This window comes from Prevotella sp. P5-64, assembly GCF_002251285.1.
Classification (GTDB): Bacteria; Bacteroidota; Bacteroidia; order Bacteroidales; family Bacteroidaceae; genus Prevotella.
The window spans coordinates 1-101143 of record NZ_NPJK01000065.1; the positions used below are offsets into that span (position 1 = coordinate 1).

A 101143-nucleotide genomic window follows, 5' to 3' on the forward strand; every position below is an offset into this window, starting at 1 on the left:
GCACTCGTATATTGTTACAATAATAAAAATATAAGGAAATAGATAGGCCATGGTAATACTTATAGCTCTTATATATTATTTTAGCCCACTCATGGGCACAGTGTCGTTATTCTGGATACTATACAATAGTAGGGGGAGGATTACTTGGGGGCATATCCGTACCTTGGGTATCCTTATATCTTTGTTTCTGGGCTTGATTAATACGACAAAAGAGTTAACAGGCGATTTTCTTGCTTATAAGGAAATATATGAGAGTGCTTTGGACTATTCATATATTGGTTATCTCATAGAAAATAAGAAAGAGCCGATATATTTTACATTCTCATGGCTGTTTAGTAGATTAACCCATGCTAATTGGGCTGTTTTTGTTACATTCTTTACAACTGTAAGTTATGCAGTGCTTTACGAGGCGATTATAGTTACGGCTAAAAATATAAGTGCATCTAAAAAAGATGTTGTAACGGCTATTGCGTTTACAGCTTTGTTTTTTCAGACATTTGCTATGAATGGCAATATGGTACGTCAGAGCATATCCCAGTCATTCGCCCTGTTATTCCTGGTTTACCTTTTTTACGAGAAGAAGAAAAAATGGATGCTGGCTGTTTTGTCTGTTGGAGTACATAGCGCTTCTATCCCAGTTATAGGAATGGGTGTAATTCCTTTTATACGAGAAAGACTATCACCCAAGAGAATCTTATTATTAGGGTTAACCATTATAGTATTAGCAGTTTTGTTTATGTCTTTATCAGGCTTGTTTTCAAAGATAATATTTGTTGGCTATATTTTTATGCGCCTCAATGATACAAAGCAACTGACTGGCACAGATAGCTGGCAAACAGATGTAGGTTTGAATGCTCAGTTCTACATCCTCACTGTTCTTATTATAGTACAGGCTATATACATTTACATTAAAAAGCAACAAGATACAATTACCAAAGAATCTTTTGGAATTGTTAATGTTGTTGTTATATTGATGGTATTTCTCTTAATATTAAATTTTGGTCAAGCATATTTCCTTTGTATGCGTTATCAGTTCTTTATTTATACGTTTCAAAGTGTTCTTTTGCTGATATTCCTTAATAAGTGTAGTTTCAAATACAAAGCAGCATGTGAAGGTGTTCTTTGTATCGCCTTGGTTCCATATTTCTGTTACTATTATAGTTTTGGAGTATTCAAATATACGGATATTATAAATGTTATAACTTATCCGTCATTATTGTATTTTTGGAAATGAAAAAGAAGATACTTGTCTTTCACCCTGTAATAGCCCCATATCGTGTCGATTTGTTTAACGAGTTGGCAACACATTATGATGCGACTATTTGCTTGTTTTGGCGAAATCTGAAAAACCAAACATTTGATTATGCTAAGATAGAAGAGCAGTTTGTTTTCACTCCCCACTATATAGTAAAAGAAGAGGTCGGGATTATAAAATGGATAAAGATGTTATGGGCCCAGCTATCTCTTTCTGCCTCAGATGTCGTATTGACCAATGAGTATGGAGTGCCTACGATAGTGGCATTAATCCACCGAATGATACTAAGAAAAAGGTACAAAATAGTAAGTATGGTAGACGATAGCTATAACATGGTAGCTAAGGGAAATCACTTTACCTGGAAGCACGAGAAGGCAATAAGCATTATAGCCCCAATGTTAGACGGGCTGATTTGTGTGGAGCCAAAAGTGTGTCTATGGTATCAGGAGAAATATACTAAAGCAATATATTTTCCTATTATCAGGGATGATGAATTGTATAGAGATAAACTTAGGAGCTCTCTGAATATTAGCGAAGGGTATATAAGTCGTTACCATCTTTTGAATAAAAAAGTTCTATTGTTTGTTGGACGTTTGGTCGCGATTAAGAATATAGACTTTATCATTCGATGTTTCAAAAAAGCTCGTATTGAAAACTTGTATTTGGTTATAGTTGGTTCTGGTCCTGAATATAATGAGTTAGTACGAATAGCTGATAATCACGAAAATATTATATTTACAGGACGGCTTGAAGGAGAAAGACTTTACGCATGGTATAATATAGCTAATGTGTTTACATTGCCAAGTCTACAAGAAGCATTTGGCGCTGTTACGAATGAGGCTCTTGTCGCAGGATGTAAGGTGCTTATAAGCCAAGATGCAGGGAGTAATTGCCTGGTAACAGAGGGAGTTAATGGCTTTGTAATAGACCCTGTAGACGAAGAATTGTATATTAAACGACTTAGGCTAATTACAAATAATACAGAAAAAATACAGTTCCCACTTAGATTAAGAGAGTCTTTAATGCAAGAGAACTTCAAGGAATGTCTACGGCAATTAGTTGACAGCTTGGATAGAATGATATTATAAATAGAAATTATTTAGTAGTGTTATGTGGAAACTCTGGCAGGGCGCAGACGTGTGACGGTGGAAATATCTTTGGCTGGCAGGGTATCACAAAGTCTCTTCCGAAACGTATTAAATAGTGTTTTTTTGTTGGTGATGTGTTGTTTTGAGGCTTTTTCGGCTTCTCTTTCGATTTTTTGTAGTATTTTTGCTTAGCAAAGAACGCATTATGGCTGTAGAAAGATTAAATATTCAACCAAAATTGCTTCGTTGGGTTATACAACGAGCTGGTGTTAGTGAAGAAAAAGCGATAGAGATTTTTCCTTTGCTTAATGGCTGGTTGTCTCAAGGGAAACTGCCAACTTTGAGTCAGCTGAAGGCTTTCGCTGCGAAGTTCTATGTTCCTTTTGGGTATCTATTTATGAGCAATTTGCCCATAGAAAATATTCCTTTCCCCATGTTCCGTGGTGAAGCAGGGATGCAGAACCATTTTGATTTGAATGTATATGACACGGTGATGAATGTTCAGGCAAGACAGGAATGGCTGGAAGAATATCTGGAAGAGAACGAAATTGATACATGTGATTTTATAGATTCTATAGTTGTTCACCGCACTTCTATAAGTGAGGCCGTTGACAAACTTAGAACGATCTTGGAACTTGATAGCATATGGGCCTTTAGCTTGGCGACATCAGATGCTGCCGTAAGTCTTCTTGGGCAGAAGCTGGAGGATGTCGGTGTTTTCCTTGCTTATAATGGTGTGGTTGGTAACAATACGCATAGGCCTTTAAAAGTAAGTGAATGTCGAGGTTTTGCTTTAGTAAATAAAAAGGCGCCATACATTTTTATTAATAGCGCAGACAGCAAGACTGCGCAACTCTTCACGCTTATACACGAAGCTGCCCACCTTATGCATGGTGTGAGCGCAGGCCATGCTGGAAGTGAGGTCTTATATCATGAAGCTACCGAAAACTATTGTGATAGTGTGGCTGCCGAGTTCTTGGTTCCAGCATCAGTATTGCGTGATATTTGGACAGATGACACGAAATCGGCATCACGGCGCTTTAAGGTTAGCGAGTTGGTTGTTGCTCGGCGTGCTCATGATTTAGGTCTCATGTCTAATGCTGATTATAGAAGTTTCTGGTTAATGTATAGTCAGCGTCCAATGCAAGTCAAAAAGCGCTCTTCAGGGGGAAGTTTTTATTCGACAAGTGTAAAAAGAGTGGGACGTAGTTTCGCTATTCATGTAAGAAACGCAGTCAACAACAAACAACTGAGTTATACTGAGGCGTATCGTTTAACTGGATTATACGGAAAGGCGTACGATAATTTTATGACCAATAATATTTAGCAGACATGGAGTATTTATTCGACACTAATATATTTGTAGAATCCAAGAAAAATTTGCCAATGGATGTCTGGCCTACGTTTTGGACCAAAATGGTAGAGCTCATTAGCTCTGGTAACATTTATTCTATAGACATGGTAAAAGACGAAATCGACCGGGGCGGAGATGAACTTACTGATTGGATTCATAATAATGCACCGCGTGGTTTTTTCTTGACGCAGGATATGGCGGTAATGGCCAAACTGGTAGAAACTATTGCTTGGGCCCAAAATTGCGCGGTTCATTTTTCTCAATCCGCGATAGTCGATTATGTAAAGGTTGCAGACTCGTACCTTGTGGCGACGGCTGCCGCAAGGGACATGGTTCTTGTTACATACGAGAAAAGCAATCCCCAGCGGCGAAATCGTGTGATGATACCAGATGCGTGTAATGCTATAGGTGTAAGAACGTGCGATTTGAATACTGCCCTGAGGGAACTTGGCATCTTTATATAACACTGATACCCTGTTACTGATTTCAGTTAGTGATGGGCATTAATTACTTAAAAACGTTGTCGTAGTTAATTTAGTTTGTTTAGCCAACGGGGTAAATAGAGAAGATATGAAAAAATCTGTATTGTTTGTATTGCATCTTCCACCGCCTATACACGGAGCTGCAATGATGGGAAAATATATACACGATAGCAACTTGGTCAATCGCTCTTTTAGTTGCCATTATATTAATTTGACCACTGCCAGCGCCATTCAGGATATTGGTAAGTGTAGTGTGGCGAAACTATGGCACTTTTGCAAACTGCTTCTCCGTATTGTTAGTGATATTAGGCATTATAGCCCTGAACTGGTCTATGTAACACCTAATGCTAAAGGTATGGGCTTCTATAAGGATTTTATAGTGGTACAGCTTATCAAGAGAATGGGCTGTAGGGTGATAGCTCATTACCATAATACCGGTGTGGCTTTACGTCAAGATTGCTTTTGGGACAATTTGTTGTATCGGAAGTTCTTCAAAAATATAAAGGTCATTCTGTTGGCAGATGTACTGTATCAAGATATGAGCAGATATGTATCTTGTAAGGATGTATATATATGTCCTAATGGGATTCCAGAAATGGGCTTGGCTCCAAAGAACATGGCCCAGGACAGGCTGGTACCTCATCTACTTTTTCTGTCTAATCTGTTAGAGGCAAAAGGCGTCTTTGTGCTGCTCGATGCCTTGAAGATATTAAAAGATAAGGGCTTCTCTTTTAGCTGTAGTTATGTTGGCGGCGAGACGAATGATGTAGATAAAGACAGATTTAATCAGGAACTGTTAAGTCGTGGTCTGAAAGATTGTGTTAGATACAATGGAAGCAAGTTTGGAGAAGCGAAGCTGCAAGAATATGCTAATGCGGATATTTTTGTGTTCCCCTCGCTGAATGAGGCGTTTCCCTTGGTGTTATTAGAGGCCATGCAGTTTCATCTGCCGGTAGTGGCTTCTAATGTCGGGGGAGTGATAGATATAGTAAAAGATGGAGAAACTGGTTTTATAGTTCCACCTGGCAATTCCTTTGCTTTATCAGAAAAAATAGCAGTTCTTTTGAAAGATACCCAGTTAAGGGAAAAAATGGCAAAATGTGGCTACGACAGATTTAGAGAACATTTTACCCTCGCTCATTTTGAACATCAAATAGTGCAAATACTGCAAAAGCAATTTCTTTAATGAACACCTACTTCAACATAAGATACGAATTTGACAGGGCGGCGGTTCATGGCGCCATAGCACGGCAGATAGCCAGTGGGCAGGCCGACTATATATGTGTGGCTGATGGCGTGATACTCAACACCGTTAACCGCGATGAGGCTTATCGCCGTGTGGTCGACGGTGGCATGTTCGCCATCTGCGACAGCAGTTATGTGCCGCTCTACCTACGTCTGCTCTATGGTCACCGTTATAGTCAGTACTGTGGCAGCGACATCTTCCGCGACATAGTGAGCCAGCGGCGCTATCGCATGGCTTTCCTCGGTACCAACCAGGCAACCCTCGATGCTCTGCGCGAGCAACTTGGCCGACTTAATCCGGATGTTGGGCAGATGCTGTTCTATGAGTTGCCATTCTGCGCAGTCGACGATTTTGACTACCCGGCTATCGCCCGTATGCTCGCAGCCGACGGGGCGGATATAGTGTGGGTGGCGCTGGGCGCGCCTAAGCAAGAGATATTCATGTCGAAGCTCAAACCACACCTGGAGCATGGCGTGATGATAGCCGTAGGAGCCGCGTTCAAGTTTTTCAGCGGTCAGGGCGAACGGCGCGCTCCCCAGTGGATGTTGCGCCACCATCTTGAGTTTGTCTACCGCATCTTCAGCCAGCCGCGCAAGCAGCTATGGCGCTGCACTCTGATAGTGGCCACCCTGCCATCGCTGCTCTTTCACGAGTGGTGCAGGAAAAAAGTGAAGCAGCGAGGGCAATAAAAAGCGCCATTCAGGGTTATATCAATAGTAACATATACAGACAACTACAAGATGACTATCGATATAATTCTGGATTTAGGCACTTTTCTGATAAGTGTACTCTGCGGATTTGTATTCATACCGCTTACGCTCAACTTCTGCAAGACCAAGGGGCTATACGATATTCCCAACCAGCGCAAGTTACACCATAAACTTATACCCAGGCTCGGTGGCATCACCTTTATACCCAGCATGGTGATAGCAGCTCTCATTGCTATCTTTACGTTGGACAATGACCCCGCGCTGCAGCAGCGGGTGCCGCTCAACCTATGGTCTATCCTCTTCTTCTTCAGTCTGACCATCATATATGTTGTCGGCATCATCGACGACCTGGTGGGCCTGGGAGCTAAGGTTAAGTTTGCCGCCCAGGTGGCCGCTGCGGTGCTGATGCCTGTAGCCGGCCTGTCGGTCAATAACCTGTATGGCTTCTGCGGCATATACGATATACCTTTATATATAGGCATACCGCTCACCGTGTTTGTCATCGTGTTTATCAGCAATGCCATCAACCTGATAGACGGTATCGACGGCCTGGCTGCGGGGCTTTCCTTTATAGCCCTGATAGGCTTTTTCTACGGCTATGCCCATCAGGGGCTCAACTCTTACTGCATTATCATCTCCGGACTGGCCGGAGTGCTGATACCATATCTGTATTTTAACATATTAGGCAAGGCCGAGAAGAACCGCAAGATATTCATGGGCGACAGCGGAAGCCTCACCTTGGGCTTTATCTTGGGCTTCCTGTTTGTCAAGTTTACCATGGTCAATGGCGAGGCCATGCCCTACAATCCCCAGCGTATGTTGTTGGCTTACTCGCTGCTCATTGTACCCGTATTCGATGTGGTGCGTGTCATCCTGCACCGCTTGCACTACCATGCGCCCCTCTTCAAGGCCGACAAGAGCCACATACACCACAAGCTGATGCGCGCTGGATGTACCATGCACCAGGCGCTGGCCGTTATCATCACCATCTCATTGGCCTACCTGGCTCTCAACTTTGCCCTCTATTCCCTGATGGGCGTCACGGCCATCATTGTGACCGACGTGGCGCTCTACACCCTCTTTAACATAGCACTTAACAGTAAGATAAAGACGGTTAACGCATAGGCCGACTGCCGATGACGGCGGCCTGTGCCCCCTATACATTAATAAAGGCGACCCGTATAGGCCGCCTTTATCAGTATAGCTATGTCAGAGGTCAGAATTTCTTGAAATACAACCGCAGCTTATCGGTCGAAAGGATGAGGCGCGAACTGCTGAGCTGGTCCTTATGAAAATGTTCTTCCAGGCTGTTCACGCCATAACGCCTCAAGTCCTTTACATCGGTGATGGGAATGTCGCCATCGTCATTGCCACTCTGGTGGCCACCGTTAGAGTGGGGCTGCGACAGGACAAGGCTGTCGGCAGTCTGGCGAAATCTGAAGAAATAGCCCGTGTAGGGGTCTTCGGTGTTGCGTACATGCAGCAGTTTGCCCTGTACGGCCCAGAAGTAGTACACCTGGCTCATGTCGAGCACACCTCCTGTCTGCAGGGTGTCTACGCGCTCCAGGTGCCAGAAACCGTCCAACTTGCCGTTGCTGCTATGTTCCAGTTCGCACGAGGTGGCCAGCAGGGCAGCGCCCACTATGGCCAGCATACTATATATAATAGGTGTTCTCATTGTCATTTCTTGTTGTTCAGTTTAAGCAGACCGCTCTTGCTGAGGGTTATCTGCAAGCCCGCGTTGTGACCTAATATGGCGCCAAAGTCCATGGCATAGGCACCGCGCAGCTGCCAGCCATGGCGCAGGTGGCAGTTGGCCTCGACCAGGAAACTCACGTTGTGGTGCTTGCTCAGATAGGGATTGTCGTAGGTGCCCAGACCGTCCTGGTAGGTGGCCAGCACCCGATAACCGATACGTGGGGTCAGACAGCCGTCCACTCCTAAGTGGAAAGCCATAAAGCGGTTGTTCTCTACATAGATGCGGCCGTTCTCGTTGTAGATAGGCGAGCGGTACAGAGGGTTGCCCATTACCTGTCCCCAGTGTTGCCATCCCAGGAAAGTGCCATGGTTGTAGTAGTCATCGTAGCCTGCTATGTGGTCAGGTATATTCATGGTGTGGTCATGGTAGATGGGGCCACTCTGATACTTGGTGTACAGATACTCCAGCACTATGTTGCGCAGCCAGTGGCCATACTTCAGGTTAAGTTCGGCCCCGAGCATAATATCCTTCAGTTCGTACATAAAGAAACGCCAGTCTTTCTTCACCATATACTCTTGGCCCGATCCGTAGCCGTCGTAGTCGATGAACAGCATGCCCGAGTGATCCTCGAAGAAGTGGTCGGCATAGATGCCCAGTCGCCAGGTGTCGGTGTTATAGTTAGCGCGCATCACCCAGCTGCCCAGTTGGTTGCCCTCAACGTTGGCATATTTGCCCTCGCCCACGTCACCGCCGCCTGGCAGAAAGGCGTTCCAGAAGGACCGCAGCCCCCTTTTGCTTTTTTTTATCGTCACCGAGCCGTCGCCCTGCTGCTCATAGGATGTGCCGCCAAACTGGGTAGCCATCTCGAGGCCTATTTCGAGCGACAGGGGATAGAGGTCTTCGTCCTTGCCGATACGTAGGTAACCAGCCTTGCTGTGGTAGAGCATCCCGTCGGTATAGGGCTTCTGCCTGTGGGTAAAGTCGTGCTGCCAGCGCTCGTCGGTCATGGCGCCATAGGCTATGTGTCCCTTTAGCTGTAGCCATCCATGGGCGAAGGGCAGCGTCCAATACTCGGGAATAGCCACTCTCACCTGGGGAACGGGACGCGCATTGATGCCCAGCGTCTGCGAACCACTGCTGAGCCGGTTGTTCTTGAGTTCCATGCCATACTCTTTGCTGCCCACGGTGAGCACACCATGCAGCCAGCGCACCTCGGCGTAAGCCTGCTGCACGATGGGGTTGGTGCCATAATTGACACCACACACGAGGTCGAGGCCATAGCCCACACCCCAGCGGCGGGCAGAGTCTGCCTGCAACGGGCGCACCACGCTGGCACGCAGATAGCCATTGCCGCGGTCCAGCGTGCTCAGACCATAACGGTTGGCATTGAGCCATAGCGGAGTCTTGCCCTTGGCATAGCCGCCCTGCATTTCCACCTGCCATGAGGCATCGCGAGAGAGGTCAAGACGACCTGCCTCGGCGCCGTCCTGCCAGACATACTGGGCATGGGCAGCCACAGGCAGCATCAGCGCCACTATAAGTCTTAGTATCTTCATCTGTGGATATTTTTTCACCTTATTATATATATAACGCACAGACCCGACATTTATTATAACCAACCCGAAAAAAGCCCATCTCCTCTCCCGCCCTGCGCCAGTCATCCCTGCGCCAGCCGCAGCCCCCTCGGGGATAACGATACGGCATTGTAGGGATTTTCCTCCCCCTCTTTAGGGAAAAACCCTTTGTCACCTTGCTTTTTCTTTGTTTCTTTGCACCAGATAAAGTAAACAACTAAATCCTTACGATTATGAAAAAGTATATATTTACCCTGATGGCAATGATGACAATGGTCGTTTCAGCCAGCGCAATGAGTTACAGTCAGGCACGCGAGCAGGCTCTGTTCCTGACCGACAAGATGGCTTACGAGCTCAATCTCAACGACGCTCAGTATGAGGCTGCCTACGAGATAAACCTTGACTATCTGATGGGTATCAATACTTATGACGACCTCTACGGAGTCTATTGGACCCGTCGCAATATGGACCTGAGTTACATACTCCTCGACTGGCAGTACCGGGCTTTCTGCGCCGCCCACTACTTCTACCGCCCGCTCAGTTGGGACGGTTACTACTGGCACTTCGGTATCTACGCTCGCTATCCTCACCGTGACTATTACTACTTCGGTTGTCCCCACTTTGTCACCGTATATCGCGGCGGACACAGCTGGCACAACAACGGCAACCGCAGCTGGTATCGCGGACGCAGTTTTGCCGGACACATCAATCGTGACAACGGCAGGAGCTTCGGTATGCGCGACAGATTTGACCGCGGCGAATTCGGCAACGGCACTCGCTCCTTTGGCGGACGCAACAACAATTCATCCAACATAAATCGTGAGAATGCCAACCGCAGCTTTGGCGGACGTGCCAATCAGCAGTCTGCCGGCGCTTCCAGCAGCAACCGCTCGTTTGGCAGCCGTGCCTCGCAGCAGAGCGACCCGATGTACAACCGCAACAGCAGCAGCTCTTCGTTTGGCGGACGAGCCAACCGGCAGTCTTCGGGCGTGAGCGGCAGCAACCGTACATTCGGCAGCCGAGCCGACGGAGGCGTGCGCAGCTCGACCCGCACCACCGTAGAGCGCCGCTCCAGCGACTACAACTCGCCCTCGTTCGGCGGACGCGCCAATAGCCAGCCCAGCCGCACTTTCTCTCCATCCACCTCGCAGCCCTCTCGCTCTTCGGGCAGCAGCTTCGGCGGACGCTCGGGTGGCAGCAGCAACAGCAGCTCCTTCGGCGGTGGCAACCGCGGTGGCGGCAGCAGTCGTGCAGGAGGCTCCTTTGGCGGCAGCCACTCTTCAAGCAGCCGTTCTGGCGGTGGTTCATTCGGCGGTGGCCACAGATAAAGACATAGCGTTATTAGTAAAATAAGTCACTCTCTCCCCTGGGGTCAACACGGCACACGATGCCAGCCCCAGCGGGAGAGAGTTTTTATTGGTGCCCACGCCAACCATCCGCAAGTTCGTGGAGAGGCCCTTCAGGATAATTGCAAGGCGTGAAATGGTGATTTCAGTGTCTGCAACGATAATATCCAAGCGTGAAATCACCGTTTCAAACCCTGAAATCATCTTTAACAGCATCACTGGCGAGATGACATCCGACTCGGAAGAGATGAAATTCACCACCAGAACGATGACATCCGAAATGAGCGAGATGATGTCCGACACCAGAGAGATAAAAACAGACGCAGAAGAGACGACGCCAACCTTCGCCGCCGTCACGACCGTCACCGCAAGCCAAACAATAATAATTGCTAAAACTTATTAAGGTTTTATTAAATCAGACGCCATCGCCCTGGCGGCGTTCGTGATTGTGGCGGGATTATTGTATATTTGTAGTCCACTAATCTGTGTTTGATTCATGACCATAACTATAATTGTTCTGATTGTAACTATAGCCATGTTTGTCTGGGGACGCGTACGTGGCGATGTCGTAGCCCTGTCGGCCCTGATGGTACTTACCGCTACCGGAGTTCTTAACACCAGCGAAGCATTAAGCGGTTTTTCTTCTCCCATAGTCATTATGATGGCCGGCCTCTTCGTCGTGGGCGGCGCCATCCTGCAGACGGGTCTTGCCCAGTCGGCAGGCAACAGCATATCGCGCATGGCCAAGGGCAACGAGACGCGCGCCTTCATCTATGTGGTCCTTGCCACCTCGTTCATCGGCGCCTTTGTGAGCAACACCGGCACCGTGGCCATCATGATGCCCATCATCATGAGCATGGCAGCCAGTTCGGGCATACGCTCCTCGCGTCTGCTCATGCCGGTGGCCTTTGCGGGCAGCCTCGGCGGCATGCTCACCCTGATAGGTACGCCTCCCAACCTCGTAATCAGCGAGACCCTCGAAGAGCATGGCTTCGCACCGCTCGGATTCTTCACCTTCCTCCCCATCGGTCTGATAGTGATAGCCTTGGGCATAGCCGTGCTGCTGCCCATGAGTCTGCTGCTCATCAAGAAGAAGGGCAAGCACCACAAGGGAACTGCCGGCAAGACGCTCAACGACCTCGCCGAGCAGTACCAGCTGCACGACAACCTGTACAAGTTGCGTGTGGGCTACAAGAACAATGGGCTCGCAGGCATGTGTGTGCAGCAGCTCGACCTGCAGAACAGGTATGGACTCACCATACTCGAGATACGCAACGAGAAGAAGAAGGCTCTCGGCATGGACATACGCCAGAGTATGGCGTGGGCAGACACCGTCATCGCCCAGGGCGACATACTCTACCTCTATGGCGACAAGGATGCCATGGAGCGGTTTGCCAGCGACTATCACCTGATAAGGATGAAGACCACCCGACTGGACTTCTACGACATCGGCATCTCCGAAATCATCGTTCTGCCCACCTCGCGGCTCACCGGAGTGCGCATACGCGACTCCAGACTGCGCGAAGACTATTCGGTAAACATCCTCAGCATACGCCGCGACGAAAACTATATCAAGGAAGAGCTGAGCGACCACCGTCTGCGCAATGGCGACATACTGCTTGTGCAAGGCCAGTGGGACAAGATTATGCAGATGAACCACGAGAACGAGAACTGGGTGGTGCTGGGACGCCCTGACAAGCAGATGGAGAAGGTGTCGCTCGACTTCAAGGCACCCGTGGCGGCAGCCATCATGCTGCTGATGATACTGGTCATGGTATTCGACTTCATCCCCGTGAGCCCCGTCATCGCCGTGGTCATGGCTGGACTGCTCATGGTCTTCTCGGGCTGTTTCCGCAGCGTCGACGCCGCCTATAAGACCATCAACTGGGAGAGCATCATCCTGATAGCCGCCATGATGCCCATGTCGATAGCCCTGGAGAAGACGGGCGTGTCGAGTATCGTGTCAGAAAATCTGGTGAGCAGCCTGGGCGCCATCGGGCCTTACGCCCTGCTGGCAGGCATCTACTTCACCACATCGCTCATGACCATGTTTATCAGCAATACCGCCACGGCGGTGCTCATGGCACCCATAGCCATGGCTGCCGCTACCCAGACCGGCGTGAGCCCCTACTCCTTCATGTTTGCCGTGACGCTGGGAGCGAGCATGTGCTTTGCCTCGCCGTTCTCCACACCGCCCAACGCGCTGGTGATGAAGGCGGGCCGCTACACCTTCATGGACTACGTGTGGGTGGGTCTGCCTCTGCAGATTATCATAGGCATCGTGATGACCTTCATACTGCCCCTGCTCTTCCCCTTTGCTTGACGCTGTGCTCATCAGAGCCACAATATTGACCGAGGTCGTATTTTTTAGCCGCGAAAATTTGCTTAATTCGGCGAAAAATACGACCTTTACATATTGTTAATATATAAGAAACAGAAATGATGAGAAACCAGATAGACTGTTTTGTAGCCATTGCTTCGGCTGGCGACGCCGAGGCGACGATAGAGACCCTCTCACGGAGCGTCTCGGTAAGAGACATCACCCTGATGATAGAGCCGCAGACAGCACAGGCATATCCCCAAGCACAAGTAATCGAAACAGAGTCGCTCACGTCGACAGCCACGCTGGCAGAGATAGCTCGCCGTGCCACGGCACCCTACGTGCTGCTCACGCTCAAGGCCCAGCCCATCCTATGGGGCGACCACGCCATAGAGCGCATGGTGGAGACGGCAGCCGACACCGGCGCGGGCATGGTCTATGCCGACAGCTGGATGGCCACCGCCGACGGCAAACTGGTGGCACACCCCGCGATAGACTATCAGAAGGGTGCGCTGCGCGACGACTTCGACTTCGGACCGGCTGTGCTCGTGAGCACGGCGCTGCTCAAGGGCTATATGGCCCAGCAGCCCGCCGCCCCCGACTACCGATGGGCTGCGTGGTACGACCTGCGCCTCTACATCTCGCGCCAAGCCGCCATCACCCACCTCAACGAGTATCTCTACACCCAGCAGCAGACCGACAGCCGCGCCAGCGGTGTGCGCCAGTTTGACTATGTAGACCCGCGCAACCGCGACCGCCAGATAGAGATGGAGGATGCAGCCACCCGGCATCTCGAAGCTGTGGGCGCGATAGTAGACACCCATCGCTACGAGCCTGTAGACCTGGACGAGCAGGACTTCGACGTCGAAGCCTCGGTGGTCATCCCCGTCTACAACCGCTGTCGCACCATTGCCGACGCCGTGGGGTCGGCTCTGGCCCAGCAGACACGGTTTGACTACAACGTCATCGTGGTCGACAACCACTCTACCGACGGCACCACCGAGATACTGAATGACCTGGCGCGCAGCGACCACAGACTGATACACCTCATCCCCGAACGCGACGACCTGGGCATCGGCGGATGCTGGAACGCCGCCGTCAATGACAGCCGCTGCGGCCGCTTCGCCGTACAGCTGGACAGCGACGATCTCTATGCCTCGCCCTCCACGCTGCAGAGCATGGTCGATGAGTTCCGCCAGCAGCCTGCCGCCATGGTCATCGGCGCCTACCGCATGTGCGACTTTGCCCTCAACACTCTGCCACCGGGCATCATAGACCACCGGGAATGGACAGACCACAACGGGCCCAACAATGCGCTGCGCATCAATGGGCTCGGGGCGCCTCGCGCCTTCTTCACCCCCGTGGTCAGAGAGATACGCTTCCCCAATACCAGTTATGGCGAGGACTATGCTATGGGGCTGGCCATCAGCCGCCGCTACCGCATAGGCCGCATCTACGACGAGCTCTATCTCTGCCGCCGTTGGGAGGGCAACTCAGACGCCGCCCTCAGCATAGAACGCCAGAATGCCAACAATCTCTATAAAGACCGGCTGCGCACCATCGAGCTCGAAGCCCGCCAGCAGCTGAACAGCCAGCCCGAGGGCAACTGCTGCGAGCTCAACCGCTTCATTGACCGCCAGCTGGAGCTCTGGGGCGACGCCCGCCAGCGCTTCCGCGACCTCAACCATGTAGAGCAGCGCAGCCTCTGTAGCGGCGACACGCTGCTGCAGGTGCAGTTCAACCCTGCCCGCATGGTCTCTACCGGTGCGCGCATCGATGCCCGCAGCATAGCCCATCGGCCCTGCTTCCTCTGCGCCGACAACCGTCCGCAGGAGCAGATGGCCAAGCGCCTGGACAACGACTTCACGCTGCTGGTCAACCCCTTCCCCATTCTGCCCGTCCACTTTACCATTCCCCTCAACCGCCACAACCCGCAGCGCATACGCACGTGTTATGGCGAGATATTCCGCATGGTAGAGCGTTATCCCGAACTCACCGTATTCTACAACGGTCCCCACTGTGGAGCTTCTGCCCCCGACCACGCTCATCTGCAAGCCGTATGCTCTGGCCTTCTGCCGCTACAGAACGACTGGGCAAGGTTGGCCAACAGCAGAGAGATGGTGTATGAATACGACAACGACAACCATATCTATGCCGTGGGCGGATATGTGGTGCCGCTGCTGGCCATCGTCAGCACCGACGCCACCGCCGACAAGGCTCTCTTTGACCGTATCTACAAGGCTATGCCTCTCCACAAGGATAGCGGCGAGCCCATGATGAACGTCATCTCATGGCAGCAGGACGAGAGCCACGTCAGCGTCATCATACCCCGCGCCAAGCATCGTCCCGACTGCTACACGGCCGAGGGCGACGCGCAGTATCTGGTCAGCCCAGGAGCTATAGACATGGCCGGCCTCATCATCACCCCACGCCAGACAGACTTTGACCGTATCGACGCCGACAGAGCAGCAGCCATCCTCCGCGAGTGTGGTGTCGGGGCTGAGCAATTCGGACGCATCACCGCCCGCCTCACTGCCGCCGCCGAGGCAGTTGCCGAGCCCGAAGCCACAGCCGAACCCATGGTGTCGGTAGGCATCGTGAGCGCCAAGCGCATCTGCTTCGACCTCAACCGCCCTTATATGGCCAAGGGCCAGCAGATTGAGGGCAGACAGGAAGTGGAGTTCGCCGAGGGCGGCATCAGTTGGAACGGCAACCTGTACAGCCAACTTACCTTCCATCCACAGCATGAGGATGCGTCGTTTGCCCTCAGCGACGTGACCATCGGCGTCAACTTCCACTGGGAGCGCACCGAGACGCAAGTGTTTGCCGGCACGCTGAAACTGGTGGTCGAGGAAGACAAGATATGTGCCATCAACGAACTACCCGTGGAACGCTACCTGGAGAGCGTCATATCGAGCGAGATGAGCGCCACATCCAATATCGAACTGCTGAAAGCCCACGCGGTGATATCGCGCTCTTGGCTGCTCGCGCAGATGCACAAGCGACAGCAGATGGACGGCAAGAGCGGTTCGGGCTTCTTCTCCTTCACCAAGACCGATGACGAACTCACCCGCTGGTATGACCGCGAAGACCACACCTTCTTTGACGTGTGTGCCGACGACCACTGCCAGCGCTACCAGGGCATCACCCGCGAGACCAGCGACAAGGCCCGACAGGCTGTGGCTGCCACCGGCGGACAGATACTGCAACACGACGGCGAGATATGCGATGCCCGCTTCTCCAAGTGTTGTGGCAGCATCACCGAACGCTACCGTTACTGCTGGGAGGATATAGACAAACCTTATCTCATGGCGGTGCGCGACAATGCCGAGGGCGTGGAGACCGACGCTGTAGAGCCAGACCTGACCATAGAGGCCAACGCCGAGGCATGGATAAGGCAAAGCCCAGACGCATTCTGCAACACCACCGACGCCACCATACTCTCTCAAGTGCTCAACGACTATGACCAGGAGACCAAAGACTTCTACCGCTGGCGCGTGAGCTACTCTCAACAGGAGCTGAAGACACTCATAGCCAACCGTCTGAAGATGGATATGGGCGACATCGTGGCGCTCGAGCCTCTGGAGCGTGGCGCCAGCGGACGCATCTCGCGTCTGCGCATCGTGGGCACCAAGCGCCAGTACATCATCGGCAAGGAACTCGAGATACGCCGTACGCTCAGCGAGAGCCACCTCTACAGTTCGGCCTTTGTGGTTGAACCCCACGGCGACATCGATGGTGTGCCCGAGCGCTTCGACATCCTCGGCGCAGGCTGGGGTCATGGCGTCGGCCTCTGCCAGATAGGCGCCGCCGTCATGAGCGAACAAGGCTACAGTTATGACAAGATACTGCTCCACTACTATCGTGGTGCCGAAATCAAGAAGATATACTAAAACACTGGATATGAACAATAGCAAATCGCCATGGAGCTGGGTTCCTTCGCTGTACTTCGCCGAAGGACTGCCCAATGTGGCCGTGATGGCCATCTCTGTCATCATGTACAAGCAGATGGGGTTGAGCAATGCCGAGATAACCTTCTACACCAGTTGGCTGTATCTCCCGTGGATGCTCAAACCTCTATGGAGTCCGTTTGTTGACCTGGTAAAGACCAAGCGATGGTGGATAATCACCATGCAGTTGCTGGTGGGTGCAGCCTTTGGCGGCGTGGCATTCACCATCCCTACCGACTTCTGGCTGCAGGGCACCCTGTTCTTCTTCTGGGTGATGGCCTTCACGAGCGCCACCCACGACATCGCCGCCGATGGTTTCTACATGCTCGAACTGACGCCCAACGACCAGGCATTCTATGTGGGCATACGCTCCACGTTCTACCGCCTGGCCACCATCTTCGGCCAGGGCGTGCTGGTGATGGTAGCCGGCAATCTGCAGGTAATCTACCGCAACAGCATCCCCTTCTCGTGGAGTCTGATGTTCTATGGCGTCACCGGCTTGTTTATCGGCCTGTGGCTGTGGCATGGCTATGTGCTGCCCAGGCCCAAGGCGGACAAGGCACACACCGCCAATACGCCGCAGCAGATTATGGGCGAGTTGGCGCACACCATCAGGACATTCTTCTGCAAGAAGCAGGTGGTGACAGGCATACTCTTCATGCTCTTCTATCGCATGCCCGAAGGTCTGCTGGCCAAGGTGGCTGCACTCTTCCTGGTAGACAACGAGAGCAATGGCGGCTTGGGACTCTCGCCGCAGGAGTATGGACTGGTGCAGGGCACGGTGGGCGTGATAGGACTCACCCTGGGAGGCATACTCGGCGGATTGTGCGTGAGCCGAGACGGCTTGAAGCGCTGGTTGTGGCCCATGGTGCTCGCCATCACGCTGCCCGACCTGGTATATATCTACATGAGCTACGTGCTGCCCAACCTTGCCATCGTCAACGTATGCGTGTTTGTCGAGCAGTTTGGTTATGGATTTGGCTTCACGGCCTACATGATGTACCTCATCTACTACAGCCGTGGCGAGTTCAAGACCAGCCACTACGCGCTGTGCACCACCTTCATGTCGCTGTCGATGATGCTTCCCGGTTTCTTCGCCGGAGCCTTGCAGGAGGCTGTGGGCTACCGCATGTTCTTCATCATCGTGGTGATAAGCTGCGTGGTGACCTATATCGTCACCGCCATGCTCAAGATAGACCCCAACTTCGGCATCAAGGGTTATAACGACGAAGCCGAAGTCACCGACGAGCAAGACGACTATCAGGAATAGACCCATCACCACCACCAATGGCAAAGGCGCCGACCCTCGCAGGAGAGTCGGCGCCTTTGTTATGGGACAGCTGGTGTCAACGGTCGATATATCTACGGGTGATGTCGCCATACTCATCGATGCGGCGGTCGCGCAGGAAGGGCCACCAGCGACGCACCTGCTCACTATGACCGAGGTCGAGGTCTACGATGCGGCGCTCTTCACCGTCGGCAGGAGCGCGATAGAGCAGCTCGCCCTGGGGACCAGCCACGAAGGTAGAGCCCCAGAACTCTATGCCCGGAGTCTGTCCGCTGGGGTCGGGCTCGAAGCCCACGCGGTTGACCGCCACCACAGGCAGTCCGTTGGCCACTGCATGGCCGCGCTGTACGGTGGTCCACGCCTCGCGCTGACGTTGCTGCTCGTCGGCAGAGTCGCTGGCTGCATAGCCTATAGCCGTAGGATAGATGAGCAGCTCGGCACCCTGGAGCGCCATAAGCCGTGCTCCCTCCGGATACCACTGGTCCCAGCACACCATAACGCCCAACCGGCCCACCGAGGTGTCAATGGGGTGGAAGCCCATGTCGCCGGGGGTGAAATAGAACTTCTCATAATAAGCCGGGTCGTCGGGGATATGCATCTTGCGATAGGTTCCGGCTATCGAGCCGTCGCGCTCTATCACCACGGCGGTGTTGTGATAGAGTCCGGGGGCACGGCGCTCAAAGAGCGAGGTGACGATGACCACGCCGAGTTCGCGGGCCAGCTGGCCGAAATACTCGGTAGACGGGCCGGGGATGGGTTCGGCCAGGTCGAAGTTGTCTACATCCTCTACCTGACAGAAGTAGAGCGAGTTGTGGAGTTCCTGAAGTACCACGAGTTGGGCACCGTCGGCAGCCAGAGCCCTGACGCCCTCGGCCAGACGGCGTTTGTTGTCGGCTATGTCACTGGTGTTGTGCTGTTGCAGCACTCCTACTTTCAGTTCTTTCATATCTATCTGTGTTATATTTCTTCTGGGATGATGGGTGATGACGCTTATCGGCAGAGCACGCCCTCGGGCAGTTGCATGGTGAGGCAGTGGATGGAGCCGTGCTGACGGATGATGACACGGCTGTCGATGCCGATGAGCTCGTGGTCGGGGAAAGCCTGCTGCAGAGCCTCGGCAGCCGCCTGGTCATTGTGGGGCTGGTCATAGGTGGGATAAATCACGGCGCCGTTGACGATGAGGAAGTTGGCATAGGTAGCCGGAAGCCGCTCGTCGTCGTATCTGATTTCGTCGACCATAGGCAGGGCGATGAGGCGGTAAGGGCGCCCGTCGTCGGTGCGCAGTGCCTGGAGCTCGCGTTCCATGGCGCAGAAGTCGGCATAATGCTCGTCGGCCTGGTCGCTACACTTAATATATAATAAGGTATCGTGGGGAGCCACGCGCACCGTGGTGTCGATGTGGCCGTCGGTATCGTCGCCCACCAGATTGCCGTGGTTAATCCACACTACGCGTCGGGCGCGAAGTCTACGCCGCAGCTCGGCGTCTATCTCCTCGCGGGAGAGGGGCTGGTTGCGGTGGGGAGCCAGCAGACAATGGCTGGTGGTAAACACGGTGCCCCGGCCGTCGCTCTCGATGCTGCCGCCCTCGAGCACCATGTCGTCATGGTCTTCACGGCTGCCGTGGAGCAGGCCCTGCTCGCAGAGGTGGCGGGTGATGGCATTGTCGTGCTGCCAGCCGAACTTCTCGCCCCAGCCGTTGAAGCGGAAGTCGAGCAGCACGGGCTCGTCGCCGCCCATGAGGGTGATGGCGCCATGGTCGCGCGCCCAGGTGTCGTCGGTGTCGCAGCAGGCAAAGACCACGCGGGCCATGCGGGCACGGCCGAGACGAGCCTCAAGCAGAGAGCGCACATGTTCAACCTCGGGCGAGACCACCAGCAGCGCCTCGTGGCGGGTGATGGCGTCGGCAAGTTGGAGATAGGTCTCGGTAATCTCGTCGAGATAGGGAGCCCAGTCGGTACCGGCGTGGGGCCAGGTAAGCTGCACCCCGCTCTGCACTGCCCATTCGGCAGGCAAGTATAGTCTGTCGTCGTTCATCGGTGTACGTAGAATTATGTCTGTCAGGGCAGTCTGCCTGCACCTCGCCCTCGCCGACTTGCCCGTCGGTCATGGCGCGGTGGACGCTACCCTATGCAAAGGTACTGCAAACCATAGACAATACAAAGAAAGCGCGATGGTTTTTTAGGTCGAAATGGCAACCACCGCATCTGGCGACAGCAAAAAAATGTCGGCACAGACACAATTTCCCTGCAAAATGATTGGCAGTTCGATGGTTTATATCTACCTTTGTCTCACCAATATACAAAGAAAGGACAGACATGGACAACGACAACAAGCCGACAAAATTCTGCTATCCATATCCGCATGCGGCAATCACTGCCGACTGCATCGTCTTCGGCTACGACCCCAACAAGACGCTACGCGTGCTGCTCGTCAAGCGGCGCAACGAACCCTATAAGGACTGCTGGGCGTTTCCCGGCGGCTTTATGGAGATAGATGAAGACCTGGAGACCTGCGCCCGGCGCGAGGTGATGGAAGAGACGGGCATGGCGTTGGGCGAGGTGTTCCAATTCCGCAGCTACAGTGCCGTAGACCGCGACCCACGAGAGCGCGTCATCACCGTAGTGCACTTCGCCTTTGAGGCCCTCGCCGAGGTCAAGGGCAGCGACGATGCCGCAGAGGCACAGTGGTTTGACATTGACAACCTGCCAGTGCTCGCCTTCGACCACAGGACCATCATCCACGAGCTCTTTGAGTTCCTGGAGGATGTGATATACAACGACCTGTTCTTCAAGTATTCGCCTGAAGGCATACCGATGGACGCACTAAGCAAACTGACCACAGACATACTGCATCTGAAAGAACTGGAGCATCCGCCCATTGACGACGACACGTTGTAGGACAGCCCCGGCACCCCATAGAACCAACAGAAGACAACCATGATTATCGAAGAAATCGTAAAATATAATGAAGAGTTTGTAGCCCGACGCGGTTACGAACAGTATGTTACCAGCAAATACCCCGACAAGAAGCTGGCAATACTCTCGTGTATGGATACACGACTCACCGAACTGCTCCCGGCAGCGCTGGGACTGAAAAACGGTGACGCAAAAATCATCAAGAACGCCGGCGGACTGGTCATCAGCCCCTTCGACTCTGCCATGCGCAGTCTGCTGGTGGCCATCTACGAACTGGGAGTAGAGGAAATCATGGTGGTGGCCCACTCCAACTGCGGCGCCTGCCACATGAACGGTGCCGAGATGAAGCGGCTGATGCTGGAGCGCGGCATACACCAGGACGTGATAGACACCATCGCGCTCTGCGGCATAGACCTCGACCACTGGCTTGAGGGCTTTCACGACACCGAGGACTCGGTGAGAAATACCATCAACACCATAAGCCACCACCCGCTGGTGCCGCGCGACGTCAATCTCCATGGATATATCATCGACTCGGTGACGGGCAAGCTCACCGAGGTCAAATGACAGAAAGACAGCCCACAAGATGATAGAACTCAAGAATGTAGACATACACTGCGACGACGGCACAGACATCAGGCAGGCGTCGGCAGTGGTGGCCAACGGACGCTCGCTGCTGGTCTATGGCCGCGATGCCACCACGCGCCACTGTCTGACTGAGGCGCTGCTGGGGCTCAGGCCCGTGGCTGGGGGCTATCTCACCTACGACGGCGAGGTGCTCACTCCGGCTGCCTCGCGCTATATGCGACGACAGATAGGCTACATACCCGCACTGCCGCCACAGCCCCAATACTCGCTGCGACAGATGGCCGACTCGCTGCTGCAGCTCGACATCCATCGCGAATACCGGAAGGACAGCAACCAGCTGATAGACATCTGGATGGCGGCAGGAATAAGCGAGCAGCACATCGACGCGCCCTGCGAGACAATCGCCGCAACAGAGGTGACGACGGGCATGCTCTGCCTGGCCCACTGGCTGCGCAAACAGGTGGTGATAGCCGAAGAGGTGGCCGACGAGGCGACGGCTGAGCGGCTGAGGGAGATGGCTGCCGAAGACTCGGTCGTCATAGCCACGACAGCCAACAGCGCGTTGGCAGATTATTTTGACAACCATATCAATCTGGAGGAACTACAATGATAGAGACCATACATCTCTCTTTTGGCAACCTGATTATAGGTGCCCTGTTTTTCATCATACCTCTATATGCGCTCTACGCCTTCAAGGTAGAGATATGGGGGCGCACGCTCAAGGCGCTGGCCACGATGGCTGTGGCGCTGACCCTCGGCGCACTGCTCACGGTGCTGGCCGTCCGGGCTGGCCACATCGGCGTGACGCTGCTGTGCGCGCTGGTGTTGCTGGCTGCCACCGCCTGGTACATGCGCATCAAGGCACGCATACGACAAACCAACTACATAGTGCCCATCATGCTGGGGCTGACGCTCACCATACTGCCTCTCTCGCTGATATTCGTCTATCTGGTGCTGGGCATGAACCCGCTGGAGCCGCATCTGCTGCTGCCCGTCGTGGCCATCACCACGGGAGCGGTGGCTGAGTCGAACGTCAAGGCGATGGGCGCATACTATGACGGACTGCACCACCATGCCCAACTCTACTACTATCTCACCGCCAATGGTGCCACCCATCGCGAAGCCACCAACTATCTGGCCCGACGCTCGATGAAGCGGTCGCTCATACCGCTGTTGCAGCGCATGGGTATCATGGGGATGGGCACCGCGCCGGTGATGATGTGGGCCATGACCATGAGCGGCACAGACATCATGAGCGCGCTCGTGATACAGCTGCTGTTTACGGGACTGCTCATCTCGGCAGCCACAGGCCAGCTGGCGCTCACCCTCGTGCTGGCGCGCAGATACGCTTTTGACGCATACGACAAAATCAACGCCAGAGGATGAACAGGATATTCTGCCCACTGATAGCGCTGCTGTTACTGTCTGGATGCAATCTGCCCAGAGACCACAAGCGACTGACAGGACGGCTGATGGACGACGCGCCACAGCAACAGACCGAGGTTGAAGACACGGGCGCACTGCTGCCGGCGCCACTCACAGACAGGCCCGAGCAGATACTGCACCGTGCGGGGTACACTGCCTCGTACAATCATGAACTTAGGCTGTCCAACTGGGTGGCTTGGCATCTCACAGCCGACCACACCAACGGCCCCTTCAAGCGCAAGGGACGCGCCTTCACCGAAGATGAAGAGGTGGAAGAGCCGCGTGCCAACACCTATGACTACCAGCGCTCGGGATATGACCGCGGACACATGTGTCCCTCGGCTGACAACCGATGGAGCGAGCAAGCCCAGGCCGACTGTTTCCTGCTGACCAACATCTGCCCACAGCTCCATGCGCTCAACGACGGCGACTGGCGCATACTGGAGGAGCAATGCCGCGACTGGGCTGATGACTGGGGCGACCTGTACATCGTGTGCGGACCCGTACTGACCAGACAGCACCACAAGCGGATAGGCAAAAACAAGGTGACGGTGCCCGAAGCCTTCTTCAAGGTCATCGTATGTCTGCAGGGAGAGCCACGCGGCATAGGCTTCATCTATCGCAACGACGCCCGCCGACGGCTCCAGACGCAGTATGTCAACTCGATAGACGAGGTGGAACGCATCACGGGCATAGACTTCTTTGCCTCGCTGCCCGACCAGATAGAGGACAAGGTGGAAAGCCAGGCTCGGCTGGAAGACTGGACCCAACGCGCCAACTGACGCCACCGTCTCTGGCAGCAGAAAGGGGGAAAAGAGGACCTATGAGGGCATAAATGCCGGAAAGGCAAAGGCGAAAGCAATCGCAGAGGAATATGATAAAAATGACAAGCATGCACATATTTATCATATTCCTGCTTTTTATATAGCTAAAAATGATAGATAGGTTCACGCGCATGAAGGTTTTCTTGCTGAGAAGCGGCTTTATGAGTAAATTTGTAATCATCAAACAATGAAAGCCGACATCCATGCGATGGCGGAACAAAGACTGACTCCGCGCCGTACTGACTACTGCGGGCGGAGATTAAGGGAAAAAACCAGAGACTGACATTGACAAACACTAAAAAACAACTCAAAAGTATGTACGACCAACTGGATAATCTGAATATCACGATTGACAAGTCTGTCAAGAGCATTACAAGAGCGGCATGTATGTATCTGTCGCTGGCCATCGAATATGGCATATTGCTCACCGAGAACCCAACGGCACGCATCGTAATCTACGACGACCACATCGACTTCGGCGTGAGCATGAACCCCATGATGGATATGATAAACGGCGCCCTGCTGCCCCACTTCTACAAGGAGAACAACCGGGTGGTGTACCGCTTCATCGGCGATGCCAAATGCGAGGTGAATGACCAGATCATCGACTACGTGGGCAACGACTGCATCGAAGCCAATGAAGAAAGCCACGTGTTTCAGCAGATGTACACCAAATACGGCATAAACTAATCGGAACGGAGGACATCTCCAGGAAGCCGGAAGCCACTTACACACAGATTATTACCATCACTGCCGGCTCGTATCATAAGAAACGCGAGCTCGTATCAAATGTCACGAGGGCTCGTATCTTACGACACGAGCCCTCGTGATTATTGTTACGAACCAGCCAACACGGCAAGCAGACCGGCAGAAGCAGCTGACAACGGCACTGCAGGCCATCAGGGCGACCGGCAGAGCGGCATGGCGCCGCCGCGGTCAGAGCATCAGCACCCGCATCTCGGCATTGGTCATCTTCATGATCTGGCTCATGGGGCGCTGATGATACACGCTCTGTATGGCCTTGTTGATGATACCGTGACCCACAGCCACCACCACCTGGTCGGGATAAGTGACCCGCACCCAGGTGAGGAAGTTGCGGGCACGGGCGAGCAACCGCTCAGCCGACTCGACATTGGCGGGCCACTCGCGGTCGGCAAGCGAGGGGATGTACTCGCCGGTGAAGTCGCCCCAGTCGCGCTCGCGCAGCAGCGGGGTCTCCACCATAGGCACCTGGAGCCCCTGGGCGAGGATGCGGCAGGTCTGGATGGAGCGGTAGAGGTCGCTGGAGACGAAGGCGTCGATGTGGATGTCGCTGAGCTTGTCGCGCAGCGCCTCAGCCTGGCTGATGCCGGTGGCATTGAGTTCGCCCTGGGTCTGCCCCTGCATGATTTGGCGGGCATTGTCGACGGTTTCGCCGTGGCGTACAAGATATAATGTTGTCATAGTCATAATATAATTTGTGGTCAAAATAATTGCATGACCCAATGATTGTTTGTACTTTTGCAGCAGAAAATGATAATTGCTACAAATTAATGAAAAATCTGCTAAGTTCGCAGTTCCGCGCGCTCGTCGCCATCATCGTGGGTCTGCTGCTCATCACGTTTCACGAAGAGACGGTAAGATGGATAACCATACTGATAGGCGTGATGTTCTTCCTGTCTGGCGTGTTCTCGGTGACAACCTACTACGCCTACCGCAAACCCGAAAAGGGCATGATTATGTATGACACCGACGGCAACCGACTCAACCTCTACCGCCCCGTATTCCCCGTCGTAGGGTTGGGCAGCATGGCGCTGGGAGTGATACTGGCGCTGATGCCCACCACATTCATTACAAGCATCACCTATATCTTCGCCCTCATCCTGATTATGGCTGCAGCCAACCAGTTTATCGGTCTGGCCCACATACGGCAAATTGTGCGCATAGGGCTGTTCTACTGGGTGGTGCCCTCGGTGGTGATGCTCATAGGTCTGACCGCACTGATACGGCCCGAATGGATAGCCTCGGCTCCGCTCATCATCATAGGTTGGGCGATGGTGGTCTACGGCGTGAGCGAGTCGGTCAACACGCTCAAGGCCCACGCCGCCCGGCGCGCCTACAAACAGATGATGGACCGCTGAAACTCCGACAGCGCCGACGCGCCAGCCGATAACGCTGAGTGACACGCCGACGCTGTCGTAAGCAAGCGTCATCGCAGCGGTGCAGGAGATATCAGCGCTCTACGATACCCTGGATATAGTCGCAGATGATGCCGATGCCCTTGGCGTTCTCTCCACCCTGTGGGATGATGATGTCGGCAAAGCGCTTGGTAGGCTCGATAAACTGCTCGTGCATGGGCTTGAGCACCGAGAGATAGCGGTCGACAACCATGGACACGGTACGGCCGCGGTCGATGGTGTCGCGCTGGATGTTGCGGATGAGTCGCTCGTCGGGGTCGGCATCGACAAATATCTTGAGGTCCATCATGTCGCGCAACTTCTTGTTGATGAGCGTCATGATACCCTCGATGATGATTACCTTCTTGGGCTCGACATGGATGGTCTCTGGCAGACGGTTGCAGATGATGTAGGAGTAGGTGGGCTGCTCTACGGCACGGCCATGGCGCAGCTCGTTGACATGGCTGATGAGCAGCTTCCAGTCGAAAGCATCGGGGTGGTCAAAGTTGATGGCATGGCGCTCTTCATCGCTCATGCCTTTGTTTTCATTATAATACGAATCGAGCGGCACCACAGCCACATAATGGGGCGGCAGAGCCTCAACGATTTTCTTCACTACAGTGGTCTTGCCCGAGCCTGTTCCGCCGGCAATACCGATAATGGTTACTTCGCTATTCATTATTGTTTGTTTTACAAGGGGTAAGACCATCGCCAGCCCAAAGGTCGCGGCAACGCCCCACCCCATCATTTTCTTATTCTGTATCAGCACGGGCCGCTGCGACGTCATCGCCAAACAGCTCGTCGAACATGCGGCTGTAATACTCGGTCTTCAGCTCCACCTTCATGGGATAGGCCCTACTGCTGCTGGGCTGCCGGTAGAGCATCAGTTCGCGCCCGGCATAGCTGAAGGGCACCGACTGGCCCATGGCGGGCTGGGCGGTGATGTGGAAGTGGGAGGAAAAAACCTGAGTGGCAAGCTGCCCTGCCGTGAGCACAGCCCGACACTGGGGCAGAGCGTCGAGGAGCGCATCGAGGTCGGCTGGCTCTACGATGTCAAGGTCCTTGTCGGAAGCAGTGCCCTTGGTGCGTCTCACCCGGACAGCCGTATCGTAGATGGCCACACCGAGGGAGGACAGGAAGGTCTGCAACTCGGTCAGGCGGAAGGTGTGCCTGGCCTCATCGACAAAGTGCATCTTGTCGCCAAAGAAATGGAGACCGAAAATGCGCCACATATCGTTGGTGTAATTGGGATAATACCAATCCATACACCAACGACGGGGCGCAGGGGGGAATGTGCCAAGCATCAGCAAGCGTGCATTGGCAGGGAGAAAAGGTAGAAAAGGATGTGTCTCGACATCCATAATTTACTTCTGCTTGGAGAGATACACCACAACGGGCAAGTGGTCTGAATAGCCGTCAAGCCATACGCCTCCAGCGGTGGTTCGCTTGGGAGCGCCCTTATACTTACCGGTGCTCTGGAAGAGATAGTCGCGGCGGAAGATTTGGGCCTTGCGATACTTGAGCATGCCGGCGTCGGGGTCGTTGGCATCCTTGGGCATGAGCAGATTGGGGGTCATGATAATCTGGTCGAAGAGATTCCACGAGCCACCATAGAAGAGGGTGCCTTTACCCTGCTTGTGGATATTGATCCATGGGCTGTACATCTCGCCAGGTCCCACCTTGTCCTTGTCGGCTCGGGCACCCAGACCGTCGACCATACTCTTGTCGAAGGGGTCGTCGTTCATATCGCCCATGATAAAGAACTTGTAGGCGGGATTCTCGCGGAGCAGCGAGTCCTTGATGACGCGCATCTGGCGGGCTCCGAGCTCACGATAGTAAGAGGTAGAGAAGCGGCTGGGCAAGTGGGCCACGATAACCACCACCGGCTCGTCGGCAAGTTCGCCCTTGACGGTGAGGAAACCACGGGTAATGAATTTCTTGTCCTTCTCCTGTTCGGTCACATAGGGATGGAGCTTCACATCATTGACCTTGAAGAGCGCGGGATTGTAGAGCAACGCACAGTCTACACCTCGCTTGTCGGGGCCCTCGATGTGGCAGAACTGCATATTACGCGCCTTGAGCGGCTCTTGGGCACAGAGGTCTGTAAGCACACGGGCATTCTCGACCTCGCTCACTCCGATAATGGCGCAACCCACATTGGGGAGCATGTCGGTACCCATATCGGCAAGCGCCTTGGACATATTCTTCAGTTTATGCGAATATTTCAAGCCGTCCCAACGGTAACTTCCATTGGGAAGAAATTCAAAATCGCGTTTGCCTTCATCATGGATGGTGTCAAAGAGGTTCTCCTGATTGTAGAAGCCAACTCCGTAAACCAACAGCTTCTTCTGAGCTGAACTCATGAGGCAAATCATACATGCCATCACGGCCAAAAACAAGTATCTTTTCATCTTTTTTTAGTTATTTTCTGCAAATATCGGAATTATTATTGACATAATGCCCATTTTCATAGATTTTTATTTGAAAAAACTTTTCCATTACAAATATATTTAGTTACTTTGCAAACATATAACACATAATTATAAATATATTCAACTATGCAAAGAAAGCTTAAATTGGCAGTGATTGCCCTGTGCTATGCTCCGTTGGCCTTCGCCCAAACGCCCTCAGGCGAGAAGCAGACCACCAAGCCCATAGACGAATCGGCATTCACATTCACAGAGGCACAGTTGGGAGACGATGATGATATGACACAGAATATCAGCATCCTCAACTCCAACTCCAACCTCTATGCCAGCGGCGTGGGATATCTGTTCTCACCCGTAAGATTCCGCTACCGTGCGTTAAACCAGAGCTACAATGAGATTTACATCAATGGCGCTCCTGTCAACGACATGGAATCGGGACAGTTCCGTTACTCTCAGATTGGCGGTCTCAACCAGCAGACCAAGAACGTAGATTTTGCTCTTCCCTTTGAGGACTGCCAGTTTGGCATGCCTTCAATGGCCGGCAGCAACAACTACGACTTCCGTTCGGGCAACATGGCAGCAGGCCATAGAGCAACCGTATCGGCAGCCAACCGCAACTACAACTTCCGCGGAATGTACAATTACAACTCAGGCTTCAACAAGAACGGTTGGGCTGTATCTGCAAGCCTCACCTATCGTTGGGCCAAGCGCGGATATGTAGAGGGTACATTCTACAATGCCCTGTCTTACTTCTTCGGCGTCCAAAAGCTCTTAGGCGACAACCACTCTCTGTCGTTTGCCACATGGGGTAACCCCACTGAACGTGGCGCACAGGGTTGTGCTACTGATGAGGTATACTGGCTCACTGACAACCGCTACTATAACTCCTATTGGGGTTATCAGAACGGCCATGTGCGCAACTCACGCGTGGTGACAGAATACTCTCCCTCGGCAGTACTCACCTGGGACTGGGACATCAACAAGGACATGAAGCTCACCACTACCGTATTTGGACGCTACGGTATGTACAAGAGTACCCGACTGAACTACAACAATGCTGACAACCCCCATCCTGACTACTGGAAGAATCTGCCCAGCTCATACTTCTATGTATGGGGCGACGACCCTCTGTACAGCGCTTATCGCACGGAGTCGGCTGCCAACAACTGGAAGCAGGCTTATGACAGCTGGCAGAACCCTATCAACCAGCAAATCAACTGGAACCAGCTCTACTATGCCAACAGTCAGGTATCAAAGAACGGCGCCGACGCCCTCTACTTCATCCAAGCCAAGAACATAGACAACGCCACACTCACACTGGCTTCTACTCTGGCTGCCAAGCAGAGCAAGAACGCTTCGTGGAACGTGGGACTGGTACTCTCGACCAACAACGGTCACCACTACCAGACCATGGAAGACCTGCTGGGTGCCAAGTCATACCATAACATCAACACCTATGCTGTGGGCAAGTATGCTCCCGGCTCTGACGAGACTCAGTATGACCTCAACAGCGCAGGTCCCAACAACCTGGGCCGTCTGGTGTACAATGGCGACATCTTCGGTTACAACTACAACATCTTCGTACACAAGGCCAACGTCTGGGCCAACTACCAGAAGTCTGTAGGCCGTCTGCACATGATGGTAGCAGGCCGCCTGGGTGGTGTCATGATGCGCCGCGAAGGCCACATGCGCAATGGTCTCTTTGCCAACAACTCTTACGGCAAGGGAGAATATGCACGCTTCGGCGAAGGTGGTGTCAAGGGTAGCCTGACCTACAATGCCGGCAACGGGCACACATTCCTCGTAGGTATGGGTTATCAGTGGAACGCCCCCAAGGCCAACGCTGCATTCGCTTCACCTGAGATGAACAACGACTTCGTGCTCAACCTCAAGGACGAGCATGTGCTGACAAGCGAAATCGGCTACCAGTTCAACAACAGCTGGTTGCACGCCAACATCAACGCCTACTACAACCGTATGGACCACGTCAGCGAGTGGCAGAACTTCTACTTCGACGATATCAACTCATTCTCTTACGTGTCTATGACCGGTATCAAGAAAGAATTCTATGGCGTCGAGGCTGGACTGAAGTTCAAGCTCTCTTCGGCTTTCGACATCAACATGCTCGGAACCGTAAGCGAGGCCAAGAACATCAACAACGCACAGGCTCGCTACCTCATCTCTACCGAGGGTGCATACAGCGAGACCGAGACCGTATATAATAAAGATATGCACGAGGCCAGCACACCTCTCACCGCTCTCAGCCTCGGTCTGAGCTACCACCAGAAAGGTTGGTTTATCGACCTCAACGGTAACTACTATGACCGCATCTACCTCTCTTACTCTCCCTGCTACCGCTACGAGTCTTCGCTCAAGAAGCGTCAGAACATCTATGGTGACGTGTATGACAACGAAGGCAATCTGCGCAAGTCGGCCATCAGCCAGGAAGAAGGCAAGGGTGGTTTCATGCTCGATGGTAGCGTGGGCCGTCTCATCCGTCTGAAGAAGGGTCAGATTTCAATCAACTTCTCTATAACCAACATCCTGAACAACCGCGATATCGTTACCGGTGGTTTCGAGCAGAGCCGAAGCGACTACTCTAACGAGAAGGTAAGAGCTTACCGTTTCTCCAAGAACCCCAAGAAGTTCTATGCCTTTGGTCCTAACGGATTGCTGAACATCGCATACAAATTCTAAAACTCACCAGCGATATGAAATATATGAACAAGATATTGGCCGCCTGCTTCTGCGCCCTGCTCGCTTCGTGTATGGGCAGCGACTATGCAGACCCTAACATGACAGAAAACCCCTTCGGCAACAGCCAGATTGCCGAAACCAATGTGATGAATATCGGTGACTTGAAGGAAAGCAAAGACTTCAAGTTCATCATCGCCAATGGTGCTTACAAGAAGGTGGAGAAGAGCATCCAGATTAAGGGCCGCGTGACCGGAAACGATGCTCAGAGCAACCTCTACAACACCATCTCTATCGAAGACGCCACTGGAGCCATCGAGGTTTCCGTAGGCCAGGGTGGAACCAGCGGTTTCATGCCCGTAGGTCAGGAAGTGCTCGTAGAGCTCAAGGGTCTCTACATCGGCGGTTACCGCAAGAAGGCTCAGATAGGTACTGTATATACCAGCGCCAACGGTACTCTCGGCATCGGCCGCATGAACCGTCAGGAGTGGGCCCAGCACTACAAGATTATCGGCACCGCCGACCCCTCTCAGGTGGTTCCCACCGAGTTTGATGTGACCAAGATTGCCGACGCAAGCTACATCAACGCCAACGCCAGCCGACTGATGACCATCAGTGGCGTGGAGTTCTCAGCCGCCGACGGCAAGGCTGTCTATGCTCCCGATGACGGCAGCGTGACTCTGACCAGCAACTGCGCCAACCGCACGCTCAAGGGTTTAGATGAAAAGAAGATTGTAGTGCGTACCAGCACTTATGCCAAGTTTGCCAAGGCCGTTCTGCCCACTGGCAAGGTTAAGATTACCGGTATCTTCTCTCGCTTCAACGACACCTGGCAGATCCAGATACGTTCGCTCGACGATGTTGTGGCCGACGACCCATTTGCAGGCATCGACGGTACTGGCCTGGGCACAGCCGAGTCACCCATCGACGTGACACGCGCCCTGAGCCTCATCGCCAAGAGCGCCTACGAAGCCACCAAGGAGTACTATGTGACAGGCATCATCTCAAAAATCAAGGAGGTCGATACCGGCAACTATGGCAATGCCACATATTATATATCTGTTGATGGCAAGGACGCCAACAACCTCACCGTCTTCCGTGGTTACAACATCGGTGGAGAGAAATTCACCGCCGAGGACCAGATCAAGGTAGGCCAGAAGGTTGTCGTTGCCGGTACGCTCACCCTCTACGGCACCGAGCCAGAGATGAACGCTGGCAACAAGATTATATCCATAAAGTAACACATCATTAAGAAATAAAAGAAACAAAGATATGAAAAAACTTATTTATTCAATGCTTGCCTTGGCCACTATCGCCTTTGGCTTCTGTAGCTGCGAAGACGTTCCTATGCCTTACGGCTATCCACAGGGATCTACCGACCCCACCAATCCTGACCTCCCCGCAGAGGGTGAGGGTACACTCGAGTCTCCCTACAATGTGGCTGCTGCCAACGCAGTAATCGCCGGCGGCGACTTCGACCCCGAGAAGCAGTTCTACATCAAGGGTATCGTTACCTCTATCGATGAGACCGACGGTTTCCCCAACTCTTTTGGCAATGTCACCTACAACATCTCTGACAAGGCCGACGCTTCCAACAAGCTCTTGGTTTACCGTGGCATGGGCTTCGGTGGCGCCAAGGTTAATTCTACCGACGACCTCAAGGTAGGCGACGAAGTTGTAGTTATGGGTAAGCTCATCAACTACAGCGGCAAGTACGAGGTGACACAGGGCAGCAAGATTGTAGTACGCAATGGCCAGTCATCTGTCACCACCGGCACTCCCGAAGGTGAGGGTACCCTGCAGAGCCCCTACAATGTGGCTGCAGCCCTCAAGCTGGTCAGCGCTCTGCCTGCCGACGTTCCCACAGAGAACGCCCTCTATGTAAAGGGTAAGATTTCCAAGATCAACAGCGTAGAGACTGCCACATTCGGCAACGCCAACTACTATATCTCTGACGACGGCACCGAGAACGGACAGATTCTTATCTTCCAGAGCTACTATCTGGGCAATGTGAAGTTTACTTCTGCCGACCAGATCAAGGTGGGCGACGAGGTTATCATCTATGGTAAGTTTGTCAACTTCAAGGGCAATACCCCCGAGACCGTAGGCAAGGGTACATCTTACATCTACTCTCTCAACGGCAAGACCCAAGGCGGCGGCGAAACCGGTGGCACCACTACTGGCGAAGCCAAGGGCGACGGAACCAAGGGCAACCCCTACAACGCTTTGGGTGCAAAGGCATTTGCCGGCAAGCTGGAGTCTGGCCAGACTTCTACCGAAGAGGTATACATCAAGGGTAAGATTTCAAGCATCAAGTACAACTTCTCTGCAGAGTTCGGTACAGCCACCTTCAATATCTCTGACGATGGCAAGGCTGCCAACGAGTTTATTATCTACAGCACTCTCTACCTCAACAACGAGAAGTACACTGCTGGCGACCTGCTGAGCGTAGGCGACGATGTAGTCATCCTGGGTAAGGTGACCAACTACAACGGTACTCTCGAGACTGCCTCAAGAGCCAGCTACATCTACTCATGGACCAAGAATGGCGGAAGCACCGGCGGTGAAGGCGGTGGCGGCGAAGCTACTGGCAGCGACGTGACCATCAAGGCTGGCGACATCTCCAGCACCAATGCTGCCGACGTGACCGAGGTGACCGTCAACGGCATCGGCTTCTCCTTCAGCAAGGGCTCTGGCGCCAACGCTCCTAAGTACTATACAGCTGGTGGCGGTACCATCCGTATGTATCCCAGCAACTCTGTTACCATCAACGCCGGCAGCAAGAAGATTGCCAAAATCGTGGTAGAGTGCGACGCTTACAACGGTGTCAACTACACCGCAGAGGGCAAGGCCACCTGTTCTCCTGGTAAGGCTACTCTCAACAACCTTACCTACACCTTCAGTGAAATCAATGCAGCCAAGGTGACCATCACCGACGCTGCCGAGGGTACAGGTCAGCCCAAGCAGCTGCGCATCAAGTCTATGCAAATCACATTTGCCAAGTAAGGACACAGCATCCTGAATCATACCATATCCCGTATCGTCCTCAGCGATGATACGGGATATTTTGTTTACACCTTATTATATATATAGGAGCCATGCCGAATCAGTGGGGACCACCGGTGCCTCTGCCAGAGCCGTCATGCACCAGGAGCCCTTGCCCATGGCGCCCGCTGCAACAGTCTGCGCCACCCTCTTCGACGCCCACGCACCCATAGCCACGCCAATTATCACCCTCGGAGACAAAAAATATCCCGAAACATTTGGCAGTTAAGCGAAAAAGCAGTAATTTTGCACTCCGTAACGTATTCGGACAATTTATAAACAAATAACAATAAACGAAATGAAACAAGGTATTCACCCAGAAAACTATCGCCCCGTCGTATTCAAGGATATGTCCAACGGCGATATGTTCCTTACAAAGTCTACATGCAAGACTAATGATACAGTAGAGTTTGAAGGCGAGACTTATCCAGTGGTAAAGATTGAAATCTCAAGCACCTCTCACCCCTTCTACACAGGTAAGAGCAAGCTTGTTGACACCGCAGGTCGCGTTGACCGCTTCATGAACCGCTACGGTAAGCTGAAGAAGTAATATATCTTTCGAATATATTCATTCCATGCTAAAGTGCGTTCTAACGTAGTTGCATATGCGTTAGACAGCACTTTTTTTCATGCCATTTCTATCTATTAACTTTATAACAATGAACAAATTCCTTTCCTTTCTTTCTGCGGCTGTCATCATGCTGACGCTTGTCGCATGTGGCGGAGATGACGGACCGTCTGACCCAGGTCAGGAACAGAACAAGGTGGTCAACACCAACCGCAATATCCCCACATCGATGACCCCCAAAGAGATTACCCGCTTGGAGTTTCCCAAGCTGGCAAGCGAAAACAGCATCGTTCTCGTCCATCACACATCGGGTGCGCAGGATGTGAGCTACTCTTGCGAGTGGGACTACAAGAAGAGGTCCAACCGCTGGTCGTGTTGTGCCATGACCAACAAGACCATCAAGGGCGGCGCAGGTCGCGTGGGAGATTTCGAGGAAGACCCCAACCTGCCCACAGCCATGCGCTTCAGCGACACCAATGCGATGTACACCCGCTCGGGCTACACCCGTGGCCACCTGATTGCCTCTGCCGACATCCAATACTCGCGCGAAGCCAACCACACTACATTCTACTACAGCAACATCCAACCCCAGCACTACGACTTCAATGCCGGACAGAATTATGAGGGCATTTGGGTGCGTATGGAGAGCTGGGTGCGCAAGAAGGCCGAATCGCTCAAGGACGGTGACACCCTCTTCGTGTGCAAAGGCGGAACCATCGACAAGGAAAGCCAGATTATGGAGCGCGTCAAGGGCCAACTCATCGTGCCCAAGTACTTCTACATGGCGCTGCTCATGAAGACGGGCTCCGAATACAAGGCTATTGCGCTCTGGGTAGAGCACCAGAAGAAGGTGGACACATCGGCCGTCAAGGACCATGCCATCACCGTCAAGGAACTCCAGAACCTTACCGGCATCGACTTCTTCTGCAATCTGCCCGACGATATCGAAAACCGCGTAGAGGGCAAGATTAGCCCCATCAGTTGGGGACTCTGATACTCCCCTGCCCCTACGGACAGACATAACCATTAGCGCTCCTTCGCCCAGGCACCATGCCGGCGAAGGAGCGCTTGCCGTTTTCTTCCCCGCCATCCCTCCCGCCCGGTTGGCCTACGAGCCATTCTGCATGGCGACCGCAAACGACCTCGTTGCGGGGTTTGATTTCATCAGTTCATGGCTTGACAGGATTATTGCGCACCGCGATTTCACCATTTCACGGTTTGCATCCACTTTCAGCACCACCATCCCAGTGTTTTCCTCTTCCGCCGGCTGATAGTCCACAGCCCCGACTGCTATCAGCATAACGACTGTTGCTCTACCCGTGACAGCTGTCACTGTCGGTATGGCGGCTGCGTTTCTTCCCGCAGTCCCTAACAACAGACAGGGCGGCTATCCCTCATCATCGGGATGGCCGCCCTGGTCGTCGTGGTCTGCAGTGGTCTATCTGTGTCCGTTCTTTATCGTGATGTTGCGCTCCATGGGAGCGGTCTTGCCATCGGCCTTCTTGCCACCGAAGGTCTTGCCTGCGGCCACTGCGGTGGTCTCGCCCTTGACGCGCTGTGGCAGTCGCTTGGTCAGGTTGAAGTCGTCTTCCTCTTCGATGTTCACACCCACGCTCGTACCCTTGAAGTGCGTGGTGCTCAGCTTGTCCAGATTGTTGTAGGCGATGAGCATATTGACAGGGTCTTGGCCCGACTGGCTGGGGTCGTAGGAGATTTCAATGCCGCCATATCCGTTGACACACCAAGAGAAATTGGTGCGCGTCTCGCCCTCGTCCTCGTTGTAGCGATACTCCGTGCCGCGGCCCTTGACGTCTGACGAGGCACTGAGCTCAAAGTGCCATATCACCTGATAGTCGGTATACACGGTCTGCCCGGCCTGGTTCTTGAAGTACATGCGCAGCGGGCCCTCCCATTCGCCGTTGAGATAGCGCGCCATGGTGGTGCGCGAGTTGTTTATGTCGGCATTTACCGCATTGATAAACGAGCGGTAGTCATAGTCCGAAGCGTAGGGATAATAGTGGTCAAACCAGTCGGCAGTGGTACGGTCGTCGGTACCGAAGTCACCATAACGGTTGAAATACTCAGTCAAAGCTCTGTCGAGGTCGAAATAGTAGTCATAGTCGTCGCTCTCGCCACACGACACCATCGTCGCCGACATCATCACCAGCACCACGGCTGTCATCAAGGTTGCTAACTTTTTCATAATCGTATATTTTTAGTTGTTATTGCTTATTGTTATGCTGCAAAATTAGCATTATATCCTGACAATGCCAATGGAAAATGGATATTCTTTGGTGGGCTTATCCCTACACTTTGTGGGGAAAACCCTAAATAATCTAAAAATCTCTGCTTTACGCCTTCTCCGTCTCGTGAGAAATAAGTAACTTTGTCGCCATATAACTGATATTTATAGTAAACAAGATGAAAACCGTTTTCGATTTTGCTGTCAAAGACAGAAAAGGCAAGGAGGTATCGCTGCGCGAGTATGCCAACGAAGTGCTCCTCATAGTAAACACCGCTACCAAGTGTGGCTTTACTCCTCAGTATGAGGAACTCGAAGCCCTCTATCAGAAATATCACACCCAGGGCTTTGAAATCCTCGATTTCCCCTGCAACCAGTTTGGCCAGCAGGCCCCCGGTACCGATGAGTCTATCCACAATTTCTGCAAACTCACCTACGGCACCGACTTCCCCCGTTTCAAGAAGGTCAAGGTCAACGGCGACGATGCCGACCCTCTCTTCCGTTTTCTGCAGGAGCAGCGCGGTTTTGCCGGCTGGGACGAGAGCCATCCCCTCACCCCAGTCCTCGACAAGATGCTCAGCGAGGCCGACCCTGACTACAAGCAGAAGAGCGATATCAAGTGGAACTTCACCAAGTTCCTCATCAACAAGCGCGGTATGGTGGTAGCCCGCTTCGAGCCCACCGAAAGCCTCGACAACATCAGCAAGGAAATAGAAAAACTCTTAGCCCAATAACAACGTGGAACATACCAAATGTCTCATCATCGGCAGCGGCCCCGCCGGCTATACAGCCGCCATCTACGCCGGCCGCGCCAATCTGCAGCCCATCGAGTATTGCGGTCTGCAGACGGGTGGTCAGCTCACCCAGACCACCATCGTCGAAAACTTCCCCGGCTATCCTGAAGGCGTCGATGCCAACCAGATGATGATGGAACTGCGCGAGCAGGCCGAGCGATTCGGTGCCGACATCCGCGACGGCGTGGTGACGGCAGCCGACCTGTCCAAGCGTCCCTACATCGTGACCATCGACGACGGCACTCAGATAGAGGCCGACACCATCATCATAGCCACCGGCGCCAGCGCCAAATACCTGGGTCTGCCCGATGAGCAGAAGTACAACGGCATGGGTGTGTCGGCATGTGCCACCTGCGACGGCTTCTTCTACCGCAAGAAGGTGGTGGCTGTAGTGGGCGGCGGCGACACCGCCTGCGAAGAGGCATCCTATCTGGCCAACCTCTGCACCAAGGTCTATATGATAGTGCGCAAGCCCTACCTCCGCGCTTCTGACATCATGCGCCGCCGCGTCGAGGAAAATCCAAAGATAGAAATCCTCTACGAGCACAACACCGAAGGACTCTATGGCGACAACGGCGTAGAGGGTGCCCACCTGGTGGCACGACGTGGCGAAGCCGATGAGCGTCACTACGATCTGCCCATAGACGGCTTTTTCCTCGCCATCGGCCATAAGCCCAACACCGACGAGTTCCGCGGACAGATAGACATGGACGAGCAGGGATACATCAAGACCCTCGGTGCCTCGCCATGCACCAATGTCGAAGGCGTCTTTGCCGCCGGCGACTGTGCCGACCCCACCTACCGTCAGGCCATCGTAGCCGCCGGCAGCGGATGCAAGGCCGCGCTCGAGGCCGAGCGCTATCTCAACCGATAGGGTTGGCTGAGACTGGTTACAGATACTGTATCTGACATTCCATCTGCAATATCTACACAATTCACCACATGCTTCTTGATTGAAGCAAGTGGTGAATTGTGTGTTATATAGGTGATTATTTATAGCCAAAAGCACAAATTATTCACTCAAAAGTGAATTAAATAAGAAATTATACTTACCTTTGCAGCAACAAGAACCCATACGACTATGACGACAATTTCATTAAAAACCATAGAGCAGAATGATAACGTAGGCATGTTCTCTATCTGTTTCGACGGAAGTGAAGAAAGCGAGTTCGAAAAGTTCCTGATTGAATTTAAGGATAATGCCACATATAACAAGGATTTTAATGTTATCCTTATGGCTTTATCCAAGATCATTGACAAAGGTGCCCTTGAACGTTTTTTCCGTAATGAAGGCAGAATGAACGACAATGTCAAAGCCTTGGCTATCGACTCACGCAGACTGCGACTCTACTGTCTACGCATATCTGACCAAATTCTCATACTTGGCAACGGCGGCATCAAGAACACACGCACATATCAAGAGGATGAGAAACTAAGCGGTTATGTGATGGACTTGCAGACATTTGACAGGGTGCTTGTCAAAGCACAAAAGTCAGGCAAAGTTACCATTGAGAAAAATATGATAACCGATATTCAAAGTGCTACTTTTGAAATATAACATACAGCTTATGATACAGAATGAATTGTTCAGACAGTGCCTCACCGCTATACCAGCTGAGCAGAAAGCAGAATTTGACCTTTCCTTTGGAATAGCAGAGCGCATCAGCGAAGTTCTAAAAAGCAAGAACCTCACTCAGAAGGATTTTGCCCACTTGCTGCACAAGCGAGATTCTGAAGTATCCAAATGGTTGACGGGCAGACACAACTTCACCATGCAGACCATAGCGAAGATAGAGACTGCACTGGGCTGCAAACTGATTTCCATCGTACGATGAAACCAAATACGCTCGAGGCCGAGCGCTATCTCAACCGATAGGGTTGGCTGAGACGTACACCTTATTATAATATATATAGCTGTTTCCCCCGACTCTGGCTCAGCGGTCAGTGTCGGGGGAATTTGCGTGATGGGAAACAAATAGCGGGGGGCAAATATCAAAAATCACACACATGAGAAGGCGATTATTGTTAATTTTGTAGACGTAAAGAAATCTAACAATCACCACTCGCGGCCATGTTGCTGCGAGAAACATAACTATCTACGACATGAGAACTATTACTAAAAGTCTGCTCTGTGTGCTCTGCACACTCCTGAGCGTCACAGCCAATGCCGGGGACTATCGCGTTACCGACTTCGGAGCCAAAGCCGACGGCATCACGCTCAACACCAACATCATCCAGCATGCCATCGACCACGTGAGCAGCCACGGAGGCGGCAACCTGGTGTTTACGCCGGGCCGTTACCTTACGGGCACCATCTATCTGAAGTCTGATGTCACGCTGATGCTTGAAAACGGCGCCGAACTGCTGGGCTCTACCAATCCCTGGGACTATGACAAGAGTCCCGTGGTCAACTGGCAGTCGCTCATCTTTGCCTTCGGACAGAAGAACATCGCCATCCGTGGCAAGGGAACCATCAACGGACAGGGCGCACAGACCGCCTACAACCAGGTGGATATCATCAACCGCGGGCTCTACGACGACGCGCTGCGCAACGGCCGCCCCTATGAGGGCAACCGCCCGCAGAACATCTATTTCCGTGAGTGCGACAACGTGGTGGTCGAGGGCATCACCCTGCGCGACCCCGCCAGCTGGAACCAGACCTACGACCAGTGCCGCAATCTGCTGGTCGAGGGCATCACCGTAGACAGCAAGTCGTACTGGAACAACGATGGCATCGACGTCGTAGACTGCGACGGCGTGGTGATACGCCACTGCACCATCGACGCTGCCGACGACGTGTTCTGCTTCAAGTCCCACTCTGCCGACCACATCTGCCAGAACGTGGTGGTCGAAGACTGTGTGGGCCGCTCCAGTGCCAACGGTCTGAAGTTTGGCACCGTATCACGCGGAGGTTTCCGCAACTTCAAAGTCAAGAATCTTACCATCTATAACACGTATCGCTCTGCCATCACCTTCGCTACTGTCGATGGAGGTATCATCGACAATATCGAGGTCGATGGCGTGCGGTCCATCAACACCGGCAACGTAATCTTCCTGCGTACCGGCGAGCGATGGAACAAGGGCAAGCGCCCATCCATGAGCAACATTACCATCCGCAATGTCTATGCTGAGATACCCTCTTTCAAGCCCGACGCTGGCTACAGCTATGAAGGACCGGTAGAGGATATGCCGCGCAACATCTCGCCGGCCAGTATAGTGGGCATCCCCACCTGCAAAATCAAGAACGTGACGCTGCAGAACATCGAGATAGTCACCCCCGGCGGCGGCAACCCGCTCTTCGCCTACCGCGGCACCACGGCCAAAGACCTCGACAGCATCCCCGAGATGATTAAGTCTTACCCCGAGTTCTCCCAGTTCAAGGAACTGCCTGCATGGGGCTTCTATCTGCGCCATGCCGAGAATGTCACCTTCGACAACATCGTCTTCCGGGCGCTCAAGCACGACTACCGTCCGGCCATCGTAGCCGACGACGTCAAGGGGCTGACCCTGAAAGACATGCAGTACATAGAGCCCGACAGCAAGGGCAAGGTACAGGAAGTGCTATACCACTCTACACGCAACAAGTAACACCTAAACCATAACTATTATGAACAAGATAAAGACTCTGCTCTGCGCCACCCTGCTGGCCCTGACTTCCATCTCGGCCATGGCCAAAGACTATCAGGCTGTAGCCTTCGGCGTGAAGAGCGACGGAGTGACCAACAACACCCGATCCATACAGCATGCCATAGACTATATCTCTGCCCAAGGCGGCGGACGCCTCGTCTTCTATGTAGGCCGCTACCTCACCGGAAGCATCGAACTCAAATCGGGCGTAACCCTCGTGATACACGAAGGAGCCGTGCTCGTGGCCTCCCCCTCGGTCTACGACCATAAGGGCAGCCCCCGCCGCGCACTCATCCATGCCCAGGGGCAGCACGACATAGCCATCACCGGCAAGGGCATCATCGATGGCAACAGCCGTGCGCTCTCCGCCGATATAGCCGAGCAGACCGCTCGCGGATACGCCGACGCCAATGCCGAGGTACCAACCCTCGTCGCCCTCGACCGCTGCAAAGGCGTGCAGACAAGCGGCGTCACCCTACAGAACTATGCCTGCCCGCCACTGCAGTTTGACCACTGCCACAATGTCCAGGTCACAGCCGTGACCCTGGGTCTCTCCGACGCCGCCATGCCTCTCTATGAGGCCAAGGAGTGTGGAAAGATGACTGTCAAAGACTGTCTTACACAGCCCCGTTATTAACCTACTACCCAACAGCATAAAACTATGAGCAAGATAAGACATTTGATACTGGCAGCGCTGATGACCCTCGCTGCCACCAACGTCGCCGCCAAAGACTACCAGATGACCCTCTTCGGCATCAAGAGCGACGGAACCACCATGAACACCCGCTCCATCCAGAAGGCGATAGACTATATCGCACAGCAGGGCGGTGGCAGACTCGTATTCACCGTAGGCCGCTACCTCACAGGCAGCATCCACATGAGGTCCAACGTCACCCTGCATCTCAGCGAAGGCGCCATACTCGTGGGGTCGACCAATCCCTACGACTACGACATGGAGCTCAACTCTTGGTACGGACTCATCCTCGCCAACAAGCAAGACAACATAGCCATCACCGGCAAGGGAGTAATCGAGGGACAGGGCCGCGCGCTCGCCAACAACTTCCTGGCTCAGGCGTGCAACGGCATCATCAACGACCCGCTCAAGCTGGGCCGCGTGGCCAACCGCCCAAAGCTCATCTATTTCCGTGAGTGCAACCATGTCACCGTCAAGGACATTACGCTGCAGAACCCAGCCTTTTGGACCCAGACCTACGACCAGTGCACCAACCTCGTCATCGACGGCATCACCGTGCACAGCCGCGCCTATTGGAACAACGACGGTATGGACATCGTAGACTGCAACGGAGCGCTAATCCAGAACTGCTACGTCGACGCCACCGACGACGCCATCTGCCTCAAGTCGCACGATGCCAAGAGCCTCTGCCAGAACATCACCGTGCGCAACAACAAGGCTTGCTCGAGCGCCAGCGGCATCAAGTTTGGCACCGCATCGGTAGGCGGCTTCAAGAACATACGCATCGTCAACAACACCATCTTCGACACCTTCCGCTCGGCCATCACCATACAGGCTGTCGACGGCGGACACGTGGAGAACATCATCGTAGACAGTCTGCGCTCCATCAACACCGGCAACCCCATCTATCTCGTTGTGGGCCAGCGGCGTGGCGATGCCCATGAACTCATCGAGGTCAACGACGACACCAACAAGCCCGGCCGCAGCCGTATGGACAATGTGCATATCTCCAACGTATATGCCGAGGTGCCCGGCACCAAGCCCGATGCCGGATACGAGTATGAGGGTCCTACCGAGGACAACCCACGCAACATCTCGCCCTCGGCCATCGTAGGACTTGAGAACAACCACATCACCAATGTGAGCATCGAGAATGTGGAGATAGTCTACCCCGGCGGAGGCGACCCCAACTACGCCCGCGTGGGAACCGACGAACTCGACAAGGTGCCCGAGATGCCTCGCGCCTATCCTGAGTTCTCCCAGCACAAGGAGCTGCCCGCCTGGGGCTTCTACGTGCGCCACGCCGACGGAGTGACCTTCCGCAACGTGCGCCTTACCGCCCGCAAGGCCGACTACCGCCCAGCCATCGTCCTCGACGACGTAAACCGCGGCTCATTCACCAAAATCAAGGTGGCCGAGCCAAAAGCCGGAAAGAAACAGCAGATATTCGCCCATAACTCCAAGCAAATTAAGAAGTAACTTAAGACCATAGCTACAAGCAGTCAGCCATCCGCCCGGCAACGGGAGAATGGCTGACTTTTGTTTTCGCACCACTGCCCTGCCCCATCGCGGTCGCGGCGGCAAGCCCTGCCACCTTCCGACGCCACTGACAGACCGGCACAAGCAATACTGCCAGACCACCGCACAACCCACAGCAATACGAGAGGACATCGCCACACCCGCAAAAGCTATTGACAGCCACCACATTCACCACCATGGCTGCTGCGTGCCTTATGTTACGTAGGCTCGTATCGTATGTTACGTGGGCCCGTGACTTCCGACGCGTACTCACGTGACATACGATACGAGCCGCCAAAGACCATCAGCACATCGGTGCATCTGACCGAGACGGAGACGGTGCTGGCTGCGACCGAGGCTGCGGCAAAGAAGAGGGCTGGACTCCATGTGAGAAGTCCAGCCCTGGTTATGGTAAGGCCGTTGCCTGTGGCAGTAAGGCTGGTCTATGCTTGCAGCCCGGTCGTGGGGTGAGGTTGGGCGTCGCCCTTGCGGCTCACCGCCCACATGCCGGCAAAGGTGAGTAGGCCATTGAGCATCAGCAGCTCGTAGCCGAAGTGATATCCGCAGAGGGCGGTGGTGGCGGTGTCTATGCCAAAGCAGATGAGGGGCGAGGCGACGGCAATATAGGGCACCCAGCGGTCGCGCACCGTGCGGCGGGTGAGCAGCGCAAAGCCAAACATGCCGAGCAGCGGACCATAGGTATAGGAACACATGACATAGATGGCGTCGAGCAGACTGGTGTTGTTGAACACGCGGAAGAGCAGGATGAAGAGGGCAAAGACCACAGCCATACCCACGTGGACACGATGGCGCAGGCGCTCGTCGTTGGCCCGCCCGCGTATGTCTACGCAGAACGAGGTGGTAAGCGAGGTGAGGGCCGAGTCGGCACTGGAGAACGACGCCGCCACGATGCCGATGGTGAAGAACACGACCACCGCCATGCCCAGCTCTCCCGAGGCGGCAAAGGCAGGCAGCAGCTGGTCGCCCGAGGCATCGACGCCCGTGCGCTGGGCAAGCATCATGAGCAGCACGCCCAGGGAGAGAAACAGCGCATTGGCGGGCAGAAACGCCACGCCATAGCTGCACATGTCCTTCTGCGCCTCGCGCAGCGTCTTGCAGGTCAGGTTCTTCTGCATCATGTCCTGGTCGAGTCCGGTCATCACCACCACGATGAACACGCCGCTGAAGAACTGCTTCCAGAAGTTCTGCCGCGACACCCAGTCGTCGAAGACAAACACGCGGCTGTGGCCGCTGTCCATCACAGCGCCCATCGCCTGGCCGAGGCTCATGTCGAGGGCATCGGTGACATGGACGATGATGAGTATCAGGGCGGCAAACATGCAGAGGGTCTGGAACGTATCGGTCCACACCAGTGTCTTCACTCCGCCACGGCGCGTGTAGAGCCATATCGGCACCACCAGCAGCGGCACGGTGATGTAGAAGGGTATGCCCATGCTGTCGAAGACAAACTCCTGGAGGATGATGCACACCACATAGAAACGGGCGGCGGCGCCGGTCATCTTGGACAGCAGGAAGAACGAAGCCCCGGAGAGGTAGGAGCAGCGCCCCAGCCTCAGACTGAGGTAGGTGTAGATGGTGGTGAGGTCGTAGCGGTAGTAGATGGGCAACAGCACAAAAGCCACGACAATGTAGCCCAGGATAAAGCCCATGCAGGTCTGCAGATAGGTCATGTCGCTGGCGCCCACCATGCCGGGTACTGAGACAAAGGTAACGCCGGAGATGGAGGCGCCCACCATGCCAAACGCCACCATGTACCAGGGCGAACGGCGGTTGGCGCGAAAGAATGTGTCATTGCTCGAGCCGCGCGTGGTGAGCCGGCTGAAGGCCAGCAGCAGCCCGAAATAGATCAAGACCGAAAAGAGTATAATCATAATGTGTCAAGCGTTGAATGAGGTGGGCGTCTGGCTGTCTATCTCGCGCAGCAGAGCCACGGCATCGCCCACGGTGGCTATCTGCGCCACGTGCATGAGCCGTCGGCCCTTGACCTCCTTGAGCTCGCAGCGCCGCGGGTTGGCAGCCATGTAGTTGATGGCTTTGCCAAAGGCAGTGCTCTTGTAGTAGACGCTGTCTGGGTTGCCCACAAACTGAAGCGTCATGCGGCCCTGACGCAGGATAATCTTCTCGAAGCCAAGCCGCTTGCCCAGCCGGCGCAACGCCACGACCTGCAAGAGCTCCTCGCCCTCGTGGGGGATGGGTCCGAAGCGGTCGATGAGCCTCTGGCGATAAGCGTCGAGCTCGCGGTCGTCGGTAATGTTGTCGAGCTCGCGGTAGAGCAGCATCCTCTCGCTCGAGCCGGGCACATAGGTGTCGGGGAAGTACATCTCGAGGTCGCTCTCCACGGCACAGTCGTCGACAAACTCGCCGCTGATGTCGCGGCCGGCAGCCATCTCGTCGGCATAGATGTCCTGGAACTCATCGTTCTTGAGTTCGGTGACCGCCTGGGAAAGTATCTTCTGATACATTTCATACCCAAGGTCCTCCATGAAACCGCTCTGCTCGGCACCCAGCAGATTGCCGGCGCCGCGGATATCCAGGTCTTGCATGGCGAGGTTGAAACCACTGCCCAGTTCAGAGAAATTCTCAAGCGCTTCAAGCCGGCGGCGCGCGTCGGGCTTGAGCAGCGATTTGGGGGGAGCCAGCAGATAGCAGAAGGCCTTGCGGTTGCTTCGGCCTACCCTTCCGCGCATCTGGTGCAGGTCTGAGAGACCAAAGCGGTGGGCATCGTTGATGATGATGGTATTGGCATTGGATATATCGATGCCGTTCTCGACGATGGTGGTAGAGAGCAGCACGTCGTAGTCGTAGTTGATAAATCCCATGATGACCTGCTCGAGCTCGTCGGGCGGCATCTGGCCGTGGCCGATAGCCACACGGCAGTCGGGCACATACTTGTGGATGAGGTTGGCTATCTCGGGCAGATTGGAGATGCGGTCGTTGACGAAGAACACCTGTCCGTTGCGGCTCATCTCAAAGTTGATGGCTTCGGCGATGACCTCGTGGCCATAGGTGTCGACCTCGGTATGCACGGGATAACGGTTGGGCGGCGGTGTGCGCATCACACTCATGTCGCGAGCACCCATGAGCGAGAACTGCAGGGTGCGGGGAATGGGGGTGGCCGACATGGTGAGCGTATCGACATTGGTCTTCATGGTGCGCAGCTTCTCCTTGGTCGAGACGCCAAACTTCTGCTCCTCGTCGATGATGAGCAGACCCAGGTCTTTCCACTTGACGGTCTTGCTGATGAGCTTGTGGGTGCCCACGAGGATGTCTATCTTGCCGTCGGCCAGGTCTTTCAGCACCTGGGTGGTCTGGCGCGCCGTGCGGGCACGGCTGAGATAGTCTACGCGCACGGGGAAGTTCTTCAGACGGTTGCGGAAGGTCTGGTAGTGCTGGAAGGCAAGCACGGTGGTAGGTACCATTACCGCCACTTGCTTAGAGTCGCACGCGGCCTTAAAGGCAGCGCGCACGGCGACCTCGGTCTTGCCGAAGCCCACATCTCCGCAGACGAGGCGGTCCATGGGGCGGGCACGCTCCATATCGGCCTTCACCTCCTGGGTGGCTCGCAGCTGGTCGGGGGTATCTTCGTAGAGGAAGCTGGCCTCGAGCTCGTGCTGCATGAAGGAGTCGGCGCTGAAGGGGAAGCCCTTCTCGTGACGGCGACGGGCATAGAGCTTGATGAGGTCACGGGCAATATCCTTGATGCGCTTCTTGGTGCGCTCCTTGAGACGGTCCCAGGCGCCGGTGCCCAACGTGGAGAGGCGGGGTGGGTCTCCGGTGTCCTGGCGGCGGTACTTGCTGATTTTATAGAGCGAGTGGATGGAGACATCGACCTTGTCGTTGTGCTGGTAGATGATGCGTATCACCTCCTGATAACTGTCGCCCACGGGCACGCGCACCAGGCCGCCAAACTTGCCGATGCCGAGGTCGACATGGACAATGAAGTCGCCAGGCTCAAGCTCGTAGAGTTCCTTCATGGTAAGCGCCATCTTGCCGGAACGGGCGCGGTCGCTGCGGAGGCTGTACTTGTGGAAACGGTCGAATATCTGGTGGTCGGTGAAGCAGCAGATGCGCAGCGCATTGTCGGCAAAACCGCTATGGAGGGCCTTGTCGACGCCCTCGAAGTCGATGCCGGTGCGCTGGGCGTCAAGGTGGGAGCGCTCGCGGTCGCTGCCCATCTCGGCGAAGATTTCGCGCAGACGCTGTTGCTGCTTGGCGCTGTCGGCAAGGATAAAGAGGCGGTAGCCCTGGAGCAGATAGTCTTCGAGCGACTGGCGCAGGAGGTCGAAATTCTTATGGAAGAGGGGTTGCGGGGTGATGTTCATGGCGATGGTAGCCGTGGCGCCAGACTGGGCGTCGGCATGGGCGCCCACATTCATGCCAAACCACACATGGCGGAGGCGTGCCTGAAGGGTGTCGTACTGCGACGGCGGACAGAGAGCCCACTCGCGCCGCATCTCGCGCTCTATCTGCTGGCGCTCCATCTCGGTGGCGCCCTCAAGCCGCTCGGTGAGAGCCTGGGAGGAGAAACCCTCGCTATAAACGCGCGCCACCACGCTGCCCACGTAGTCGAAGTCGGGGGCAACGAGCAGCGTATCGTCGGGAACGAACTGCAGGAAGGACACGCGCTCGGTGGCAGTCTGGGCAAGTTCGGGCAGGATGTCTATCTCGGACTTGCGGTCCTTGGACAACTGGTCCTCGACCTCAAAGGTACGGATGGTATCAATCTCGTCGCCGAAGAAGTCGACGCGGTAGGGATACTCGCTCGAGTAGGAATAGATGTCGATGATGCTGCCGCGCTGGGCGTACTGACCTGGCTCATAGACATAGTCGACCATCTCGAACCCCAGGTCGCGCAGGCGATGGGCGACATCGGTGATGTCGATGGTCTGACCCGTGGTGAGATGGATGCGGTGGTCGTCGATGTTCTGCTGCGACGCCACCATCTCGGCCAGAGCCTCGGGGTGGGTGACCACATAGAGCACGTCGCCACTGCTGCGCGAGCTGAGACGGCCGAGCACCTCGGTGCGCAGTATCTCGTTGGCGGCATCGCGCTGGCCGTGGCGCACGGAGCGCCGGTAGCTCGAGGGGAAAAAGAGCACGCGCTCCTGGCCCATAATCTGAGTAAGGTCGTGGTAGAAATAGCCCGCCTCGTCGGCATCGGGGAGGATAAAGACCACGGGGACGGCCACTCTGTCGGCCACCGAGGCAAAGAGCAAAGGCGTGGCCGACGCCTGTGCACCTTGTATATAGATATGGCGGGTGGCAGGTTCGGCCAAAACCTTAACGAGCGTACCCGCTTGCGGGCACGCTCCGTAGAGTCTGCTTAAATCTTCTATCGTCATAGGCGTGAAATCGCTTCACTCAAAGAGAGGGATGGCTCAGGCTTTGGGCAAGGCAGGATAATGGCGGAACCAGCCGTCCCAACGGAGACGCATCACACCAAAGAAAGCCTCACCGAAGATGCCACCGCTCATCTTGCTGACACCCTCGCGACGGTTGACAAAGATGACGGGCACCTCTTTGATTTTGAACCCTATCTTGTAAGCGGTAAACTTCATCTCAATCTGGAAGCCGTAGCCCTTGAAGCGTATCTCGTCGAGGGGGATGGTGGCAAGCACACGGCGGCGGTAGCACTTGAAGCCGGCGGTGGTGTCGTGGACCTTGAAGCCGGTGACCATGCGCACGTACTTGGACGCGAAATAGCTCATCAGCACGCGCCCGATGGGCCAGTTGACGACATTGACACCGCTCACATAGCGCGAACCGATAGCTACATCGTAGCCCTCGTCATGACAGGCAGAGTAGAGGCGTGGCAGGTCGGCAGGGTCGTGACTGAAATCGGCATCCATCTCGAAGATGTAGTCGTAATTGTGCTCAAGCGCCCACTTGAAGCCAGTGATATAGGCGGTGCCGAGTCCGAGTTTGCCGCTGCGCTCGATGAGGAACAGGCGGTCGCCAAACTCGTCGGCCATAAGGCGCTTGACGATCTGGGCAGTACCATCGGGGCTGCCGTCGTCGATGACCAAGATGTGAAAACAATTGTCCAAGGAGAAAACCGCACGAACGATTTTCTCCATATTTTCCTTCTCGTTGTATGTAGGAATAATTACAATACTATCGCTGGTATTCATACCTCTCCATTTTTCTTACAAAGATAGTGCAAGTCGAAGACAATGCAAAGAAAAACACGAAGTTTTTTTCGTTTTGCATGGTTAAGTTCAGCACAACGGTATCGGCGGAAGGACAAAACAAGCCAATGGATATGGGAAAGCACATCACTTTTGCGCCCATAGCCTCTGTCGCGGCGGTAGACGAGGCTGATGGGGACATCAGTACAACCATTGCCACTCTCCCGCTCACGGAGACAAACCTGGAGGAGATGACATCTGCGGTGATTTCAAGGTTTGAAACGAGGAATGCAAACTCGGAAATGAATATGGCAAACCATGATTTCTGCATTTCAAGTCGCGGACCTGACTCAAAGTGGCTCGCAGCGGGGTTGCAGACGGCGAGCGGGTGGATGGGCTTCGTGGAGAAACTGACGGCGTGGGCGGAGAAACTGACGGCGCAGGCGGAGAAGCAGAAAAAAGAACAGGGAATAAGCGGTAAGATACCGACTTATCCCCTGTAGATATTATTAAGTTAGATTTAGTATATCTTGCTCTCTTGCTGCGTTATGCCAGAGCTATCCATTCGTAGATGAATGAGCATACACCGAAGAGCAGCACACCTGTGGTACAAACGGCGAGGGCGAGCTTGGTGCTCGTGGCGCTCTGGAATGTAGGCAGAGGATGCTCGTTGGGCTTGATGTACATAGCCTTGACGATGAGCAGATAGTAGTAGAGAGATATCACGGTGTTGACCAGCGCGATGAATACCACGATGTAGGCCAGCGCTCCGGTGGTGGTGGCCAAGTCGGCGCCCTTGACAGCTGCCATGAAGACGAAGAACTTGGAGAACATTCCAGCGAAGGGAGGAATACCACCCAGGGAGAACAGGGCGAGGGTCATGAGGAAGGCCAGACGCGGATTGGTCTGATACAGCCCGTTGTAGCTTTCCATATCTACCACGCCGTTGTTGTGCTCCTCGATAGACGAGATGATGGTGAACACAGCCATATTGGCTACCACGTAGATGAGCACGTAGAAGCTGAGGGCGTAGACCGATGTGGCCTGGTTGCCCACGATGGCGAGCACGATGTAACCTGCCTGAGAGATAGAGCTGAACGCCATGAAGCGCTTCAGGTCGCTCTGATGGATGGCGAAAAGGTTGGCCACGGTGATAGACAGCACGATGACGATGAAGAGCATGTACTGCCAGTACTCGACCATGGGACCAAAGACCTTCATCAGCACGGTGCAGAGCGTGAAGGCTGCGGCTCCCTTAGAGATAACCGACAGATAGCCGGTAACGGTGGTGGGAGCGCCCTGGTAAGAGTCGGCTGTCCAGAAGTGGAAGGGCACGAGAGAAATCTTGAAGCCCAGACCGCTGACGAAGAACACCAGACCCACGATGACCATAGGAGTGGCAGAGAGTCGCATCACTACATCGTCGAAGTAGAGTGTGCCTACTGCGCCATAGAGCAGGCTGATACCATAGAGCATCACGCCGCTCGAGAAGGTGGCGGTGAGGATGAACTTGGCACCTGCCTCGGCTGAGTTGTGGCGGTACTTGTCGAACGCCACCAAGCAGGCCATGGGCACCGAAGCCAGCTCAAGACCCAGGAAGAACAGCAGGAAGTGGTTGGCACTTACCATCATGTTCATACCCAAGAGGGTGGCGAGGGTGAGCATGTAGAACTCGCCCTCCTTGAAGAAGGTATCGGGGCGGCGCATCCACTCGCGGCTCTGGATGAGCACGATGAGTGTGCCGAAGGCGAGGATGCTCTTGATGATACCGATAGAGGGTGTGGTATAGTACATGCCGCCAAAGGTAACGGCAGACTCTACGGGAGCGAGATTGAGCAGGGTGTGGGCAAGCATGAGCACACACACCAGCGGACCGAACCATGCACGGGGAGCCTTGAAGTCGGCGCCAGCCTGTACATCGGCTACACGGGGGGCAGTAAAGAAGTCTGCAATGAAGACGATTACCAGAACAGCCATAAGGCTTACTTCGGGCATCATATGTAAAAACTGACTATAATCAATATTCATTTCTTTTAGATACTTAATCGTTAGACATTACAGTTTACTGGGCTATCGCAACAAAGTTGCCGATATGCTGGATGATAGGGCCTACTGCATCGTAGATAACCTCCTGTGCCCAGAAAGGCGCAGTACCGAGACCGGCTACGCAGAAGATAAGTCCACCCACGGCCAAGCGCTCGTCCCAAGTAGCATCGGTGAGCTTGAGGAACTCGGGGTTGGGTATCTTCTGGAACAGAATCTTGCCCACTACGCGCAAGATGTACACGGCTGTCACTACGATAGAGGTACAAGCCACGATGGTACATACACGGTGGAAGGTATCGGCGTTCTGGAACGAACCTACGAAGATGGTCATCTCGGCCACGAAGCCAGAGAAACCAGGGAGACCCAGGTTGGCCAAACCTGCCACTACATAGGAAACGGCGAGGAAAGGCACTACCTTCATCAGTCCGCCGAGATAGCGCACGTCGCGAGTGCCGGCACGGTGGTAAATCATACCGATGACAGCAAAGAAGAGGGCTGTCATCAGACCGTGGGACAACATCTGGATAACGGCACCGGTGATGGCGGTCTGGGTAACCATGCAGAGGGCGAAGAGCACCATACCGCAGTGGGATACCGAGCTATAGGCATTGATGTACTTGAGGTCGGTCTGCACACAGGCTGAGAGTGCTCCATATACCACAGAGATGGTGGTGAGGATGAGGAACACAGGGGCCCAGGTGTCAAGAGCGGAAGGCATGAGATACATCGCAATGCGGAAGCAGCCGTAGCCACCGAGCTTCATCAGCACACCGGCATGGAGCATAGACACGGCGGTAGGGGCGCTGGCATGACCGTCGGGCGACCATGTGTGGAATGGGAAGAGGGCTCCCAGCACGCCGAAACCGATGAAGAGCAAGGGGAAGAAGATGTTCTGCACATTCTCGGGGATATTGGCCATAGCCGCAATCTCATTGATGTTCATCGTGGTGGCTCCACTGAAGAAGTAGATGGCCAGGATGCCGATGATGAGCAGCGCCGAACCACCCATAAGCATCAGGGTGAGTTTCATGGCGGCATACTCCTTGGCGCCTGTACCCCATACTCCGATAAGCAGATACATAGGGATAAGGGCTACCTCGTAGAACATGAACATGGTGAACATATCTACCGAGATGAAGAAGCCGAACACACCGGTGCTGAGCAGGGTGAACCAGAGGAAGTATTCCTTGTGGTTGGACATGGCCTGCCAAGAGGCGAAGGTTCCGGTGAAAACAATGATGGCCGACAGCAGGAGCATCACGACCGAGATGCCATCGACGCCTACGCTGTAGGCGATATGGAGCGAGGGGAACCATGCCACGCTGTAGGTGAACAGCATGGGGTCGGTATTACCGGCATGGCGCATCTGTATAAAAGTAACGGTAAGCCAGATGGCAAGGACCAACAGGGCGCTGGCGCCTGCTACCATTACGCCACGTACCTGAGCCAGGTTCTTGGAAAACCAGAGCCCGAGGAGCATCAGGACGGGGATAACTACGAATAATGTTAATATACTCATAATGATAATGCTCTAAAGACAAAGAAGGATTAATGATATAGCTACACTTCCCGTGATAAACCATACGGCATACTGGCGCACGTCGCCACTCTGCCATGGACGGATAGACTCACCGGCTTCCTGTGTACCCCATGCCATGAAGTTCATGGTGCCGTCGATGACGCGGCGGTCAAACCATGCGATGGGCTTGGAGAAGAGTCCGAAGACTATCTTGTGGGTGAAGAACTGCCATGCATCGTCGATGTAGAAACGGTTGAGGGCAGCCTTGTGCAGCACAGGCATACGCTTGGCCAGAGTGTCGGCCAACGGAGTCTTCTTGGGAGCGTACATATAGGTGGCAAGGGCAATGCCGATGACAGCCACCACAATGCTGGTAGTAGCCACCTGAGCGTTGATGTGGATATCGTAGCTCTGGCCGGTAGCCGAAACAAAGTGGCCGAAAGGAATGAGACCGGCTACACACGAGATGATGGCAAGGAACACCAGCGGACCCCACATTACGAAGGGCACCTCTTGTGGCTTGCGACGGTGTTCGGGGTCAAGTTCGTAGTAGCTCTGGCCCCAGAATATCACGTAGTAGAGACGGAACATGTAGAAAGCGGTCATACCGGCAACCAGTGTCATGAAGTAGCCCATGAAGGGAGAGAACTGGAAGCAGGCGGTGATGATTTCGTCTTTAGAGAAGAAACCTGCAAAGGGAGGGATACCGGCGATGGCGAGACATCCGATGAGGAAGCAGACATTGGTAATGGGCATATACTTGTGCAGACCTCCCATATACTCCTTGAAGTTGCTGCCGATAATCACGATGATGGCACCGGAGCAGAGGAAGAGCAGGGCCTTGAACATGGCGTGGGTAAAGAGGTGGAACATACCGGCCATATAACCCAGACCACCCTCGTGGTTGTCGATGGCGGTACATACGCCAAGGGCTACCAGCATATAGGCTATCTGAGAGATGGTCGAGAAGGCCAGACCACGCTTGATGTCGCGCTGACAGCAGGCTACGGCTGCGGCATAGAATGCGGTGAAGGCAGCAATGTAGGCTACATAGTGCAGGGCTTCAGGCGCGTAGGTCACCCAGATGGGGAACAGGCTGGCCACCTGGTATACACCAGCCACAACCATGGTGGCGGCGTGGATGAGCGCTGACACGGGTGTGGGGCCTTCCATAGCGTCGGGCAACCAGATGTGCAGCGGGAACATGGCACTCTTACCGGCACCACCGATAAACATCAAGAACAGGGCGGTAGGCAGGACAAATGCTGCACCATGCAACTTCAGCACCAGGTCGTGGTCGGCAGCCAGGTCGTAGTTGAACGTGCCTACATAGAAGCTGTAGAAGAGAATACCGATGAGGAAGAAGAGGTCGGCGAAGCGAGTTACGATAAACGCCTTCTTGCTGGCGTGGACAGCGGCATGCTTGGGGTAATAGAAACCGATAAGCAGATAAGAGCACACGCCCACCAGCTCCCAGAAGAGATACATCTGGAAGAGGTTGGTGGCAACCACCAGACCCAGCATGGACATCGTAAACAGGCTCAGGTAAGCGTAGAAACGCTGGAAGCCCTTCTCATAGCCTTCAACCTCATAGTTCTCGTCGCGCTCGGCCATATAACCAAACGAATAGATATGAACCATAAAGCTGACAGTAGTGATGACGATGAGCATCATCACGCTGATAGGCGTAAGGCGGAAACCGATGTTGAAGGTAAGCAGCTCGCTAAACTTCAACCAGCTATAATTGAACACGGTAACGGTGTCGTAGGCGCCAGTGAGGGCATTTCTTCCGTCAACGAAGAAATACTTGTAGGCGGTATATACCGACATGGCGAATACGCAGCCCAGCACGATGGTGCCGATGACACCCGCTACCTGCTTCTTCATCTTCATGCCCGCAAGTCCTAACACGAGGAAACTCAGCAACGGCAGAAGAAGTATCAAAAATGCATAACTGTACATAGTGTCTTAGAATTTCATGTTTTCAATACTGTTCACCTGGTCACTGTGATAGTTACGGTAAACATTAATAATAATAGCCAGCGCAACAGCAGTCTCGGCAGCACTCACACCGATAGAGAAGAGTGTGAAGAAGAAGCCTTCCATCTCACCGGGGAAAAGGATGCGGTTCATCACGGCAAAGTTCAAGTCGACAGAGTTGAGTATCAGCTCGACCGAGATGAGCATGGCCACGAGGTTGCGGCGTGTGACAAATCCGAATACACCTATAAAGAACAGCAATGCACTAAGTGTAAGGAAAAACTCTACGGGAATATTCATTTCTGGTCCTCCTTTCTTGCAATCATGATGCCTCCGATGATACAAGCCAGCAAGAATACTGATATCAACTCGAAGGGTAATACATACTGATATTTCTCTGAACCCACAAGGGCTGTACCTATCTCCTGCATGGTTACCTCCTTGTCGGCCAAGCTGGCTGCCATGTCGATAAACTTATGCTTGAGGATTACGCCCACTACTGTGGCGAGGCCCAGCAGTGAGATGAGCAGTCCGCCCATCAGGCGTGAGCCCTTGAAGTGTTCGGTCTTGCCCTGGAGGGCGCGCTTGTTGACCAGCTGGATGGCAAAGACATACATCACGGTGATACCTCCGGCGTAGACAGCTATCTGGGCAGCACCCAGGTAGGTATAGTCGAGCAGGAAGTAAAGACCGGCGATGCCGAAGAGCACAAACAGCAGGAAGGTGGCTGCACGCATGATGCTGCGGGTCAGCACACACATTAAGGCTGAGCCAAGAATGACTACGGCCAGAATACAAAACATTACAATATTTGCCATAATCGGTTTACTTGGTTTTGGTGTTAAACTTACCTATTTCCAGGGGAGCGCCGCCATCAATGAGGTTGGGCAGCGAACCGCCTTTGTATACTTCCTTGTCCAGATGATAGACGAGCTTGTCACGGTCGAAGACAGCGTTCTCGAAATCGTTGACAAACTTGATGGCTCCGAAGTTACATGCATTGACGCAGAGCTCGCAGAACATGCAGTCGCCCAGATCGTACTGGTAATCTACCAGCTGGCGCTTCTTCTTGCCTGTCTCGGGGTCCTCCACCATCTCGGTAACAATCTTGATGGTGTCATTGGGGCATGACTTCTCACAGAGTGTACATCCCACACACTTGTAGCTCTCGTCCTCGTTGCGCTCGAAAACCAGGCGTCCGCGGAATCGGGGCGAAATGTGGAGTGTAGTCTTGCGGTTCTCGGGATACTGCTCGGTGCTCTTGGGTGTGAAGTACTCCTTCATGGTAGTCTTCATACCTGTGGCAAGCGTCTTCACGCCATCGGCAATACCTTTGAAATATGAATTGTTAGACATACTTTGTTATTAATCTATTGTTGAATTACGGTTTGATATTTCGCAGATTATCCGTGGAAGCCCAGCGCTACGCATACGGTCATCAGCACAAGGATAATCAGAGACAAAGGCATGAGATACTTCCACTCGAGGGTAAGTATCTGGTCGATACGCAGACGGGGGAAAGTCCAGCGTACCCACATCAGAATCCATACCACGGCGAAGGTCTTGCCGAAGAACCAGATAAATCCGGGAATGAGGTTCATCAGATTGTCGAAGCCCTCGATACCGATATTGAGAGGCGCCCAGCCACCGAGGAATACGGTAGAGGCGATGCCCGAGATAACGAAGAGGTTGAGGTACTCTGCCAGATAGTAGAAGCCGAAGCCCATACCCGAATACTCGGTGTGGTAACCGGCTGTCAGCTCGCTCTCAGCCTCAGCCAGGTCGAACGGGCCACGGTTGGCCTCGGCGTTACCGGCTACGAGGAATACGAGGAAAGCCAGGATGGCAGGCACGTGGCCCTTGATGATGAGCCAGCTCCAAGGACCAACCTGAGCCTCAACGATACCGCTCACCTGCATGGTGCCTGTGAGGACTACGGCAGAGATAAGGCAGAGGCCGAGCGACATCTCATAGGAAATCATCTGCACGGCGCCACGCATGGCCGACACTACCGAATACTTGTTGTTGGAACCCCATCCGGCGAGGAACACGCCGAGTACGCCTATCGAGCTGATGGCGGTGATGAGGAACAGGCCCACGTTGAAGTCGAGGATATGCGCACCCATGTTCCATGGCAGGAATGAGAAGGTGCCCACCGAGGCGATAATCACAAGGAAAGGGGCGATGTAGTAGAGCATCTTGTCGGCTCTGTCGACAACGAAGATTTCCTTGATAAGCATCTTGAGCACGTCGGCGAAGACCTGGAAGATACCCCAAGGACCTACTCGCATCGGGCCCAGACGGCACTGGAAGTAGGCACACACCTTGCGCTCCATGAAGATGAGGGCGATGGCTATCAGCGCATAGGCGGTAAGGATGCCTACACCCACGAGCACGCACTCTATCAGTATCGACCAGAAGTCGCCCAGACCGAGGGTCTGGCGCAGAAGACTGTCGATGGCGGTTGTTACTATACTAAAATCAAACATCATTATGTTCTCTTTTTACTTATACATTATTATATTATTATCTGTCGAGGTCGGGGATTACGAAGTCGATGGCAGCACCGGTGGTGATGAGGTCGGCTATCTTCTGACCACGGAGCATAGGGTCGAGGGCGCCGGTAAGCGACAGACCCATCGGGCGCATCTTCATACGGTAAGGCATCTTGTCGCCACGTGAGTCGAGATAGACGCCAAACTCGCCGCTGGCTCCTTCTACAGAGAAATACCACTGTCCCTCGGGCACCTTGATGATGGGCTTCTGCTTGATGTAGTATTCGCCCTCAGGGATATGGTCTATGAGCTGCTCGATGATGTCGAGGCTCTGATAGAGCTCCTTGATGTGACAGTAGTAGCGGTCCATAGAGTCGCCGCCGGTCATGGTTATCTCCTTCCACTCCACCTTGTCGTAGAGGGCATAGGGATGACGTTTGCGGGTATCGTTGGCCCAGCCTGCGGCACGTCCGGCAGGACCGGTCACGGCATAGTTGATACAGTCGTCCTTGCCCATTGGGCCAACACCTTCGAGACGGTTGTGGGTAATCACGTTATCGCCGAAGACGTCGAGATATTCCTGTATCATCGGGCGCAGATAGGCGCAGAGCTTCTTGACATTGTCCACGAAGTTGGGGTCAATGTCGGCCTGCAGTCCGCCGATGCGATAATAGTTCTGTATGAGTCGGCCGCCGGTAGTTTCCTCCATCACGTTGAGCACGTGCTCACGGTCGCGCATGCAGTAGAGGAAAGCGGTGAGGGCACCGAGGTCCTGTGCGGTACAGCCCAGATAGAGCAAGTGGGAGTCGATACGCTGCAGCTCGTCCATGATGGTACGGATATACTGTATGCGCTCGCTGAGCTCTATGCCCATAGCCTCTTCGATGACGCCCACGAGAGCGTGGCGGTGCATCATGGCCGAGAGGTAGTTGAGACGGTCGGTCAGGGCGAGGGTCTGTGGGTAGGTCATATTCTCCCACATCTTCTCGATACCGCGGTGGATATATCCCAGGTGGGGATAGATGCGCTTCACGGTTTCGCCGTCCACTACGGTCTGCAGGCGCAGCACGCCGTGGGTGGATGGGTGGTTGGGGCCTACATTGATTACATATTCATCTTCGTCGAAGAGTCTCTTCTCGGTGGCTACCAGATGACCGTTCTTGTCGAGCGAGTATTCTACGGTGTAGTCGCTCTCGGGCTCGTCGGTACAGGGGAACTGGTTGGCCTCGGGGCTCATGTCGAAGTCCTTGCGCAGGGGATGACCCTTGAAGTCGGTGCGCAGGAAGAGGCGACGCATGTCGGGGTGGCCGAGGAACTTGATGCCCACGAAGTCGTAGACCTCACGCTCGAGCAGGTCGGCCACCTTCCACAGATTAATTACCGTGGGGATAACGTCGCTGCCATCCACCTTCTTGGCGATGGTTCTCACCGAGCAACGCTCGGCAGTGTCTGTATTTTCGAGAATGTAGATACATCCGAGTCCTTCCTCACCGAAGTCTTCACCGATGATGGTAACAAGGTAGTCGAAGTGTTTCTCGTTCTTCAATTTCGCCATCTCCTCGGCGAAATTGTCAAAACTCAGTTCTATGTTATTCAGCTTCATATTCTTATACCTTATTATATATTAGTCATCAAGTCCCTTCTGTGGGTCGAAGCCTTCGGGCACTTGGGTCACGATGATAGGCTTCTTGTTGCCCAACTTGTTGGCATCAGAGAGGTTCTCGTTGCTCAGACCGCGCAGACCACCCTGACTCATGGAGAGATTCTTCTCATCAGCAGTCATCTTGTGGTTGGCGCCGCCAAAGAATTTCTCGACCTTCACCTTGCGCTGCAGCTGCATCATGCCGTAGAGGATAGCCTCGGGGCGTGGAGGGCAGCCGGGGATGAACACATCCACAGGCACCAGCTCGCTGATACCGCGCACCACGTTGTAGCTCTTCTTGAAGGGGCCGCCGCTAATGGTGCATCCGCCTACAGCCACTACATACTTGGGCTCGGCCATCTCGTCATACAGACGCTTGAACACTGGTGCCATCTTGTTGGTGATTGTACCGGCACACATGATAAGGTCGGCCTGGCGTGGAGAGTTACGGGTCACCTCGAAGCCGAAGCGAGAGAAGTCGTAACGGGCACAGCCTACGGCCATAAACTCAATACCACAGCACGATGTTCCGAAGGTAAGCGACCACAGCGAGTTGCTGCGACCCCAGTTGATGGCGGCGTCGAGTGAGCTCACCACCACATTGGCACCGCCCTCATTGAGCTCGGCGGCAATCTTCTCCAGCGTGTCGTTGTCCTTAAACTCGTCGTAAGGAATGCTCTTGATAGAGGCTCTGTTCTTTACTTCCATTCCAATGCTCCTTTCCGCCAGGCGTAAGCCAGGCCAAATACCAATACCAACAGGAAGAAACTGATGCTCACGAGGGCCAGACTTCCATACTGCTTAACGACTACAGCCCAGGGATAGAGCAACATAGTCTCGATGTCGAACATCAGGAAAAGGATGGCGAAGAGGTAGTAACCGATGTGCGAGGGCAACCATGAGCTGCCGCGCGTGGGGATACCACACTCAAAGGGCTCACCTTTTACCGGATTGTACGAACGGGGACCGATGAGCTTGGCAATGACATAAGCAGCCACCACCAAGGTTACAGCCGTTAGCATAACGGTAATCAACAAAGTGAAATTCATAAAAATTATAACGTTATTAATAAATATTTTATGCGCAGAAGGCGTTTTGTCACCTTCAAGTTGCAAAGTTACTACTTTTTTTGGTAACATTAGTCATTATTAACTGAAAAAACACCTATTTATATATACGCACGCCCGCAGGCGCGAGCAAAGTGGCATTTTTGGTGACAACCTGACTCACAAGCGACACCATCTACCCGTGCACCGACGGCCGGCAGCAACTTGGAGAGACTACCTCCTCGGGCATCGCCACCGTCACCGCGCACCGCTCCCCGTCGCCACGGTTGCCCGACATAATCTTTGCAAGTTCATCGGTCACCGCAGCCAGCCTCTTGGGCGGCTCGTAACATAAGGTACGTGAGCTCGTGACGCAAGATACGTGAGCTCGTGACTTATGTCACGTGGGCTCGTGTCTTATGTTACGAGCCGACAACCATCATCAGGACATCGCCAAACCTGCTGACAACAAGCGTATTGGGTACCTCTCTGCTATCTCCGTCGACTACGAGCCAGACAGAACCCTTCCGGCCGCCTCCATGGCTGCCCAGGCGGAGGCTGTAGTGAGAGGCTGGCGAGGCGACCTCATGGGCGACGGTCTGCACCTGGCTCCGCCCCTCGCCCCTGCTCCACTCCATGCTTGCGACGGTTTACGGCGCCGCCGGCAAGACAGGCTCGGGGACAAAAAAAAGACTTCCATCACTGCACAGAGGCAGGAATGAAAGTCTTGATGTTGTGTTTGTATCAATACAAATGACGTTTCACTTTCTCAAGGTAACGCTGTGTACTCGCCACGGTGTAGTTCTGACCGCCGTTCCAAGCTCGGATGGCCTGTTCTACATTGTTCTGCGGGTTGTAAAACGACTGGATGAGCAGGAACATAGCTCGCGACTTGCTGATGCTGAATCTGTCGGCCAGGGTGTAGCGCTTGTTCGAGCCTCTCATGCGCAGTATGCGGTTGCAGTCTTTTACCAGTACGGGGGTTATCTGCATAGCTCCACAGGAGTTGCCCTTCACCGCCCTTGCGTTTCCTTCGCTTTCTACCTGGATTATCGCATCCATCACGGGATTCCAATCCATGGTCTTTTTAGTTTCCAGTGACCCACTTGCTATCGCCAGCAGTGGAAATGTCACACCAATAGTCAATAATACAAATAATCTTCTTGTTAATAAACTCATAAATTATTGTTTTTGACATCTGAGCCACATCCTGAAAAAAGCTCGCGACAACGGTATTGATAAGAAGAAAAACCACCGTGTCTGGATGCCAGTGAATACTGGGAGTAACCGTGTCTGAAAACCTTAAACCGACAAGCGTTACTCCGATTATCGCGTGCAAAGGTACGAAGAAAATCTGAACCGTGCAAGAAAAACGGCGAATAATTGTAAAGGATATGGTAGTCGAGGTAATCAAGAAACCTTTGTATCACAATCTTTTACGTTTCCAAATTGTTGTAAATTCTTACTTTTGCCATCGCCGCAACGAGGGCCATCGCCGCGGCTGCGACAGGCGCTGCGAGGGGCTTGGCGGAGCTCGTCGCGACGCCTCCGAAAACGAAAAAAGGCATCCCGGAGAGGGATGCCTTGTGGGGCTGGGGTGCGATGGTCTTACTCTTTGCCCAAGAGCGGAGCGGCCTGGGTGTAGACACGTGCGCCAAGCTCCTTGTCGAGCATGTAGAGACCATATCCGTTGTCCTTAATCATGCGGATATTGTCGATGATGGTGCTGGCGTTCTCTTCTTCCTCCACCTGCTCGTCGATAAACCACTTGAGCATGCTCTGGGTGGCGAAGTCGAGCTCCTGGGTGGCCAGTGCGTAGAGGTTGTTGATGAGCGAGGTGACCTTCTGCTCATGGGCCAGCGTGCTCTCAAATACGTCGAGCATCGACTCCCATGTGGTGGGCACAGCCTCGATGGGCTTGAGGGTTACCACTCCGTCGCGTGAAACGACATAATTGAAGAATATCTTGGCGTGGTCCTGCTCTTCACGGAACTGGACCTCAAACCACTTGGCCATACCGGGCTGGCCCTGGGCGTGGCAATAAGCTGCCATAGACAGATAGAGATAAGCCGACCAGAGTTCGGCATTGATTTGGGCGTTGATAGCCTCTTCTACTTTCTTGTTCAACATGTTATTCAGTTTTATGTTTACCTGCTGCAAATTTACGAAAAAATGTAAACACTGCATAGTTTTTTAACTTATTTATATTTAGCGACTCCACATCTGCGGGCGCCATCACTGTCCTGAAAGTCACTTCCCCACCGCAGACAGCCATTTCTCCGCCGATAACAACCAATTCTCCGCCGCCGACAGCAATATCACCCGCCGCAGCCACCCATTCACCCGCCGCCTACAGCCATCAAAAAAAGCCCATCGGGCGATACCTGCGTATCAGCTCCCGATGGGCTTCATATCTTTGGAATGGGTTTTAGAACTTAGCCATTTTGATGGCGTCGATGGCACACTCGCTTCCCTTGTTGCCATACTTGCCCCCACATCTATCCTTGGCTTGCTGCAAGTCGTTGGTGGTAAGCAGTCCGTAGATGACGGGGATGTTCTGGTTGGAGTTGAGCCGTGCTATGCCGTAGGTGACGCCCTGGCAGATGTAGTCGAAATGGGGCGTCTCGCCACGGATGACACTTCCGAGGATGATGACGGCATCAAATCCGTCATTCTTGGTCATCTGCTGTGCTCCGTAAATCAGTTCAAAGCTGCCGGGCACGGTCTTGACGTGGATGTTCTCGGGCAGAGTGCCATACTTCTCCAAGGTGGTCACCGCGCCATTGAGCAGCGCGTCGGTTATCTCCTTGTTCCATTCAGCCACTACTATGCCGAAGCACATGTTGCTGGCGTCGGGCACATTGGCTATATCCTCGTCGGAGAGGTGGTGGAGTGCTGTAGCCATGATTACTTCTCCTCCAGACGTTGGATGTATTTGTCTATCTCCTGGCTCTGAACAAGAGCAGAGGTGACATAGTTGGCCTTGATATCCTTGTATATCTCGAGCGCCTCATCATTCTTGTTCTGGCTCTCCAGCAACTGCGCTGCTGAGAGCAGGAACAGGGGCGACAGACTGTTGTTTACGCCGTTGTGGCCCTTGCTGTCGGCCATCTTGGCAGCCTTCTTCAGGTCTGATACGGCCTCGTCTATCTTGTTGAGGTTGGCATATACCTGGCCGCGGGCAGCTACTGCTGCGGGGCTTACCAGTGCGTCGGAAGCTGTAGAGTACTTGTCGAGATACTCGGCTGCCTTCTCCCACTTCTCGGTGTGAGCATAGCTCAGACCGGCATAGAGGTTGGCGAGATTGGCTGCATCGGTGCCGCTGTAGTCAGAAGCAATCCTCACGAAACCTACACAGTTGGCGCCGTCGCCATTAAGAGCCTTGTCAAACATGCCCTGGTCAAAATACTGCTGACAAAGGCCCAGAGCGGTAGAAGCCTTGTCCTCGCGGGGAGCGCTTACATAATTCTTGTAACAGAAGAAACCTACGATGAGGAGTACTACTGCAGCAGCAGCAACAACGATGGGCTTTTTGTATTTGGTGATAAAAGCCTCAGAAACGGTAAGCACGTCGTTAGCGGGTGCTTGTTCTTTTTTGTTTGTCATTTTATTTATTATTTTTGTTTTTATTCCCAATGTTGCAATCATGCTGACGGCCACGAAAGCCGCGTGCATATTCAAGGCAAAATTAATCAAATAATCTCACATATTGAAATATATTTCTCTATTTTTTTGCTTTTGCGTGATAATTGGCGTAACTTTGCATCACTCACGGGGATAACACACTCCCAGAGAGCAAGGATAAAGCCGCTATGATTCTGAAAAGACTGTCCATACTCAACTACAAGAACATAAGGGAGGCAACGATAGAGTTGTCGCCCAAAATCAACTGTCTTATAGGGCAGAACGGCGTGGGAAAGACCAACTTTCTCGACGCTGTCTATTACCTGTCGTTCTGTCGGAGCGCCTTCACGCCCATCGACTCGCAGGTAATCATGCACGACCAGGACTTCTTTGTGCTCGATGGCGACTACAGGAGCGACAGCGGTGAGGATTTCAACATCTACTGCGGCATGAAGCGTGGGGTGAAGAAGCATTTCAAGCGCGACAAGAAAGACTACAAGCGTCTGGCCCAACATATCGGGCTCATCCCGCTGGTCTTTGTCTCGCCCGCCGACAGCGTGCTCATTGCCGGGGGCAGCGAGGAGCGCCGGAGGCTGATGGATATGGTGATATGCCAGTACGATGTGGCTTACGCCGATGCCCTGATGCGCTGCAACAAGGCCCTGCAACAGCGCAATGCCCTACTCAAGATGGAGGCTGAGCCCGACCCTGCCCTGCTCGACATTTGGGAGGAGGAGATGGCTTCACAGGGAGAGATTATCTATCGCCGGCGCGACGAGTTCATCAGCCAGCTCATTCCCGTGTTCCAGCACATCTACGAGACCATATCCGAGAACAAGGAGAAGGTGAGCCTGCGCTACATCTCTCATTGCCAGCGCGGACGGCTCATCGACGTGATACGCCGCGACAGGGCCAAAGACCGCGCCGTGGGCTACTCGCTCCATGGCGTACACCGCGACGACATCGAGATGATGCTCGGCGACTATCAGATGAAGCGCGAGGGAAGCCAGGGGCAGAACAAGACGTTCGTGCTGGCGCTGAAGCTGGCGCAGTTTGAGTTTCTCAAGCGCACAGTGACGGCCACGGTGCCGCTGCTCTTGCTCGATGACATATTCGACAAGCTCGACGCACGCCGCGTGGAGCAGATTGTGAAGCTGGTGTCGGCCGACAACTTCGGGCAGATATTCATCACCGATACCAACCGTGACCACCTGGACCGTATACTCCAGCACAGCGCGATGGACTATAAGTTGTTTGAGGTGGAAGATGGAGAAATCACCCAACGCAAGGAGGACGACAATCATGTTTAAGCGCAATGTAAAATCAATCGGTGATGTTATCAATCACCTGCTACGCGACCAGGGGCTGGAGACGCCCTTGCTGCAGCGGAGGCTTATCGACGCCTGGGAGACGGTGACCGGCACCACCGTGGGCAGATATACCGGCGAGAAGTTCATCAAGAACCAGACGCTGTTTGTAAAAATAACAAATCCCGCCCTCAGGCAGGATTTGTCTATGATGCGTTCCAAATTGGTACAGCGTCTCAATGCCGAAGTAGGCGCCATGGTCATCGCCGATGTGCGCATCTACTGAGGCTTTTATTCCTTATTTATCTTTCTTGTTTTCATTCACGAACTTTTCGACCATACCCTGGGTCATCACCACGGCCTTGAAGCGATTGGCGTCGAAGACCACAACGTAGCCCTCGCTGTCGGCGTGGGGCTTGAAGGTCACGTAGGTCGACTCCAGACCGAAGAGGTCGTGGCCGTAGAGCATGAAGCTGACGATGTCGGTAGCCGTAATCATCCCGCTGTCGGGAGCATGCCTGTGCGAGATAGAGTTGGAGTCATTGCCGATGGGTATCTCTATATAGAAGTTGTGCAGCCGCCTGAACGAGGTCACCTGGAGCCTGCCGTCCAGGTCGATGACATAATCATTGCCAAACGGTTGCACATCGGCATGGGTCGTACCCTGGATGATGTACATCCTGAGCCGGCCGTTGTCCATGGGTATCACGTCGAAGTTGAGCGTCCCATCGGCAGAGCTATAGTTTAAGATGCTGTCGCCACACGTCTCCACCACCGTCTTGATGGCCTGTGTCCGCAAGACCATCGCCTGCATCTCACTGTTGTCGAGGGCACGCTTCTTGGTCGTGGTTATCGAGAACATCGACTGCGGGTCGAGCACATAATCAAGCAGCAGCTCGCCTTTCTTGTCCACATAGATGTAGTGCATGATACCGTTGTCGTCGACGGTGACGCCTCCCATGCCGATTTTCTTCACATCCACCTTGTGCTTGGTCAGTTCGTCGGCACTGTGCCAAGCCAGATACTCATAGAGATACAGTCTGCGGGCTTCGTCGACCACCGAGTCTGCCATCTGCTGCAGACGGCGCAGCTCGAGCGAGTCGATGGGCGTAATGGCAAGCGAGGTCATGACGCCCGTCGCCATCATCAGCATGAGGATAATGCGTTTCATATCTATTGTCTGTAGGTTATATCACTTCGTCTACGGCGATATCGGTAGACTCACACGGCACATGCTCCACGCGTTGGAAGTCGAAACACATACCTATCTTATAACAGTGAGGGAGATTGACCAGGAAGCGGTCGTAGTAACCCTTGCCGCGCCCAAGCCGATGGCCGCTGTCGTCGAAGGCCATGCCGGGAATGACAGCCAGGTCGATGCTTTCGTAGTCGGCAAAGCGCTCGCCCACGGGTTCGAGTATGTCGAAAGAGCCACGACGCAGACTGTCGGCGCCATGATAGACGCGCAGCTCCATCTCGCCTTCGCCGGTCACCACAGGCAGCACCACGGTCTTTCCCTCGCCGTAGAGCGTGTCTATGAGCCCATGTGTGTCCACCTCATCAGGCAACGAGCAATAGAGCATCACGGTCTGTGCCTCTGCCATCCGCTTATGGGCCGACAGACGCCCCACAACGGCAAGCGACAGTTCGCCCAACTCCTGCTGGGTGAACTGTCGCTTGCGTTGGCGGATAAGTTGTCTTAGTTCCTTCTTAGACATATCGCCTGGGTGATTATGTTATTTTCTGTGCTTGGCCACCGCCTTCTTTACGGCGACCTTCCTCACTGCCTTTTTCTTGACTGCCGGCTTCTTGGGAAACGCCTTGCCCTGGGCAAAGACATTGAGAGCAGCCCTGATGTTGTCATCGTCCTGGTTGAGGTATTCGTTCCAAGCCTCCTCGTCGAGCATATTATAGATGATGCGACTGTTGATATACTGGTCGAGCAGCTTGTGCGACTTGCGTATCATCAGGTTGCGTCGCTGCAGACCGTTGCGGTCGGCATAGGAGGCAAATCGCTCCACGAGGTTCTGCGTCTTCAGATAGTCATAAAGCGACTGCATGTTGCGATACCCGTTCAGTTTGGCACGGTTATCATCCGTATAGTCGTAGGCAAACTGCAGTATCAGTCCGCTCATGGCAGCCCGCTTGTAATATGACGTCATACCCAGGGTGTCTTCGGGGATGAAGATGTCGGGGGTGATGCCGCCACCGCCATAGACCACGCGTCCGATATGGGTGTGATAAGCCGGACCGGTGTGCTTGATGGAGTCTTGCGAGAAGTATTCGCCGTGCTGATAGCGGTCTACCAGGTCTTGGGCGTAGAACGACTCGTCGCCCATGGTATAGGGCTTCTGGATGCAGCGGCCCGAAGGAGTGTAGTAGCGGGCGGTGGTAAGACGGATGATGCTGCCGTCGGGGAACTCCATCTGCTTCTGCACAAGGCCCTTGCCAAACGAGCGGCGGCCGATGATGGTACCGCGGTCATTGTCCTGGATGGCGCCGGCAAAGATTTCAGACGAAGAGGCCGAGCCCTCATTGATAAGCACCACAAGCGGTATATCCTTGTAGCTGCCGCGACCATCGGAGAGGAACTCCTGCCTGGGCTGCTTGCGGCCCTGGGTATATACTATCAGACGGTTCTTGGGCAAGAACTCGTTGGCCATCTGCACAGCCGTCTCGAGATAGCCGCCGGTGTTGTCGCGCAGGTCTATCACGAGATTGGTGAACCCGCTCTGCGAGAGCTTGGCCAGCGAGATGAGCAGCTCGGCATAGGTGGTCTCAGAGAATTTCTTCACGCGGATGTAGCCGGTCTTGTCGTCGAGCATATAGGTGGCGGCGATGCTCTTCTGGGGGATGTCGCCACGCGTGATGGTAAAGGTATGGACCATCTTGGAGCCATAGCGCACCACGCCTATCTTGACCTTGGTGTCCTTGGGGCCCTTGAGCCTGTGCATGGCCTCTTCCTGGGTCACTATCTTACCCACAAACGGCTTGCCATCCACGCTCACAATCTTGTCGCCTGCCAGAACGCCGGCCTTTTCGGCGGGACCGTTCTTGATGACGCCCTGGATGTGAATAGTGTCCTGTCGGATGACAAACTCGACACCGATACCCGAGAACGAACCCTTCAGGTCGTCGGTGGCAGTCTGTGCCTGCTTGGAATTGATATACACAGAGTGAGGGTCGAGCTCGGAGAGAATCTGAGGGATAGCCACATCCACCAGCGAGTCGATGTTGACCTCGTCTACATACTGGTCGCTGATGATATGCAGCAGATTGCTCAGGCGGTTGCTGCCGCTGTTGATGATATTCAGTCGGTTGCCCGAGAAATGATTGGCATAGAATGTTCCGATGATGATGCCGATGATGATGCACAGGGCCATCAGCAGCGGAGTGAATCTGTTAGACTTTTTCTGATTCATTGTCGTTTGCATTAAGATAAACCACTTCGATATTTGCACGCTTCAGAAGGTTGATACCATCCTCAAGACGATACTTCTCACCATAGACCACGCGCTTGATGCCTGCCTGGATGATGAGCTTGGCACACTCTATACAGGGCGAGGCAGTGACATAGAGCGTAGAGCCGTCGCTGTTGTTGCTGCTACGTGCCAACTTGGTGATGGCGTTGGCTTCGGCGTGCAGCACATAGGGCTTGGTGAGATTGTTCTCGTCTTCACACACATTTTCAAACCCACTCGGTGTGCCGTTATAGCCGTCGCTGATAATCATCTTGTCCTTGACCACCAGCGCCCCTACCTGCCTGCGGCGGCAGTAGGAGTTCTCGGCCCATATATGTGCCATGCGCAGATAACGCAGGTCAAGGCGGTATCGCTTCTCTTCTTCTGTCATGTCGGTATGTTGTTATTGGGTGTCGCTTTTTATTCCGTTGCGCTCGAGCAGTGCGTCGATGGTGGGCTCCTGACCGCGGAAGCGCTTGTAGAGCGTCATGGGATGCTCGGTACCGCCACGCGAGAGGATATTGTCTCTGAAGCTCTGGGCGGTGGCACGGTCGAAGATGCCGTGCTTCTTGAAGACGCTGAAGGCGTCGGCGTCGAGCACCTCAGCCCATTTGTAGCTGTAGTAGCCGGCAGCATATCCGCCCGCCATAATGTGGGAGAACTGCACCGTCATGCATGTGTCCTTGAGCTGCGGAGTGACCATTGCCTTGGCCCAAGCCTTGTGTTCGTAGTCGATGATGTCGTCATCGAAGGCGTCGCGCTGGGTGTAGTAGGCCATATCCAGCAGACCGAAACTCACCTGACGCAGACAGCTGTAGCCCACCATGAAGTTGCGGCTGTCCACGATGCGGCGGATAAGCTCGTCGGGCAGAGGCTCGCCGGTCTGATAATGGTAGGCAAAGGTACTGAGGAATTCCTTCTCTACGGCATAGTTTTCCATAAACTGGGAAGGCAGTTCGACGAAGTCCCACCACACGTTGGTACCCGAGAGACTCTGGAAGCGGGTGTTGGCAAACATGCCGTGGAGCGAGTGACCAAATTCGTGCAGGAAGGTCTCCACCTCGCTCAGCGTGAGCAGTGCCGGCTTCTCGGCCGTGGGCTTGGTAAAGTTCATGACCAGTGACACATGCGGGCGCACATTGTTGCCCTTGCGGTCTATCCACTGTCCCTGAAACTCTGTCATCCATGCTCCGTTCTGCTTGCCTTTGCGCGGATGGAAGTCGGCATAGAGCACAGCGAGATACTCTCCGTCGTTGTCGTACACCTCATAGGCTTTGACATCGGGATGATACACGGGGATATCCGCGTTTTCCTTGAAGGTGATGCCGTAGAGACGGGTAGCCAGTCCGAAGACGCCGCCGATGACGTTCTCCAGCTTGAAGTAGGGGCGCAGCATTTCGGCATCGAGATTATAGCGCTCCATCTTGAGCTTGTGGGCGTAGTAGGAGATGTCCCAGGGCTCCAGCTTGAAGTCGTCGCCCTCGTGGCGGCGCGCCATCTGCTCTATCTCTTCCATCTCGTTGACGGCGGTGGGCTTGTAAGCCTCGATGAGGTCATCGAGCAGACGATAGACATTGGCGGTATTGGTCGCCATGCGCTGCACCAGCACATAGTCGGCATAGGTGTCATATCCCAGCAGCTGTGCCACCTCGCGGCGCAGATTGACCAGCCGTTTGCATATCTCCAGATTGTTCTGCTCGTTGTCGTGGGTACATACGGTCATGTGGGCCATATACATCTCACGACGCAGGTCGCGCCTGTCGGCATAGGTCATGAAGGGCGAATAGCTGGGGAAGTCGAGCGTGAACACCCAACCCTCCTTGTCCTTCTCGGCAGCAGCCTGGGCGGCAGCCTCACGCTGTGTGTCGGGCAGTCCGCTCAACTCTGCTTCGTCGGTGATGTGCAACTGATATGCCTTGTTCTCCTTCAGCAGGTTCTGAGAGAACTGCAGCGAGAGCATGCTGGCTTCTTCGGTCAGCCGGCGCAGCTTCTCCTTGTCCTCGTCACTGAGCAGGGCACCGCTGCGCACAAATCCGTCGTAAGAGGTTTGCAGCAGCATACTCTCCTCGGGCGTGAGCTCACGATGGTGCTCATAGACATACTTGATGCGCTCAAAGAGACGACGGTTGAGCGACACGTCGTTGGCGTGCTTGGTCAGTATAGGGTTGAGTTTCTGGGCCAGGGCGTCCATCTCATCACTGGTCTCGGCACTGAGCATGCACGAGAACACGCTCGACACGCGGTCGAGCAAATCATAATAGTGCTCGCCCTTGCTCAGGTCCACTCGGGTGAGAGTATTCTCAAAGGTGGGTTCTTCGGGGTCGTTGATGAGCTTGTCGATAGCCTCATCGTCACGGCGTATACCCTCCATGAACGCCTCTTCATAGTGTTCGGTCTTTATTCTATCAAAAGGAACAGTGTCGTGAGGGGTGTTATAAGGCAGGAAAAAGGGATTTTCCTGAGTTTTGTCTATATTTGCTGTAATGTCCATACTATTCGTAGTTGATTTCGATGCAGTGACGGCGCTCTTGTTCACCACAAGCACGCTTAATGGCTGAGGTGCCGCCTATTTTATGCAAAAATAGTGCAAACCGAGCGCCATGAGCTTGCTCAAATGGCCGAGGCGCAGCCTATTTTATGCAAAAATAGTAAAAAACTAACATATTCAAGCCATTATATCCATTTTTTTAACTAATGTTTTACTTCCATTGGCGACGGCCGCTGTCATTCATGCCTTGAGCGGGCTTTGAGCCGCCACTCCCCTCGCCCATTTCGCGACCCAGGAACTTGCCTACGGCGCCACCCTGACCCGCTCCAGACCGCTGCCCACCAAGCCATTTCCCACAGAGATGGCATTGACGATGATTTCAGGATTTGAATTCTGTATTTCGAACTGCGATTTATGTGTGGCAAACCATGATTTCAGTGTTTCCCACTTCGCCGTAAAGTTATTTGCGGTCACGGGCGGTTTGTCGCCATCCTCGGTCATGACGGGGCTGCGGGCGAAGCGCCCCTCGGCGATAGAAACGACAGAAGGGGATGACACCTTGGGGCGCGGGCAAACCGCAGAACCTTACGGAGTCATCCCCTTCGGGAATATTGGGGCTATCGCTTTACTTCCTGTCCATCACGCGCCATACGTAGGCGATGTAGGCGAAGACAAACGGCACAAGGAGCGACACGTAGAACATCGTGCGGAGCGTGAACTCACTGCTGCAACTGTTGGCAATGGTGAGCGAGCACTGCAGGTCGGCATTGGAGGGATAGTAGGCGGTATCAGCATAGCCTGCCACCAACAGCAGAGAGAGCACGACCAGCACCACGCCCACACCGGCGGGCCAGATGCCACGGATATAGGTCTTGCTGACGATGGTGCGCACCACGCCGTAGAGCAACAGCGCCACGCCCGCGAGGGTGAGCACGACGAGCAGCGGCATGGCAAGGTAGTTGTGCAGATACTTCATCGGCTCCAGCGACACCACGCCCGTGGCGGCGTCGACGGCATATCCGTCCTTGAGCAGCAGTCTCACAAAGAACGCCAAGAACAGCACAAGGAAGGGCAACGTGCATCCGATGAGGCGCACGCTGCCACGTGAGCGGATGTCCTCGTCGTCCACATTATTTATAATATAGAGCGTGCCCAGCATGCGCGCCAGGAACATCACGGCGAGACCAAACACGAGGTTCCACACGTCGAGCAGCGCGTCGAGTCCGGCAGAGGCGTTGGCCCAGCGGCTGATGACGGGCGAGCCGACATCGGTCAGCGACGCCTTCTCTACCAGGAAGTTTGAGCCGTCGAAGAATGTAGCCACAGCGCCACCGAGCAGCAGCGGGCCCACGATGCCGTTGAGTATGAGGAACCATCGGTAGGTGCGGGTGCCAAGCAGATTGCCCTTCTTGAGCTGGAACTCATAGCTCACTGCCTGCAGCACAAACGAGAAGAGGATAATCATCCATAGCCAGTAGGCTCCGCCAAAGCTGGTGCTGTAGAAGAGGGGGAACGAGGCAAAGAAGGCTCCGCCAAAGGTGACGAGCGTGGTAAAGGTGATTTCCCATTTGCGTCCGGTAGAGTCGAGCACCTTGCGCTGTCCTTCTTCGGTACGGCCAAGGCTATAAACCATTGAGTTGGCGCCCTGCACAAAGAGCAGGAACACAAGCAGCGCCCCAAGCAGCGAGACGATAAACCACCAGTATTGTTGTAGGAATTCGTAAGTCATAATCATATTATGATGTATAGGGTTTCACAAGTTGTTATTTGTTGGCATTATAGTTTCTGATGACACGGCACATGATGCTGACCTCGGCTATGAGCAGCACAGTGAAGAGTATCAGGAAGAGGAAGAAGGTCAGGGCCACGCTGCCCGACTGCAGGTCGGAGACGGCTGCCACCGTGGGCATCATGTCCTGGATGGCCCAAGGCTGTCGGCCCAACTCGGCGACTATCCATCCTGCCTCGCTGGCGATATAGGTAAGGGGCAGCATCGCCAGGGCAGCCAGATACAGCCAGCGATGGGTGGCGGTGATGTCCTTGCGCCAGGCGATATGGCCGATGACGAGGAAGAAGAGCATGAGGAGCGACCCCACGCCCACCATGATGCGGAAGGCGTAGAAGTTGACGGGGATATAGGGCACCAGTTCGGCTCGGTCCTTGATATATCCATAACCGAAATATGGCATGTCCTGCTTCAGCTGGGCAGCCAGACTGTCCAGTCGGGCGTCGGTGGCGTCGAAAGCCTTCAGCTTGCGGTAGGTGGCAAGGGTGGTGATGGCTCTACGGCCACGCTCCATCTTCTCTTCGGCAGAGAGTTCGCGCTTGCCGTCGCGAGTATATCCGTTGAGGATGTCGTTGACGCCGGGCACGTAGCCGTCTATCGAGTGGGTGGCAAGCAGGGAGAGTCCGTTGGGGATGGCTATGCGCAGCGGAGCCTCGCCACCCTGGGCATAGTCGGGCTGCTCCAAGGGATTGACAGCGGCAATGGCGGTGAGCGACACGCCCTCGCCTCCGTCGTAGAGTGCCTCCATGGCGGCCAGCTTCATGGGCTGGGTCTCAGCCACCTTCACTGCCGAGAAGTCGCCTGTGGTCATGGTGAGCACAGCGGCCACGATGCCCACGATGCTGGCGATGCGGATGCTCTGGCGTGCCATCTCCTGCTCACGGCGGCGCAAGAGATACCAGCAGCTTACGGCGCACACGAATACGGCGCCCACCACCCAGGTAGAGGTGACGGTGTGGAAGAACTTGTCGACGGCAAAGGGCGACAGGGCTACATCAATGAAGCTCGTCATCTCGTTGCGCACGGTGTCGGGATTGAACTCGCAGCCCACGGGGTACTGCATCCACGCATTGGCCACAAGTATCCACCATGCCGAGATGGTGGCGCCGAGTCCGGTGAGCCATGTAGAGGCGAGGTGGAAGCCACGCGACACCTTCTCCCAGCCGAAATACATGACGGCGACGAAGGTGCTCTCCATGAAGAACGCCACGATACCCTCGACAGCAAGCGGGGCGCCGAAGATGTCGCCCACAAACCAGGAGTAGTTGCTCCAGTTGGTGCCGAACTCAAACTCGAGGATGATGCCCGTAGCCACGCCCATGGCGAAGTTGACGCCAAACAGGCGCTGCCAGAACACGGCAGTTTCTTTCCAGAATGGTTTACCTGTGCGATAATAGCACGTTTCCATAATGCCCATGATGAGGGCCAGACCCAGCGTGAGCGGCACAAAGAGCCAATGGTAGATGGCTGTAAGTGCAAACTGCGCACGCGACCAGTCGATGAGGGTTGGGTCGATTGTCAACAGGTGTGTCATTGTTTATAATTTTAAGATGATTGATGATTGTCGTAAGATTTCTAAGGGGCGTCGCCGCCATCGGGTCAGCGCCCCACCAACTGGCCAGCCACATAGGCCGCCTTGTCGCCGTCGTGCGCCTTCTGCTCCAGCACATCGGGGAAGAAGAAGAGTTTCAGCACAAAGAAGATGACAAATAGCTTGATGAGGATGACTGCCCACAGCACCCGGCCGAGGGTCATGGTGCGGAAACCGTCGGCATAGAGCCGGTACACCTTATATAATATATTGTTTCTGTTCATTGTCGGAAAGTGTCAGGAGTGGATTGCTGATGGGCTGGGGCTGCCAGGTCGGCCACAAATCCTCCCCGGAAGAGCTGCAGACGCCCCTGGTTCTGCAGCCGATGCAATGCGCGCGACACCTCGAGACGGCTGCAACCCAGCTCTTGGGCCAGGCGTACCATCTTGACGACCACACGCTTGGCGCCTACGGGGTAGCGGCTGTGGCTATGGACAAAGTCGACGACGCGGCTGTCGATGCTTTCGCCGTGGCTGCGCCAACAGCGGGCGTGTCGCTTCTGGATAAGCGCAGAGAGAAGATTGAAGTAGTTGATACGGAAGATAGGAAAACGGTCTATCAACTTATAGATTTCGTCTTTGCCGATGCCGATGACGCTGCAGGGCGTCAGGGCGCGGTAGAGGCTGGCATAATGGGGGCTCACGCCAAACAGCGCTTCGGGCTCGAACAAGAGTGGAGCCGCAGCGGTCTCTGCCAGCGCATAGGACCCGTTGTCGGCAGAGGTGACGACCTCTACCCTGCCGTCGATGAGAAAGAAGAGGCGGTCGCAAGTGGTCTGGGCACGCGCTATGGTGTCGCCCTCGGCATACTTGTGGAAACCCAGACGGGTATGGGTCACCAGCGCACCGAGGTCGGCCTTGCTCAGTCCCTGGAAGAGGGCAAACTGGAGCAGCTTGTTGTATATATGCAGCGTGTCCATAGGGGTAACGGTGTCAGAGGGGGTGGCGCTATCAGCGGGCGGGGTCGGCCATCTTGTCGCGCAGTGCCGGAGAGCACCACACGGCATGGCGGCCCTCGCGGTCGGTATAGATGAAGTAGGCCATCATGTCCTTATGTCGGGCAAGCACCTCCTGGGCGCGCTCGAGTCCCATCACCATGAATGCGGTGGCATAGGCGTCGGCACGGGCACAACTGTTGGTGAGCACCGTGGCAGAGAGAATGCTGTGCTGGACAGGGTAGCCGGTCGCAGGGTCAATGGTATGGGCATACTTGCGGCCGTTCTTGTAGTAGAAGTTACGGTAGTTGCCGCTGGTGGCCATCGCCTTGTCGGCAACATCGATGATGGTCTGCAGTTCCTGGTTGATATTGAGACTGTCGTCGGTGGGCTTGGTGACGCCGATACGCCAGGCGGTCTGCTTGTCGTTGACGCCGTGGGCAACGATTTCTCCGCCTATCTCTATCATATAGTTGGTCACGCCCTGGTCACGCAGATAGCGCGCCACCACATCGCAGCCGTAGCCCTTGGCTATGGCGCTGCAGTCGAGCATGGTGCGGGCGTCCTGCTTCACGACATGGCGTCCGCTGAGTTTCACCTTCTCATATCCCACGATAGCCAGCAGACTGTCTATCACAGCCTTGGTGGGCGGGGTACCCTGCTTGAAACCGAAGCCCCAGGTATTGACCAGCGGCGCCACGGTGATGTCGAAGGCGCCGTGGGTGTCGGCAGAGACCTCTTGCGCCATCGTAAACACATCGGTGAAGAGGTCGTTGACCTCGACGGTCTCGTTGCGGTTTACGCGAGAGATGATGGAGGTCTCGTTAAACGGAGAGAGCGAGTTGTCTACCTGCTGCAGCTGGTCGAGTATCCCGGCTTGCAGGTCGCGGTCGTACTGGTACACGATGCTGTAGGTGGTGCCGAATATCATGCCCTTGTTGTGCTGGTAGGGCATCGCCCGGTTCTGGCGCACGATGATGACCGTCGCCACAATCAGAAAGAGCAGAAACACACCCTGCCCTATCAGTTTCTTCTTGCTTGTTCGCTCCATATAGATGATGGTGTCAGAGTTCGATGATTACATTGAAGGTGCCGCCGATACGGTCGTCGTAACGACCATAACCAGGGATATACCAGGCCTTGCCGATAGCGGGGTCTTTGGCTGTGAGTTTGCGCTTGTAGCGCAGGCTCCATCCCAGACGCAACGGGCCCCAGATGCGGGCATCGACGCCAGCGACCAGTTCGAGCCAGTGGCAGTTGGCACTGTTGTCCTTATAGCTGTACTCCACATCGTCGCCCCACACGGGGTCCTTGACAGCGGTGCCGTCGACATCATACTTGAAGGAGGTATAGCCATAGCGGCCGCCCACATAGACGCGGTTCACGTCGTGCTTGTTGCGCAGCACGTTGAAGTCTACACCCACACGGCCGTAGGGAGCCGAGGTCTTGTAGCGCAGTCCACTGTCTACATCGTCGGCATCGGCATGGCCCACACCCAGCTCGACAACGGGGAAATAGCGGTCGCGCAGATTGAGACGGGCGGCAGCCTCGTACTGGCCATAGTCGCCCAGACCCGACTGGATGACGCCCACGAGGTCGAACGACACTGCCACTCCGCGGAAGAGGGGTATGGTGTCGCGGTCGGTAAGGGTCTTGCCCTTGTGGTTCTGCGCCTGCAGCGCCAGGGGCATCAGCAGAAGCATGAGGCTAACTGCCAAGACTCTTGAAATAGATGAGCAAATGCGGTTTCTGAGCATCGTAGCTTACTTTATTCTGGTTAATCACAACAGAGTCAATGCGGTGATGGGTGCATTTGACCTGCTGCAGCGTATGAAACATGGTGGCTGGACAGTCTACTGACTCGAAGTGGGGTTCATTGGTCTTGGTGATGGTCACGGTGTCTATGGTACGCACACCGCCATCGGGACGGATGTCGAAGTAGTACTCGTCGCTCTCGTGGCTGTAGCTCAGCGGGATGCTGAAGCTGTCCACGCGCAGCGCCTTGTTGAGCAGCACGGTGTCGGCTCCCGATGTGCGCTTGACCGATATGGTCAGCGTGTCGTCGAGCGTCGTCACGTCGCCAGCCAGCCTATACTTTGTATAGACGGTATTGTTGAGCGGACAGTCTATCGACGAGCACGAGGCAATCACCGCCACCACCGCCACAAGCAGTAGCGCTATTTTCCGCATCGTATCTCCTCCTCTATCTGGTAATCATTGCGGTTGGGGTTGCTACGGCTTACCAGGTCGCCGATGAAACCGGCAAGGAAGAGCTGGGTACCGATAAGCATCGAGGTGAGGAAGATATAGAACCAGGCAGAGTCGGTGACCAGATGGCCATAGTTGCCCTGGCTCAGTTCGACCAGCTTGCTGATGCCCAAGATGGCGAGGGCGATGAAGCTGATGAAGAATACCAGCGAGCCCAGAAATCCGAAGACGTGCATAGGCTTCTTGCCAAAGTTGGAAAGGAACCACAGGGTGAGCAGGTCCAGATAGCCGTTGAAGAAACGGTTAAGGCCAAACTTGGATTTGCCATACTTGCGGGCCTGGTGGTGTACCACCTTCTCGCCAATCTTGTCGAAGCCGGCATTCTTGGCCAGGTAGGGAATATAGCGGTGCATCTCGCCATAGACCTCGATATTCTTGACCACCTCCAAGCGGTAAGCCTTGAGGCCGCAGTTGAAGTCGTGCAGGTTCTTCACACCGCTGATCTTGCGGGCGGTGGCATTGAAGAGCTTGGTGGGGATGGTCTTGGACAGGGGGTCATATCGCTTCTGCTTGTAGCCCGACACGAGGTCGTAGCCGTCCTCCATAATCATCTTGTAGAGTCCGGGTATCTCGTCGGGAGAATCCTGCAGGTCGGCATCCATAGTGATGACCACGTCGCCCTTAACCTCCTTGAATCCGCAGTAGAGCGCGGGACTCTTGCCATAATTGCGGCGGAACTTGATGCCACGCACGTGCTCCGACTCCTTGCTCAGACGCTCGATAACGTCCCAGGAGTGGTCGGTAGAACCATCGTTGACAAATATTACTTCGTAGCTGAAGCCGTTGGCTTCCATCACACGCTTAATCCAGGCAAAGAGCTCGGGCAGCGATTCTTCCTCGTTGTAGAGGGGGATTACTACTGATATATCCATATCTTGTTTACGTTTTATATATACATTATTTATTATAGGGGGCATAACTTCGGCGCATGATGGCAGCCACGGGCAGCGACATGATGGCGCAGAACGTGATGTTCTGGGTGAAGAAGGTGAACACCAACTGCACATCGCTTGTGGCGCGAAGCGTGTTGACGGCCTCCTGAAGCTCTCGCACCGACAGGTTCTGCTGTCGGTAGATGGCCTCTATCGTCTGGAGGGCGCCCACCAGCATGCCGATGAAGGCACCGTTGTCGAAGAAACGGAAGTAGACCAGCTGGAAAGCCGCGAAGAGCAGGCTGGCGTAGAGGAAGGTATACCACAGATAGGCATAGCCACGACGGAACGAGATGACTCCGTCGAGGGCGCGGTCACGGAAGACCTTGAGGCGTGCGCCGGCCACAAAGGGAGTGGCTATGGCAAGCATCGTGCCCCACACGGACTGGGGGTCGAAGATGATGGCCATAAAACTGGCTGCCCACAGCACTGCCATGAACACGCCATCGATACGCGCAAAGGCCTTGACCTGTTTGAAAGCGTCGCTAAGTGTCATATTATCTGCAAAAGTACTGTTTTTTAGAGAGAAAATCCATAAAACTGCGATTTTTTCGCATTTCCATGGTCTTTTTTTTTGGTTCTTCCGCCTTTTAGAATGATGGAAGATAATTAGCTGGTTATCGACAAAGGCCTTAAGGGATATATGGCATGACTTAGTCAAGACCTATAAAACTTCTGGTTGACAACAACTTGTAGAACAGAACACGCTCATAGCTTATAAGCGACATATGATGGTGGCGGAAAAGGATTGGTTTCTTGGGATAAAATCGAAGAGTTTCTGAAGAAGAATCAAAGGCAATTGTATAGACAGAAAAACATACTTCGTAGCTACCCGCCTGGCATGGGGCGACAGCCATTCGCATACTTATAGTGAACTTCACCAGATGTTAAAACCGATAAATCTTGTTAAACGAAGGGCGTATTACTTCGTATGTTTATACCTTTGTGTACTGTTTTATAATCTGAAGGATAACACTTAATAAAGAGAAGGAAAGATGAAAGATTGTTCAGGACATCCAGTTGTCTGCAACCATAATAAAGTAGGCTTCTTGGGATTGCTCGTCACATTAGGCATCGTATTTGGAGACATTGGAACATCACCCCTATATGTGATGAAGGCCATACTCCATACAGGCGAAGCCATCGACGAAAGCACTATCTTGGGTGCATTGTCCTGTATCATTTGGACACTCACCCTACAGACCTCCATCAAATACGTATGTGTGGCTCTGCGTGCCGACAACAATGGCGAAGGAGGCATTCTCGCCCTCTACGCTCTTCTGCGCCGCCTCAAGAGTAAGTGGATTTATATACTGGCTATCATTGGCGCCAGTACCTTACTGGCAGATGGAATTATCACCCCTGCCATTACGGTTACTACAGCCATTGAAGGACTCGAAAGTATCAGTCCGAATCTGCCTGTCACTCCCATTACACTTGCCATTATCACCATCATCTTCTTTGTGCAGCGGTTTGGCACCGAGAGTATTGGCAAGTCTTTCGGAGTCTTCATGCTCCTATGGTTTCTCCTGTTGGGCATAATAGGCGTCATCAGTATCACGACCTTCCCTATGATACTAAAGGCATTCAACCCATATTATGCTGTCATCCTGTTGGCAAAATCCCCCCAATGGTTTTTAATTCTGGGTGCCGTGTTTCTCTGTACTACCGGTGCAGAAGCTCTTTACTCCGACTTGGGACATTGTGGCAGAAAGAACATCACCATCAGTTGGGCCTTTGTAAAGACCATGCTCATTCTCAACTATCTGGGACAGGGAGCATGGGCGCTGAATCATGTGCAGACAGCCTACTCCGTGAATCCGTTCTTTGCCATCATGCCGCAGAACATACTTGTCTTCGCCATCATTATGGCCACGGGTGCGGCTATCGTTGCGAGTCAGGCACTCATCAGCGGTACCTTCTCCATCTTGAGCGAAGCCATGAACCTGCACTTCTGGCCCCGTATGCGAATCAAGCATCCCACACATGTAAAAGGGCAGCTTTATATCCCCGTAATCAACCTTGCCATGTACATCGGTGTGGTCCTCATCATCCTGCTGTTTCGCGACTCCTCACACATGGAGGCTGCCTACGGACTCGCCATTACTATCACCATGCTGATGACTACATTGCTGCTCGGTTTCTACCTGCACAGCAAGGGTATGGCGCGACTTTTCACGATATTGTTTATTGGCACATACTGCACCATCGAGGGCATCTTCTTAACTGCCAATTTGTCAAAGTTTCTCGCAGGAGGCTGGTGCACAATGCTCATTAGCGGAATCCTGTTCCTGATGATGTATGTATGGGTACGTGCCATGAAGATACGCCGCCAGTACATTAGCACCAAACCACTGGACGACTATTATCAGATTATCTCCGACATCAAAGCCGACGAAGACATCCCCAAGTACGCTTCCAATCTTGTCTATGTAAACCATGCCGACAAACAAGGTACCGTAGATGACAAGTTGCTATATTCCATCATCAACAAGCAACCTAAACGCGCTGACCATTACTGGCTCATCAATATGGAGTTTGTAGATACTCCTGATACGCTGGAGTACAGTTGCGAGACCTTAGTGCCCGACACACTGTACAGCGTGACCATGCACATAGGTTTCCGTATCGAGCCTCGGGTTAGTCTCTATCTGAGACAAGTGGTGGAAGACCTTGTGGATAGCAAGAAGGTTGACCTTACCAGCACCTATCCTTCACTCCGCAAAAACGGTATTCCTGGCGATTTCCGTTTCATCATCATCCACCGCGTGTATTATCCCGAGAGTTCCGTCAACCGCCAGCAGAACCTGCTGATGACCATCTACGCCCTTATCAGCAAGATAGGCATTGACGAGCCAAAGGCATTGGGCCTTGACACTTCCATGGTGGTGGTAGAACGCGTGCCGCTGATTATCAATCATCACATTGGCAGCATCAGGCGAATCGCACAAATTGTAGAAGAATAAACAAAACCGACTGATTGTAACCTGAGTTCGGGATAAGAAAGTCTTTGTAAAAGTTGGTAATCCCAATAGTTCTTAGTACCTTTATGGTTGTAACACGGGTATAAGTTTCATTGACAGTACATGCATTCCCATATGCCACAACAAGCGCATAACAAGGAACAAGGTGTTCCGTGGTTATGCAGAAAGAGGTGAGAGTACCATGGGATGGTATTTCGGTTTCAAGTTGCACCTGATATGTAATGAGAGAGGTGAACTGCTTAACTTTATGCTTACGAAAGCGAATGTTGACGACAGAAATACAGATGTGTTTAACAGATTGAGTGATAATGTGTTCGGAAAAATATTCGCAGACAAAGGATATATTTCACAGGGCTTGTTTGAGAGATTGTTTAACGACGGCATTGAAATTGTCACTGGCTTGAAATGCAATATGAAAAACAGACTCATGCCATTGTATGACAAGATTCTGTTGCGCAAAAGGTCTGTCATAAAAGAAAGTTCCGACTTCGACAACATGATGAATGATGTCGAAAACGAGGTTGAGGAACAGCAAGCCGAGGATGGACTTGTAAACCGTGTTCCTGAGTTAAAACAGTTGAGTGAGGACATTGACAAGGCTACCAATACCTTCATCAATTCCACATTTGAACTGGAGTCTACCATTCAGCAGTATCAACGTGCAGAAACCAAATTAGGTGGTGCTGTGACTACTATCAGCAAAAAGGTTGATCAATCGATCAACACTTAGACAAAGTTTTAGAGAATACGCCAACACAATTAAAGGTGTCTGTAAATGTCAACGATGCTGACTGGCAGAAAATCCAAGAACTGTTTGCCAAAGAACGCCAATGGATGACCGCACAGATGCATATCCGTGAGGTCAATTCCATGTTTGCTGATGAACGGAAGAAAGTCCGTGAACGATACAAGGAATATGATGGCTGCTATCTCGGTCACTATGCCCAGTGGTTCTTCTGGTTTTTCTTCTCTATCGGCATCTTTGTGGTTGCAGGAGTTGTAGGAATGATGATTGCACAGAGTTATGGAAAATGACAAGCCGACTAACCTTAGACTTTCGCCTAAAGTCAGTCGGCTTATCTCAATTAAACTATTCGCATCCTAACTCTGTGAACACGAAATAATCATAGAAATGATAGAAATGACTATTGCAATAGAGGACAAAACTAAGCTGCCTATATCCTTAATTCGACCAATCAAATGATCTTTCTCTTTTTGTTTCTTCTGCTTAATTAACGAAGAGACCTCTTGTGAAAGCAACTGTAATTTTCCGTTTGGCTTTACTACCCATCCTCCTGTTGTTACAGTTATAGCCTCATGTTCTTTAAGGATATTCGTTATGGCTTTGTCTCTATTGGAAGGTGTAACACCTAAGGTTGAAGGTTCTATGTATTTTAAAGTACTATTCTCCAGTTCTTTAATAACATTAGCAAGTGCCGCTAAAAAGTCCAAATCTAAATTTTCCATTGTAACACTATTGTTTTTGTAAATGCTGGTATCACACCTCTATTAGTTTAAAGAGATTTCTCCATCTTTAACCTTATCAATAGTAGCTTTTCTATGATAGCCATTCTTGGTGAATTCATTTATCCATATAAGCCTCCTTGTACCATCACCATAAGGTTGTAATCTGAAATGACCACTAACTTTGAAAGACTCATCATTACAGATTTCGGTATACCACTTACTATCAAAGCGATAGTAATTAAGCCCTGCTTCTGTGACAATCTGAGTCTTTTTGTTCTTTTTAATCTCTTTTCTTATGGTGGTTGAAACTTTACCTAATTGCACTTCTGCCCATTGTCTTAAACACAAATAATCCAAGACCATATCTATGTAATCTCTGATATTTGCTTCCATACAACCATCAATAAGAGGTAGAACCATGCAGTCTAACTGATGTCCATTTCCCTTAATTCTATCCTTTGGTGACACACAAATGTAATATGTAGGTATCGACAAATATTTATCGATGTTGTCTTGGAATATCCATAAAGTAAGACAGCCATTCTTTATGCTATACACGACATAACACCCTTCTATAAAGTATGGGCTACGAACAATTCCATTCTCATTATCTAACTCTTGGAGAATATCAATATGAAATTGTGTAAATTTCATATAGGATTTATCCATCGTCTCAACAAATGTCTTAGAGAAAACGACCAAATTACGGCAGTTTCCTTTTACTGTAGATAATTCTCTTATCGCATTCTCTCTGTCAGAATCAATTGCACTACCGATATTATTACACCAATTAAGAATGCTTTGTGGCAATTCTCTTTTATCAAGACAAAACAAGTATCTAAACAATGTAATGTCATTTATGTTTTTAATTTTCATAAACAAATACAATTTGTCAATTAACCCTTTTGATCCATCTATAGTCAGGACCTTTAGTTGTCCACTGAAATTGCCACATTGCACCGGACTTATTGCTTATCAAATAGTATTGATACATACTCGTCATCGGTTGTATTGTAAAAATGCTACTATTACCTGCTTCAAGAACTTCTTCATTAATTGAAACGCAAAGGAGGTTGTCTAAAGACTTGGTATCGTATTGCACTTGCCAAAGTCTTCCTGTAAAACTATCCAACATGATGAATGTCCACATATTTTGAGTAGCAAACATTTTGAATCTCCCCTGCCATCTATCAGTTGAAGATGGATATGCTTTTGACCAGTAATTTATTGGTGCAGCAAACATGTAATCTGTTCCTTTTGTGCTAAATTGGACTTGCCAATTCTTTCCAGTAAAAGTATCAAGCATGATGAAAGTCCACATATTCTGTGTTTCATAAAGACAAAAGCGATTATCAGTTTCGCCACCATCTTCCATTGCATCACATATTTTCCAAGATTGACCGTCATCTTGCACCTGTAACACTTCTCCCGTAGCAGTATTCAAACGTAACTGGTTATGGTAGTTACGTGTTTTATACATTTTATAAGTTTGTGCAAATAGGCTGATAGGCATAAAGCACAAAAACAATAAAGCAGCAATTTTCCTCATATCGTTTCTGTTTTACGAAAAAACTAAATGGAATTTGGATTATGCAATATTACCATCATTCCTTCATTTATTCTTTTACGACAAAGATTATGTCGGCAAGACTTTCGTACATTTTTTTATTACCCCTTAATTCCGCAACACTATTATAAATTAGGCCTTTTAAGTACCTGAGCAACAAAAAGTTGCCCAGGATTTTTCCATGTCGAAGAATTCACTTATCTTAGTGTTGCAAAATAAACAAGAGAATCCGACGATAGACATGGCAAAAATACAAATTAAATCTGAGAAACTCACTCCTTTTGGAGAAATATTTTCAATCATGGAGCAATTTGACTCCACATTGTCATCTGTAATCGACTCGCCCCTCGGTCTAAGGTGTAGATTGTTCCATTTCATGGCACGTTTTCTCGCCATGGCAGAGCTTAAGTAAACTTAGCTCTGCTCATCTGGCTTAACGAAAACGTTCGTTTCCATCAGAAGGATACGTTGAAGAGGTTCTTTGAGAGATTTGAACAGAAATGAATTACTATCAATCGTTTCAGAGCTGATTGTGGATCATGTTCCGAGGAAATCGTAGAAGAAGTAGAGGAACACTGCAAATTCTTCTATATCCGCGCTAACCGTTTCAGTTCGCTCTACAATGACATCTTTGCTCTCAGAGGCTGGAAGACTGAAGAAATCAATGGCATCGTGTTTGAATTGAACTCTATCCTTGTTGAAAAGTGGAAGGGTAAAGCATACCGACTTGTGATTCAAAGACAGAAACGAATGGATGATGTGCAGGACCTTTGGGTAGGAGAATACACATACCGTTGTATCCTAACTAACGACTATGAATCTTCCGTAAGAGAAATTGTCGAGTTCTCTAACCTTCGTGGAGGAAAGGAACATATATTCAATGATATGAACAATGGTTTTGGATGGGACAGATTGCCCATATCCTTCATGGCAGAGAACACAGTGTTCCAAAAACAGCAGCATCAGATTAAAAATATCGCTGTCCGCAAAACTTTTTTTGAGCATAAAGAATTAGGGCTGGATTCATCGCTTGAAATTCAGCCCTTTATTATTGGCTAAACATCCATATCATTGCCATTGTTTTTGGTAACTATATACCTTTCGGGGGTTAAAAGTATATAGTTACCAATTGTTCTATAAAAAGCCGCCATTTCTATCCTCATTCTCTTGCTTGCTTAATGGTCATGCCGACCGACCTGATACCCCTGCTTCCCAGCACGATGGACGAGGCGATGAAAATACCTATTTTTGGGTATTGCCGCAGCCTTCTGATTGCAATAACTTTGCATCTGGTTAATTATTAGATGTTAAGACAAGCATGAGAATATACTCCACGCTGCTATTATGGATGATGTGCGCCACCCTGACATGGGCGCAGAATGTAGCGTCGGTCGTTATCGACAGCCGCTCGGGCGACCCCTTGGCAGGGGCGGTGGTAAGCACTGTGGCGCAGGGTAAATGGCAGACCATCACCGACGCCGACGGACGGTTTGAACTTCCCCAGCGGATGGTGGGCACGAAGATACGCATCACCATTTTAGGGTATAAGACGCTCACCGTGACCGCCACCCGACAGGGAGTCTACAGGATGACCGAGGACATAAGCACCCTGGGCGAGGTGGTTGTGACGGCGCGCACCGGACAGGGACAGACCACCTCGTCGGTCATCGGGCGCGACGCCATGAGGCATCTCCAGCCCAACAGCATAGCCGACCTGATGGAGCTGTTGCCCGGCGGATATGCCAAGGACCCCAACATGGGTCAGGCCAATCTCATCACGCTGCGCGAGACCGGCACGATGGGCGCCTACGGCACGGAGACGAGAAGCAACAACTACTCCATCACCTCGCTGGGTACTCAGTTTGTCATCGACGGCGTGCCGCTGATGACCGATGCCAACCTCCAATACTCGCCCTTGGGCGGCACGCAGTCTTCCACCTCGTCGTCATCGGCAGAGGGAAGCCGCAACATCACCAACAGTGGTGTAGACATGCGCGCCATCTCTACCGACGACATCGAGAGCGTAGAGGTGATGCGCGGAATACCCTCTGCAGAGTATGGCAACCTCACCAGCGGACTGGTCAGCATACGCAAGATACGACGCGCCATGCCGCTGACGGTGCGCTTCAAGGCCGATGGCTACAGCAAGCTCTTCTCGGCAGGCAAGGGAGTCAACCTCAACCGGCGGGGAACGTCGCTTCTCAACATGGACTTAGGCTACCTCGACTCCAAGACCGATCCTACAGACAACCTGGAGAACTACAAGCGTCTGACGGCGTCACTGAGATACACTCTCAAGGCCGACAGGAAGGCATACTCATGGAGCTGGAACTCGGCGCTGGACTATCAGGGTTCGTTTGACAATGCCAAGGCCGACCCCGACCTCAACTACGGACACATAGACGAATACCGCTCATCGTACAACCGCATCGCGATGACCAACAATTTCATGCTGAAACCCCGCAAGTCGGTGTGGAGCGAAGTGGCAGTCAACTCTATGGTGAGCCTTCAGACCGATCGGCTCCGACAGACACGCCTCGTGGCTCCGCAGCGTTATGGCATAGTGCCGCTGTCATGGACCGACGGTGAGAACGAAGCCCAGGCGGTCTTTGCCGAGTACATCGCCCACTATCTCTGCGACGGCAAACCGTTCAGCGCGTATGTCAAGGCCAAAGGGGTGATGGACTTCAAGACCGGCAGAGCCACCCACACCCTCAAGTTGGGCCTCAACTGGGACATCGCCAAGAACTTCGGGCGCGGACAGGTCTACGACATGCACCGCCCGCTGAGCGTCACGGGATGGAGTTCACGCCCGCGCCGATACAAGGACATCCCTTCGCTGCAGAACCTGTCTGCCTTCGGCGAAGAGCAGATGCGCTGGAGCCTGGGCAGGAGCACCATAGACCTCATGGCAGGACTGCGACTGGCAATGATGCCTGGGCTGGCCAGCCGATACTACATGAGCGGACGCATATATGCCGACCCGCGCATCAATATGGGTTGGCATCTGCCCAAGCTGACGGTGGGCGGCGAACCTATGACCATCTCCCTCAACGCCGGATATGGCATCACCTCCAAGATGCCTACCCTCAACTATCTTTACCCCGACCGTTACTACAGCAATTTCATATCTCTGGCGTATTACGACGCGTCTTCACCGGCACAGAACAGCTGTTTTGTGGTACACACCTACATCCAGGACCCCACCAACTACCACCTCTCTCCCGCCCGCAACCACAAGTGGGAGGTGAGAGTAGACCTCGACTGGCACGACAATACGCTGTCGATAGACTATTTCAGGGAGACGATGAACGACGGGTTCAGATATGCCGCCATCTATGGTTCCTATGCCTACAGGGCTTACGATGTGAGCCAGATGCAGGCAGGCCGCGACTATCACTCGCTGCCCTACACAGAGCGGCAGGTGCTCGACGGCTATCAGAAGGCGGGCAACGGCAGCCGACTGGTGAAGCAGGGCATAGAACTGGCCTTCACCTCGCAGCGCATCCACGCTCTGCGCACCCGTATCAATGTCACCGGAGCGTGGTTTCGTACGCTCTACACCAACAGCCAACCCATGTTCGACGCCGTGAGCACAGTGATAGACAACCAGCCGGTGCGCGAGCAGTATGTGGGGCTTTACGACTGGAACGACGGAAGACTCAACGACCGCGTCAACACCAATGTGACCTTTGATACGCAGATACCCGAGTGGCGGCTGATATTCACCACCTCGGTGCAGTGCATGTGGATGATACGCACCCGCCAGATGTGGAAAAACGGCACGCCCACGGCCTACATCGCAGCCAGCGACGGCCAACTGCATCCCTACACCACGGAGAGCCTCAACGCCCCCCGACTCTCCCAGCTCACCCGCAACTACAACGCCGACCTCTTCCGTCCGTTCACGGTGCCCATGTCGGCCATCGTCAATCTGAAGGTGACCAAGGAGATAGGCCGCATGATGCGCCTGTCGTTCTTCGCCAACAAGATATTGGACTATCTGCCCGACTACACCGCCAATGGGCGCACCATCAGGCGCAATGCCTCGCCCTACTTCGGAGTCGAGGCGGGCTTGAGCCTATAACAGACAACCCTAACAGCAAACAGGAATATGAAGACAAGACTTATACTCTACATCATGGCGCTGAGCGTGCTGGCAGCATGCTCCGACCTGGAGACAGGCAGCACCCGCCACACCGCCACGCAGATTGCCGTTACGCCGCCCGTGGGGATAAGCGGCATGCAAATCAACAGCCAGCAGATAAAGATTACCAATCTCACCACCGGCGTCACCACTACCCTGTCGTCGACCGAGGGCATCACCCTCACCGAGGGGCTCTACGACATGGTCTACTCTGCCGACATCACCTATACCGCCCACAACGCCAACGACGAGACGGCGCAGGCCAAAGGCCGACTTAACGGCAAGGCTGAGAACGTACAGATTACCGGGAGCAGCCGACAGGTGCAGATAGAGACGTTTCTGTCGGCCGACAACGACGACTTCATCATCGAAGAGATATTCTTCGCCGGCACGCTGCGCAGTTCTGGACTGCAGTATTATGGCGACAGCTACATCAAGATTTACAACAACACCGACCACGTGCTCTATGCCGACGGACTGGCTTTCTGCGAGTCGAAGTTCAAGTCTACCCAGTATTTCGAGTACACCCCCGACATACGCAAGGACACCATGACCATCTGGTCGCTCTACGTGATACCCGGCAGCGGTACCGACCACCCCGTGCAGCCTGGCCACTCGCTGCTGCTCTGCGACACGGGCATAGACCACCGCAACGCCAACCCCAACTCCTTTGACCTGAGCGCCGCCGACTTTGAGTGGTACGACGTTTCCACCCACCCCGAGCACATGGACATCGACAGCGAGACGGTGCCCAATCTCGACAAGTGGTATTGTTATACCGAGTCGTTCTACGTGTTGCACAACCGAGGATTTACCTCCTACGCCCTGGCGCGTATTCCTATCGACAAGGCGCAGTACCTTAAGGACTACAAGTATACCTATTATTATACGATGTATCTGCCTGCCGGCACATTCCCCATGCAGCAGGATGCGTACAAGATGCCCAACGCGTGGATTGTCGACGGGGTCAACTGCAGCATCGAGGCCAAGCGCCTGTGGAATATTCTGCCCCCGTCGGTCGACGCAGGCTGGACCCACTGCGGCAAGATTGACAAGGATGAGACCCGATACTTCCGCAGCGTGCGCCGGAAGCTCCAGTATCTCAACGCCGACGGCACCATGCACCTGCTGGACACCAACAACTCGACCGAGGACTTCACCACCGAGTGCATACCCTCTATCGTCGAGCTGCAGCATACCGCCATCGACGCCGCCGGTACCAAGGCGACCACAGTGACCTATGATGGCATAACTCCCAAGCAGTAGAAGATGAAACACGATACCTCTACCACCTCCCTGACGGCGCTCCTTGCCACAGCCATGCTCATGGCAGTGCCCGCCACCCTCACGGCGCAGCAGAATGACAGCACCCACACCTCGCTGTCGGCACGTATGTGGCAGACGCAGATGCCGTCGGCCGATTTCGGTGCCGAGCTCTACCTCAACCCAGCCATGCAGAGCTACCGCTACAGTGCCTCTATCAACAGGCTGCAGGCAGGCATGGACTACAGCAAGGCTTCACGCCCCGCGCGACTCGAAGACGGCACGGGCAGCAGCACGGGTTACGGCTGCATCGACGCCTATCTGCACAAGGGCAAAGCCACGCTGTGGGGCAATGCGGCTTACCGCAACGGCACCACGCGCAACGTACGCTTCAGCGAGACCACAGACTACCAGCTGCTCTACCCCTACCTGATGGCCGACACCGTGGGGGGCAACACGCATAGTGAGTATTACCACTTTATGGGTGGCTTCTCCTATCCTTTGGGCCGATGGAACATCGCTGCCGAGGGCGAATACACCGCCCGGATGGAGTTCCGCACCCGCGACCCACGCCCCAAGAACCTCTCGGGCAACCTGATGGCTCGGGTGGGCGTCTCGACCCAGGTGGGCACCGGCGTCATGGGCATGGCTGTGAGCGCCCGACGCTACAAGCAGACCAACGAGTTGAAGCTCTACAACGAGGTGAGCATGCCCACCATCTATCACCTCACGGGCATGGGCAACGACTACTACCGTTTCAGGGGAGCCAACACCTCTACCTACTACCAAGGCCACTCTTTAGGGGGCATGCTCAGCTACCGCCAGCGACGCGACAGCCAGCGTGGTGCCTTCGCCCAGGCGGGCTATGAGTTTACAGAGATTGAGAAGATTATCTCTTCGCTCAACCAGCTGCCTCTCGCCACGCTGCGGCTGCATCGGCAGGACGCCACGGCGGGATGGCTGTCGACAGTGGGGCGCCACACGTTGGGCTTGCGGCTCAGCGAGGAGTGGCAGCGGCGCCAGGGCTTCGAGCACATCTTCGGCACGGCTCAGGATAATATCTACCCGCAGATAGCCATTGCCGAGATGTACCGCCTCACCACCCTGCGCATAGGTGCCGACGCGCTCTGGCAGCACGCGCTGCCCATAGCCTGCCGCCGGGGCTACTGGGCGCTGCAGGCGGGTACCGCCTACTGCGACTACCATGAGGAATATGCCGAACCTTATCGGCAGTTGCGGGTTAGGTCATGGCAGTCGGCACTGACGCTCACTGCCGCGGTAGAGTCTCGCCACATGCTCACCCGCCTTCAGGCCACCGCCTCGCGGACATGGCATACCGACGCCCGCGCCGACCACATCGAGGGCACCATGGCTACGCCAGTGATGCACGCCTATGAGACCCTCGCCCACCCCGCCTGGTCTACCGGCGCCGCCATCGAGACCTCCTACAAGGCCAGCCCGCGCTTCCACCCCTTTGTGCGCGCCGACTGGCGCTACAGCCGCTATGCGCTGACCGCTCACGGCATGGGCCTGACCCTGGCTGCGGGCATATATTTCTAACGGAATGACAATGACAACATAGACAAATAAAAACCAAAACACAAACAAGTATGAAGAAAATTACACTCTTTCTGGCAGCATGTTTCATGCTCGCCACCGTATCGCTGGCAGAGACCCAGCCTGCAGTGACCTTCAACTGGGCACACACCGTAGACGGCGCCACATCGGCTGGCGACAACATCATCGGTATGGTCAAAGCCTCGGGCGGCGACTACTATGTGGCTACCACATGGGGCACCAACTCCGGGGCCTCACAGGTCAACCTCTGGTTTGACGGCGAACAGGTCACTGGCGCCGACGGCGCCGCCATCGTGGGTAGTCCTTACACGGGCACCAGCAAAAATGGCAACATGTTTCTGCAGAAGGTGAGCAACGCCGGATCTATCGTCTGGAACGCCTATACGCGCAAAGGCGACATCGCGCACGACAAGTCGCACATCGTCCCTACCAAGGACGGTGGACTGCTGGCTGTACTCAAGACCCGCGCATGGGTGGCAGAGGCTGGCTATGACAACCTGGTAGAATATGTAGACCCCACGGGCCATGTGACCACCATCAAGGACATGGGCAATGTCAGCGGCGAGTACCGCTACCTGGTGCTCAAGATAGCCGAGAACGGCAGCCTGGAGTGGTCGCGCCTCATCGCGGGCAAGGTAGAGAAGCGCAAGAGGGGATTCACCAAGGACAACATGTCGGTCTATGGCGTGGCTGTCGACGAGGATGGTGGCATCTATCTCACCGGTAACTTCCGCACCGAGATGTATCTGAAGAAGACCGACGGAACCGTAGAGACACTCACCGCAAAGAACACTACCGAATGGGATGGTGACTCTCAGGGTGTGGTGGGCGACCTTTTCCTTGCCAAGTTAGACAAGGACGGCTACTTCGTCAAGAGCCTTACCGCAGAGGGCATCGCCGCCAGCGCGTTCCTGGACAAGGTGGTCTATGCCAACGGCAACCTCTACTTCAACGGACGCATAAAGGGTAAGGCAGGCAACGAACTGACACTGGGCGGCAAGGCTGTAAGCGTCACCAACGACTGCGAGAACCTCCTGCTGGCATCGGTCAGCGCTGCCGACCTCAGCGTGGGCTATGTCAAGACCATCACCCCCGTGGGCAGCAAGAAGACCATACATAACAACGGTTGCCAATGGATAGACGGATATGTCTACTTCACCGGTTCGTCTATGGGCGGACTCACCGGACTCTACGAGAACAGCAAGGGACAGCACAAGGGCTACATCCTCAAGATGGACCCAGCCACAGGCGAGGTGGTCAAGAGCGCCATACGCCTGGATGGCGGCATAGGCAAGTTCTATGGCGTCTATCTCAACGGCTCCACGATGTATGCCTTCGGCTATGACATGACCGGTGGTGCTCTGCTGGTGCCTGTAGATGCCGCCACACTCTCACAGGGTACCGCCATCACGCTGTGTAAGTATGGTGTAGTGGCTGCCGGCTGCACTCCAATCATAGACGGTGAGAACATGGTAGTGGCCAACCGAGGCAGAAACACCGCGACGCTCTATGGCACCGACTACTCATACACCGGCAACAAGAACTGGGCGATGATATACTACAGCTACAAGCTGGCTGGCACATCGGTAGGCATCGGCACGACCACCGCCGAGAGCCAGAAGGGCAAGACAGATGTCTACACGCTCGACGGACGGCTGGTAAAGAGTGCCCAGAGTTATGACAAGGCGGTAGGCGGACTCGCCCAGGGTGTCTATGTCATCGGCAACAAGAAAGTGACCATCCGCTAACCACGACCCGCCATGAAGAGACAACTGTTATCACTCCTGGCCATCACCCTCATGCTCCCTGCCGCGCTGTCGGCACAGACGGTGAAGCAGGACGATGCCGTGCGCACGGGTAAGTTGAAGAACGGACTCACCTACTACATACGCCACAACGCCAAGGAGCCCGGACTGGCCGATTTCTATATCGCCCAGCGGGTGGGCAGCATTCTCGAGGAACCCCGCCAGCGTGGTCTGGCTCATTTTCTGGAGCACATGGCGTTTAATGGTACCAAGCACTTCCCCGGCAAGGGCAAACGGCTGGGCATAGTGCCCTGGTGCGAGTCTATAGGTGTGAAATTCGGAGCCAATCTCAATGCCTACACCTCGGTAGACCAGACCGTCTACCACATAGGGGCTGCCCCCATCGGCCGTGAGGGCATCGTAGACTCTTGTCTGCTGGTGCTCAACGACTGGAGCCACTACATACTGCTCGAGGACAAAGAGATAGACAAGGAGCGTGGCGTGATACGCGAAGAATGGCGCAACCGGCGCTCGGGCATGGCGATGCAGCGGCTCATGGAGCGCGTGATGCCCAAGATATACCGCGGCTCCAAGTACGAGGACTGCATGCCTATAGGCAATATGGACATCGTCAGCAATTTTCCCTATCAGGACCTGCGCGACTATTATGACAAGTGGTACAGGCCCGACCTCCAGGCGGTGATTGTGGTGGGCGACATAGATGTAGACCGCATGGAAGCCAAAATCAAACGGCTCTTTGGCAAAATTCCCGCCGCCAAGAACCCGGCAGAGCGCATCTACTACCCCGTAAACAGCAGCGACCGCATGATAGTGGCGATAGAGAAAGACCGCGAGCAGCCCATCGCGCTGGGACATCTCTACATGAAGCGCGCAGCGACGCCCCGCGCAGAGAAGACCACCATGGACTATCAGCGCGACGGATATATGGAGGGGCTCATCGTCAGCATGCTCAACAGCCGACTGGCAGACAAGGGCAAGGAGACCGCCAACCCGCCCTATATGAGCAGCACGGTGCGCGACGGGATGTTCTTCGTATCGGGCACCAGCGACGCCTTCAGCCTCAGCATAAGCTGCAAGCAAGACAACATACTGGGTGGCATCGCAGCGGCTGTGGCTGAGGTGGAGAGAGTGCGCCAGCACGGATTTACCGCCGACGAACTGGCAAGGGCAAAGGCCATCTATCTCAACGCAGCCCAACGGCGCATGAAGATGGAGGGCGACCGCCGCAACAGCAGTCTGGTCAAGCAGTGTGTAAACAACTTTCTCGACGGCGAACCGATACTCTCGCCTGCCTACAGTTACGAGTTGATGCAGAAGATGGACCAAGAGGTGACCCTCAAGGACATAAACAGCCATATCGGCACCATCATCACCGACCGTAACCAGGTCTTCGTGCTCTACGGGCCCGACCGCAAGGAGGTGGTGCTGCCCTCCGAGGCAGAGATAGAAGAGACCATCGTCGAGGCGCAGCGCCGGCAGTATGACGCCCACGTAGACGCCCACACCGCGACAGCCATCATGGACAAGATGCCCACTCCGGGCACAATAGTGAAGGAAGAGGCTACGGGCAAGTGGGGCATGACGCGGCTCACGCTGAGCAACGGGATGGAGGTGTATGTCAAGCCCACCGACTATCAGGCCGACGTGGTGACCATGACCGTCAAGGGCGAAGGCGGAACCTCGCTCTACCCAGACGCCGACATCCCCAACTTCGCGCTCTTGGCAAGTGCCATCACCGAGGGTGGCGTGGGCAGCATGACAAGCACCCAACTGCGCAAGGCGCTTACGGGCAAGTCGGTGAAGGTGGCACCCGCGATAGGCCAGTCGTCACAGCGCATCACGGCGACATCGTCGGTGAAAGACCTGGAGACGATGCTGCAACTCACCTATCTCTACTTCACAGCTCCAAGACGCGACTCGGTGGCATTTGAAGGACTGAGAAACCGCACGCGGTCGTTTCTGACCAACCGCAGTGCCAGTCCGAAGGTGGTTTACAACGACAGTCTGAGCGCGGTGCTCTATGGCAACAACCTGCGCACGGCGCCTGCCACACGGCAGATGGTAGACCGCGCCGACTATGGCCGCATCATGGAGATATATCGTGAGCGGTTTGCCGACGCGTCGGCGTTCAAGACGGTCATCATAGGCAACGTGAGCATAGACAGTCTGCGCCCGCTGCTCTGCCGCTATCTGGCAGCGCTGCCCGCCACCCACAAGGGCGAGAAGGCCGACAAGAGCCGTCTGCCACGTATGGTGAAGGAAAACAAGGTGGTGAAGTTTGGCCGCAAGATGGCTACGCCAGTGACCCAGGTCAACATCATGTACACGGCAGACATAGACTTCTCGCCCCGTGCCGACCTGACGCTCGACATCATGCAGCGCTGTCTGCAGATAGCCTATACCGACTCGGTGCGCGAGGACAAGGGAGGCACCTATGGCATCGGCGTGAGCTTTGAGCTGGACAAGGACGAAGAGCCCAATGCCCTGCTGCGCATAAGCTATAAGACCGACCCCACCCGCTATGACGAGCTCAACCCTATCGTGTACCGACAGCTGCAGCACATGGCCACCGACGGACCCATAGCATCGTCGATGGACAAGGTAAAGCAGTATCTGAAGAAGCAGTATGCGCAGAACGCCATGACCAACGACTACTGGAGCTACATCATCTGGCACCAGATAGACGACGAGGCCGACTTTGACACGGGCTACTGCCAGATGGTAGACAGCATCACGGCCCACGATGTGCAGCAGATGGCACAGACGCTACTGAAGCAGAACCACCGCATAGAGGTGACCATGTGCTCGGAATAGCAACGGGCAACAGCCAGGCTGCTGACCACCTCCACAAGCATGGAGGGTACCTCTACAAGCGTGGAGGGTACCTCTGCAAACGTGGAGCATACCTCTGCAAGCATGGAGCATACCTCTGCAAACGTGGAGCATACCTCTGCAAGCATGGAGCATACCTCTGCAAGCGTGGAGGGTACCTCTACAAAAGCGCTGACCGCGAAGCGGAGTGTGCCAGTGACATCGGCTGATGGAAATGACCGCATCTGCCGAGCCTGCAACCATCATCGCCGGCTCGTATCAATAGGCACGTGGACACGTATCAAACGACACGGAAGCACGCATCGTAAGGCACGCGCTCCCGCATCAAATGATACGAGCCGACAATGACGGTGAAAACACTTATATCAATGGTTGGCAAGGTCGCCATAGTGGCCTTGTCAACCATTGTTCATATACTACCAGTTTGTAAGCATTGTCAGCAAAACGCTAACTATTTTCTGTTTTTTCTTCATTTTTCCTACGAATCTCTTCATTATTGTCAAAAAAGTATTACCTTTACAGCCGAAAAAAGTGAAGACATCGGCTGAGCCGTGGCAAAAGGCCATGGCAAAGCAGATGATACAGGGTACAATAATCTGCATACAACCAGTATTCGTAGACCAAATAAACTTTTATCCAATATGAACAAGCTGACAGCGGAAGATAATGAGATTAGGGCAAGTTGACATCTCGACGTGAGTGTCACTTGGCTTAACGGGTGACAACGAGAATGAAGACCATAGAAGAACCAATAATAATTATAACAAGTAGAAACATGTGTGGAATAGTAGGATATATAGGTCAGTCTGACGCCTACCCCGTCCTCATCGAGGGCTTGAAGAGACTGGAGTATCGTGGATACGACAGCGCGGGAGTGGCGCTGATTGGCAATCAGGATAACCTCAATGTATATAAGACTAAAGGAAAAGTAAGTAATCTGGAAGCATTGGCAGCCGACAAGGACTGCAGCGGCCACATAGGTATAGCCCACACGCGCTGGGCAACCCATGGAGAGCCGTCGGCAGCCAATGCCCACCCCCATGTGAGCATGAGTGGAGAGCTGGCGTTGGTGCATAACGGCATCATCGAGAACTACCAGGTGCTGAAAGAGCAACTCGCAGACAAGGGCTATACGTTCAAGAGCTCTACAGATACCGAGGTGCTGGTGCAACTCATCGACCATTACTACCAGCAGAACGGCAAGGATTTGGTCTCTGCCGTATGTCAGGCTCTGAACGATGCCATCGGCGCCTACGCCATAACCGTGATGGAGAAAAAGGACCCAGGGCATATCGTGGCTGCCCGACAGTCAAGTCCGCTGGTGGTGGGCGTGGGCAAAGACAACAAGGACTTCTATATCGCCAGTGACGCCACCCCCATCGTGGAGCACACCAACAAGGTGGTGTATCTCGAGGATGGAGAGATAGCCGACATCAGAGTGGGAAAAGAACTGAACATCATCAACCTCGAACATGCCTCGTGCAGCTATACCATCAAGACCGTGGACCTGGACATCAGCAAACTCAGCAAGGGCGGCTTTGACCACTACATGCTGAAGGAAATCTATGACCAGCCCAACTGCCTGAAGGACTGTATGAGCGGCAGGCTCATCGTGGACAAGGAGCATCCGGAAAACAACCATATCGTGCTCTCGGCGCTCAGAGACTATCGCGACCAGCTGGTAAACGCCAAACACATCATCATCGTAGCCTGCGGAACGAGCTGGCATGCCGGACTCATAGGCAAGCAACTCATCGAGAAGATGTGTCGCAAGCGCGTGGAGGTGTCTTACGCCAGCGAGTTCAGATACGTGGACCCCGTGATAGAACCCGAAGATGTGGTGATAGCCATCAGCCAGAGCGGCGAGACCGCCGACACGCTGGCAGCCATAAAACTGGCCAAGGAGAAGGGGGCTCTGATTTTCGGCATCGTCAATGCTGTGGGCTCGTCTATAGCCCGCGAGACCGACACCGGCGTCTACATCCATGTGGGCCCGGAGATAGGCGTGGCAAGCACCAAGGCTTTTACGGGGCAGGTGACCGTGCTCACGCTGCTCGCACTGGCTCTGGGACACGAGCAAGGCACGCTCGACGACGCCAACTACCATGAGATGATAGAGGAACTCTCGGAGATACCGCAGAAGATGGAGAAGGTGCTGGAGCAGGCGCCGATGATAAAGTCGCTGGCTCTGATGTTTACCTACGCCCACAACTTCCTCTACCTGGGGCGTGGCATGAACTTCCCGGTGGCTCTGGAGGGCGCATTGAAGCTGAAGGAAATCAGCTATATCCATGCTGAAGGTTACCCCGCCGCCGAGATGAAACACGGCCCTATCGCCCTGGTAGACCAAGATATGCCCATCGTCTTCATCGCCACCCATCACCAGCTCTATGAGAAGATAATCTCTAACATGCAGGAAGTGAAATCACGAAACGGCCGCATCCTCGCAATTGTCACCGAAGGCGACGAGCTGGTGAAGAACATCGCTGACAACGAGATAGAAATCCCCAAGACCCAGAATGCACTGATACCGCTGCTGAGCGTGGTTCCGCTGCAGCTCCTCGCCTACTACGTGGCGGTGGACAAAGGTCTGGATGTGGATATGCCAAGAAACCTGGCAAAGAGTGTGACCGTGGAGTAAACGGAGTCTATGACAGGACTGCCCACGGCGGTCATCAAGGGATGGAGTTCAGTTACGGAATCGATGCAGACGGCTCCGAAAAAGTGTTTTTTTCCCACCAAGAGCGTCACTTTTTGAACAAATCGCTCCCTGATTGCTAAAAAAGTATTAACTTTACGGCAGAAAATAACCAAATGAATTATAAACAACACAAACCATTATGGATGCACAGAAAGTAGACATGTTTATCATGGCCAATGGCAAGTATTTTTCCGAAGAGAAGATTTCCTTTATTCGCACCAGGCTGCTCGAGCTGGACGACTCCAGGTGGGTGCCAATCAGCAGCCTGCAATTCAAGAGCCCCACGGTCGCCCTCGTCTTGTCCATCTTCCTGGGATGTTACGGCATTGACCGCTTCTATATCGGTCATATCGGCTTGGGAGTTGCCAAGCTGCTTACTTGCAGCGGAGTCGGACTCTGGTATCTCCTCGATTGGTTTTTTATTTTAGGGGCTACTCGTAATGAAAACCTCAAAAAGCTCGAACTTCTGCTCTTATAAGAAATTCTATATCCTGTCGACCATCATCTACGCCATCGCATGTGCATGGATGATGGTGGCATACTGCACTGAGGGGCAAAGCGGCTTGGTCGTTTGCCCCTCAAAATTAATCTACCACATCCCGTGCCCGGGCTGCGGCATGACCCGTGCCACGCTGCTGGTGATACATGGCCACTGGGCAGACGCCATCAGGATGAATCCCAATGTGGTAATATGCATGGTAGGCATCATCATATTCCCCATCCTGCTGGTTGACGACATGGCGAGAGGCACTGCCTGTCTGCATCAAACATATCAGAAAATAGAGCATCTGCTGCACAAGCGACTCGTCATCTCGTTCATCCTGCTCTTCGAGTTGGCTATTATGGCACACAACTACGTATGCGGTATATGAGGCGTGGATGAAGGGGCTGATGGCGGGTAAGGCGATGGAGATGAAAACCGTTTAGGGCTGGATTCCACGTATGGAATTCAGCCCTAAACGGTATTTGACGGGCAACAAACCCTTAATCCCAAATCGGTCATTAGGATTTCTCTGTGTCGTACGGCAAAGAGAAATCCTTTAATTTTTCCCATATAGATAAGAATGATTGTCGTGTTTTTAGTGATCTAGCCAAATATAGGATGTGCTTGTCTTTTGTTTTTCCCAGATAGGCTGGCGTCGATATCAACTCGTATCGGATAGTCTTCAGAAATTTCTTCTTGTTGGAATTGATCAGCGCATGTCTGAACAACGACATAAAGTTATATGCCATAACAATGAAATTCCCACATGCCTCTGTTGCCCAGAAGTTATTTGTGACAAAGTCATCGATGGAGAAATCATTCTTCAATTCTTTTATCCTATTCTCAGAATCCGCTCTTCCGCGATATGAGTCATATACAATCTTGGCCGGCAGGTCAAGGTCTGTTACAAAGCAGCTGTATCGGTATTTTCCGAAATCCTGCTCATCCTCAAAAAGCTCCAGTTGCTTGATTTGCTTTCCTGCAGCTTTGGGGCGCTTGTCTATTTCTTGCCTGACCATCACAATGCGTCTAGGCTTCTCCCAACCGTTTGCCTGATAGATGGTTTCGGATATTTCCAATCCGTCTGTTAGCTCTATCCATTTGCGTTCATGGGTGAGACTGTACTTTATACGATTGTTGAAACGGCAGGCAATGATATAGTGTAACCCTTTCATTTCCAGATAGTCAAGTATTTCCTTCGCAAAGAAACCGCTATCCATGCGGACCAGCCCGACACGTTTGCCCTCAAGTTTCC

93 protein-coding genes and 1 pseudogene are annotated in these 101143 nt (G+C 53.6%); 47 read left to right on the forward strand and 47 right to left on the reverse strand.

The genetic code is table 11. The annotated features are described in order from the left end of the window. Positions 1 to 49 precede the first annotated feature (49 nt). The 7 genes from CIK87_RS11865 (at position 50) to CIK87_RS11895 (ending at position 7260) form a co-directional block, all read left to right on the forward strand. Positions 50 to 1234, forward strand: a complete 1185-nt coding sequence (locus CIK87_RS11865; RefSeq protein ID WP_094387354.1) for an EpsG family protein — start codon at positions 50 to 52, stop codon at positions 1232 to 1234. After that, positions 1231 to 2343 carry a glycosyltransferase family 4 protein gene (locus CIK87_RS11870; protein ID WP_094387355.1) on the forward strand — a complete coding sequence of 371 codons (1113 nt, stop codon included), beginning with the start codon at positions 1231 to 1233 and terminating at the stop codon, positions 2341 to 2343. Before CIK87_RS11865 ends, CIK87_RS11870 begins: the two co-directional genes overlap by 4 nt. A 205-nt stretch (positions 2344 to 2548) precedes the next feature. Further along, positions 2549 to 3670, forward strand: a complete 1122-nt coding sequence (locus CIK87_RS11875; protein ID WP_094387356.1) for an ImmA/IrrE family metallo-endopeptidase — start codon at positions 2549 to 2551, stop codon at positions 3668 to 3670. A gap of 5 nt (positions 3671 to 3675) precedes the next feature. Then, a complete protein-coding gene (locus CIK87_RS11880; protein WP_094387357.1) occupies positions 3676 to 4161 on the forward strand; it encodes a DUF4411 family protein in 486 nt (161 codons plus the stop codon). A 106-nt stretch (positions 4162 to 4267) separates the two neighbouring features. Continuing rightward, positions 4268 to 5365, forward strand: a complete 1098-nt coding sequence (locus CIK87_RS11885; protein WP_094387358.1) for a glycosyltransferase family 4 protein — start codon at positions 4268 to 4270, stop codon at positions 5363 to 5365. A gap of 212 nt (positions 5366 to 5577) precedes the next feature. Beyond that, positions 5578 to 6114 carry a WecB/TagA/CpsF family glycosyltransferase gene (locus CIK87_RS11890; protein WP_371327125.1) on the forward strand — a complete coding sequence of 179 codons (537 nt, stop codon included), beginning with the start codon at positions 5578 to 5580 and terminating at the stop codon, positions 6112 to 6114. Between the two features lie 51 nt (positions 6115 to 6165). After that, positions 6166 to 7260 (forward strand): glycosyltransferase family 4 protein, encoded by a 1095-nt coding sequence (locus CIK87_RS11895; RefSeq protein WP_094387360.1) that lies wholly within the window; start codon positions 6166 to 6168, stop codon positions 7258 to 7260. Positions 7261 to 7351: 91 nt separating this feature from the next. Here the strand turns inward: CIK87_RS11895 and CIK87_RS11900 are convergent, their stop codons facing one another. Further along, a complete protein-coding gene (locus CIK87_RS11900) occupies positions 7352 to 7813 on the reverse strand; it encodes a lipocalin-like domain-containing protein (RefSeq protein ID WP_158216252.1) in 462 nt (153 codons plus the stop codon). A gap of 2 nt (positions 7814 to 7815) precedes the next feature. After that, complete coding sequence (locus tag CIK87_RS11905; protein ID WP_094387362.1) at positions 7816 to 9390, reverse strand: capsule assembly Wzi family protein; 1575 nt, start codon at positions 9388 to 9390, stop codon at positions 7816 to 7818. Between the two features lie 251 nt (positions 9391 to 9641). On the opposite strand from CIK87_RS11905, the gene CIK87_RS11910 reads away from it, so the two are divergent. Beyond that, the gene (locus CIK87_RS11910) at positions 9642 to 10736 is read left to right on the forward strand and encodes a hypothetical protein (protein WP_022310885.1); all 1095 of its coding nucleotides are present in this window, start codon (positions 9642 to 9644) and stop codon (positions 10734 to 10736) included. Here the strand turns inward: CIK87_RS11910 and CIK87_RS14110 are convergent. Continuing rightward, positions 10713 to 11111 carry a hypothetical protein gene (locus CIK87_RS14110; RefSeq protein ID WP_144008217.1) on the reverse strand — a complete coding sequence of 133 codons (399 nt, stop codon included), beginning with the start codon at positions 11109 to 11111 and terminating at the stop codon, positions 10713 to 10715. The genes CIK87_RS11910 and CIK87_RS14110 overlap by 24 nt on opposite strands. Positions 11112 to 11250: 139 nt before the next feature. Here CIK87_RS14110 and CIK87_RS11920 point away from each other — a divergent pair, with 139 nt between their 5' ends. The 3 genes from CIK87_RS11920 to CIK87_RS11930 all read left to right on the forward strand — a co-directional run bounded on the left by CIK87_RS11920 (position 11251) and on the right by CIK87_RS11930 (position 18294). Beyond that, entirely contained in the window at positions 11251 to 13077 is a 1827-nt protein-coding gene (locus tag CIK87_RS11920) for an SLC13 family permease (protein ID WP_094387364.1), read from the forward strand. A 119-nt stretch (positions 13078 to 13196) separates the two neighbouring features. Continuing rightward, the gene (locus tag CIK87_RS11925; RefSeq protein WP_094387424.1) at positions 13197 to 16967 is read left to right on the forward strand and encodes a DUF4922 domain-containing protein; all 3771 of its coding nucleotides are present in this window, start codon (positions 13197 to 13199) and stop codon (positions 16965 to 16967) included. A gap of 10 nt (positions 16968 to 16977) precedes the next feature. Continuing rightward, entirely contained in the window at positions 16978 to 18294 is a 1317-nt protein-coding gene (locus CIK87_RS11930; RefSeq protein ID WP_094387365.1) for an MFS transporter, read from the forward strand. A 76-nt stretch (positions 18295 to 18370) separates the two neighbouring features. Here CIK87_RS11930 and CIK87_RS11935 read toward each other — a convergent pair whose 3' ends face one another. Beyond that, a complete protein-coding gene (locus CIK87_RS11935; RefSeq protein WP_094387366.1) occupies positions 18371 to 19258 on the reverse strand; it encodes a carbon-nitrogen hydrolase in 888 nt (295 codons plus the stop codon). A 44-nt stretch (positions 19259 to 19302) separates the two neighbouring features. Then, positions 19303 to 20346 (reverse strand): agmatine deiminase family protein, encoded by a 1044-nt coding sequence (locus tag CIK87_RS11940; RefSeq protein WP_094387367.1) that lies wholly within the window; start codon positions 20344 to 20346, stop codon positions 19303 to 19305. 281 nt (positions 20347 to 20627) lie between these two features. On the opposite strand from CIK87_RS11940, the gene CIK87_RS11945 reads away from it, so the two are divergent. The 6 genes from CIK87_RS11945 (at position 20628) to CIK87_RS11970 (ending at position 24754) form a co-directional block, all read left to right on the forward strand. Then, positions 20628 to 21209: an NUDIX hydrolase gene (locus CIK87_RS11945; protein ID WP_094387368.1), complete on the forward strand. Its 582-nt coding sequence runs from the start codon at positions 20628 to 20630 to the stop codon at positions 21207 to 21209. 42 nt (positions 21210 to 21251) lie between these two features. Further along, entirely contained in the window at positions 21252 to 21794 is a 543-nt protein-coding gene (locus CIK87_RS11950; protein ID WP_094387425.1) for a carbonic anhydrase, read from the forward strand. 19 nt (positions 21795 to 21813) lie between these two features. Next, positions 21814 to 22425 (forward strand): ABC transporter ATP-binding protein, encoded by a 612-nt coding sequence (locus CIK87_RS11955; protein ID WP_022309900.1) that lies wholly within the window; start codon positions 21814 to 21816, stop codon positions 22423 to 22425. Further along, positions 22422 to 23201, forward strand: coding sequence for an ABC transporter permease (locus tag CIK87_RS11960; protein ID WP_094387369.1), 780 nt, complete (start codon positions 22422 to 22424; stop codon positions 23199 to 23201). The genes CIK87_RS11955 and CIK87_RS11960 overlap by 4 nt, the downstream gene beginning before the upstream one ends. Continuing rightward, positions 23198 to 24022, forward strand: a complete 825-nt coding sequence (locus CIK87_RS11965; protein ID WP_094387370.1) for a DNA/RNA non-specific endonuclease — start codon at positions 23198 to 23200, stop codon at positions 24020 to 24022. The genes CIK87_RS11960 and CIK87_RS11965 overlap by 4 nt, the downstream gene beginning before the upstream one ends. A gap of 357 nt (positions 24023 to 24379) precedes the next feature. After that, positions 24380 to 24754, forward strand: a complete 375-nt coding sequence (locus CIK87_RS11970) for a hypothetical protein (protein WP_022309903.1) — start codon at positions 24380 to 24382, stop codon at positions 24752 to 24754. A gap of 246 nt (positions 24755 to 25000) precedes the next feature. Here the strand turns inward: CIK87_RS11970 and CIK87_RS11975 are convergent, their stop codons facing one another. Continuing rightward, complete coding sequence (locus tag CIK87_RS11975) at positions 25001 to 25507, reverse strand: histidine phosphatase family protein (protein WP_094387371.1); 507 nt, start codon at positions 25505 to 25507, stop codon at positions 25001 to 25003. A gap of 89 nt (positions 25508 to 25596) precedes the next feature. Here CIK87_RS11975 and CIK87_RS11980 point away from each other — a divergent pair, with 89 nt between their 5' ends. Then, positions 25597 to 26184, forward strand: coding sequence for a DUF308 domain-containing protein (locus tag CIK87_RS11980; protein ID WP_094387372.1), 588 nt, complete (start codon positions 25597 to 25599; stop codon positions 26182 to 26184). 91 nt (positions 26185 to 26275) lie between these two features. Here the strand turns inward: CIK87_RS11980 and udk are convergent, their stop codons facing one another. The 3 genes from udk to CIK87_RS11995 form a co-directional block, all read right to left on the reverse strand. Beyond that, a complete protein-coding gene (gene udk, locus CIK87_RS11985; RefSeq protein WP_022309906.1) occupies positions 26276 to 26899 on the reverse strand; it encodes a uridine kinase in 624 nt (207 codons plus the stop codon). Between the two features lie 73 nt (positions 26900 to 26972). Next, the gene (locus CIK87_RS11990) at positions 26973 to 27581 is read right to left on the reverse strand and encodes a uracil-DNA glycosylase family protein (protein ID WP_094387373.1); all 609 of its coding nucleotides are present in this window, start codon (positions 27579 to 27581) and stop codon (positions 26973 to 26975) included. Between the two features lie 3 nt (positions 27582 to 27584). Beyond that, on the reverse strand, positions 27585 to 28631 hold the full coding sequence (locus CIK87_RS11995) for an endonuclease/exonuclease/phosphatase family protein (protein WP_094387374.1): 1047 nt from the start codon (positions 28629 to 28631) through the stop codon (positions 27585 to 27587). 147 nt (positions 28632 to 28778) lie between these two features. On the opposite strand from CIK87_RS11995, the gene CIK87_RS12000 reads away from it, so the two are divergent. From CIK87_RS12000 to CIK87_RS12020, 5 genes are all read left to right on the forward strand, one after another. Beyond that, the gene (locus tag CIK87_RS12000) at positions 28779 to 31346 is read left to right on the forward strand and encodes a TonB-dependent receptor (protein ID WP_094387375.1); all 2568 of its coding nucleotides are present in this window, start codon (positions 28779 to 28781) and stop codon (positions 31344 to 31346) included. Positions 31347 to 31369: 23 nt separating this feature from the next. Beyond that, entirely contained in the window at positions 31370 to 32584 is a 1215-nt protein-coding gene (locus CIK87_RS12005; RefSeq protein ID WP_254046557.1) for a DUF5689 domain-containing protein, read from the forward strand. 31 nt (positions 32585 to 32615) lie between these two features. After that, positions 32616 to 34349: a hypothetical protein gene (locus CIK87_RS12010; RefSeq protein WP_144008218.1), complete on the forward strand. Its 1734-nt coding sequence runs from the start codon at positions 32616 to 32618 to the stop codon at positions 34347 to 34349. 337 nt (positions 34350 to 34686) lie between these two features. Beyond that, complete coding sequence (locus CIK87_RS12015; protein WP_022309912.1) at positions 34687 to 34938, forward strand: type B 50S ribosomal protein L31; 252 nt, start codon at positions 34687 to 34689, stop codon at positions 34936 to 34938. Positions 34939 to 35047: 109 nt separating this feature from the next. Next, a complete protein-coding gene (locus tag CIK87_RS12020) occupies positions 35048 to 35950 on the forward strand; it encodes a DNA/RNA non-specific endonuclease (protein ID WP_158216253.1) in 903 nt (300 codons plus the stop codon). Positions 35951 to 36394: 444 nt separating this feature from the next. On the opposite strand, the gene CIK87_RS12030 is transcribed toward CIK87_RS12020, so the two are convergent. Continuing rightward, positions 36395 to 37159, reverse strand: a complete 765-nt coding sequence (locus tag CIK87_RS12030) for a hypothetical protein (protein WP_022309914.1) — start codon at positions 37157 to 37159, stop codon at positions 36395 to 36397. A gap of 218 nt (positions 37160 to 37377) precedes the next feature. On the opposite strand from CIK87_RS12030, the gene CIK87_RS12035 reads away from it, so the two are divergent. The 7 genes from CIK87_RS12035 to CIK87_RS12065 all read left to right on the forward strand — a co-directional run bounded on the left by CIK87_RS12035 (position 37378) and on the right by CIK87_RS12065 (position 43792). Continuing rightward, a complete protein-coding gene (locus CIK87_RS12035) occupies positions 37378 to 37932 on the forward strand; it encodes a glutathione peroxidase (protein WP_094387381.1) in 555 nt (184 codons plus the stop codon). 4 nt (positions 37933 to 37936) lie between these two features. Continuing rightward, positions 37937 to 38866, forward strand: coding sequence for a thioredoxin-disulfide reductase (gene trxB / locus CIK87_RS12040; RefSeq protein WP_094387382.1), 930 nt, complete (start codon positions 37937 to 37939; stop codon positions 38864 to 38866). 207 nt (positions 38867 to 39073) lie between these two features. Continuing rightward, entirely contained in the window at positions 39074 to 39550 is a 477-nt protein-coding gene (locus tag CIK87_RS12045; protein ID WP_022309917.1) for a hypothetical protein, read from the forward strand. A gap of 10 nt (positions 39551 to 39560) precedes the next feature. Then, positions 39561 to 39827, forward strand: a complete 267-nt coding sequence (locus tag CIK87_RS12050; protein ID WP_094387383.1) for a helix-turn-helix transcriptional regulator — start codon at positions 39561 to 39563, stop codon at positions 39825 to 39827. Positions 39828 to 40095: 268 nt separating this feature from the next. Beyond that, positions 40096 to 41580: a glycoside hydrolase family 28 protein gene (locus CIK87_RS12055; RefSeq protein ID WP_094387384.1), complete on the forward strand. Its 1485-nt coding sequence runs from the start codon at positions 40096 to 40098 to the stop codon at positions 41578 to 41580. A 19-nt stretch (positions 41581 to 41599) separates the two neighbouring features. After that, positions 41600 to 42256: a glycosyl hydrolase family 28 protein gene (locus CIK87_RS12060; RefSeq protein WP_094387385.1), complete on the forward strand. Its 657-nt coding sequence runs from the start codon at positions 41600 to 41602 to the stop codon at positions 42254 to 42256. A 24-nt stretch (positions 42257 to 42280) separates the two neighbouring features. After that, positions 42281 to 43792: a glycoside hydrolase family 28 protein gene (locus tag CIK87_RS12065; RefSeq protein ID WP_094387386.1), complete on the forward strand. Its 1512-nt coding sequence runs from the start codon at positions 42281 to 42283 to the stop codon at positions 43790 to 43792. Between the two features lie 482 nt (positions 43793 to 44274). Here CIK87_RS12065 and CIK87_RS12070 read toward each other — a convergent pair whose 3' ends face one another. From CIK87_RS12070 to CIK87_RS12080, 3 genes are read right to left on the reverse strand one after another with little or no spacing between them, the layout of a single operon-like run. Beyond that, positions 44275 to 45723, reverse strand: coding sequence for a sodium:solute symporter (locus CIK87_RS12070; protein ID WP_094387387.1), 1449 nt, complete (start codon positions 45721 to 45723; stop codon positions 44275 to 44277). A gap of 6 nt (positions 45724 to 45729) precedes the next feature. Beyond that, complete coding sequence (gene mfd / locus CIK87_RS12075; RefSeq protein WP_094387388.1) at positions 45730 to 49194, reverse strand: transcription-repair coupling factor; 3465 nt, start codon at positions 49192 to 49194, stop codon at positions 45730 to 45732. Between the two features lie 36 nt (positions 49195 to 49230). Continuing rightward, entirely contained in the window at positions 49231 to 49983 is a 753-nt protein-coding gene (locus CIK87_RS12080; protein WP_094387389.1) for a polyprenol monophosphomannose synthase, read from the reverse strand. A 26-nt stretch (positions 49984 to 50009) separates the two neighbouring features. Between CIK87_RS12080 and CIK87_RS12085 the strand changes: the two genes are divergently transcribed. Further along, positions 50010 to 50483 carry a hypothetical protein gene (locus CIK87_RS12085; protein WP_144008219.1) on the forward strand — a complete coding sequence of 158 codons (474 nt, stop codon included), beginning with the start codon at positions 50010 to 50012 and terminating at the stop codon, positions 50481 to 50483. A gap of 43 nt (positions 50484 to 50526) precedes the next feature. On the opposite strand, the gene CIK87_RS12090 is transcribed toward CIK87_RS12085, so the two are convergent. The 10 genes from CIK87_RS12090 to CIK87_RS12135 are packed head-to-tail and all read right to left on the reverse strand — an operon-like array spanning position 50527 to position 60711. Further along, on the reverse strand, positions 50527 to 52008 hold the full coding sequence (locus tag CIK87_RS12090) for an NADH-quinone oxidoreductase subunit N (protein WP_094387391.1): 1482 nt from the start codon (positions 52006 to 52008) through the stop codon (positions 50527 to 50529). Positions 52009 to 52042: 34 nt separating this feature from the next. Beyond that, entirely contained in the window at positions 52043 to 53545 is a 1503-nt protein-coding gene (locus CIK87_RS12095) for a NuoM family protein (RefSeq protein ID WP_022309927.1), read from the reverse strand. A gap of 12 nt (positions 53546 to 53557) precedes the next feature. Next, entirely contained in the window at positions 53558 to 55507 is a 1950-nt protein-coding gene (nuoL, locus tag CIK87_RS12100; RefSeq protein WP_022309928.1) for an NADH-quinone oxidoreductase subunit L, read from the reverse strand. A 6-nt stretch (positions 55508 to 55513) separates the two neighbouring features. Beyond that, the gene (nuoK, locus tag CIK87_RS12105) at positions 55514 to 55825 is read right to left on the reverse strand and encodes an NADH-quinone oxidoreductase subunit NuoK (protein WP_022309929.1); all 312 of its coding nucleotides are present in this window, start codon (positions 55823 to 55825) and stop codon (positions 55514 to 55516) included. Further along, entirely contained in the window at positions 55822 to 56343 is a 522-nt protein-coding gene (locus tag CIK87_RS12110; RefSeq protein ID WP_022309930.1) for an NADH-quinone oxidoreductase subunit J, read from the reverse strand. The genes nuoK and CIK87_RS12110 overlap by 4 nt, the downstream gene beginning before the upstream one ends. A gap of 7 nt (positions 56344 to 56350) precedes the next feature. Beyond that, positions 56351 to 56881, reverse strand: coding sequence for an NADH-quinone oxidoreductase subunit I (locus CIK87_RS12115; RefSeq protein WP_094387392.1), 531 nt, complete (start codon positions 56879 to 56881; stop codon positions 56351 to 56353). A gap of 47 nt (positions 56882 to 56928) precedes the next feature. After that, a complete protein-coding gene (gene nuoH, locus CIK87_RS12120; RefSeq protein ID WP_022309932.1) occupies positions 56929 to 58014 on the reverse strand; it encodes an NADH-quinone oxidoreductase subunit NuoH in 1086 nt (361 codons plus the stop codon). Positions 58015 to 58051: 37 nt separating this feature from the next. After that, positions 58052 to 59623 (reverse strand): NADH-quinone oxidoreductase subunit C, encoded by a 1572-nt coding sequence (locus tag CIK87_RS12125; RefSeq protein WP_022309933.1) that lies wholly within the window; start codon positions 59621 to 59623, stop codon positions 58052 to 58054. Between the two features lie 21 nt (positions 59624 to 59644). Continuing rightward, on the reverse strand, positions 59645 to 60370 hold the full coding sequence (locus CIK87_RS12130) for an NADH-quinone oxidoreductase subunit B (protein ID WP_094387393.1): 726 nt from the start codon (positions 60368 to 60370) through the stop codon (positions 59645 to 59647). Continuing rightward, positions 60361 to 60711, reverse strand: a complete 351-nt coding sequence (locus CIK87_RS12135) for an NADH-quinone oxidoreductase subunit A (protein WP_022309935.1) — start codon at positions 60709 to 60711, stop codon at positions 60361 to 60363. The genes CIK87_RS12130 and CIK87_RS12135 overlap by 10 nt, the downstream gene beginning before the upstream one ends. Before the next feature lie 416 nt (positions 60712 to 61127). On the opposite strand from CIK87_RS12135, the gene CIK87_RS12140 reads away from it, so the two are divergent. Continuing rightward, complete coding sequence (locus CIK87_RS12140) at positions 61128 to 61430, forward strand: hypothetical protein (RefSeq protein WP_094387394.1); 303 nt, start codon at positions 61128 to 61130, stop codon at positions 61428 to 61430. A 22-nt stretch (positions 61431 to 61452) separates the two neighbouring features. On the opposite strand, the gene CIK87_RS12145 is transcribed toward CIK87_RS12140, so the two are convergent. The 5 genes from CIK87_RS12145 to CIK87_RS12165 form a co-directional block, all read right to left on the reverse strand. Beyond that, positions 61453 to 61788, reverse strand: coding sequence for a transglycosylase SLT domain-containing protein (locus tag CIK87_RS12145; RefSeq protein ID WP_254046020.1), 336 nt, complete (start codon positions 61786 to 61788; stop codon positions 61453 to 61455). Between the two features lie 528 nt (positions 61789 to 62316). Next, positions 62317 to 62838: a ferritin gene (locus tag CIK87_RS12150; protein ID WP_094387395.1), complete on the reverse strand. Its 522-nt coding sequence runs from the start codon at positions 62836 to 62838 to the stop codon at positions 62317 to 62319. Position 62839: 1 nt separating this feature from the next. Then, positions 62840 to 63043, reverse strand: coding sequence for a hypothetical protein (locus CIK87_RS12155; protein ID WP_094387396.1), 204 nt, complete (start codon positions 63041 to 63043; stop codon positions 62840 to 62842). A 93-nt stretch (positions 63044 to 63136) separates the two neighbouring features. Then, entirely contained in the window at positions 63137 to 63613 is a 477-nt protein-coding gene (ribH, locus tag CIK87_RS12160) for a 6,7-dimethyl-8-ribityllumazine synthase (protein ID WP_022309938.1), read from the reverse strand. Positions 63614 to 63615: 2 nt separating this feature from the next. Then, a complete protein-coding gene (locus CIK87_RS12165) occupies positions 63616 to 64314 on the reverse strand; it encodes a lipopolysaccharide assembly protein LapB (protein WP_094387397.1) in 699 nt (232 codons plus the stop codon). A 206-nt stretch (positions 64315 to 64520) separates the two neighbouring features. Between CIK87_RS12165 and CIK87_RS12170 the strand changes: the two genes are divergently transcribed. Continuing rightward, positions 64521 to 65642 carry a DNA replication/repair protein RecF gene (locus CIK87_RS12170; RefSeq protein ID WP_094387398.1) on the forward strand — a complete coding sequence of 374 codons (1122 nt, stop codon included), beginning with the start codon at positions 64521 to 64523 and terminating at the stop codon, positions 65640 to 65642. Then, positions 65635 to 65925 (forward strand): DUF721 domain-containing protein, encoded by a 291-nt coding sequence (locus tag CIK87_RS12175; protein WP_094387399.1) that lies wholly within the window; start codon positions 65635 to 65637, stop codon positions 65923 to 65925. Before CIK87_RS12170 ends, CIK87_RS12175 begins: the two co-directional genes overlap by 8 nt. 12 nt (positions 65926 to 65937) lie before the next feature. Here the strand turns inward: CIK87_RS12175 and CIK87_RS12180 are convergent, their stop codons facing one another. From CIK87_RS12180 to CIK87_RS12250, 15 genes are all read right to left on the reverse strand, one after another. Further along, the gene (locus CIK87_RS12180) at positions 65938 to 66810 is read right to left on the reverse strand and encodes a hypothetical protein (RefSeq protein WP_094387400.1); all 873 of its coding nucleotides are present in this window, start codon (positions 66808 to 66810) and stop codon (positions 65938 to 65940) included. A 16-nt stretch (positions 66811 to 66826) separates the two neighbouring features. After that, positions 66827 to 67357, reverse strand: coding sequence for a 5-formyltetrahydrofolate cyclo-ligase (locus CIK87_RS12185; RefSeq protein ID WP_094387401.1), 531 nt, complete (start codon positions 67355 to 67357; stop codon positions 66827 to 66829). An 18-nt stretch (positions 67358 to 67375) separates the two neighbouring features. Then, positions 67376 to 69061 carry a S41 family peptidase gene (locus CIK87_RS12190; protein WP_094387402.1) on the reverse strand — a complete coding sequence of 562 codons (1686 nt, stop codon included), beginning with the start codon at positions 69059 to 69061 and terminating at the stop codon, positions 67376 to 67378. Beyond that, entirely contained in the window at positions 69042 to 69491 is a 450-nt protein-coding gene (locus CIK87_RS12195) for a dCMP deaminase family protein (RefSeq protein WP_022309945.1), read from the reverse strand. The genes CIK87_RS12190 and CIK87_RS12195 overlap by 20 nt, the downstream gene beginning before the upstream one ends. A gap of 12 nt (positions 69492 to 69503) precedes the next feature. Continuing rightward, positions 69504 to 71591 (reverse strand): M3 family metallopeptidase, encoded by a 2088-nt coding sequence (locus CIK87_RS12200; protein WP_094387403.1) that lies wholly within the window; start codon positions 71589 to 71591, stop codon positions 69504 to 69506. 300 nt (positions 71592 to 71891) lie between these two features. Further along, complete coding sequence (locus CIK87_RS12205) at positions 71892 to 72146, reverse strand: hypothetical protein (RefSeq protein ID WP_144008220.1); 255 nt, start codon at positions 72144 to 72146, stop codon at positions 71892 to 71894. A gap of 67 nt (positions 72147 to 72213) precedes the next feature. Next, positions 72214 to 73317, reverse strand: a complete 1104-nt coding sequence (locus CIK87_RS12210; protein WP_094387426.1) for a cytochrome d ubiquinol oxidase subunit II — start codon at positions 73315 to 73317, stop codon at positions 72214 to 72216. A 34-nt stretch (positions 73318 to 73351) separates the two neighbouring features. Then, entirely contained in the window at positions 73352 to 74908 is a 1557-nt protein-coding gene (locus CIK87_RS12215) for a cytochrome ubiquinol oxidase subunit I (RefSeq protein WP_094387405.1), read from the reverse strand. A gap of 65 nt (positions 74909 to 74973) precedes the next feature. Then, positions 74974 to 75189, reverse strand: coding sequence for a DUF4492 domain-containing protein (locus CIK87_RS12220; RefSeq protein WP_022309949.1), 216 nt, complete (start codon positions 75187 to 75189; stop codon positions 74974 to 74976). Next, the gene (locus CIK87_RS12225; RefSeq protein WP_158216254.1) at positions 75186 to 75884 is read right to left on the reverse strand and encodes a Crp/Fnr family transcriptional regulator; all 699 of its coding nucleotides are present in this window, start codon (positions 75882 to 75884) and stop codon (positions 75186 to 75188) included. The genes CIK87_RS12220 and CIK87_RS12225 overlap by 4 nt, the downstream gene beginning before the upstream one ends. Before the next feature lie 31 nt (positions 75885 to 75915). Continuing rightward, the gene (locus CIK87_RS12230; RefSeq protein WP_094387407.1) at positions 75916 to 76950 is read right to left on the reverse strand and encodes an FAD:protein FMN transferase; all 1035 of its coding nucleotides are present in this window, start codon (positions 76948 to 76950) and stop codon (positions 75916 to 75918) included. Positions 76951 to 76963: 13 nt separating this feature from the next. Further along, entirely contained in the window at positions 76964 to 77617 is a 654-nt protein-coding gene (locus CIK87_RS12235; RefSeq protein WP_371327124.1) for a DUF6048 family protein, read from the reverse strand. After that, positions 77607 to 78089 carry a DUF6452 family protein gene (locus tag CIK87_RS12240; protein WP_094387408.1) on the reverse strand — a complete coding sequence of 161 codons (483 nt, stop codon included), beginning with the start codon at positions 78087 to 78089 and terminating at the stop codon, positions 77607 to 77609. Before CIK87_RS12240 ends, CIK87_RS12235 begins: the two co-directional genes overlap by 11 nt. Further along, positions 78077 to 79039: a glycosyltransferase family 2 protein gene (locus CIK87_RS12245; RefSeq protein WP_022309954.1), complete on the reverse strand. Its 963-nt coding sequence runs from the start codon at positions 79037 to 79039 to the stop codon at positions 78077 to 78079. Before CIK87_RS12245 ends, CIK87_RS12240 begins: the two co-directional genes overlap by 13 nt. A 25-nt stretch (positions 79040 to 79064) precedes the next feature. Continuing rightward, positions 79065 to 79595 (reverse strand): DUF4199 domain-containing protein, encoded by a 531-nt coding sequence (locus CIK87_RS12250; RefSeq protein WP_094387409.1) that lies wholly within the window; start codon positions 79593 to 79595, stop codon positions 79065 to 79067. A 499-nt stretch (positions 79596 to 80094) separates the two neighbouring features. Here CIK87_RS12250 and CIK87_RS12255 point away from each other — a divergent pair, with 499 nt between their 5' ends. The 3 genes from CIK87_RS12255 (at position 80095) to CIK87_RS14510 (ending at position 83118) form a co-directional block, all read left to right on the forward strand. Next, positions 80095 to 82065: a KUP/HAK/KT family potassium transporter gene (locus CIK87_RS12255; protein WP_094387410.1), complete on the forward strand. Its 1971-nt coding sequence runs from the start codon at positions 80095 to 80097 to the stop codon at positions 82063 to 82065. Between the two features lie 109 nt (positions 82066 to 82174). Further along, positions 82175 to 82813, forward strand: coding sequence for an IS982 family transposase (locus CIK87_RS14670; RefSeq protein ID WP_256387372.1), 639 nt, complete (start codon positions 82175 to 82177; stop codon positions 82811 to 82813). Between the two features lie 35 nt (positions 82814 to 82848). Next, complete coding sequence (locus CIK87_RS14510; RefSeq protein ID WP_173823501.1) at positions 82849 to 83118, forward strand: hypothetical protein; 270 nt, start codon at positions 82849 to 82851, stop codon at positions 83116 to 83118. A 66-nt stretch (positions 83119 to 83184) separates the two neighbouring features. Here CIK87_RS14510 and CIK87_RS12265 read toward each other — a convergent pair whose 3' ends face one another. From CIK87_RS12265 to CIK87_RS12275, 3 genes are read right to left on the reverse strand one after another with little or no spacing between them, the layout of a single operon-like run. Beyond that, the gene (locus CIK87_RS12265) at positions 83185 to 83550 is read right to left on the reverse strand and encodes a hypothetical protein (protein WP_094387411.1); all 366 of its coding nucleotides are present in this window, start codon (positions 83548 to 83550) and stop codon (positions 83185 to 83187) included. A gap of 42 nt (positions 83551 to 83592) precedes the next feature. Beyond that, on the reverse strand, positions 83593 to 84426 hold the full coding sequence (locus tag CIK87_RS12270; RefSeq protein ID WP_094387412.1) for a hypothetical protein: 834 nt from the start codon (positions 84424 to 84426) through the stop codon (positions 83593 to 83595). Positions 84427 to 84442: 16 nt separating this feature from the next. Continuing rightward, complete coding sequence (locus CIK87_RS12275; protein ID WP_094387413.1) at positions 84443 to 85099, reverse strand: hypothetical protein; 657 nt, start codon at positions 85097 to 85099, stop codon at positions 84443 to 84445. Positions 85100 to 85552: 453 nt separating this feature from the next. Here CIK87_RS12275 and CIK87_RS12280 point away from each other — a divergent pair. From CIK87_RS12280 to CIK87_RS12330, 10 genes and pseudogenes are all read left to right on the forward strand, one after another. Further along, positions 85553 to 86069, forward strand: a pseudogene (locus CIK87_RS12280) (transposase); the annotation flags it as partial. Between the two features lie 366 nt (positions 86070 to 86435). Further along, positions 86436 to 89204 (forward strand): TonB-dependent receptor plug domain-containing protein, encoded by a 2769-nt coding sequence (locus CIK87_RS12285; protein ID WP_254046558.1) that lies wholly within the window; start codon positions 86436 to 86438, stop codon positions 89202 to 89204. Positions 89205 to 89231: 27 nt separating this feature from the next. Continuing rightward, positions 89232 to 90530: a DUF4876 domain-containing protein gene (locus tag CIK87_RS12290; protein WP_094387415.1), complete on the forward strand. Its 1299-nt coding sequence runs from the start codon at positions 89232 to 89234 to the stop codon at positions 90528 to 90530. Between the two features lie 3 nt (positions 90531 to 90533). Then, a complete protein-coding gene (locus CIK87_RS12295; RefSeq protein ID WP_094387416.1) occupies positions 90534 to 92087 on the forward strand; it encodes a DUF6850 family outer membrane beta-barrel protein in 1554 nt (517 codons plus the stop codon). A 50-nt stretch (positions 92088 to 92137) separates the two neighbouring features. Continuing rightward, positions 92138 to 93853: an SBBP repeat-containing protein gene (locus CIK87_RS12300; protein ID WP_144008221.1), complete on the forward strand. Its 1716-nt coding sequence runs from the start codon at positions 92138 to 92140 to the stop codon at positions 93851 to 93853. 12 nt (positions 93854 to 93865) lie between these two features. Continuing rightward, entirely contained in the window at positions 93866 to 96685 is a 2820-nt protein-coding gene (locus tag CIK87_RS12305; RefSeq protein ID WP_094387418.1) for a pitrilysin family protein, read from the forward strand. Next, positions 96673 to 96912 (forward strand): hypothetical protein, encoded by a 240-nt coding sequence (locus CIK87_RS12310; protein WP_094387419.1) that lies wholly within the window; start codon positions 96673 to 96675, stop codon positions 96910 to 96912. Before CIK87_RS12305 ends, CIK87_RS12310 begins: the two co-directional genes overlap by 13 nt. Before the next feature lie 566 nt (positions 96913 to 97478). Next, complete coding sequence (glmS, locus tag CIK87_RS12320) at positions 97479 to 99344, forward strand: glutamine--fructose-6-phosphate transaminase (isomerizing) (RefSeq protein WP_094387421.1); 1866 nt, start codon at positions 97479 to 97481, stop codon at positions 99342 to 99344. Positions 99345 to 99543: 199 nt separating this feature from the next. After that, positions 99544 to 99882, forward strand: coding sequence for a TM2 domain-containing protein (locus CIK87_RS12325; protein WP_094387422.1), 339 nt, complete (start codon positions 99544 to 99546; stop codon positions 99880 to 99882). Beyond that, positions 99845 to 100276 (forward strand): DUF2752 domain-containing protein, encoded by a 432-nt coding sequence (locus CIK87_RS12330; protein ID WP_094387423.1) that lies wholly within the window; start codon positions 99845 to 99847, stop codon positions 100274 to 100276. Before CIK87_RS12325 ends, CIK87_RS12330 begins: the two co-directional genes overlap by 38 nt. A 130-nt stretch (positions 100277 to 100406) precedes the next feature. On the opposite strand, the gene CIK87_RS12335 is transcribed toward CIK87_RS12330, so the two are convergent. Then, the coding region (locus CIK87_RS12335) for a transposase (protein ID WP_144008070.1) at positions 100407 to 101143 on the reverse strand (737 nt) is incomplete at its 5' end.

Coding starts and splice junctions, on each gene's coding strand:
- CIK87_RS12250 (WP_094387409.1), bottom strand. CDS start 79,595: ATGACACTTAGCGACGCTTTCAAACAGGTCAAGGCCTTTGCGCGTATC.
- CIK87_RS12170 (WP_094387398.1), top strand. CDS start 64,521: ATGATTCTGAAAAGACTGTCCATACTCAACTACAAGAACATAAGGGAG.
- CIK87_RS12135 (WP_022309935.1), bottom strand. CDS start 60,711: ATGAATTTCACTTTGTTGATTACCGTTATGCTAACGGCTGTAACCTTG.
- CIK87_RS12045 (WP_022309917.1), top strand. CDS start 39,074: ATGACGACAATTTCATTAAAAACCATAGAGCAGAATGATAACGTAGGC.
- mfd (WP_094387388.1), bottom strand. CDS start 49,194: ATGACGATAGAAGATTTAAGCAGACTCTACGGAGCGTGCCCGCAAGCG.
- CIK87_RS11885 (WP_094387358.1), top strand. CDS start 4,268: ATGAAAAAATCTGTATTGTTTGTATTGCATCTTCCACCGCCTATACAC.
- CIK87_RS12030 (WP_022309914.1), bottom strand. CDS start 37,159: ATGAAAAAGTTAGCAACCTTGATGACAGCCGTGGTGCTGGTGATGATG.
- CIK87_RS11955 (WP_022309900.1), top strand. CDS start 21,814: ATGATAGAACTCAAGAATGTAGACATACACTGCGACGACGGCACAGAC.
- CIK87_RS12035 (WP_094387381.1), top strand. CDS start 37,378: ATGAAAACCGTTTTCGATTTTGCTGTCAAAGACAGAAAAGGCAAGGAG.
- CIK87_RS12165 (WP_094387397.1), bottom strand. CDS start 64,314: ATGACAAACAAAAAAGAACAAGCACCCGCTAACGACGTGCTTACCGTT.
- CIK87_RS11905 (WP_094387362.1), bottom strand. CDS start 9,390: ATGAAGATACTAAGACTTATAGTGGCGCTGATGCTGCCTGTGGCTGCC.
- CIK87_RS12255 (WP_094387410.1), top strand. CDS start 80,095: ATGAAAGATTGTTCAGGACATCCAGTTGTCTGCAACCATAATAAAGTA.
- CIK87_RS11945 (WP_094387368.1), top strand. CDS start 20,628: ATGGACAACGACAACAAGCCGACAAAATTCTGCTATCCATATCCGCAT.
- CIK87_RS12070 (WP_094387387.1), bottom strand. CDS start 45,723: ATGATTATACTCTTTTCGGTCTTGATCTATTTCGGGCTGCTGCTGGCC.
- CIK87_RS12210 (WP_094387426.1), bottom strand. CDS start 73,317: ATGACTTACGAATTCCTACAACAATACTGGTGGTTTATCGTCTCGCTG.
- CIK87_RS11930 (WP_094387365.1), top strand. CDS start 16,978: ATGAACAATAGCAAATCGCCATGGAGCTGGGTTCCTTCGCTGTACTTC.
- CIK87_RS12325 (WP_094387422.1), top strand. CDS start 99,544: ATGGATGCACAGAAAGTAGACATGTTTATCATGGCCAATGGCAAGTAT.
- CIK87_RS11920 (WP_094387364.1), top strand. CDS start 11,251: ATGACCATAACTATAATTGTTCTGATTGTAACTATAGCCATGTTTGTC.
- CIK87_RS12175 (WP_094387399.1), top strand. CDS start 65,635: ATGTTTAAGCGCAATGTAAAATCAATCGGTGATGTTATCAATCACCTG.
- CIK87_RS12010 (WP_144008218.1), top strand. CDS start 32,616: ATGAAAAAACTTATTTATTCAATGCTTGCCTTGGCCACTATCGCCTTT.
- CIK87_RS12275 (WP_094387413.1), bottom strand. CDS start 85,099: ATGAGGAAAATTGCTGCTTTATTGTTTTTGTGCTTTATGCCTATCAGC.
- CIK87_RS11975 (WP_094387371.1), bottom strand. CDS start 25,507: ATGACAACATTATATCTTGTACGCCACGGCGAAACCGTCGACAATGCC.
- CIK87_RS12090 (WP_094387391.1), bottom strand. CDS start 52,008: ATGAATATTGATTATAGTCAGTTTTTACATATGATGCCCGAAGTAAGC.
- CIK87_RS12270 (WP_094387412.1), bottom strand. CDS start 84,426: ATGAAAATTAAAAACATAAATGACATTACATTGTTTAGATACTTGTTT.
- CIK87_RS11935 (WP_094387366.1), bottom strand. CDS start 19,258: ATGAAAGAACTGAAAGTAGGAGTGCTGCAACAGCACAACACCAGTGAC.
- CIK87_RS12005 (WP_254046557.1), top strand. CDS start 31,370: ATGAACAAGATATTGGCCGCCTGCTTCTGCGCCCTGCTCGCTTCGTGT.
- CIK87_RS11895 (WP_094387360.1), top strand. CDS start 6,166: ATGACTATCGATATAATTCTGGATTTAGGCACTTTTCTGATAAGTGTA.
- CIK87_RS12185 (WP_094387401.1), bottom strand. CDS start 67,357: ATGTCTAAGAAGGAACTAAGACAACTTATCCGCCAACGCAAGCGACAG.
- CIK87_RS11925 (WP_094387424.1), top strand. CDS start 13,197: ATGAGAAACCAGATAGACTGTTTTGTAGCCATTGCTTCGGCTGGCGAC.
- CIK87_RS12065 (WP_094387386.1), top strand. CDS start 42,281: ATGAGCAAGATAAGACATTTGATACTGGCAGCGCTGATGACCCTCGCT.
- CIK87_RS11995 (WP_094387374.1), bottom strand. CDS start 28,631: ATGAAAAGATACTTGTTTTTGGCCGTGATGGCATGTATGATTTGCCTC.
- CIK87_RS12290 (WP_094387415.1), top strand. CDS start 89,232: ATGAAGACAAGACTTATACTCTACATCATGGCGCTGAGCGTGCTGGCA.
- CIK87_RS12300 (WP_144008221.1), top strand. CDS start 92,138: ATGAAGAAAATTACACTCTTTCTGGCAGCATGTTTCATGCTCGCCACC.
- CIK87_RS12305 (WP_094387418.1), top strand. CDS start 93,866: ATGAAGAGACAACTGTTATCACTCCTGGCCATCACCCTCATGCTCCCT.
- CIK87_RS12095 (WP_022309927.1), bottom strand. CDS start 53,545: ATGAGTATATTAACATTATTCGTAGTTATCCCCGTCCTGATGCTCCTC.
- CIK87_RS12240 (WP_094387408.1), bottom strand. CDS start 78,089: ATGCGGAAAATAGCGCTACTGCTTGTGGCGGTGGTGGCGGTGATTGCC.
- CIK87_RS11900 (WP_158216252.1), bottom strand. CDS start 7,813: ATGAGAACACCTATTATATATAGTATGCTGGCCATAGTGGGCGCTGCC.
- CIK87_RS12015 (WP_022309912.1), top strand. CDS start 34,687: ATGAAACAAGGTATTCACCCAGAAAACTATCGCCCCGTCGTATTCAAG.
- CIK87_RS12020 (WP_158216253.1), top strand. CDS start 35,048: ATGAACAAATTCCTTTCCTTTCTTTCTGCGGCTGTCATCATGCTGACG.
- CIK87_RS12330 (WP_094387423.1), top strand. CDS start 99,845: ATGAAAACCTCAAAAAGCTCGAACTTCTGCTCTTATAAGAAATTCTAT.
- CIK87_RS12060 (WP_094387385.1), top strand. CDS start 41,600: ATGAACAAGATAAAGACTCTGCTCTGCGCCACCCTGCTGGCCCTGACT.
- CIK87_RS12115 (WP_094387392.1), bottom strand. CDS start 56,881: ATGTCTAACAATTCATATTTCAAAGGTATTGCCGATGGCGTGAAGACG.
- CIK87_RS12180 (WP_094387400.1), bottom strand. CDS start 66,810: ATGAAACGCATTATCCTCATGCTGATGATGGCGACGGGCGTCATGACC.
- CIK87_RS12215 (WP_094387405.1), bottom strand. CDS start 74,908: ATGACACACCTGTTGACAATCGACCCAACCCTCATCGACTGGTCGCGT.
- CIK87_RS11875 (WP_094387356.1), top strand. CDS start 2,549: ATGGCTGTAGAAAGATTAAATATTCAACCAAAATTGCTTCGTTGGGTT.
- CIK87_RS12200 (WP_094387403.1), bottom strand. CDS start 71,591: ATGGACATTACAGCAAATATAGACAAAACTCAGGAAAATCCCTTTTTC.
- CIK87_RS12195 (WP_022309945.1), bottom strand. CDS start 69,491: ATGACAGAAGAAGAGAAGCGATACCGCCTTGACCTGCGTTATCTGCGC.
- CIK87_RS11990 (WP_094387373.1), bottom strand. CDS start 27,581: ATGGATGTCGAGACACATCCTTTTCTACCTTTTCTCCCTGCCAATGCA.
- CIK87_RS11910 (WP_022310885.1), top strand. CDS start 9,642: ATGAAAAAGTATATATTTACCCTGATGGCAATGATGACAATGGTCGTT.
- CIK87_RS12080 (WP_094387389.1), bottom strand. CDS start 49,983: ATGAATACCAGCGATAGTATTGTAATTATTCCTACATACAACGAGAAG.
- glmS (WP_094387421.1), top strand. CDS start 97,479: ATGTGTGGAATAGTAGGATATATAGGTCAGTCTGACGCCTACCCCGTC.
- CIK87_RS12130 (WP_094387393.1), bottom strand. CDS start 60,370: ATGGAAGTAAAGAACAGAGCCTCTATCAAGAGCATTCCTTACGACGAG.
- CIK87_RS12265 (WP_094387411.1), bottom strand. CDS start 83,550: ATGGAAAATTTAGATTTGGACTTTTTAGCGGCACTTGCTAATGTTATT.
- CIK87_RS12000 (WP_094387375.1), top strand. CDS start 28,779: ATGCAAAGAAAGCTTAAATTGGCAGTGATTGCCCTGTGCTATGCTCCG.
- CIK87_RS12230 (WP_094387407.1), bottom strand. CDS start 76,950: ATGGAGCGAACAAGCAAGAAGAAACTGATAGGGCAGGGTGTGTTTCTG.
- nuoK (WP_022309929.1), bottom strand. CDS start 55,825: ATGAATATTCCCGTAGAGTTTTTCCTTACACTTAGTGCATTGCTGTTC.
- CIK87_RS12220 (WP_022309949.1), bottom strand. CDS start 75,189: ATGAACAGAAACAATATATTATATAAGGTGTACCGGCTCTATGCCGAC.
- CIK87_RS12225 (WP_158216254.1), bottom strand. CDS start 75,884: ATGGACACGCTGCATATATACAACAAGCTGCTCCAGTTTGCCCTCTTC.
- CIK87_RS11970 (WP_022309903.1), top strand. CDS start 24,380: ATGTACGACCAACTGGATAATCTGAATATCACGATTGACAAGTCTGTC.
- CIK87_RS11865 (WP_094387354.1), top strand. CDS start 50: ATGGTAATACTTATAGCTCTTATATATTATTTTAGCCCACTCATGGGC.
- CIK87_RS12055 (WP_094387384.1), top strand. CDS start 40,096: ATGAGAACTATTACTAAAAGTCTGCTCTGTGTGCTCTGCACACTCCTG.
- CIK87_RS12125 (WP_022309933.1), bottom strand. CDS start 59,623: ATGAAGCTGAATAACATAGAACTGAGTTTTGACAATTTCGCCGAGGAG.
- CIK87_RS12110 (WP_022309930.1), bottom strand. CDS start 56,343: ATGGCAAATATTGTAATGTTTTGTATTCTGGCCGTAGTCATTCTTGGC.
- CIK87_RS11880 (WP_094387357.1), top strand. CDS start 3,676: ATGGAGTATTTATTCGACACTAATATATTTGTAGAATCCAAGAAAAAT.
- CIK87_RS12190 (WP_094387402.1), bottom strand. CDS start 69,061: ATGAATCAGAAAAAGTCTAACAGATTCACTCCGCTGCTGATGGCCCTG.
- CIK87_RS11940 (WP_094387367.1), bottom strand. CDS start 20,346: ATGAACGACGACAGACTATACTTGCCTGCCGAATGGGCAGTGCAGAGC.
- ribH (WP_022309938.1), bottom strand. CDS start 63,613: ATGGCTACAGCACTCCACCACCTCTCCGACGAGGATATAGCCAATGTG.
- CIK87_RS12050 (WP_094387383.1), top strand. CDS start 39,561: ATGATACAGAATGAATTGTTCAGACAGTGCCTCACCGCTATACCAGCT.
- nuoH (WP_022309932.1), bottom strand. CDS start 58,014: ATGTTTGATTTTAGTATAGTAACAACCGCCATCGACAGTCTTCTGCGC.
- nuoL (WP_022309928.1), bottom strand. CDS start 55,507: ATGTACAGTTATGCATTTTTGATACTTCTTCTGCCGTTGCTGAGTTTC.
- CIK87_RS12285 (WP_254046558.1), top strand. CDS start 86,436: ATGAGAATATACTCCACGCTGCTATTATGGATGATGTGCGCCACCCTG.
- CIK87_RS12245 (WP_022309954.1), bottom strand. CDS start 79,039: ATGGATATATCAGTAGTAATCCCCCTCTACAACGAGGAAGAATCGCTG.
- CIK87_RS12140 (WP_094387394.1), top strand. CDS start 61,128: ATGTTACGAGCCGACAACCATCATCAGGACATCGCCAAACCTGCTGAC.
- CIK87_RS11980 (WP_094387372.1), top strand. CDS start 25,597: ATGAAAAATCTGCTAAGTTCGCAGTTCCGCGCGCTCGTCGCCATCATC.
- udk (WP_022309906.1), bottom strand. CDS start 26,899: ATGAATAGCGAAGTAACCATTATCGGTATTGCCGGCGGAACAGGCTCG.
- CIK87_RS12295 (WP_094387416.1), top strand. CDS start 90,534: ATGAAACACGATACCTCTACCACCTCCCTGACGGCGCTCCTTGCCACA.
- CIK87_RS12145 (WP_254046020.1), bottom strand. CDS start 61,788: ATGGATTGGAATCCCGTGATGGATGCGATAATCCAGGTAGAAAGCGAA.
- CIK87_RS12150 (WP_094387395.1), bottom strand. CDS start 62,838: ATGTTGAACAAGAAAGTAGAAGAGGCTATCAACGCCCAAATCAATGCC.
- CIK87_RS11965 (WP_094387370.1), top strand. CDS start 23,198: ATGAACAGGATATTCTGCCCACTGATAGCGCTGCTGTTACTGTCTGGA.
- CIK87_RS11960 (WP_094387369.1), top strand. CDS start 22,422: ATGATAGAGACCATACATCTCTCTTTTGGCAACCTGATTATAGGTGCC.
- CIK87_RS11870 (WP_094387355.1), top strand. CDS start 1,231: ATGAAAAAGAAGATACTTGTCTTTCACCCTGTAATAGCCCCATATCGT.